General features: G+C 71.9%; 110 protein-coding genes (1 of these 110 only partly in view). 46 read left to right on the forward strand and 64 right to left on the reverse strand.

Translation table 11 applies throughout. From position 1 onward, the window contains the following. A partial coding sequence (locus FLX08_RS20470; RefSeq protein ID WP_167530500.1) for a multicopper oxidase domain-containing protein occupies positions 1–226 on the forward strand: 226 nt, incomplete at its 5' end. Positions 227–275: 49 nt separating this feature from the next. On the opposite strand, the gene FLX08_RS20475 is transcribed toward FLX08_RS20470, so the two are convergent. Next, positions 276–1,454, reverse strand: coding sequence for an ROK family transcriptional regulator (locus FLX08_RS20475; RefSeq protein ID WP_142620494.1), 1,179 nt, complete (start codon positions 1,452–1,454; stop codon positions 276–278). Between the two features lie 232 nt (positions 1,455–1,686). Here FLX08_RS20475 and FLX08_RS20480 point away from each other — a divergent pair, with 232 nt between their 5' ends. The 4 genes from FLX08_RS20480 (at position 1,687) to FLX08_RS20495 (ending at position 5,385) form a co-directional block, all read left to right on the forward strand. Then, positions 1,687–3,675, forward strand: a complete 1,989-nt coding sequence (locus FLX08_RS20480; RefSeq protein ID WP_142620495.1) for an endonuclease/exonuclease/phosphatase family protein — start codon at positions 1,687–1,689, stop codon at positions 3,673–3,675. A gap of 87 nt (positions 3,676–3,762) precedes the next feature. Further along, complete coding sequence (locus tag FLX08_RS20485) at positions 3,763–4,227, forward strand: RrF2 family transcriptional regulator (RefSeq protein ID WP_079311982.1); 465 nt, start codon at positions 3,763–3,765, stop codon at positions 4,225–4,227. Between the two features lie 34 nt (positions 4,228–4,261). Next, positions 4,262–5,047 (forward strand): DNA-formamidopyrimidine glycosylase family protein, encoded by a 786-nt coding sequence (locus FLX08_RS20490; RefSeq protein ID WP_142620496.1) that lies wholly within the window; start codon positions 4,262–4,264, stop codon positions 5,045–5,047. A gap of 50 nt (positions 5,048–5,097) precedes the next feature. Further along, entirely contained in the window at positions 5,098–5,385 is a 288-nt protein-coding gene (locus FLX08_RS20495; protein ID WP_208761567.1) for a VOC family protein, read from the forward strand. A gap of 354 nt (positions 5,386–5,739) precedes the next feature. Here the strand turns inward: FLX08_RS20495 and FLX08_RS20500 are convergent, their stop codons facing one another. The 8 genes from FLX08_RS20500 to FLX08_RS20535 all read right to left on the reverse strand — a co-directional run bounded on the left by FLX08_RS20500 (position 5,740) and on the right by FLX08_RS20535 (position 12,766). Next, a complete protein-coding gene (locus tag FLX08_RS20500) occupies positions 5,740–6,096 on the reverse strand; it encodes a helix-turn-helix domain-containing protein (RefSeq protein ID WP_142620497.1) in 357 nt (118 codons plus the stop codon). A 253-nt stretch (positions 6,097–6,349) separates the two neighbouring features. Then, the gene (locus FLX08_RS20505; RefSeq protein ID WP_142620498.1) at positions 6,350–6,844 is read right to left on the reverse strand and encodes a CinA family protein; all 495 of its coding nucleotides are present in this window, start codon (positions 6,842–6,844) and stop codon (positions 6,350–6,352) included. Then, on the reverse strand, positions 6,841–7,659 hold the full coding sequence (pgsA, locus tag FLX08_RS20510; protein WP_142620499.1) for a CDP-diacylglycerol--glycerol-3-phosphate 3-phosphatidyltransferase: 819 nt from the start codon (positions 7,657–7,659) through the stop codon (positions 6,841–6,843). The genes FLX08_RS20505 and pgsA overlap by 4 nt, the downstream gene beginning before the upstream one ends. Next, positions 7,656–9,068: a 30S ribosomal protein S12 methylthiotransferase RimO gene (rimO, locus tag FLX08_RS20515; RefSeq protein WP_142620500.1), complete on the reverse strand. Its 1,413-nt coding sequence runs from the start codon at positions 9,066–9,068 to the stop codon at positions 7,656–7,658. Before rimO ends, pgsA begins: the two co-directional genes overlap by 4 nt. A gap of 30 nt (positions 9,069–9,098) precedes the next feature. Beyond that, complete coding sequence (locus FLX08_RS20520; protein WP_167530501.1) at positions 9,099–9,818, reverse strand: helix-turn-helix domain-containing protein; 720 nt, start codon at positions 9,816–9,818, stop codon at positions 9,099–9,101. A gap of 160 nt (positions 9,819–9,978) precedes the next feature. Then, positions 9,979–11,367 carry a purine-cytosine permease family protein gene (locus FLX08_RS20525; protein ID WP_142558480.1) on the reverse strand — a complete coding sequence of 463 codons (1,389 nt, stop codon included), beginning with the start codon at positions 11,365–11,367 and terminating at the stop codon, positions 9,979–9,981. Then, entirely contained in the window at positions 11,364–12,320 is a 957-nt protein-coding gene (locus FLX08_RS20530) for an isopenicillin N synthase family dioxygenase (protein WP_142620502.1), read from the reverse strand. Before FLX08_RS20530 ends, FLX08_RS20525 begins: the two co-directional genes overlap by 4 nt. After that, a complete protein-coding gene (locus tag FLX08_RS20535; RefSeq protein WP_030510660.1) occupies positions 12,317–12,766 on the reverse strand; it encodes a nucleoside deaminase in 450 nt (149 codons plus the stop codon). Before FLX08_RS20535 ends, FLX08_RS20530 begins: the two co-directional genes overlap by 4 nt. A gap of 94 nt (positions 12,767–12,860) precedes the next feature. On the opposite strand from FLX08_RS20535, the gene FLX08_RS20540 reads away from it, so the two are divergent. Next, positions 12,861–14,366 (forward strand): PucR family transcriptional regulator, encoded by a 1,506-nt coding sequence (locus tag FLX08_RS20540; protein WP_142620503.1) that lies wholly within the window; start codon positions 12,861–12,863, stop codon positions 14,364–14,366. A 45-nt stretch (positions 14,367–14,411) separates the two neighbouring features. On the opposite strand, the gene FLX08_RS20545 is transcribed toward FLX08_RS20540, so the two are convergent. Beyond that, a complete protein-coding gene (locus tag FLX08_RS20545; RefSeq protein WP_142620504.1) occupies positions 14,412–16,949 on the reverse strand; it encodes a DNA translocase FtsK in 2,538 nt (845 codons plus the stop codon). A gap of 133 nt (positions 16,950–17,082) precedes the next feature. Continuing rightward, on the reverse strand, positions 17,083–18,048 hold the full coding sequence (locus FLX08_RS20550) for a helix-turn-helix transcriptional regulator (RefSeq protein ID WP_208761559.1): 966 nt from the start codon (positions 18,046–18,048) through the stop codon (positions 17,083–17,085). Positions 18,049–18,077: 29 nt separating this feature from the next. Between FLX08_RS20550 and FLX08_RS20555 the strand changes: the two genes are divergently transcribed. Both FLX08_RS20555 and FLX08_RS20560 read left to right on the forward strand, forming a co-directional pair. After that, positions 18,078–18,950, forward strand: coding sequence for an NmrA/HSCARG family protein (locus tag FLX08_RS20555; protein ID WP_142620506.1), 873 nt, complete (start codon positions 18,078–18,080; stop codon positions 18,948–18,950). 11 nt (positions 18,951–18,961) lie between these two features. Then, positions 18,962–19,465, forward strand: coding sequence for a cupin domain-containing protein (locus FLX08_RS20560; RefSeq protein WP_142620507.1), 504 nt, complete (start codon positions 18,962–18,964; stop codon positions 19,463–19,465). Positions 19,466–19,592: 127 nt separating this feature from the next. Here the strand turns inward: FLX08_RS20560 and FLX08_RS20565 are convergent, their stop codons facing one another. The 5 genes from FLX08_RS20565 to FLX08_RS20585 form a co-directional block, all read right to left on the reverse strand. Beyond that, complete coding sequence (locus FLX08_RS20565) at positions 19,593–20,366, reverse strand: IclR family transcriptional regulator (protein WP_142620508.1); 774 nt, start codon at positions 20,364–20,366, stop codon at positions 19,593–19,595. 30 nt (positions 20,367–20,396) lie between these two features. Beyond that, a complete protein-coding gene (locus FLX08_RS20570; RefSeq protein ID WP_142620509.1) occupies positions 20,397–21,560 on the reverse strand; it encodes an enolase C-terminal domain-like protein in 1,164 nt (387 codons plus the stop codon). 91 nt (positions 21,561–21,651) lie between these two features. After that, positions 21,652–22,941, reverse strand: a complete 1,290-nt coding sequence (locus tag FLX08_RS20575; RefSeq protein WP_142620510.1) for an ABC transporter substrate-binding protein — start codon at positions 22,939–22,941, stop codon at positions 21,652–21,654. A gap of 48 nt (positions 22,942–22,989) precedes the next feature. Then, the gene (locus FLX08_RS20580; RefSeq protein WP_142620511.1) at positions 22,990–23,868 is read right to left on the reverse strand and encodes a carbohydrate ABC transporter permease; all 879 of its coding nucleotides are present in this window, start codon (positions 23,866–23,868) and stop codon (positions 22,990–22,992) included. A 19-nt stretch (positions 23,869–23,887) separates the two neighbouring features. After that, positions 23,888–24,745 (reverse strand): carbohydrate ABC transporter permease, encoded by an 858-nt coding sequence (locus tag FLX08_RS20585; RefSeq protein ID WP_142620590.1) that lies wholly within the window; start codon positions 24,743–24,745, stop codon positions 23,888–23,890. A 248-nt stretch (positions 24,746–24,993) separates the two neighbouring features. On the opposite strand from FLX08_RS20585, the gene FLX08_RS20590 reads away from it, so the two are divergent. Together FLX08_RS20590 and FLX08_RS20595 are read left to right on the forward strand one after the other, a co-directional pair. Further along, the gene (locus tag FLX08_RS20590) at positions 24,994–25,911 is read left to right on the forward strand and encodes a 5-dehydro-4-deoxyglucarate dehydratase (RefSeq protein ID WP_142620512.1); all 918 of its coding nucleotides are present in this window, start codon (positions 24,994–24,996) and stop codon (positions 25,909–25,911) included. Positions 25,912–25,968: 57 nt separating this feature from the next. Beyond that, positions 25,969–27,270, forward strand: a complete 1,302-nt coding sequence (locus FLX08_RS20595) for a pectate lyase family protein (protein WP_142620513.1) — start codon at positions 25,969–25,971, stop codon at positions 27,268–27,270. Positions 27,271–27,375: 105 nt separating this feature from the next. Here the strand turns inward: FLX08_RS20595 and FLX08_RS20600 are convergent, their stop codons facing one another. Both FLX08_RS20600 and FLX08_RS20605 read right to left on the reverse strand, forming a co-directional pair. Continuing rightward, positions 27,376–27,801, reverse strand: a complete 426-nt coding sequence (locus FLX08_RS20600; RefSeq protein WP_167530502.1) for a nuclear transport factor 2 family protein — start codon at positions 27,799–27,801, stop codon at positions 27,376–27,378. A 55-nt stretch (positions 27,802–27,856) separates the two neighbouring features. Beyond that, positions 27,857–29,476 (reverse strand): FAD-dependent monooxygenase, encoded by a 1,620-nt coding sequence (locus FLX08_RS20605; protein ID WP_142620515.1) that lies wholly within the window; start codon positions 29,474–29,476, stop codon positions 27,857–27,859. A 120-nt stretch (positions 29,477–29,596) separates the two neighbouring features. On the opposite strand from FLX08_RS20605, the gene FLX08_RS20610 reads away from it, so the two are divergent. Beyond that, positions 29,597–30,301 (forward strand): TetR/AcrR family transcriptional regulator, encoded by a 705-nt coding sequence (locus FLX08_RS20610; RefSeq protein ID WP_142620516.1) that lies wholly within the window; start codon positions 29,597–29,599, stop codon positions 30,299–30,301. Positions 30,302–30,370: 69 nt separating this feature from the next. On the opposite strand, the gene FLX08_RS20615 is transcribed toward FLX08_RS20610, so the two are convergent. Further along, positions 30,371–31,774 (reverse strand): aldehyde dehydrogenase (NADP(+)), encoded by a 1,404-nt coding sequence (locus tag FLX08_RS20615; RefSeq protein ID WP_244312779.1) that lies wholly within the window; start codon positions 31,772–31,774, stop codon positions 30,371–30,373. A 13-nt stretch (positions 31,775–31,787) separates the two neighbouring features. Next, positions 31,788–32,591 carry an NAD-dependent epimerase/dehydratase family protein gene (locus FLX08_RS20620; protein ID WP_142620518.1) on the reverse strand — a complete coding sequence of 268 codons (804 nt, stop codon included), beginning with the start codon at positions 32,589–32,591 and terminating at the stop codon, positions 31,788–31,790. A gap of 281 nt (positions 32,592–32,872) precedes the next feature. Between FLX08_RS20620 and FLX08_RS40730 the strand changes: the two genes are divergently transcribed. The 6 genes from FLX08_RS40730 (at position 32,873) to FLX08_RS20645 (ending at position 41,457) form a co-directional block, all read left to right on the forward strand. Next, a complete protein-coding gene (locus FLX08_RS40730; protein WP_167530499.1) occupies positions 32,873–33,040 on the forward strand; it encodes a hypothetical protein in 168 nt (55 codons plus the stop codon). Positions 33,041–33,130: 90 nt separating this feature from the next. Next, positions 33,131–34,033 carry a 5-dehydro-4-deoxyglucarate dehydratase gene (locus FLX08_RS20625; RefSeq protein ID WP_142620519.1) on the forward strand — a complete coding sequence of 301 codons (903 nt, stop codon included), beginning with the start codon at positions 33,131–33,133 and terminating at the stop codon, positions 34,031–34,033. Next, a complete protein-coding gene (locus tag FLX08_RS20630; protein WP_142620520.1) occupies positions 34,030–35,289 on the forward strand; it encodes a glucarate dehydratase family protein in 1,260 nt (419 codons plus the stop codon). Before FLX08_RS20625 ends, FLX08_RS20630 begins: the two co-directional genes overlap by 4 nt. After that, positions 35,286–36,407: a hypothetical protein gene (locus FLX08_RS20635; protein ID WP_142620521.1), complete on the forward strand. Its 1,122-nt coding sequence runs from the start codon at positions 35,286–35,288 to the stop codon at positions 36,405–36,407. Before FLX08_RS20630 ends, FLX08_RS20635 begins: the two co-directional genes overlap by 4 nt. A gap of 105 nt (positions 36,408–36,512) precedes the next feature. Then, positions 36,513–39,863, forward strand: a complete 3,351-nt coding sequence (locus FLX08_RS20640; RefSeq protein WP_142620522.1) for an AfsR/SARP family transcriptional regulator — start codon at positions 36,513–36,515, stop codon at positions 39,861–39,863. 31 nt (positions 39,864–39,894) lie between these two features. Next, positions 39,895–41,457 carry a DHA2 family efflux MFS transporter permease subunit gene (locus FLX08_RS20645; protein WP_142620523.1) on the forward strand — a complete coding sequence of 521 codons (1,563 nt, stop codon included), beginning with the start codon at positions 39,895–39,897 and terminating at the stop codon, positions 41,455–41,457. 61 nt (positions 41,458–41,518) lie between these two features. Here the strand turns inward: FLX08_RS20645 and FLX08_RS20650 are convergent, their stop codons facing one another. The 4 genes from FLX08_RS20650 to FLX08_RS20665 form a co-directional block, all read right to left on the reverse strand. After that, the gene (locus FLX08_RS20650) at positions 41,519–42,016 is read right to left on the reverse strand and encodes a DUF402 domain-containing protein (RefSeq protein WP_208761560.1); all 498 of its coding nucleotides are present in this window, start codon (positions 42,014–42,016) and stop codon (positions 41,519–41,521) included. A gap of 49 nt (positions 42,017–42,065) precedes the next feature. Continuing rightward, entirely contained in the window at positions 42,066–43,751 is a 1,686-nt protein-coding gene (locus FLX08_RS20655) for a ribonuclease J (RefSeq protein WP_142620524.1), read from the reverse strand. A 101-nt stretch (positions 43,752–43,852) separates the two neighbouring features. After that, positions 43,853–44,767, reverse strand: a complete 915-nt coding sequence (gene dapA, locus FLX08_RS20660) for a 4-hydroxy-tetrahydrodipicolinate synthase (protein ID WP_142620525.1) — start codon at positions 44,765–44,767, stop codon at positions 43,853–43,855. Between the two features lie 344 nt (positions 44,768–45,111). Beyond that, positions 45,112–45,324 carry a hypothetical protein gene (locus FLX08_RS20665; RefSeq protein ID WP_244312780.1) on the reverse strand — a complete coding sequence of 71 codons (213 nt, stop codon included), beginning with the start codon at positions 45,322–45,324 and terminating at the stop codon, positions 45,112–45,114. A gap of 221 nt (positions 45,325–45,545) precedes the next feature. On the opposite strand from FLX08_RS20665, the gene FLX08_RS20670 reads away from it, so the two are divergent. The 6 genes from FLX08_RS20670 to FLX08_RS20695 all read left to right on the forward strand — a co-directional run bounded on the left by FLX08_RS20670 (position 45,546) and on the right by FLX08_RS20695 (position 50,208). Next, positions 45,546–46,283 carry a GntR family transcriptional regulator gene (locus tag FLX08_RS20670; RefSeq protein WP_142620526.1) on the forward strand — a complete coding sequence of 246 codons (738 nt, stop codon included), beginning with the start codon at positions 45,546–45,548 and terminating at the stop codon, positions 46,281–46,283. Positions 46,284–46,335: 52 nt separating this feature from the next. After that, on the forward strand, positions 46,336–46,998 hold the full coding sequence (locus FLX08_RS20675; RefSeq protein WP_142620527.1) for a JAB domain-containing protein: 663 nt from the start codon (positions 46,336–46,338) through the stop codon (positions 46,996–46,998). Between the two features lie 87 nt (positions 46,999–47,085). After that, positions 47,086–47,592: a GntR family transcriptional regulator gene (locus FLX08_RS20680; RefSeq protein ID WP_167530503.1), complete on the forward strand. Its 507-nt coding sequence runs from the start codon at positions 47,086–47,088 to the stop codon at positions 47,590–47,592. Between the two features lie 55 nt (positions 47,593–47,647). Next, positions 47,648–48,142, forward strand: coding sequence for a GntR family transcriptional regulator (locus FLX08_RS20685; RefSeq protein ID WP_142620528.1), 495 nt, complete (start codon positions 47,648–47,650; stop codon positions 48,140–48,142). 302 nt (positions 48,143–48,444) lie between these two features. Continuing rightward, positions 48,445–49,077, forward strand: a complete 633-nt coding sequence (locus FLX08_RS20690; protein ID WP_244312781.1) for a DUF2306 domain-containing protein — start codon at positions 48,445–48,447, stop codon at positions 49,075–49,077. A 105-nt stretch (positions 49,078–49,182) separates the two neighbouring features. Beyond that, complete coding sequence (locus FLX08_RS20695) at positions 49,183–50,208, forward strand: LLM class flavin-dependent oxidoreductase (protein WP_244312782.1); 1,026 nt, start codon at positions 49,183–49,185, stop codon at positions 50,206–50,208. A 98-nt stretch (positions 50,209–50,306) separates the two neighbouring features. Here the strand turns inward: FLX08_RS20695 and FLX08_RS20700 are convergent, their stop codons facing one another. Continuing rightward, positions 50,307–50,930, reverse strand: a complete 624-nt coding sequence (locus FLX08_RS20700) for a DJ-1/PfpI family protein (protein ID WP_142620530.1) — start codon at positions 50,928–50,930, stop codon at positions 50,307–50,309. Next, a complete protein-coding gene (locus FLX08_RS20705) occupies positions 50,927–51,901 on the reverse strand; it encodes a GlxA family transcriptional regulator (protein ID WP_142620531.1) in 975 nt (324 codons plus the stop codon). The genes FLX08_RS20700 and FLX08_RS20705 overlap by 4 nt, the downstream gene beginning before the upstream one ends. A gap of 173 nt (positions 51,902–52,074) precedes the next feature. On the opposite strand from FLX08_RS20705, the gene FLX08_RS20710 reads away from it, so the two are divergent. After that, the gene (locus FLX08_RS20710; protein ID WP_142620532.1) at positions 52,075–52,509 is read left to right on the forward strand and encodes an ester cyclase; all 435 of its coding nucleotides are present in this window, start codon (positions 52,075–52,077) and stop codon (positions 52,507–52,509) included. Positions 52,510–53,045: 536 nt separating this feature from the next. Here the strand turns inward: FLX08_RS20710 and FLX08_RS40735 are convergent. The 6 genes from FLX08_RS40735 to FLX08_RS20735 form a co-directional block, all read right to left on the reverse strand. Further along, positions 53,046–53,219, reverse strand: coding sequence for a hypothetical protein (locus FLX08_RS40735; RefSeq protein ID WP_167530504.1), 174 nt, complete (start codon positions 53,217–53,219; stop codon positions 53,046–53,048). Between the two features lie 403 nt (positions 53,220–53,622). Beyond that, positions 53,623–53,988: a ClpX C4-type zinc finger protein gene (locus tag FLX08_RS20715; RefSeq protein WP_142620533.1), complete on the reverse strand. Its 366-nt coding sequence runs from the start codon at positions 53,986–53,988 to the stop codon at positions 53,623–53,625. A 112-nt stretch (positions 53,989–54,100) separates the two neighbouring features. Further along, positions 54,101–54,310: a hypothetical protein gene (locus tag FLX08_RS20720; protein ID WP_142620534.1), complete on the reverse strand. Its 210-nt coding sequence runs from the start codon at positions 54,308–54,310 to the stop codon at positions 54,101–54,103. A 338-nt stretch (positions 54,311–54,648) separates the two neighbouring features. Beyond that, a complete protein-coding gene (locus tag FLX08_RS20725) occupies positions 54,649–56,094 on the reverse strand; it encodes an MFS transporter (protein WP_208761561.1) in 1,446 nt (481 codons plus the stop codon). 91 nt (positions 56,095–56,185) lie between these two features. Then, positions 56,186–56,671, reverse strand: a complete 486-nt coding sequence (locus FLX08_RS20730; RefSeq protein ID WP_142620536.1) for a MarR family winged helix-turn-helix transcriptional regulator — start codon at positions 56,669–56,671, stop codon at positions 56,186–56,188. Positions 56,672–56,726: 55 nt separating this feature from the next. After that, entirely contained in the window at positions 56,727–57,593 is an 867-nt protein-coding gene (locus FLX08_RS20735; protein ID WP_142620537.1) for a 4-hydroxy-tetrahydrodipicolinate synthase family protein, read from the reverse strand. Positions 57,594–57,696: 103 nt separating this feature from the next. On the opposite strand from FLX08_RS20735, the gene FLX08_RS20740 reads away from it, so the two are divergent. Further along, positions 57,697–58,581 carry a LysR family transcriptional regulator gene (locus FLX08_RS20740; RefSeq protein ID WP_142620538.1) on the forward strand — a complete coding sequence of 295 codons (885 nt, stop codon included), beginning with the start codon at positions 57,697–57,699 and terminating at the stop codon, positions 58,579–58,581. A gap of 59 nt (positions 58,582–58,640) precedes the next feature. On the opposite strand, the gene FLX08_RS20745 is transcribed toward FLX08_RS20740, so the two are convergent. Both FLX08_RS20745 and FLX08_RS20750 read right to left on the reverse strand, forming a co-directional pair. Beyond that, on the reverse strand, positions 58,641–59,510 hold the full coding sequence (locus FLX08_RS20745; protein ID WP_142620539.1) for a class I SAM-dependent methyltransferase: 870 nt from the start codon (positions 59,508–59,510) through the stop codon (positions 58,641–58,643). A gap of 121 nt (positions 59,511–59,631) precedes the next feature. Beyond that, positions 59,632–60,246, reverse strand: a complete 615-nt coding sequence (locus FLX08_RS20750; RefSeq protein WP_142620540.1) for an XRE family transcriptional regulator — start codon at positions 60,244–60,246, stop codon at positions 59,632–59,634. 47 nt (positions 60,247–60,293) lie between these two features. On the opposite strand from FLX08_RS20750, the gene FLX08_RS20755 reads away from it, so the two are divergent. Then, positions 60,294–61,058 (forward strand): MFS transporter, encoded by a 765-nt coding sequence (locus tag FLX08_RS20755; RefSeq protein WP_208761562.1) that lies wholly within the window; start codon positions 60,294–60,296, stop codon positions 61,056–61,058. 51 nt (positions 61,059–61,109) lie between these two features. On the opposite strand, the gene FLX08_RS20760 is transcribed toward FLX08_RS20755, so the two are convergent. Next, complete coding sequence (locus tag FLX08_RS20760; protein ID WP_142620541.1) at positions 61,110–62,132, reverse strand: hypothetical protein; 1,023 nt, start codon at positions 62,130–62,132, stop codon at positions 61,110–61,112. Positions 62,133–62,324: 192 nt separating this feature from the next. Next, positions 62,325–63,251, reverse strand: a complete 927-nt coding sequence (locus FLX08_RS20765) for a DMT family transporter (protein ID WP_142620542.1) — start codon at positions 63,249–63,251, stop codon at positions 62,325–62,327. Between FLX08_RS20765 and FLX08_RS20770 the strand changes: the two genes are divergently transcribed. Continuing rightward, positions 63,250–64,665, forward strand: a complete 1,416-nt coding sequence (locus FLX08_RS20770) for an aminotransferase-like domain-containing protein (RefSeq protein WP_142620543.1) — start codon at positions 63,250–63,252, stop codon at positions 64,663–64,665. The two genes, FLX08_RS20765 and FLX08_RS20770, sit on opposite strands and share 2 nt — an antisense overlap. A gap of 64 nt (positions 64,666–64,729) precedes the next feature. Then, positions 64,730–65,539, forward strand: coding sequence for a hypothetical protein (locus FLX08_RS20775; RefSeq protein ID WP_167530505.1), 810 nt, complete (start codon positions 64,730–64,732; stop codon positions 65,537–65,539). Between the two features lie 24 nt (positions 65,540–65,563). Here FLX08_RS20775 and FLX08_RS42965 read toward each other — a convergent pair whose 3' ends face one another. Continuing rightward, positions 65,564–65,686 (reverse strand): hypothetical protein, encoded by a 123-nt coding sequence (locus tag FLX08_RS42965; protein ID WP_280117121.1) that lies wholly within the window; start codon positions 65,684–65,686, stop codon positions 65,564–65,566. A 102-nt stretch (positions 65,687–65,788) separates the two neighbouring features. On the opposite strand from FLX08_RS42965, the gene FLX08_RS20780 reads away from it, so the two are divergent. The 4 genes from FLX08_RS20780 to FLX08_RS20795 all read left to right on the forward strand — a co-directional run bounded on the left by FLX08_RS20780 (position 65,789) and on the right by FLX08_RS20795 (position 68,827). Then, on the forward strand, positions 65,789–66,334 hold the full coding sequence (locus FLX08_RS20780; RefSeq protein WP_142620545.1) for a CGNR zinc finger domain-containing protein: 546 nt from the start codon (positions 65,789–65,791) through the stop codon (positions 66,332–66,334). Between the two features lie 38 nt (positions 66,335–66,372). Continuing rightward, positions 66,373–66,975, forward strand: coding sequence for a GNAT family N-acetyltransferase (locus FLX08_RS20785; RefSeq protein WP_142620546.1), 603 nt, complete (start codon positions 66,373–66,375; stop codon positions 66,973–66,975). A 142-nt stretch (positions 66,976–67,117) separates the two neighbouring features. Then, positions 67,118–67,990, forward strand: coding sequence for a 1,4-dihydroxy-2-naphthoate polyprenyltransferase (locus FLX08_RS20790; RefSeq protein WP_142620547.1), 873 nt, complete (start codon positions 67,118–67,120; stop codon positions 67,988–67,990). A gap of 12 nt (positions 67,991–68,002) precedes the next feature. After that, positions 68,003–68,827 carry a hypothetical protein gene (locus FLX08_RS20795; RefSeq protein ID WP_142620548.1) on the forward strand — a complete coding sequence of 275 codons (825 nt, stop codon included), beginning with the start codon at positions 68,003–68,005 and terminating at the stop codon, positions 68,825–68,827. Between the two features lie 108 nt (positions 68,828–68,935). Here FLX08_RS20795 and FLX08_RS20800 read toward each other — a convergent pair whose 3' ends face one another. From FLX08_RS20800 to rimP, 14 genes are all read right to left on the reverse strand, one after another. Next, positions 68,936–69,658, reverse strand: a complete 723-nt coding sequence (locus FLX08_RS20800) for a hypothetical protein (RefSeq protein WP_142620549.1) — start codon at positions 69,656–69,658, stop codon at positions 68,936–68,938. 405 nt (positions 69,659–70,063) lie between these two features. After that, on the reverse strand, positions 70,064–70,804 hold the full coding sequence (dapB, locus tag FLX08_RS20805) for a 4-hydroxy-tetrahydrodipicolinate reductase (protein WP_142620550.1): 741 nt from the start codon (positions 70,802–70,804) through the stop codon (positions 70,064–70,066). 210 nt (positions 70,805–71,014) lie between these two features. Next, complete coding sequence (locus FLX08_RS20810) at positions 71,015–72,325, reverse strand: M16 family metallopeptidase (protein WP_142620551.1); 1,311 nt, start codon at positions 72,323–72,325, stop codon at positions 71,015–71,017. After that, on the reverse strand, positions 72,322–74,640 hold the full coding sequence (locus FLX08_RS20815) for a polyribonucleotide nucleotidyltransferase (protein ID WP_142620552.1): 2,319 nt from the start codon (positions 74,638–74,640) through the stop codon (positions 72,322–72,324). The genes FLX08_RS20810 and FLX08_RS20815 overlap by 4 nt, the downstream gene beginning before the upstream one ends. Before the next feature lie 300 nt (positions 74,641–74,940). After that, the gene (gene rpsO, locus FLX08_RS20820; RefSeq protein ID WP_030510715.1) at positions 74,941–75,210 is read right to left on the reverse strand and encodes a 30S ribosomal protein S15; all 270 of its coding nucleotides are present in this window, start codon (positions 75,208–75,210) and stop codon (positions 74,941–74,943) included. Positions 75,211–75,376: 166 nt separating this feature from the next. Beyond that, complete coding sequence (locus FLX08_RS20825; RefSeq protein WP_142620553.1) at positions 75,377–76,321, reverse strand: bifunctional riboflavin kinase/FAD synthetase; 945 nt, start codon at positions 76,319–76,321, stop codon at positions 75,377–75,379. 125 nt (positions 76,322–76,446) lie between these two features. Beyond that, positions 76,447–77,343, reverse strand: coding sequence for a tRNA pseudouridine(55) synthase TruB (gene truB / locus FLX08_RS20830; protein WP_142620554.1), 897 nt, complete (start codon positions 77,341–77,343; stop codon positions 76,447–76,449). Then, the gene (locus FLX08_RS20835) at positions 77,340–78,356 is read right to left on the reverse strand and encodes a DHH family phosphoesterase (protein ID WP_142620555.1); all 1,017 of its coding nucleotides are present in this window, start codon (positions 78,354–78,356) and stop codon (positions 77,340–77,342) included. Before FLX08_RS20835 ends, truB begins: the two co-directional genes overlap by 4 nt. After that, the gene (rbfA, locus tag FLX08_RS20840) at positions 78,353–78,853 is read right to left on the reverse strand and encodes a 30S ribosome-binding factor RbfA (protein WP_142620556.1); all 501 of its coding nucleotides are present in this window, start codon (positions 78,851–78,853) and stop codon (positions 78,353–78,355) included. The genes FLX08_RS20835 and rbfA overlap by 4 nt, the downstream gene beginning before the upstream one ends. A gap of 48 nt (positions 78,854–78,901) precedes the next feature. Next, a complete protein-coding gene (locus tag FLX08_RS20845; protein WP_142620557.1) occupies positions 78,902–79,201 on the reverse strand; it encodes a DUF503 domain-containing protein in 300 nt (99 codons plus the stop codon). A gap of 69 nt (positions 79,202–79,270) precedes the next feature. Further along, positions 79,271–82,360 (reverse strand): translation initiation factor IF-2, encoded by a 3,090-nt coding sequence (gene infB / locus FLX08_RS20850; protein WP_142620558.1) that lies wholly within the window; start codon positions 82,358–82,360, stop codon positions 79,271–79,273. Between the two features lie 187 nt (positions 82,361–82,547). Beyond that, positions 82,548–82,850 carry a YlxR family protein gene (locus FLX08_RS20855; protein WP_142620559.1) on the reverse strand — a complete coding sequence of 101 codons (303 nt, stop codon included), beginning with the start codon at positions 82,848–82,850 and terminating at the stop codon, positions 82,548–82,550. Next, the gene (gene nusA / locus FLX08_RS20860; protein ID WP_208761563.1) at positions 82,834–83,823 is read right to left on the reverse strand and encodes a transcription termination factor NusA; all 990 of its coding nucleotides are present in this window, start codon (positions 83,821–83,823) and stop codon (positions 82,834–82,836) included. The genes FLX08_RS20855 and nusA overlap by 17 nt, the downstream gene beginning before the upstream one ends. Before the next feature lie 22 nt (positions 83,824–83,845). Beyond that, complete coding sequence (gene rimP, locus FLX08_RS20865; protein ID WP_142620561.1) at positions 83,846–84,373, reverse strand: ribosome maturation factor RimP; 528 nt, start codon at positions 84,371–84,373, stop codon at positions 83,846–83,848. A 204-nt stretch (positions 84,374–84,577) separates the two neighbouring features. Between rimP and FLX08_RS20870 the strand changes: the two genes are divergently transcribed. Then, complete coding sequence (locus FLX08_RS20870) at positions 84,578–85,096, forward strand: hypothetical protein (RefSeq protein WP_142620562.1); 519 nt, start codon at positions 84,578–84,580, stop codon at positions 85,094–85,096. Continuing rightward, on the forward strand, positions 85,089–85,658 hold the full coding sequence (locus FLX08_RS20875; RefSeq protein ID WP_142620563.1) for a ferritin-like domain-containing protein: 570 nt from the start codon (positions 85,089–85,091) through the stop codon (positions 85,656–85,658). The genes FLX08_RS20870 and FLX08_RS20875 overlap by 8 nt, the downstream gene beginning before the upstream one ends. Positions 85,659–85,756: 98 nt before the next feature. On the opposite strand, the gene FLX08_RS20880 is transcribed toward FLX08_RS20875, so the two are convergent. Together FLX08_RS20880 and FLX08_RS41425 are read right to left on the reverse strand one after the other, a co-directional pair. Next, entirely contained in the window at positions 85,757–87,499 is a 1,743-nt protein-coding gene (locus FLX08_RS20880; protein WP_208761564.1) for a proline--tRNA ligase, read from the reverse strand. 186 nt (positions 87,500–87,685) lie between these two features. Then, on the reverse strand, positions 87,686–88,213 hold the full coding sequence (locus FLX08_RS41425; RefSeq protein WP_208761565.1) for a hypothetical protein: 528 nt from the start codon (positions 88,211–88,213) through the stop codon (positions 87,686–87,688). 213 nt (positions 88,214–88,426) lie between these two features. Here FLX08_RS41425 and FLX08_RS20890 point away from each other — a divergent pair, with 213 nt between their 5' ends. Then, positions 88,427–89,761, forward strand: a complete 1,335-nt coding sequence (locus FLX08_RS20890) for an FAD-dependent oxidoreductase (protein WP_244312783.1) — start codon at positions 88,427–88,429, stop codon at positions 89,759–89,761. Between the two features lie 56 nt (positions 89,762–89,817). Here the strand turns inward: FLX08_RS20890 and FLX08_RS20895 are convergent, their stop codons facing one another. Continuing rightward, positions 89,818–90,462: an NYN domain-containing protein gene (locus tag FLX08_RS20895; protein WP_167530506.1), complete on the reverse strand. Its 645-nt coding sequence runs from the start codon at positions 90,460–90,462 to the stop codon at positions 89,818–89,820. A gap of 210 nt (positions 90,463–90,672) precedes the next feature. On the opposite strand from FLX08_RS20895, the gene FLX08_RS20900 reads away from it, so the two are divergent. Next, on the forward strand, positions 90,673–91,863 hold the full coding sequence (locus FLX08_RS20900) for a DUF6986 family protein (RefSeq protein WP_142620565.1): 1,191 nt from the start codon (positions 90,673–90,675) through the stop codon (positions 91,861–91,863). Positions 91,864–91,984: 121 nt separating this feature from the next. Continuing rightward, entirely contained in the window at positions 91,985–93,565 is a 1,581-nt protein-coding gene (locus FLX08_RS20905) for an FAD-dependent oxidoreductase (RefSeq protein WP_142620566.1), read from the forward strand. Between the two features lie 59 nt (positions 93,566–93,624). Here FLX08_RS20905 and FLX08_RS20910 read toward each other — a convergent pair whose 3' ends face one another. From FLX08_RS20910 to FLX08_RS20920, 3 genes are all read right to left on the reverse strand, one after another. Further along, positions 93,625–94,305 carry a copper homeostasis protein CutC gene (locus tag FLX08_RS20910; RefSeq protein WP_142620567.1) on the reverse strand — a complete coding sequence of 227 codons (681 nt, stop codon included), beginning with the start codon at positions 94,303–94,305 and terminating at the stop codon, positions 93,625–93,627. A gap of 66 nt (positions 94,306–94,371) precedes the next feature. Then, a complete protein-coding gene (locus FLX08_RS20915; protein ID WP_142620568.1) occupies positions 94,372–95,010 on the reverse strand; it encodes a GNAT family N-acetyltransferase in 639 nt (212 codons plus the stop codon). Between the two features lie 217 nt (positions 95,011–95,227). After that, positions 95,228–95,980: a GntR family transcriptional regulator gene (locus FLX08_RS20920; RefSeq protein ID WP_142620569.1), complete on the reverse strand. Its 753-nt coding sequence runs from the start codon at positions 95,978–95,980 to the stop codon at positions 95,228–95,230. A gap of 595 nt (positions 95,981–96,575) precedes the next feature. Between FLX08_RS20920 and FLX08_RS20925 the strand changes: the two genes are divergently transcribed. From FLX08_RS20925 to FLX08_RS20935, 3 genes are read left to right on the forward strand one after another with little or no spacing between them, the layout of a single operon-like run. Continuing rightward, the gene (locus tag FLX08_RS20925; protein ID WP_142620570.1) at positions 96,576–97,109 is read left to right on the forward strand and encodes a flavin reductase family protein; all 534 of its coding nucleotides are present in this window, start codon (positions 96,576–96,578) and stop codon (positions 97,107–97,109) included. 32 nt (positions 97,110–97,141) lie between these two features. Then, positions 97,142–97,897 carry an SDR family oxidoreductase gene (locus tag FLX08_RS20930; protein WP_142620571.1) on the forward strand — a complete coding sequence of 252 codons (756 nt, stop codon included), beginning with the start codon at positions 97,142–97,144 and terminating at the stop codon, positions 97,895–97,897. Positions 97,898–97,906: 9 nt separating this feature from the next. Beyond that, entirely contained in the window at positions 97,907–98,392 is a 486-nt protein-coding gene (locus FLX08_RS20935; RefSeq protein ID WP_142620572.1) for a TIGR00725 family protein, read from the forward strand. Here the strand turns inward: FLX08_RS20935 and FLX08_RS20940 are convergent. The 3 genes from FLX08_RS20940 to FLX08_RS20950 form a co-directional block, all read right to left on the reverse strand. Next, on the reverse strand, positions 98,382–99,206 hold the full coding sequence (locus tag FLX08_RS20940; protein WP_142620573.1) for an ATP-grasp domain-containing protein: 825 nt from the start codon (positions 99,204–99,206) through the stop codon (positions 98,382–98,384). The two genes, FLX08_RS20935 and FLX08_RS20940, sit on opposite strands and share 11 nt — an antisense overlap. 46 nt (positions 99,207–99,252) lie before the next feature. Further along, positions 99,253–100,758, reverse strand: coding sequence for a glycoside hydrolase family 3 protein (locus FLX08_RS20945; RefSeq protein ID WP_142620574.1), 1,506 nt, complete (start codon positions 100,756–100,758; stop codon positions 99,253–99,255). Between the two features lie 97 nt (positions 100,759–100,855). Then, complete coding sequence (locus FLX08_RS20950) at positions 100,856–102,232, reverse strand: alkaline phosphatase D family protein (RefSeq protein ID WP_142620575.1); 1,377 nt, start codon at positions 102,230–102,232, stop codon at positions 100,856–100,858. An 86-nt stretch (positions 102,233–102,318) separates the two neighbouring features. On the opposite strand from FLX08_RS20950, the gene FLX08_RS20955 reads away from it, so the two are divergent. Together FLX08_RS20955 and FLX08_RS20960 are read left to right on the forward strand one after the other, a co-directional pair. Then, entirely contained in the window at positions 102,319–102,996 is a 678-nt protein-coding gene (locus FLX08_RS20955) for a TetR/AcrR family transcriptional regulator (protein WP_142620576.1), read from the forward strand. Then, positions 102,996–103,676, forward strand: a complete 681-nt coding sequence (locus tag FLX08_RS20960; RefSeq protein WP_142620577.1) for a DNA alkylation repair protein — start codon at positions 102,996–102,998, stop codon at positions 103,674–103,676. Before FLX08_RS20955 ends, FLX08_RS20960 begins: the two co-directional genes overlap by 1 nt. 87 nt (positions 103,677–103,763) lie before the next feature. Here the strand turns inward: FLX08_RS20960 and FLX08_RS20965 are convergent, their stop codons facing one another. The 3 genes from FLX08_RS20965 to FLX08_RS20975 all read right to left on the reverse strand — a co-directional run bounded on the left by FLX08_RS20965 (position 103,764) and on the right by FLX08_RS20975 (position 105,668). Next, positions 103,764–104,420, reverse strand: a complete 657-nt coding sequence (locus tag FLX08_RS20965) for a ThuA domain-containing protein (protein ID WP_142620578.1) — start codon at positions 104,418–104,420, stop codon at positions 103,764–103,766. Between the two features lie 10 nt (positions 104,421–104,430). Beyond that, the gene (locus FLX08_RS20970; protein ID WP_142620579.1) at positions 104,431–105,069 is read right to left on the reverse strand and encodes a TetR/AcrR family transcriptional regulator; all 639 of its coding nucleotides are present in this window, start codon (positions 105,067–105,069) and stop codon (positions 104,431–104,433) included. A gap of 134 nt (positions 105,070–105,203) precedes the next feature. After that, positions 105,204–105,668 carry a MarR family winged helix-turn-helix transcriptional regulator gene (locus tag FLX08_RS20975; protein WP_142620580.1) on the reverse strand — a complete coding sequence of 155 codons (465 nt, stop codon included), beginning with the start codon at positions 105,666–105,668 and terminating at the stop codon, positions 105,204–105,206. Between the two features lie 81 nt (positions 105,669–105,749). On the opposite strand from FLX08_RS20975, the gene wrbA reads away from it, so the two are divergent. Further along, positions 105,750–106,427 (forward strand): NAD(P)H:quinone oxidoreductase, encoded by a 678-nt coding sequence (gene wrbA / locus FLX08_RS20980; RefSeq protein WP_142620581.1) that lies wholly within the window; start codon positions 105,750–105,752, stop codon positions 106,425–106,427. 155 nt (positions 106,428–106,582) lie between these two features. After that, positions 106,583–108,016: an MFS transporter gene (locus FLX08_RS20985; RefSeq protein ID WP_142620582.1), complete on the forward strand. Its 1,434-nt coding sequence runs from the start codon at positions 106,583–106,585 to the stop codon at positions 108,014–108,016. Between the two features lie 203 nt (positions 108,017–108,219). Here the strand turns inward: FLX08_RS20985 and FLX08_RS20990 are convergent, their stop codons facing one another. After that, positions 108,220–108,732, reverse strand: a complete 513-nt coding sequence (locus FLX08_RS20990; protein WP_142620583.1) for a MarR family winged helix-turn-helix transcriptional regulator — start codon at positions 108,730–108,732, stop codon at positions 108,220–108,222. A gap of 76 nt (positions 108,733–108,808) precedes the next feature. On the opposite strand from FLX08_RS20990, the gene FLX08_RS20995 reads away from it, so the two are divergent. Together FLX08_RS20995 and FLX08_RS41430 are read left to right on the forward strand one after the other, a co-directional pair. Beyond that, positions 108,809–110,140, forward strand: coding sequence for an amidohydrolase family protein (locus FLX08_RS20995; RefSeq protein ID WP_142620584.1), 1,332 nt, complete (start codon positions 108,809–108,811; stop codon positions 110,138–110,140). A gap of 126 nt (positions 110,141–110,266) precedes the next feature. Continuing rightward, a protein-coding gene (locus FLX08_RS41430; protein ID WP_208761566.1) for a serine/threonine-protein kinase crosses the window boundary here: on the forward strand, positions 110,267–112,467 show its 5' portion. 73 nt of this gene lie beyond the right edge of the window; 2,201 of the gene's 2,274 nt are visible here — the first part of the coding sequence; its start codon is at positions 110,267–110,269; the stop codon falls past the right edge of the window.

Consider the following 112,467-nt stretch of genomic DNA (forward strand, 5'->3'; position numbering starts at 1 on the left):
GCAAGTCGGACCGGGAATGTGGATGTACCACTGCCACGTACAAAGCCACTCCGACATGGGAATGGCCGGAATGTTCATCGTGACCGACGCGAACGGGAACGTGCCGGGCCACTCCATGGACGACATGCCGGGTCACTCGGCGAGCGGGACGCCGAGTCCCTCCATGAGCGACATGCAGGGCCACTCGATGAGCGACATGCCGGGCCACTCCATGGACGGCTCGTAACGGCGACGCCGTCGCACGTCCGGATCGGGACTTCGGCCGGGAGCACTCCCTATGCCGTGAAGATCTCCTCGCGGGCCTGGTCGAGCGCGGCGAGGACGGCGCCGCGCAACACCGGGTTGCCCTCCACCTGGCTCGTGACGACCTGCGGGGGGACGGGGCAGATGCGTGCGACCGCCTCTTCCACCCGGCTGGTCAGCGCCGCCCCACCGGCGCGGCAGACCTCTCCGGCCAGCACCACGAGGCCGGGGTCGAGCACCACGCACACCGACGCCACACCCAGGGCGAGCCGCGAGGCGACCTCGTCGAGCAGGGGCTCGCCCACGGTCCCGGCCGCGACGGCCGCGGTGACACAGTCGGCGGCGGTGTCTCCGGCGAAGCCGTGCCCGCGGGCCAGTTCGGTGACGGCCTCGGAGCTGACCAGCGACTGCAGGCCGCCCCCGAGGGACGGCAGGCGCCCGGGCACCGCCCTGACGTCGTCGGCGAGCGGCACCCCGGGCACCGGGAGGTAGCCGATCTCCCCCGCGCTGCCCGACCGGCCCCGGTGCAGCCGTCCGCCCAGCACGACGGCCAGGCCGATGCCCCGGCCCACCCACACGAGCACGAAGTCGTCCACCTCCCGGGCGGAGCCCTTCGCGCGTTCGGCGATCGCGGCGAGGTTGACGTCGTTCTCGATCGTGACGTCCCTGCGCAGGTCGCGCGCGAGCGCCTCGTGGATGCCCTCGTGCCATTGCGGCAGGTCGAAGGAGAACCGCACGTCGCCGGTGCGGGGATCGACGACGCCGGGCGTGCCGATGACCACGCCGCGCAGCCGCGACAGCGCCACCTTCGCGCTCCTGCACGCCTTCACCACGGCCGAGTGCACCAGCGAGACCGGGTCGTCCTGTCCCTCGGGGGAGGCCGTCACCTCGGCCACCACGTCGCCGTTGATGTCGGCGATCGCCGCCGACACCCGGCCGGGGCCGACCTCCAGCCCCGCGACGTAGGCGCAGGAGGCGATCACGCCGTAGAGCGCGGCGTTGGGTCCCCGGTTGCCCGCCTGCTCCCCCACGACCTCCACCAGGCCGCGCTCCTCCAGACGCGCCAGCGTCTGGGACGCGGTGACCTTGGACAGGCCGGTGAGCTCCCCGATCCGGCCGCGGGTCAGGGGACCCGAGGCGAGCAGCAGTTCCAGGGCGGCCCGGTCGTTGATCTCCCGGAGCAGCCGGGGCACGCCAGGACGTCGCTCCATGCTCCTGCTTCCCATCGTCTGAAGTCTCCGGCTCGCCGTCGGTGCGCCCACCCACGCCTCTCCGGTTCGCTCGGCCCCCGGCGGCGCTTCGACCATGTGCGCCCGTGAATGAACAACAAGGTTTCCAGCAAGCTTAGCGAGCCGGCACGTGCGGGGAACGCCCCAGGTCGAACGTATTGGTAACGCTCCCATCTTTCACGAGGATGGCTCATATGAGCCCGAAGGGAGCGCCATGACCGAGACGGCCAGGCAACCGCACACCCCACCGGCCCGCGGACTTCCCGCTCCCCCGTGGCCGCTGGTCATGCTCGTGACGGGCGTCGTGCTCCTGATCGACGTGATGCGGGTGTTCCTGCCGTCCCTCATCACCCTGTACGGCAGAGCGGGCGAGACCGCCCCCGCCGACATGGGAATGTACGCCGCGCTGTGGTTCGTCCTGCCGTTCGCCGCCGTCCCCGCGGCGCGGCTCGCGTCGCCCCGGATCGTCCGAGCGGTGGGCGCGGTGGCGCTCGTCGCGGCCCGGCTCTGCCTCCAGGCCGCGGACGGAGGCACGCCCCAGCTCCTGCTCGCCTCCGCCGGGGTCACGGCGGGCCTGGTCTTCCTCTACGGCTGCGCGCGGACGACTGCGGGCGCCTGGGTGCCTGCCGGGCTGATCGGCGGCCTGGCCGGTTCGTCGATCCTCCACCTGGCTCTCGACCGCGTGGACCTCGTCTGGCGGGACGGCCCGCTCCCCTGGATCACCGTCGTCGCGCTCTGCGCCGCCTTCCTCTGGTCCGTACGGCTATCGCCCGCGTCGCCCGTCACCGCCCCGGCGGCCGTGTGGTTCGTCTTCGGCCCGGTGCTCATGCTCGCGGGCATGTACTGCGGCGGCGCGGCCGTGCTCGCGCAGGACACCGGGCAGCATGGTGCGCCCGTCACCGCCCTGGCGGTCACGCTCCAGGCCGCGGCGCTGTGCGCGGCCGTCGTCTGCGCCTGGACCGCGTCGTTCCGCCGGGCCGTGTCGTCGGGCCGGCCCGTGTCATGGGGCCGGATCGCGTCGTGGGGCCGGATCGTCTTGTCGGGCCGGGTGGCCGGGGTCCTCCTCGTCGCCGGGGTGGCGGCGGCCGAGGCCGGTGTGCCGGGCGTGCCGGCCCTCGTGACGACGGTCGCCCTCGGGGCCTGCGCCGGCGCCGCCGGACGCCAAGCGGACACCGCCGCCGAAAGCACAGCCACCGAAAGCACAGGCGGGCGCGGGGGCGTCGCGGCGCTGGGCGGGATGCTCGTGTTCCTGGTCGGGGCGTTCCTCTACTACGCGGCCTTCGATGCCGATCTGGGTTTCCCCAACGCACTGGTCCCGGTGGCCGTGGCCGTCCTGGTCGCCGCCGTCGCCTTCGGGAGAGGCCCGCGGCAGCAGGCCGTCCCGACGAGGCGGGTGCCGCGCCGATGGGTGGTGATCGGGCTTGCGGCGGCCCTCCTGACCGGCCTCCTCACGTGGCAGTCGCCGCCCGCGACGAAAACGATCGCCGGGAACGAGTTCACGCTCGTGGCGTACAACATCCGGATGGGCTTCGGGCTCGACGGGCGGCTCGACCTCGACCGCATGGCCGCCTGGGCCGCGACGCGGCGTCCCGACGTGGTGCTGATGAGCGAGGTCGACCGGGGCTGGCTGCTGAACGGCGGGCACGACGACCTGGCGCGGATCGCCCGCGGACTGGGCATGCGCTATTACTTCGCCCCCGCCGCCGACCGCCTCTGGGGTGACGCGCTGCTCACGAACCTGCCCGTCGCCGAGATCGGCTCGACCCGGCTCGGACGGCGCGGCTATCCGACCGGCGCCCAGGCCCAGTCGATCGTGCTGAAGATCGGCGACCGTGAGGTGGGCATCGTCAACACGCACCTGCAGGAGCCGCGCGGGCAGGCGCCCGAGGTGGCGGCGATCGCCCGGCGGCTCGCCGCGGACACCCTCCCGTCCGGCGCCGCCGGGGCCGGCCCGCGACCGGTGATCGTGGCCGGAGACCTCAACACGACGCCGTCCGACCCCCAGATGCGTGTGCTGGAGGCCGCCGGCCTGTCCGATCCGCTGCGGGCACTCGGCGACCCGCCGACCTCTCCCGCCGACGCCCCCGTGCGGCGCATCGACCACGTGCTGATCTCGGACGGCCTCACCGCGGTGGCGGCCGAGGCGCCGCGCGTGCCGTACTCCGACCACCTCCCGCTCGTCGTACGGCTCCGGCTGGATTAGGTCTGCGGCCGGAAAATCAGGGCCCGGCCGGGCCCTGATGGCAGGCGGGCGTCCTACCGATGCCAACCAGGCGGGATAATCGACTACATGCGACTTTCTGCCCGTGTCGACTACGCCCTCCGTGCCGCCGCCGAACTCGCCGCGGCGGGTGAGGGACCCACCACGGTGGGCGAGCTGGCCAAGGAGCAGGAGATGCCCCCCAAATATCTGGAGAACATCCTGCTGCAGATGCGCCGCGCCGGACTGGTGCGCGGGCAGCGGGGCCCAGAGGGGGGCTATGTCCTGGCACGGCCGGCCAGTCAGATCTCGCTCGCCGACGTGATCCGCGCGGTGGACGGACCTCTGGCCAACGTGCGGGGCGAGCGGCCCGAGCACGTCGGATACCAGGGCGCCGCCCAGGCGCTGCAGCAGGTGTGGATCGCGCTGCGGGCGAGTGAGCGGGCCATCCTCGAAGAGGTCACCCTGGAGCAGATCGCCAAGGGCGAGCTGCCGCCCCGGGTGACCGAGCTCGCCGCCGACCCGGCGGCGTGGGACTCGCACATGCCTGTGTGAGCCGCCTGTACCCGATCCTCGCGGGAGGAGAGCCGTGCCGGAGGGTGACGCCGTCTATCGGGCCGCCAAGCGGCTCAGGCAGGCCCTCGACGGCCGGAGGCTGACCCGCAGCGACTTCCGGGTGCCCCGGTATGCCACCGCCGATCTGCGCGGGCGGACCGTGCTCACGACGGTCTCGCGCGGCAAGCACCTCCTGACCCGGGTGGAGGGCGGGCTCACCGTCCACACCCACCTGCGCATGGAGGGAAGCTGGCGCGTGGGGCCGGCGGGCCGTCCGGCGCCGAGGGGCGACGTGGTCCGGCTGATCCTCGCCAACATCGAGTGGCAGGCGGTCGGCACCCGGCTGGGGATGGTCGACCTCGTGCCGACCGACCGCGAGGAGCGGGTCGTGGGGCATCTCGGCCCGGACCTGCTCGGGCCGGACTGGGACGCCGCCCTCGCCGTACGGAACCTGCTGCGCGCCCCGCAGCGGTCGATCGGGGAGGCGCTGCTCGACCAGCGCGACCTGGCGGGCATCGGCACGATCTGGCGGGCCGAGACGCTGTACGCCGCGCGGATGTCGCCGTGGCGTCCGGTGGGGTCGATCCCGCCGGACGAGCTGGAGGCGCTGGTCTCCGTCGCCCACCGCCTGATGGACGCGAGCAAGGACGCGCCGCTCCCGGTGACGACGGGCGACCCGCGCCCCGGGCGGTCGCTGCTCGTCTACGGCAGGGCACGCCGCCCCTGTCACCACTGCGGCAGCCCGATCAGCCGGGGGGAGATGGGACCGCAGCCGGCCGAGCGGCTCATCTACTGGTGCCCCGCCTGCCAGCGCGACTGAGAACCGGTACACACAAAGGGGATCCCGTGCCGCCCACCGGCGCCCGCGTCATGCTGCTCGTCCTGTACACCGATCGGCTGGAGGAGTGCCGCGCCTTCTACGGCGCACTCGGCCTCGGGTTCACCCCGGAACGGCACGGCCAGGGCCCGCGGCACTACGCCGCCGTCCTCGCCGACGGCACCGTGTTCGAGCTGTATCCGGCGACCGCCGAGCGCAGGACCGGATCCGTACGGCTCGGCCTCCACGTGGACGGCGCCGCCGCCGAGCCGCGGCTGGAGCCCGGACGGCACCTCATGACCGACCCGGACGGCAGGGTGGTCGAGATCCACGCATCGTGATCGCGGGCGGCCGGAAGCGGGCGCGCACCAGAAACCGGCGACACCATCAGGGGCGGGCCGCACGGAACAGAGACGGAGCCTGGTGGGCGCGTCGGGAACGGGGCCACACCAAAGCGAACGGGCGGAACGGGCCGCACGATACGGAAACGGGCCCGCGGGGGCCAGGCGCCCACCCGTTGGGATCGGGGCTGGGCACCCGGGTCCGGGTCGACCCGGACTGCGGGCGCGGGGGCCACGCCCTGGCCTTCGTGCCGGGCGTGCCCTATCGGGCCGTGTCTTATGGGGCCTACGGGGACAATCGGGCGAGGTCGCGGAGACGCCGTCCGCCGGCGCGGCGGGGCGTCGAGACGCCGCCTAGGCGGCGACCATGTCCTTGACCTCCGGGAAACCCTCGAAATCCGGACCCGCGGGGACGGTTTCGGGGATGGGCAGGCGCTCGTGCTCGGGCACATCTGCCAGCACGGGGGCTGCCTGCAGCTCGGCCAGTGCGAACTGGTCGGAGACTTCACGCAACACCTGGGACAGCGGCACCCCGAGCGCGCCGCAGATCGAGGCGAGCAGCTCGGAGGAGGCTTCCTTCTGGCCGCGCTCGACCTCGGACAGATAGCCGAGTGAGACACGCGCCAGAGTGGAGACCTCGCGAAGGGTGCGATTCTGCCGCACCCTCAGCCGCCGCAGTACGTCACCGAGCAGCTGACGCAGCAGGATCATCTGTCGCTCCCTCCCCAAGGGGGGCGCCTTCACGACGCCTCTCGCGGTGGGCTCATGTCGCCCCTTCTTCATCTGCCCTTCGTACATACGCCTCGCCGTCATCATCGGTTCGCTCGGCCCCTTCGCCGGGCGTGCGCCTGTCTTGCTCCTCGCCTTTGGCTCACGGACCTCACTCACAGCTCCACCGTACCTGTAGAGGGCGACACCGCGGCAGACCGAGGCGAGCATGTTCGCTGGGGACGTAACGCGGTAATCACCCCAGATGTTCCCCCGAATTTGCCTTCAGCACACCTTCCAGCAGCCTCAACGCCTCCTGGCACGTGGCTGTTCTGATCCCGTCCCTGTCTCCGGTCAACCGCAGGTCGCGGTGCCAGAGCCGCTCTCCCGGTCCCGCCAGGGCGATGTGGACCGTGCCGACCGGCTTGCCGTCCTGCGGATCGGGGCCGGCGACCCCGGTCACCGCCAGGCCGTAGTCGGAGCCGGCGAGCTTGCGCACGCCGGCGGCCATGGCCGCGGCCACGTCGGGATGCACCGCTCCCTCCCGGTCCAGGAGGTCGGACGGCACGTCGAGAAGGCTCGCCTTCAGGTCCGTGGCGTAGGCGATCACCCCGCCCCGGAAGGCGGCCGACGCGCCCATCGGACCGGTCATCGTGGCCCCGATCAGGCCGCCCGTGAGCGACTCCGCCACGGCGACGGTCGCGCCCTGGCGCACCAGCAGGGACAGCACCTCGCTCGCCACGCCCCTCATCGGCTTCGCGCGCTCCTCGCCACCTGGCGCAGCCGCACCGCCCTCACCACGTAGTCGGCGCCGGTCCCGACCGTGATCACCAGGGCGAGACCCATGGCCACCCACCTGATCACGTCGGGCACCGCCGGCACGATGTAGAGCGCGATGGCCACGATCTGCAACACGGTCTTCACCTTGCCCCCGTAACTGGCCGGGATGACCCCGTGCCGGATCACGAGGAAGCGCAGCAGCGTCACCCCCGCCTCGCGGGCGATGATCACCAGGGTGATCCACCACGGGATCTCGCCGAGGTACGACAGGCTGAGCAACGCGGCGCCGATCAGGGCCTTGTCCGCGATCGGGTCGGCGATCTTCCCGAAGTCGGTGATCAGCGCGTACTTCCTGGCGAGCCAGCCGTCGAGCTGGTCGGTGAGGGAGGCGAGCAGGAAGACGCCGAGGGCCGCCAGCCTCCAGCCCTCCCCCTCCACTAACAGGAAGACGGTGAAGACGGGGACGATCGCCAGCCGGGCGATGGTCAGGACGTTCGCGATGTTCCAGGTGCTGACCCGGTGCACCACGCCTTCCCCGGCACCATCCCCGCCGCCTTCTCCTGCGCCTTCTCCCGTGGACGGCGGCTCGGCGGCCGTACGATCGCCGGTCAGGGCCCCGGAGCCCGGCTCCCCGGCGACGCCCTGCCCCGCCAGCGGGACACCCGGAGCGGGCGCCGGGATCGCCACCGGCGCGGCGGGCACGGCGGCGACCGGCGGCGCCGCGGACTCCGGTGTCATCTCCCCCGGGCCCGCCACGTCCATCGGCGGCTCACCGCGCTCCGTCATGTGCCTGCCTTGATCCGGGCGATGAGGTCGACTCCCTCGGAGTCGACGGCGACCGCCTGGACGATCTGCCCGGGGACCAGGCCGATCCCCTGCACCGTGACGGCGCCGTCCACCTCGGGACCCTGGTGTGCCGCCCGGCCCTCGTATCCGCCGTCGCCGAGGTCCTCCTCGATCAGGACCTGCAGCTCGTCGCCGATGCGCTCCTCGGCCCGCTGGGCCGTCAGCTCCTCGGCGAGCTCGGTCAGCGTCGCGACCCGCTCGTCGATCACGTCCTGGCCGAGCTTGCCCTCGAAGCCGTACGCGTCGGTGCCCTCCTCGTCGGAGTAGCCGAAGACGCCGATGACGTCGAGCCTTGCCGACTCGAGGAAGGCCACCAGCTCGTCGAACTCCTCCTGGGTCTCCCCCGGGAACCCCACGATGAAGTTGGACCTGATGCCCGCCTCGGGCGCGCGGTCGCGGATCTGCGCGAGCAGGTCGAGGAACCGCTGGGGGTCGCCGAAGCGCCGCATCCGCCGCAGCACGGTGCCGCTGGCGTGCTGGAAGGACAGGTCGAAGTAGGGCGCGACCCCCTCCGTGGAGGCGATCACGTCGAGCAGCCCGGGCCGCAGCTCGGCGGGCTGCAGGTAGCTGACCCGCACCCGCTCGATGCCCTCGGTCGCGGCAAGCGGGGGCAGCAGCTTCTCCAGCGCGCGCAGGTCGCCCAGGTCCTTGCCGTACGACGTGGAGTTCTCGCTGACCAGCACGAGCTCCTTGACGCCCTGACCGGCCAGCCAGGCGGCCTCGGCGAGCAGGTCCTCCGGGCGGCGCGAGACGTACGAGCCGCGGAAGGCCGGGATCGCGCAGAACGTGCAGCGCCGGTCGCAGCCCGACGCGAGCTTCAGCGAGGCCACCGGGCCCGAGCCGAGCCGCTTGCGCAGCGTGCGCGGGCCGCTGGCGGGGGCGACGCCCTCCGGCAGCGGGTCCCCCTGGCCGTGACCCGGAATGTGGGCCTGGGCGGCCGAGCGCTCCACCGGCGTGATGGGCAGGAGCGTGCGGCGGTCCCGCGGGGAGTGCGGGACCAGCGGCCTGCCCGCGATGACGTCGTCGAGACGCTCCCCGATCTCGGCGTAGTCGTCGAAGGAGATGACGGTCGCCTCGGGCAGGGCGTCGGCGAGCTGCGCGCCGTACCGTTCGGCCATGCAGCCCGCCGCCACCACCTTCGCGCCCGAGTCGGCCGCGGCGAGCAGCGTGTCGATGGAGTCCTTCTTCGCCGAATCGATGAAGCCGCACGTGTTGACGACGACGACGTCGGGATCGTCGTCATCGGTGTGCCAGCCGGCGGCCTCCAGCCGCGCGGCCAGCTCCTCGGAGTCGACCTCGTTGCGGGCGCAGCCCAGCGTGATCAGCGATACGGTTCGGCGAGAAGACATGATGCGAACTACGGTATCGGCAGTCGGCGATTAACGGGGACTCGGGCCGCCCGCCTCGAAGGTCCGCCGGATCATCTGGCCGTCCTTGCCGGGCGTGCCGAGGTCCTTTCCGTTGACCTCAAGCCGCACCGCCCCCGCGTCGCCGATGGTCACCCGCATGCGGTCCTTCGTCGAATAGGTCGAGGTCTTCCCCTCGGGCAGCGTCCCCTGGAAGATCTCCTTGCCCTTGGCGTCCCGCACGTTGAGGTACGACGGCTTGCGCGCGGTGACCTTCACGACCACCGTGCCGGGCCCGAAGGCCTCCTCAAGGGTCTTCTTCTCGTGGCCCTTCTCGTGACGCGCGTGCTGGTGCGGCGCGGTCACCGGAAGCTGGGCGGCCGTCGTGCCGGCCTTCTCGCCGGAGTCCCCGAGCATCCGCGCGATGACGACGACCGCGACGATGGCCACGGCGACCGCGACGGCCTTCGTCCAGCCCGGGGCCCTGCGGGCCCGCTCGCCCACATCGCCCCTGAACACCGCCGAGGCCTTGACCGGTGACGCGATGTCGGCGTTCTCCTGCTCGTACTGCCGCAGGATCTCGTCCGCGTCCAGTCCGAGGTCGGAGGCGATGGTCCGGATGTGCCCGCGCGCGTAGAAGTCGCCCACCGAGAAGTCGTCGCGCTCGAAGCGTTCGATCACGGTCTCGCGGATCCGCGTGCGCTCGCCGAGCTGACGCACGGTCAGCCCGGCGCGCTCACGGGCTTCGGCCAAAACAGCACCAACGCTCATTGGTCACGCCCCCCTGTCCGAGCTTGCAGCTCGCCCCACAATGCGTAGTTAGTCACATTCAATCAGTAACTGGCTACGATGGGTACCCGAGGGTGTGTCAAATGTTCACGGAGAGTACGCACGGGGAGCGGCCGGGGCGTGTTCAGCGCCGCAGGGGCTTCAGCGCGAGATAGAGCCCGGCGGAGATGAGGAACCCGGCCTCGAACGCGATGTCCCCCACCTGGGGCACGCTCCGCGGCACCAGGCCGACGTACTGCTCCTGGTTGGAGAACAGCCAGACCGACAGGACGACCCCCGCGACCATCGCGACGGGCCCGGCCCAGTTGGCGTGCCGCCGGTCGAACATGAGCGGTTCGAGCGCGCGGACGTCCTGGCCGCGCCGCAGCAGCATGTCCGTCAGCACTACGCCCAGCCAGGGGCCGATCCAGTACGCGATGACCAGCAGGAACGCCTCGTACTTGTGCCCGGCGTCCTCCAGGCCCGAAAGCGCCACCGCGAAGCCGATCACGCCGCAGGCCAGCGCGACGATGGCCCGGCGCATCGTCAGCGGCAGCCGTACGCCGAGGGCGAGCAGCGACATCGCGCCCGAGTAGACGTTGAGCGCGTTGGCCGACACGGCCCCGAGGGCGATCGCGAGCAGCGTCAGGTTCGCCACGAGCGCGGGCAGGTGGCCGGTGAACGCCGAGGTGGGCTGCCCGAGGGCGTCGCCGCCCCCGATCGTCACGGACGCCGCGCCGACGACCTCCAGCAGCACGCACGACACGAACACGCCGAGGCCCGCCGACAGGCCGGTGGCCCGCCTGCTCGCGTCCTGCGGAAGATACCGCGTGTAGTCGGCGGCGTACGGGTTCCAGCCGGCCGCGTAGCCGAACGTGGCGCCCACGGTCAGCAGGAAGCCGCCCAGCCCTCCCCCGCTGCCCGCGTAGCCCGGCTGGGCCTTCGACAGGATGATCACGGAGGTGACCGCGAAGATCACCGCGAGGACCGGGAACGCGTACTTCTCGAAGGCCTGCACGAGGTTGTGGCCGAAGAACCCGAGCGCCACCATGACCGCGACGACGATCAGCAGGCAGGCCCAGCCCGGCAGGCCGGTCAGCGTGTTCAGCGCGAGCGCGCCGCTCACGCTGTTGACCGCGAACCAGCCGATTCCGGCGGCGACGGAGTTGAACGCCGAGGGGATGACGTTGCCCCAATAGCCGAACGGCAGCCTGCCGAGCACCATCTGCGGCAGTCCCGCGCTCACGCCCCTGGCCGACAGCACGCCGTGGGTGAGGGCCCCGAGGCCGCTGCCCACGACGACGGCGAGCACGGCCTGCCAGAAGCCGAGCCCGAACGCCGCCACGGCGAGAACCCCGAGGAAGATCGTGGCGAACTCCAGGTTCGGCGAGGTCCACGTCCAGAAGAGCTGCCGGGGCCTGCCGTGGCGCTCGGAGAGGGGGATGAACTCGATGCCGCCGGGCTCGATCGCGGCGACCTTGTCGCCGTACCGGCCCTCACGTACGGCGACCTCGGGGGGTTCCAGAACTGTCATACGGTGATCGCCCTCAGCTTCTCGAGGAGGTAGTCGGACGCGCGGACGGGCTCGTAGGAGACCCGGCCGATCGGGGGGCCGAGCGACTCCACCTCGGCCAGCGGATTGCACTCGTAGAAGTAGATGAGCGAGATCAGCTCCTCGTCCGGCGCCGACGGGTCGGGCGGGAGCACCCGGTGCCGCGTGGAGCGCCAGCGGTCGCCCGTCCAGCGGGCCAGCAGATCGCCGATGTTGATCGTGAACGAGTCCGGCACGAACGGTGCGTCGATCCACTCGCCGTCGAGCGTGTAGACCTGCAGGCCGCCGACGCCCCGCTGCCGGTCGAGCACGGTCACGGTGCCGAAGTCGGTGTGCGGCCCGATCCGGAACTGCCCCGGCTCCGGCTCGCCCACCTGCGACAGCGGCGGATAGCGGTTGATGTTCATCGTGTACGACGGGTGGTCGGCCCGAGAGGCGAAGAAGTCCTCCTCGATCCCCAGGGCGGCCGCGCAGACCACCAGGAGTTCGCCGGCCAGCGAGCGCATCTCCGCCAGGTAGCGGGTGAGCAGCACCTGGAGTTCGGGCACCTCGGACGGCCAGACGTTGGCGAGGAACCAGTCGGCGTCGATCTCCGGGACGCCGATCGGCTGGTCGGCGCCCACGGCGAAGGTCTCCTTGAGGTCGGGCGGGGTGGGCGTGCCCTCGGCGTAGCCGTTGGCCTCGACGCCCGGCGGCAGCCAGCCCCGTTCCCCGACCGTGGCGGCGTACCGTTGCTTCACCTCGGGTGGCAGGGCGAAGAACCGCCGGGCCCCGGCGCGCACGTCCTCGCGCAGCGCGGCCGGCACGCCGTGCCCGGTGACCAGCAGGAAGCCGATCTCGCGCAGCGCGGCGTCGACCTGGGCGGCCACCCGCGCCCGGCCGTCCGCCTCACCGGAGAACCAGGGAGTCAGGTCGACGACGGGAACCGAATTCATGCCTCATCTCCGATGTCCTCGTTCCAGACGGCCGGGTTGGCCGCGATGAAGGCCGTCATGAGCCCGGCGCACTCCGGATCGTCGAGCACGACGACCTCCACCCCGGCCTCGGCGAGCCACTCGTGCGCGCCCATGAACGTGCGGCACTCGCCGACCACCAGGCGCGGGATGCGGAACTGCCGGATCAGGCCGCTGCAGTACCAGCACGGCGACAGGGTGGTCACCATGGTGGTCCCGCGGTAGGAGGGCTGGCGGCCCGCGTCGCGGAAGGCGGCGGTCTCCCCGTGCACCGAGGGGTCGCCGTCCTGGACCCGGCGGTTTCGCCCGCGCCCCAGCAGGCGGCCGTCCGGACCGAACAGGGCCGCGCCGACGGGCACGCCGCCTTCGGCGAACCCCTTCCTGGCCTCTTCCAGGGCCACGCTGAGCATGGCGGCGTCGCTTGTCATGCGCTCACTATCCCTCCGGGCGGGGCCTTCGGGAACGGACGAAACGTCCGTACTATGACGACCCTTAACGGACGATCCGTATAGGGGTGCACCGATGCCTCTGACCCTGCGCGAGCTGCTGTCCTTCGAGGTGCTGCGGGAGGCCCGGCCGGAGGTCCTCGCCGGGGAGGGTGCGCTCGACCGGGTGGTCCGATGGGTGCACTCCAGCGAGATATACGAGATCGGCCCCCTGCTCACCGGCGGCGAGCTGCTGCTGACGACCGGGCTCGGCCTGGCCGGCACCGACGCGGGGGCGCGGCGGCACTACCTGCGGGAGATCGCCGCCAGGGGCGTGGCCGGGGTCGCCCTCGAACTCGGCCGCACGTTCCCCGAGACGCCGCGCGAGCTGGTGGAGGAGGCCGGCAGGCAGGAACTGCCGTTCATCGCCCTGCACGCGGTCGTCCCGTTCATCCGGATCACCGAGCACGTCAACACGCTGATCGTCGACTACGCGAGCCGGCGGCTGCGGGTGGGCGACTCGGCCACCCGTGCCCTCAACGAGGCGCTCATCGCCGGCGCCGGGGTCGCCGGGGTGCTGGCGACCGGAGCCGAGGTCGTGGGGGCCCCGCTGATGCTGCTGTCCGCCAGCGGCGCGCTGGTCGCCGCCCACGGCGTGGGCAGCGACAGGGACGCCTGGCGCGCGGCTGAGCGTGCGGTCTGCGAGTCACCGGTCACCCTCCACGGCCATCCCTGGGGGCGGCTGGTGGCCGGCCCCGGTTCGGCGCTGCCCGCCGACGACCTGGCGATCGCGCTGGAGCGGACGGCCGTCGCCCTCGCCCTCGCCATGCTCAGGACGGGCAGTCCGCCGAGCGAGCGCGACCGCCAGGCGTCCGCGCTGCTGCGGGACCTCATCGAGGGCACGGCCGAGGCCGACCCCGGCGTACGGGCGGTCATGGCGGGCCTGCCCACCGGGCCCGCCCACCTGCTGGTGGGCGTGGCCGTGGACGCCCTGGAGACGGCGGCCGCGCTCGCCGTACTCGACCGGGCCGCGCACATCCTGCACACGACCGCCCTGCGCGGGCGGGTGGGCCGGCTGGTGCTCGGCACCCTCGCGGTGCCGGTGGCGGTGGCGGACGCCGCCGGTGCGGCCGCCCAGGCGCTGGAGGAGGCGCTGCGGCGGCTGCACACCCCCCAGCTCAGAGTCGCCGTGGGGCACGCCGCGACCGGCCTGGCCGAGCTGGGCGGTTCGCTGCGGGACGCACGGGCCGCGCTCGGGCTGCGGCGGGACGCCCGGCTCGTCACCACCCGCGCGCTCGCCCTCGAGCTGGAGCTCACCCGGCATGCCGACACCCGGCACCCCGCCGAGCTCGTACGGCGGACCATCGGCCCGCTGGTGGACTGGGACACCGCCCACCGGACCGACCTCGTCGGCACGCTGGAGGTCTTCCTGCTGCACGGGTGCAGCGCGACCCGGGCGGCCGCCGCGCTGCACCTCGGCCGGCAGACGTTCTACCAGCGGCTGCATCGCATCGAGACGCTGCTGGGCCACCCGGTGACCGACCCCGGCGCGCACGCCGCCCTGCTGCTCGCCACCGCCGCCCACCGGGTCGCAGGCCACTGAGGTCAGGCGATCCAGGCCGTGCAGACGCTCGGCGAGGCCCGGCGGCTACTCGCCGCCGCGGAGGTCGGCGAGCAGGCCGGGCAGGTCGTCGGGCTTGACCAGCACCTCCCGGGCCTTGGACCCCTCGCTCGGGCCGACCACGTTGCGGCTCTCCAGCAGGTCCATCAGCCGTCCGGCCTTGGCGAAGCCCACGCGCAGCTTGCGCTGCAGCATCGACGTGGAGCCGAACTGGGTCGACACGATCAGCTCGGCGGCCTGGATCAGCAGGTCGAGGTCGTCGCCGATCTCCTCGTCGACCTCCCGCTTCGCGGCGGCGGGCGCGGCGACGTCCTCCCGATATTCGGCCTGCATCTGGGCCTTGCAGTGGCCGACGAGCTCCGCGATCTCCTTCTCGGAGACGAAGGCGTTCTGCAGCCGCATCGGCTTGCTCGCGCCCATCGGCAGGAACAGCGCGTCGCCCTGGCCGACGAGCTTCTCGGCTCCGGGCTGGTCGAGGATGACCCGCGAGTCGGCGAGCGAGGAGGTCGCGAACGCCAGCCGCGAGGGCACGTTCGCCTTGATCAGGCCGGTGACCACGTCCACGGACGGCCGCTGGGTGGCGATGACCAGGTGGATGCCGGCGGCCCGGGCGAGCTGCGTGATGCGGACGATCGAGTCCTCCACGTCGCGCGGCGCGACCATCATCAGGTCGGCCAGCTCGTCCACGATCACCAGCAGGTACGGGTACGGCTGGTAGACGCGCTCGCTGCCCGGGGGCGGCACCAGCTTGCCCGCGCGCACGGCCTTGTTGAAGTCGTCCACGTGCCGGAAGCCGCTGGCCGCCAGGTCGTCGTAGCGCCGGTCCATCTCGCCCACCACCCACTCCAGGGCCTCGGCGGCCTTCTTCGGATTGGTGATGATGGGCGTGATGAGGTGCGGGATGCCCTCGTAGGAGCTCAGCTCCACCCTCTTGGGGTCGACGAGCACCATGCGGACCTCGTCGGGCGTGGCCCGCATGAGGATCGAGGAGATCAGGCCGTTGATGCAGGTCGACTTGCCCGCGCCGGTGGCGCCCGCGATGAGGATGTGCGGCATCTTGGCCAGGTTGGCCACGATCGTGCGGCCCTCGACGTCCTTGCCGAGCCCGACGATCATCGGGTGGTGGTCGGCCTGGGCCACCTGCGAGCGCAGCACGTCGCCGAGCGATACGAGGTCCTTGTCGACGTTGGGGATCTCCACGCCGATCGCCGACTTGCCGGGGATGGGAGACAGGATCCGGACGTCGGCCGACTTGACGGCGTAGGCGATGTTCTTGGTGAGCGCCGTGACCTTCTCGACCTTGACCGCCGGGCCCAGCTCGATCTCATACCTGGTCACCGTCGGGCCCCGGGTGAAGCCGACGACCTGCGCGTCGATGGCGAACTGCTCCAGCACGCTGGTCAGCGCGTTCACGACCGTCCGGTTGGCCTTGGTCTCCTGCTTGGGCGCGCTGCCCGGCCGCAGCATCGCCAGATCCGGCAGCGTGTAGGGCCCCTCCTGGCTCGACAGGACGAGCTGCTCCACCTTGCGCGGCGCGGGGGTCGGCAGCGGAGGCTGGGGCGCCGGCTTGGGTATCTCCGGCTCGGTCGGCTCGGCCGGCTCCACGATGTCGTCCACGAGGCCGGGGACGATCTCCGGCGAGTGGTCCTTCTCCGACAGCACCGGCGTGTCGTACGGCTTGACGTTGTCGCCGCCCTCGGGCACGTCGCGCCCGCCGCCCGGCTGCTTGCGCGTGCGCTTCCTGGCCGGCCCGGGGGCCTTGCGGGGCTCCCCGGTCTCGTCCGGCCGCTGGAAGAGCATGTGCTGGATCTCGGCGAGCCGCTCGGGAATGCGGTGGATCGGCGTCGCGGTGATCACCAGCAGGCCGAAGCCGGACAGCATCAGCAGCAGCGGGATCGTGATGAACGCCGGCAGGATGCTCGACGGCGGAGCCGAGACGATGAACCCGATCATGCCGCCCGCCGCCGACACGTTGTCCATGCCGTCGTTGGGCCCCCCGGAGGGGTACGGCGTGCCGTGGGCGACGTGCACGATCCCGAGGATCCCGGCCAGCAGCGCGGTCCAGCCGATGCCCATCCTGCCGGTCTCGGAGTTCTGGTCGGGGTGGCGCAGCAGCCGCCAGGCGAGCAGCGCGAGCAGCACGGGCGCCGCCCAGGTGAGCGAGCCCACCGTCCCGCGCACCACGGCGTCGACGAACGCGGCGAACCCCGTCTTGGTGTCCCGCCAGCTCAGGGCGGCGAGCACGATGGCGCCGGCGAGCACCGCCAGCCCCTGCCCGTCGCGGCGGTGCGCGGGGTCGAGGTCGCGGGCGCCCTGCCCGAGTGCCCGCGCCGCCGCCCCCACGCCGTTCGCCAGCAGCATCCACATGCCGATGACGAGCTTGCCGATCACGAGGAAGAACCAGCTGACCGGGTCCTGGCCGGTGGCGACCGGCCGCTTGGGCGCGGATCTGGGGGCCGACCTGCCTCGGGAACCAGCCGGGGATCGCTTGGTGGAAGCCGTACGGGATCCGGAGCGCGACGCGGGGCGCTTGCCGGACCCCTGTCCGGACGTACGGGTGGCCATGATGCCGAAGTTACCCCGGATGCGGGCGATTGCCGGGGCGGCGCGCCGGGAAGGCCGCCCTACGAAGCGCCGTCCGACCAAGCGCGACCCACAAGACACCGGCCGGCGAAGCACCGCCTTGGCGAGTGCCGCCCTACGAGACGCCGCCCTCCGGGGTGCTGCAGTTGCTGCAGGAGTCGCCCCGCCCGTCGAGGAGCGCGTTCACCCGCCTGCGGCCGTCCTCGCCCGCCGGCACCTGCAGCACCATCAGAAGATCGGGGTGCTCCGCCGGGCGCAACTGAAACATCTCCAGGTCCAGCCGCCCGATCTCGGGGTGGTCGATCGCGACCGTGGCGGGCCTGAAGCGGCGGACCGGGTAGTCCGCCCACCACTCCCGGAACTCCGGGCTGACCTCGCTCAGCGCCGTCACCAGCGCCGTGAAGGCGGGGTCGCCCTGCCGGTGTCCCATCGCGGCGCGGAACTGGCTGATCAGGGCGCGGGCGGCGCGTTCCCAGTGGACCATCCGGGCGCGGTTGCCGGCGTCGGTGAACATCATCCACAGCAGGTTCCGCCGGTCCGGCGGGAGCGTCAGCGGATCGTGGCGGAGCAGGGTGTAGGGGGTGTTCCAGGCCAGGTAGTCGAAGCGCGCGTCGTACACGCAGGCGGCGTTCGGAGCGGCGGCGTCCACCAGGCGCCGCAACCGGTCCCGGGGCCGCTCCCCCTCGCCGGACGGCGTGTCCGGCGGGGCCAGCCCGGCGAGGTGGCGCAGGTGCCGGTGTTCGTCGGGATCGAGCAGCAGCGCACGGGCCAGCGCGTCGATCACCTGCGCCGACGCCGAGATGTCCCGTCCCTGTTCCAGGTAGGTGTACCAGGTGACGCCGACGCCCGAAAGCTCGGCGATCTCCTCGCGGCGCAGGCCGGGGGTGCGGCGCAGGGCCGGATCGCCTTCCGGCAGGCCGACGTCGGACGGGCGCAGGCGGGCCCGCCGGGCGCGGAGGAACGCGCCGAGCTCGGCCCTGCGGCTCGACGTCCTGGAGCGGCGGCCGGGTCCATGACTGGCAGCACGAGTGCCAGGACCGCCGGACGCCGCCTCGTTATCGTGACGCCCATGATCCCTCACACCGCGAGTCTGCCACGGAGGCATACGCCATGAGCGATCCCGTACTGGTCGTCGGAGCCACGGGCCGGCAGGGCGGCGCCGCCGCGCGCCGGTTGCTCGCCCGCGGCCGGAGCGTACGCGCCCTGGTGCGCGACCCGGGCGGTTCCGCCGCGAAGGCGCTGGAGGAGTCGGGAGCGGAACTCGTCGCCGGCGACCTCGACGACGAGGAGTCGCTGCGCCGCGCGATGCGGGGCGTGGACGGGGTCTTCCTGGCGCTGACCATGATGCAGGGCCCGACGATCACCGTCGAAGGCGCCGCCGCCGAGGAACGGCGGGGCCTGACGGTGGCCCGGCTGGCCGCGGAGATCGGCACGGGACACCTCGTGTACAGCTCGGTCCCCGGCACGGACCACCCGTCCGGACTCCCCCACATCGAGAGCAAGGCGCGGATCGAACGCGAGATCCACGCGCTCGGGCTGCCGGCGACGATCCTGCGCCCGGTCTCCTTCATGGAGAACTTCAGCACCTACAACCGGCCGGCCCTGGAGGACGGCACGCTGGTCGTACGGCTCGCCGCGGATCCCGGCACACCGATGCAGCTGATCAGCGTCGAGGACATCGGGGTGTTCGCCGCCCTCGCCTTCGAGCGCCCCGGCCGGTATCTCGGCCGCACGGTCGACCTGGGCGCCGACGAGCCCACCCCGTCGGAGATCGCCGCCACGTTCGGCCGGGTGTGCGGCCTGCCGGCCCGCTTCGAACGGACGCCGATCGAGCAGGTGCGCGCGTTCGACCCGTGGGTGGCCCGGATGTTCGAGTTCTTCGAGGAGCACCCCGCACAGGTCGATCTGCCCGCCCTGCGCGCCGAGCACCCCGGCCTGATGACCTTGGAGACGTGGCTGCGCGCCACCGGCTGGAAAGCGTGAGGTGCAAGGACATGACCGATGGACTGTTACTTCCGCCGGGAGGCGGCGACTCGATCCAGGCGATGACGCTGAAGGTCGGCGCGGACCAGGCGGCGGCGTGGTCGGTCTTCGAGGCCGTGGTCGCCCCGGGTTTCGACGTCGGGGCGCACCTGCATCACGAGGCGGAGGAGATGTTCTACGTCATCGACGGCGAACTCGACCTCCTCGCCTTCCACCCGGCGGCCTCGGACACGGGCTCCGACTGGCGTTCCTGGCGCTCCGAGACCGGCGCCGAGGTGCTGCGGGGCGGGCCGGGGAGCTTCATGCACGTGCCCGCCGGATGCCCCCACGCGTTCTTCAACCCCGGCAGTGAACCGGCCCGGATGCTGTTCATCGTGACCCCGGCGGGTCACGAGACCTACCTGCGGGAGCTCACCCGGATGCTGGCCTCGGGACCGCCGGACCCGGCCGAGGTCGCGGCGCTGCGCGCCCGGCACGACATCCACCAGCTGACCCCGCTCACGAACCGCGCCTGACCACGCCCGCCGCCGGCGCCGACCAGGTCCTCGTCATGCAGCAGCACGAGCTCAGGGAGGGGACCTGCAGCACGCACGCCCGCGGCGCCCGCTTCGATCGGCGGGCGCCGCGGGCGTACGGACGCGATCAGAAGGCGCGGCGCTGCCGCATGGCGGAGCGCTCGATGCGCTCGCGCGCCTCCAGCAGGCAGGAGGCGATCTCCTTCTCCCGCTCCGGGGTGAGGCGCGGGATCGGCACCGAGCAGCTGATGGCGTCGCGCGGCGGGTCGCTGATGTGCAGCGCGACGCCGAAGCACCGCAGCCCCTCGGTGTTCTCCTCGCGGTCCACCGCGTAGCCCTGCTTGCGCACGCGGTGCAGGTCGACCAGCAGCTCATCGGCGTCCACGATCGTGTGGGCCGTCAGCGAGGGCAGCTCGGCGGGCAGCAGCGCGCGCACCTCGGCGTCGTCGCGGCTCGCCAGGATCGCCTTGCCGAGCGACGTGGTGCTCGCCGGCAGGCGGCGGCCCACCCGCGAGAACGGCCGCAGGTAGTGCCGCGAGGCGCGGGTGGCGAGATACACGATGTCGAAATGGTCGAGACGGGCGAGGTGCACCGTCTCGCCGGTGACCTCGGCCAGCCAGTCCAGCGCGTCGTGCGCGAGCTGGACCACCGGGTCGCCGTCGATGTACGTCGCCCCGACCAGCAGAGCCCGCATGCCGATCCGGTAGAGCGTGCCGGTGACGTCGGTCTCGATCCAGCCGAGGTCGACCAGCGTGCGCAGCAGGGCGTGCAGGCTGCTCTTGGGGTAGCCCAGCTTGCCCTGTAGGTCGGTGAGGCTGTGCAGTCCGGGATACTGCGCGAAGAAGTCGAGCAGCTCGACCGTCCGGAGTGCCGACTTCACGTGCGGCACGGGTTCCGCCATGTGTACCTCCCTGACCCGCCTGTCCGCCTCCTATTGTGAGCCGGTTCCCCAGGAGGCGACCGTCCGGGAGGCGATGTAGTCCATATCCAGATCATCCCCTAGTCCGGGAGTGTCCGGCATCCGCACCTTTCCGGCGGAGAGCGGGTCGACGATCGACCGCAGGTGCGGGGCGGGCGTGTCGTAGTCCGAGTGCGGGTGCAGCAGCCCTCGCTCGTACCACTGCCCGCACAGGGTGGCGCCGATCACGGCAAGGGCGCCGGAGCCGTTGCCGTGGATCTCGCAGTCCATGCCGAACGACTCGGCCAGGTGGACCGCCTTGATCGCCGGGATGATCCCGCCGGAGCCGACCACGCCGACCCTGAGGATGTCGCAGGCCCCCGCGGCCACCCACTCCGCCCGCGCCATGTGCTTGCCCCAGGAGGTCTCCGGCCCGAGGATCGGCGTCCTGAGCTGGTCGGCGAGCCATCGGTAGGACTGCACCGACGCCTCCTCCATCGGCTCCTCGTACCACGCGAAGTTCAGCTCGTCCAGGGCCCGGCCGAGGGCCAGCGCCTCCGAGCGGGAGTACCAGTGGTTGCTGTCGAGCATGAGCGCGACGTCCGGGCCGACCGCCTCCCGGACCGCGGCGCACGCCTCGATGTCGCGGTCCACGCCGTACGGCATGGGCGGCATCCAGGTGTGCAGCTTGATCCCGCGGTAGCCGCGGGAGACGAGTTCCTTGGCGAAGGCGGCGTAGTCGTCGGGGGTGGCCAGGCCGCCGGGGATGTCGTCGCCGCACATCGTGCTCGCGTAGGCGGGCACCTCCGAGCGGGCGCCGCCGAGGAGTTTCCAGACCGGCAGGCCGAGCTTGCGCCCGGCGAGGTCCCACAGGGCCTGGTCGACCGCGCTGAGCGCCCGGTCGGACAGGTTGCCCTGGGCGCCCCGCTGCCGGCGGGCGACGCGGTGCCACAGCCGCTCGCGGTCGAGGCTGTCCTGGCCGATCAGCGCCGGGCCGATGTGGCCCGTGATCACCGCCTCCCTGACGGTGTCGGGCGCCGCCAGGCAGTATCCGGTCGCGCCGTCGCTGTCGCTGACGGCCAGCAGCGCCTCCCGCACGTCCCGGGGCGGGCCGGGGTGCCGGTGACCGTGCCCGTCCACCACGGACTTGGTGACCGTGGTGAAGACCGTGACGATGACGCGTTCGACGACCGCCATGACCTCTTCCTCTCTCTCGGTGTGGAGGGGCCGGAGGGCCGGTGCGCGGTCAGGGACGCACCGGCCCGGTCCCGGGACGCGGCGGCGACCGTCAGCCGCCGGTCGCCTTCTTCCATTCGGCCTGGGCGTCGGTCAGCTTCTGCGCCAGAGTGTCGAGGAACTCCTGGGGCTTCATCTGGCCGAGCAGCACCTTCTGGAAGAGGGGCTCGGTGTCGGCCTTGGTGATGGAGGAGAACTGCGGCAGGTAGTAGGGCGGCGAAACGACCTGGGTGTTCGGGTCGTTCAGCGTGTCGACGGCCGTCTTCAGGTGCTCCAGGCCCTGCACCCAGGCGTCGCCCTGCGCCTCGGTGTTGGCCGGGATCTGGCCCGTCTGCTCGTTCCAGTAGCTGTTGCCGTCGTGGGAGACCAGGAACTCGACGAACTTCCAGGCGGCGTCCTTGTGCTCGCTGTTCTTGAACACCGCGAAGCCGTCGACGGGGTTGGCGACGATGGTCCGCTTGCCGCCGGGACCGGCCGGCAGCGCGAAGGCGCCGATCTTGTCCTTGCCGTGGGCCTTGACGTGGTCGTTGTACGAGCCCAGGTTGTGGTGCATCATCGCGATCTTCCCGGTGCCGAACTGGGCGACCATCTTCGGGAAGTCGTTGGTGACGTCGGCCTCGGGGGTGTCCTTCTTGTACAGCCCGGCCATCTTGGCGAGGAACTCGGCGTTCTTCGGGTCGTTGACCGTGCTCTTGCCCGAGGCGTCGAAGAACTCGGTCAGGCCCGAGTAGGAGTACATCTCGGCCAGGATCTGGAAGATCGAGCCGGCGCCGCCGCGGATGGTGTAGCCGTACTCGTCGGGCTTCCTGGTCAGCTCGTCGGCGTCCTTGAAGAACTCGTCCCAGGTGCTCGGCGCCTGCTGGAGCTTGTCCTTCAGATACCACACCACGTCCATGTTGGAGGTGTTGGGCACCAGGTAGAGCTTGCCGTCCGGCACGGTCCTGCGGACCGAGTCGAGCATCGACGTGACCAGCTTGCCGTTCACCGAGCTCTTGGCCAGCCACTCGTCCGCCGGCTCCAGCGCCTGCTGGCCGGTCAGGTTGGCCAGGTACGACGTGGTGACGCCGCCGACGTCGGGGGTGTCCCCGCCCGCGATGGCGGTGTCGTACTTCTGCTGGACGGAGGCGATCGGGACGCCGACGTACTCGACGTGGATCGAGGGGTTGGCCGCCTCGAACCGCTTGATCAGCTCCTGGTAGATCGGGGTGCGGGCGCCCCCGTTGTTGTCCCAGAACGTGATGGTCGTCTTGCCGGAGCCCTCGCCGGAGTTCGAGTCCGACCCGCACCCGGTAGCGGTGACGGCGAGAACGGCGAGCGCCGCCCAGGCCACTTTCATCTTCATGGTTCCTCCTGCTTACGACAGGCTGCTCTCGACAGTTCTCTGGGGGTGCTATCCCTTGACCGCGCCGGCGCTGATGCCGTGCACGAGATAGCGCTGGACCACTGCGAACACGCAGACCACCGGCAGGGCGGCGACGACGCCCCCGGCCGCCAGGGCCCCGAAGTCGGCGCTGTACTCCCCGATCGTGTAGCTGAGCCCGACCGGGATCGTGAAGCTGTCCTGCTTGCTGACGAACATCAGCGCGAACAGGAAGTTGTTCCACGTGTGGATGAAGGCGAACGACCCCACGGCGATCAGGCCGGGCCGCAGCTGCGGCAGCACGATCGCGAGGAAGCCGCGGAACCGGGTGCAGCCGTCGACCATCGCGGCCTCCTCGACCGTGAACGGCACGGCCGAGATGAACCCGCTCATCAGGATGATCGACAAGGGCAGGTTGAAGACGGTGTCGGCGACGATGAGGCTGGCCAGGCTGTTGATCAGGCCGAGCGACTTGAAGATCGAGAACAGCGGGATCAGCATCATCGCGCCGGGGATGAACTGGGTGCACAGCAGCACGACCATGAACAGGCTCCGGCCGCGGAACCGGTAGCGCGACAGCGCGTAGCCGCCCATGACCGCGATGACCGTGGTGACCAGCAGCGACCAGACCCCGACGATCACGCTGTTCTTGAAGAACACCGCATAGCCGATGTCGTTCCAGACGGTCTCGAAGTGCTCGAACGTGATCGGCCACGGCACCGGGTCGGTCGATCCGGCCGGCCGGAGGGCGAACACGAGCATCCAGTAGAACGGCACGAGGGTGAAGACCAGATACAACCCGAGGGGGACGTAGAGCCGCAGCACGCGGCCGGGATCGCGTCTCTTCCGCCGGCGGGCCCCCTGGGGCATCGCTCGCGTGCGCGGGCGGGTCATGACGTCGGCGCTCATCGAGAAACCCCTCGCCTCTTCATCGTTCCTCGCCGAACCGGCTGAGCCGGAGGTAGAGGATGGAGCAGAACAGCAGGATCACGAAGCCCGCCATCGTCAGCGCCGAGCCGTACCCGAAGTCCTTGGAGTCGACGGCCCGCTGCGCCACGTACAGCGGCAGCGTGGTCGTGACCTGCGCCGGGCCGCCGCCGGTCATGGTGTAGAGGAGGTCGACGTTGTTGAACTCCCAGACCCCGCGCAGCAGCGTGGCCAGCACGATCGCGTCCCGCAGGTGCGGCAGCGTGACGTGGATGAAGCGCCTGGTGCGCCCGGCGCCGTCCACCGCCGCCGCCTCGTAGAGCTCGCCGGGGATGCCCTGCAGCCCGGCGAGCAGGAGGATCGCGAAGAACGGCACGCCGCGCCACAACTCGGTCACCACCACGGCCGGGAAGACCGTGCCGGGGTTGCCGAGGACCGCCGCCTCGGGCTGCCCGAGGAAGCGCAGCACCCCGGTGCTCGGTGTGTAGAGCAGGATCCAGATGCCCGTCGTCAGCACTCCGGAGACGGCCCAGGGCGAGAAGACCAGCGACCGGGCGAGCCCCCGCCCGATGAAACTTTCATTGACGATGAGGGCCAGAGCCAGCCCGAGGATCAGCTGGAGGCCGATCTCCGCGACCACCCATTTGGCGGTGAACCCGAGGCTGTGCCAGAAGACCTCGTCCTCGAACAGCATCCGCCGGAAGTTGTCGAGCCCGGCGAAGCCGTCCGCCCATGGCCGGGTGAGGTTGCGGTGCTGCAGGCTGTAGTACGCGACGCTGGCGATCGGGTAGACGAGAAACGCGGCGATGAGCGCGACCGTCGGCGAGATCAGCAGGTACGGCACGGCCTTGCGGCGCATCGTCGTCACCGGCGCATCTCCTCTGCGACTCTTGCCGGAACCACCATCAAGACATATTCCTGAACGTGGTTCACAAACGTGGACGGATCAACGGTGATGTTCGGGCCGCGGTCCTGTCAAGAACCCGTGTCCTATTCGAAACATTCACCCTCTTCGGGGTGCGCGTCTTGACCGCGCGCCGCCGCACACCGTACGGTCCGGGTGTTCACGAATATGAATCAGGTTCATATGGATGGCGGAGGAAGCCGGTGACAATCGACGGCCTGCTGTTCTTCCCGGTCACGCCCTGCGACGAGGAGGAGCGGCTCGACCTCGAGGTGTTCCGCCGGCACGTGCGGCAGGGCGTCGAGGCGGGGTGCGGAGCGGTGTTCGCCTGCTGCGGCACCGGCGAGTTCCCCTCGCTCAGCCTGCGCGACTACGCCGCCTGCGTGGCCGCGGCGGTCGAGGAGGCGGCCGGGCGCGTCCCGGTGGTCGCCGGGACCGGCTACGGCACCGCGATGGCCCTGGAGTTCGCCAGGGCGGCCGAGGACGGCGGGGCGTCGGCCCTGCTCGCGCTGCCGCCCTACCTCGTGCAGGCGGGCCAGGACGGCCTGCGCCGCCACTACGAGGCGCTCGCGGACGGCGCCGGGCTGCCGGTCATCCTCTACCAGCGGGACAACGCGATCTTCGAGCCGGAGACGGTCGCGGCGCTCGCGCGGCACCCGGGCGTCATCGGATTCAAGGACGGCTACGGCGACCTCGGCCTCCTGCGCCGGATCATCGAGGCCGCCCCGCCGGAAATGCTCTATTTCAACGGCCTGCCGACGGCGGAGCTGTCCCAGCTCGCCTACCGGGACCTCGGAGTGGTCCGCTACTCCTCCGCCGTCTTCTGTTTCCTCCCCGACCTCGCGCTCGCCTGCTATCGGGCGCTGCGGGACGGCCGCGACGACGTCGCGAACCGTCTGATCGAGGGCTTCTACCGTCCCCTGGTCGACCTCCGCGGCCAGGGCCCGGGGTATGCCGTCTCGCTCATCAAGGCGGGCGTTCGCCTGCGTGGTCTGGACGTGGGACCCGTCCGCCGGCCGCTGTCCGATCCCGGCCCCGAGCACCTCGACAGGCTCGCGGCGCTGATCGACCGCGGTCTCGCCCTTCTCGAAGAACTGGAGCGGTCGCCCGATCCGGCCTGAGCGCCGGCGACGCGTACGGACTCGTCTCGGGGGAGCGACCGCGGAACGGAGACAGTCATGCCCGGAAGATCCCTACTCCTGTCGGCCGCCCTCGCGATCACGGCCGCCGTCCCCGTGCTGGGAGCGGGCCCCGCCGGAGCGGTCACCCCGCCCGCCGGGAAGCCGGCCGACATCGGGCGGCAGACGCTGCCCGCGGGCGACGGCTGGGCCTCGTCCGGCACGGGCACCACCGGCGGCGCGGCGGCCCCCGCGTCGAACGTCCACGTGGTCACCGACCGCGCGGGCCTGGCCGCGGCGCTCGCCTCCCCCGGCCCCCGCATCATCTACGTCAAGGGCGTCATCGACGTCGACAAGACCTGCGCCGACTTCGCCACCGGCGGCTACACCCTGGCCGGCTACCTCGCGGCGTACGACCCGGCGGTGTGGGGACGCGACACCGAGCCGTCCGGGCCGATGGAGGACGCGCGGGCCGCCTCCGCCGAGGCGCAGACGAAGTACATCAAGCTCAAGGTGCCGTCCGACACCACCATCGCAGGCCTGCCGGGAGCGGCCATCCGGCACATCAACCTGCACGTGGACAAGGCCGACAACGTCATCATCCGCAACATCCGCTTCGAGGACGCGGCCGACTGCTTTCCCCAGTGGGACCCCACGGACGGCGACGAGGGCAACTGGAACTCCCTCTATGACAACATCTCGGTCACCGGCTCGACCCACGTGTGGATCGACCACAACACGTTCACCGACGGGGACAACCCCGACGCGAACCAGCCGGTCTACTTCGGCCGGCCCTACCAGGTGCACGACGGGCAGGCGGACATCACCAACGGCTCCGACTTCGTGACCGTGTCGTGGAACACGTTCTCCGACCACGACAAGACCATGCTGATCGGCTCGACCAACAACCCCGCGACCGACCGGGGCAAGCTCAGCGTCACCGTGCACCACAACGAGTTCTCCGGCAACCTGCAGCGGCTGCCCCGCGTGCGGTTCGGCAAGGTGCACGTCTACAACAACTACTACCAGGTGCCCGACGCCGGGCCCTTCGAGTACGCGCTGGGCGTGGGCGTGGAGTCGCAGATCTACGCCGAGAACAACTACTTCCGGCTGAGCCGGAGCGTCGACCCGGCCGACCTGCTCTACAACTGGGGCGGCACGACGCTGACGGCCAAGGGCAACCTGCTGCGGGTCGGCGGCAAGGAGACGCCGATCGACCTGGTCTCCGTCTACAACGCGAAGAACGACCCCGACCTCGGCGCCGACGCGGGCTGGACGCCGGCCCTGCACACGGGGATCGACCCCGCCGCGAGCGTGCGCAGGGAGGTCTCCCGGCACGCCGGGGCCGGAAAGATCCATTGACGGGCGGCGCGCGGCCCCCTGCGCGTGCACTGCGCATCCCCTGTGCGTGCACTGCGCATCCCCTGCGCGTGCCCTGTGCGCGCAGCGGGGCCGCGCGCACCCTCCTCACGGCAGGCCGAGGCGGGACAGCGGCAGCCCGAGCTGGAGATACAGCTCGAGCTGATCGAAGAAGATCTGCTGGTCGACGATCAGGCCGTCCTGCACCGTGAAGAACCAGCCGCACCGCACGCTGACGTACCGCCAGGAGCCATGGAGCATCTCGCTCGTGGTGAGCGGGAAGGGCCCGGTGTGCCTGCCGGTCCCCACCGTGGTGACCGCCGCGACCTCGCCCTCCACGATCTTCCGCAACACCGTGACATGCAGGTCGGGGAACGCGCTCCAGATCACGGTGTGATAGGACGCCACCTCCGAACGGCCCTCCACCGGGCCGCCCGGCCCCACTGCGGTGGGCTTGAGGCAGAAGCACCCCATGACCGCGTCCAGATCGTGGGCGTTGTACGCACTGAAATATCGGTCCACCACGTCGGCCACGGCGAGACCCCCGATGCTCGCACCTGGTTGTCCAGGCTATCGAGGCTCCGGTCCTTCACCTCGGGCGGGCGTCCGGAGCGAGCAGGCGGGTCAGCACCTCCTCCAGCCGGCGTCCCGGCCGCCCGCCGCTGGGGCTCTGCTTCGACCGCCAGGCGACGAAACCGTCGGGCCTGACGAGGGTCGCGCCGGTCCTCGTGATGCCGTACGCCTCACAGAACCGGCCTTCGGGATCACGCAGATCGACGCCGATCCGGTGGACGTCCAGCCCGGCGCGGCCCGGGGCCTCCGCGGCCCACTCCGCGCCGTCCGGGCCGATCAACAGGGTGAACGCTCCGGTGAACAGGTCGAGCGTGGACAGCCTGGTCCCCGCGCGCTCCAGCCATACGTGCGGCGCCCGCAGGCCCGGACGCCCGCCGGGCACCCGCGGGTCCTCGGCCGGCGCCTCGGGCGCGGGCGTCTCCGGGATGATCGCCGGGGAGTCGTAGCGGTACCCGAGGATCATGGTCAGGTCGTCGATCGCGGTGACGTCCTCGCCGATGCCTTCGTGGCGACCGGCGAGGTGCCGCGTCGCGGTCTCCAGCGTCAGCAGCGCGACCGGCCGGCGCTCGATCTCGTAGGTGTCCAGCAGCGCGTCTCCCGCCCGGCCGCCGATCACCGCGGCGAGTTTCCACGCCAGGTTGTGCGCGCCGGCGATGCCGGTGTTCGCGCCGTACGACCCGGACGGCGGCACGACGTGGGCGGCGTCCCCGGCGATGAACACCCGCCCGGCCCGGTATCGGTGGGCGACCCACCCGCCGACCGTGCTGTGGGAGACCTTCCACGGCCATCCCGGCACCGGGGGCACGAGCGTGAGGTCGAGGTCTTCCACCCCGGTCGCGAGGCGGGCCAGCTCGGCGCAGCGCCCCTCGGAGAAGTCGCCGGGGGTCTCGCCCGGCCGGTAGGGCACGCCGAGCATCCACCGCCCGGGGGTCCGCAGCGGCACGAGCACGGTGCCGGTGACCGGCCGGTCGAGGTAGGCCAGCAGGAACCGGCGTTCCCGCAGCACGGCGGTGAGGTCGGCGTCGAAGACGAAGTACGCCACGTGGGTCACCGGTCCCGGCTGGTCCGCGCCGATGCCGAGCCGGCCGCGCACGCCGGCGCGGTGACCGTCGGCGGCGACCAGATAATCGGCGCGGACGCATCGGTCGGCGCCGGTGCGCAGGTCGCGGACGACGGCCGTCACACCGTCGTCGTCGGCGTCGAAGGAGACCAGCTCGGTGCCGAAGCGGATGTCCGCGCCGCCGCTCTCGGCATGGCAGCGCACGATCCGTTCGAGCTCGTCCTGGTCGATCATCGCCCAGTCGGCCGGGCTGACCGATGACGGCGGCCGGACGTGCGCGAGCAGGTCCACGCGGAAGCGCTCCCGGCCGGCCAGCGTGTCCGCGCCGATCATCTCCGGAAGGCCGGCGAGGATCGACTGCCGCCCGCGGATCTCCTCCTCCAGCCCGAGCGAGCGGTAGATCTCCATCGAGCGCGGGTTGAACGCCCGCGCCTGCGGTGTGATCGCCGTCGACGGATGCCGTTCGACCAGCATCGGGCGGACCCCGAGGCGGGTGAGGAAGAGCGCGGCGGACAGGCCGGTGATGCCTCCTCCCACGATGAGAACGGCGGTCCTGTCGTCGTACGGCGTGGTCATGGGTGCGTCCTCCCGTTCGGAACCTGTCGCACTCATAATCAACCGTCTATAAAATTGTGTCAATCAGATGATTGATTGTGTTGAATGGATGGATGACACTGTCAGCGCTACGATCGGATCATGTCCACGCCGAAGCCCCGCAGATCGCCCAAGCCCCAGGAACGGCAGCGCGACCCGGAGCGCACCCGCGGGCTCATCCTGGACGCGGCCACGGCCGAGTTCGCCGGGCACGGCTACGCGGGCGCCCGGCTCAGCGCGATCGCCGCCAGGGCCGGCGTCAACCAGCAGCTGATCTCGTACTACTTCGACGGCAAGGAGGGCCTCTATCGGGCCCTCGGGGAACGCTGGCGGCAGCGTCAGGGCGAGCTCGTGTCGCCCGGCACGCCGCTGCCCGAGCAGATCCGCCGGTACGCGCTGGAGGCGCTGGACAACCCGGACGGTGTCCGGTTGCTGGCGTGGAGCGGCCTGGAGTACGCGGGGCCGCACACCGATCCCGACCAGGCGCCGCGTTCCGAGGCGCTGCGGGGCTACGTGGACGAGGTCCGCGCCCGGCAGGCGGCGGGCCGGCTGCCGGACGAGGTCGATCCGGCCTGTCTGAGCATCATGCTGATGGCCGCCGCCATGGCCCCCGTCACCCTGCCACACGTCGTCGAGGGCGTCTGCGGAGCCGATCCCCACTCCCCCGAGTTCGTCCGGCACTACGCCGAGCAGGTCTCCCTGGTCGCCCGGCTCCTCGGGCTCGGCCCCGAACGGCACCCCGAAGACCGGTCGGAACAGCGACCCGAAGACCGGTCGGAACAGCACACGGAACAGCGGGCCGAATAGCAGTCCGCGCCGCTCCCTCGGAACGGGAGCGGCGCGGCGGCGAACACCGCGGAAAGGGGCGCGGTGGTGTCAGACGTGCAGGCGGCCGTCCACACGTTGCGGCACGCCGAGGGGGTTGTCGTCGCGCAGCTCCGGCGGCAGCAGGTCCGCCGGCCAGTCCTGGTAGGCAACGGGGGTGGTCCAGCGGCTGATCGAGGCCGCGCCGACGGAGGTGTGCGCCGGGGCCGTGGAGGCGGGCCAGGGGCCGCCGTGGTGCATCGCCCAGCAGACGGCGACGCCCGTGGGCCAGCCGTTCCAGATGAGCCGCCCCGCCAGGCGCCGCAGCACCGGCACGAGATCGCGGGCCTCCTCCGGCCCGGCCGCGTGGACGGTCGCGGTCAGCGACCCGGGCAGCCGGCGCAGCACGGTGGGCAGGTCGGCGGCGTCGCGGTAGCGGACCACGATCGCCGCCGGGCCGAAGCACTCCTCCCCCAGCTCCGGCAGCCCGTCCGCGAAGGCCTCCAGGTCGGCGGCGAAGACCTGCGGGGTGATGCCGTCCACCGCGCTTCCGCCGGCCAGCACGTCGAGCCGGTCGGCCAGCCGGCCGGACACCCGCAGGTAGCCCTCGCGGATCTTGTCGGTCAGCATGGGCCCGCCGCTGGTCGCATCGACCGCCTCGGCGATCGCCTGCTCGAACCCGCCCTCGGCCGGGACGAAGACCAGGCCGGGGTTGGTGCAGAACTGTCCTACCCCCAGCGTGAGCGAGGCCGCGAACCCGGAGGCCACGTCGGCGGGGTCGGCCGACGACAGCACGACGACGGGGTTGACGCTGCCCAGCTCGCCGTAGAACGGGATGGGGTCGGGCCGCTCGTCGATCAGCCTCTGGATGGCCGTGCCGCCCGCGAGCGAGCCGGTGAAGCCGACCGCCGTGACGAGCGGGTGCTGCACCAGCGGAGCCCCCGCCTCGAACCCGTGCACGAGCCCGAGCAGGTCGGGGTCGGGCAGGGCCTGCCGTACGACGGAGGCGGTCAGGTCGGAGGTGCGGGGATGCCCTTCGTGGGCCTTGACCACGACCGGGCAGCCGGCCGCGAGCGCCGACACGGTGTCGCCGCCCGCCACCGAGAACGCGAAGGGGAAGTTGCTGGCCGCGAAGACGGCCACGACGCCGAGCGGGTGGTTCATCCGTCGCACGTCGGGCCGGGGCGGGGTGGCGCCGGGGTCGGGGTGGTCGATCACCGCCTCGACCCAGCCGCCGTCCCGCAGGACGTCGGCGAACAGCCGGAACTGCGCGGCCGTACGGGCGATCTCGCCGCGTAGCCGCGCCTCCGGCAGCCGGGTCTCCTCCGCGGCGGCCGGCCACAGCTCCTCGGCGTGCTTGAGCAGGGCGTCGGCGACGCCTTCGAGCACCGTGGCGCGCTCGGCCGGAGGCGTCGCCCGCCACGCCTCGCCCGCCGTCGCGGCCCGCTCGACCGCCGCCCGAACGGAATCGATCACCTGATCGGTCACCTCATTTCCCAGCCGTGAGATTCCCGACATCGTAGCGGGGACCGCAGAACGCCCCGCCGACCAGGGAGTGCGGCAGCGCGCCGAGATCGGGCTCGCCGTGCTCGGCGATCAGCTCCTCGGCGAACACCTCGGAGTCGTCCATGGGCTCGTAGCCGATGGCCCGGCCCTCCTCCAGCGACCACCAGCGGCGCGTGTTGGCGGACACGCCCCACACCACGTGGAAGCCGTCGGCGGCCAGCGACGCCTCGACCAGTCGCGCGCAGTCGTCCGGGGACAGCCAGGTCGACAGCATGCGCACGTCCCTGGGCTTCTCGAAGCACGAGCCGATGCGCAGGCAGGTCACCTGCATGCCATAGCGGTCGTGGTAGAGCGAGCCGAGCGCCTCCTTGGTCACCTTGCTCACGCCATAGAAGGTGTCGGGGCGCGGGAACAGGTAGTCGGGCGCCTCGCCCTCGCCGCGCGGGAAGAACCCGACCGCGTGGTTGCTGCTGGCCAGCACGACATGGCGCACTCCGGCCCGCCTCGCGGCCTCCAGCACGACGTAGGTGCCGTTGATGTTGACCTGCAGGATGTCCGCCCACGGCTGTTCGACGCTGTGGCCGCCGAGGTGCAGCACGGCGTCCACGCCGTCCATCGCCGCCTCCATCGCCACGGGGTCGGTGATGTCGGCGGTAATCGCCTCCTCGCCCGGGCCCGCCTCCAACGGGACGACGTCGAGCAGGCGCAGCACGCGCCCCCCTCTGGCCAGCCGAGGTCGCAGCATGGTGCCGACGCCGCCCGCCGCGCCGGTCATGAGAATTCGCATGTGCCTCCTGTCGGATCGGCCCTGCAGGGAGCGCGGCCCCGGTGATGGGGGATCTGGTGCCCACGCCGGTGCCCGGCGCTCCGTGAGCGTCCAAGCGCCGTACGGACCGTGTCAATGCGGAACGGCGCCAGTCTCGCAGCAACTCCCGAATGTTCACAACTACGGGCGCGATTCACATATCTGACCCGATCTGTCCTTGACGCAACTGATGCCAATTTTTACGGTCTTGCTAGCAAGGAAACACAATTGCGGAGCCGGCGACGCCGCCGCCGACCGTCCTGGTGCGGCTGCTACACCGGCCTGGTGCTCGTCTTCGCCGGGCCGCTGCCGGCCTGCCGGTCAGCGTGTTCGCGGCGTCGCCGCCGGCCCTGCCGCCCTCGATCATCGCGTTCCCGGCCTTCCAGCGGCAGTTCATGCGCGGGCTGACCAGCGGCGCGGCCAAAGGGTGACGAAGTTGACTTTCGTCGGATGATCCGGCTAGCTTCGTGGACATATTGAAGAACTTTGTCCACATATGTGGACATCAAGGGAGTGGGCGGATGCAGCTCGACGGCGTTCTCTTCTTTCCGGTCACACCGTTCGGCTCGGACGGTGAGCTGGCCGAGGACGTGCTGGCCAAGCACGTGAGCCGAGGGGTGACCGAGGGCGCGGGCGGGGTGTTCGCCGCCTGCGGCACCGGCGAGTTCAACGCGCTGGGCATCGACGAGTACGCACGGGTGGTGCGGATCGCCGTCGAGTCGGCGGACGGCCGGGTTCCCGTGCTGTCCGGGGCCGGCGGCGCGCTCCCGTTCGCCCGCGAGTGCGCGCGCAGGGCCGCCGACGCGGGCGCCGACGGCCTGCTGCTGCTGCCGCCCTACCTGGTCAGCGCGCCCGCCGAAGGGCTGGTGCGCTACGTCCGCGAGATCGCGGCCGCCACCGACCTGCCGATCATCGTCTACCAGCGGGCCAACGCCCGCTTCACGCCCGCCGCCGCGGCGGCGCTGACCGAGATCCCCCACGTCGTCGGGTTCAAGGACGGCCTGGGCGACGTCGACGCCATGCAGCGCATCGTGCTCGCCGTCAGGGAGGCGACCGATCGCGACTTCACGTTCTTCAACGGGCTCCCGACGGCCGAGATGACCGTGCCCGCCTATCGGGGGATCGGCGTGAGCCTCTACTCCTCCGCCGTGTTCTGCTTCCTCCCCGAGGTGGCGCTGGCCTTCCACAAGGCCGTGACCGCCGGGGACGACGAGCTCGTGCGGCGCCTGCTCGCCGGTTTCTACCGTCCCCTGGTCGAGTTGCGCGACCTCGTGCCCGGCTACGCCGTCTCGCTCATCAAGGCGGGCGTCACATTGCGCGGCCTCGACGTGGGCGGAGTGCGCCCGCCGCTGGTCGACGCGGCGCCCGAGCACGTGGCCCGGCTCGAGCGGCTGATCGCGGCCGGTCTGGAGATCGTGGGATGAGGATTCGCGAGATCAACGTCACGCCGGTCGCCTTCCGCGACCCGCCGCTGCTCAACGCCGCCGGCGTCCACGAGCCGTGGGCGCTGCGCACGATCGTCGAGGTCGTCACCGACGAGGGCCTGACCGGCCTCGGCGAGACCTACGGCGACCTCGACCACCTCGTGCGGGTGCGGGCCGCCGCCGAGGCGCTGATCGGCCACGACGTCTACCGCCACAACACGATGTACGCCACCGTGGCCGGACTGGTCGGGGCCGACGTCGTCACCGACCTGCACGGCCTGACCGGCACCTCCTCACGGGCCAAGACCGTCGACCGGATCTTCTCCCCCTTCGAGGTGGCGTGCCTCGACATCCAGGGCAAGGCGGTGGGCCGGCCCGTCGTGGACCTGCTCGGCGGCAGGGTGCGCGACGCCGTGCCGTACAGCGCCTATCTGTTCTACAAGTGGGCGGGCCACCCGGGCGCGCCGGACGACGGCTTCGGCACCGCACTCGACCCCGAGGGCGTGGTCGAGCAGGCCCGGCTGCTGATCGGCCGGTATGGCTTCCGCTCCATCAAGCTCAAGGGCGGGGTGTTCCCGCCCGAGCAGGAGATCGAGGCGACCCGCGCGCTGCGTGAGGCGTTCCCGGACCACCCGCTCCGCCTCGACCCCAACGCCGTCTGGAGCGTGGAGACCTCGATCCGGGTGGGCCGCGAGCTCGACGGCGTGCTCGAATATCTGGAGGACCCGACCGAGGGCATCGAGGGCATGGCGCGGGTCGCCGCCGAGGTGCCGATGCCGCTCGCCACGAACATGTGCGTCGTGACCCCCGAGCACCTGCCCGAGGCCGTCCGGCGCAACGCGATCGGCGTGCTGCTGGCCGATCACCACTATTGGGGCGGCCTGGTGCGCTCGGCGCACATCGCCACACTGTGCGCGACCTTCGGCATCGAGCTGTCCATGCACAGCAACTCCCACCTCGGCATCAGCCTCGCCGCGATGACCCACCTGGCCGCCGCCACCCCGTCGGTCACGCACGCCTGCGACACCCACACGCCGTGGCAGGACGGCCAGGACGTGGTGGCCCCCGGCGCGCTGCGGTTCGTGGACGGCGCGGTCCCGGTGCCCGACGGCCCGGGACTCGGAGTGGAACTCGACCGCGACGCCCTCGCAATCATGAACGAGCAGTATGAGAAGTGCGGGGTCCGCTCCCGCGACGACACGACGTACATGCGGTCCGTCGACCCGTCCTTCTCCGCACGGAGGCCACGCTGGTGAACGTCATCTACGCCTACCCCTGGGACATCGTCGGCGACCCCGGCGCCGCCGCACGCCTCAAGGCGCTCGGCGTCGACGCGGTGGCGCTCGCCGCGTCCTACCACACCACCCGCGCCGCCACCCCTTTTCATCCGGCGCACCGGCTGGTCGACGCCCGGCACGCCGCCTGCTACGTCCCCGTACGCGAGGAGGCGTGGAAGGGGTCGCGGCTCGTGCCCGGCACGCCGTCGTGGATGGACTCGGATGACCCGTTCGGGGAGGCCAGGGACGCCCTGCGGGCCGCCGGCCTGCCGGTCCACGCGTGGACCGTGCTGACCCACAGCACGCTGCTCGGCTCGGCCAACCCCGGCCTGGTCGTCACCAACGCCTTCGGCGAGCTCTACCCGTACGCGCTGTGCCCGGCGGCGGCCGACGTGCGCGACTACTGCCGCACGCTGGTCCACGAGGTCGTCGAGGCGGGTGACCCCGACGCGTTGATCCTGGAGGCGTGCGGCGCGCTCGGCTTCCGGCACGGCGGCCACCACGAGAAGACCGACGGCGCGGACTGGTCGCCCGCGCAGATCGCGCTGCTGTCGCTGTGCTTCTGCGCGGCCTGCGTACGCCGCTATGAGGCGGCCGGGCCGGACGTCGCCGAGGTCCGCGCCCGGGTGCGGGCGGGCGTCGACGGCGCGCCGGGCTCGGTCGAGGACGCGCTCGGCGACCTCGCCGGCCCGATGCGCGACCTGCGCACGGGGCTCGCGGGCGAGCTGCGCGACCTGCTGCTGGCCGAGGCCAGGGCGGTGCGGCCCGACCTGAAGATCGCCCTGCACGCCAGCGCCGACCCGTGGGCGACCGGCCCGTTCGCCACCGTGCCCGAGGGGGTGGACGTCGACGTGCTCGTCGGCAACTGCTGGAACGCCCCCGAGGTGGACGAGGCCGGGCTGCGCGCGCTGAGCCGGCTCGGCCCCCGCGTGGGCGCGTACGTGCTGGCCCTGCCCCCGCGCCCGGCGGACGGCGCGGCGCTGTCGTTCCTGGCCGAGGCCTACACGGCCGCCGGCGCCGACGAGATCCACTGGTATCACGGCGGACTCGCCTCCGCGGCCCGGCTGAAGGCGATCACGGAGGCGATCCGCCGCTGACGCGCCGAGCCGCCCCAGGCCGAGACGATGCAGGCCGAGACGATGCAGGGCCGAGACGAGCCGAGACGAGATGCGGCGCCGAGACGATGCGGGACAATCATAGGCATGCGGTTCGGCATCCTCGGCCCCACGCAGGCGCGGCCCGACGGCGAGCGCCCGGTCCCGGTCGGCGGGCCGGGGGTGCGGGCGCTGCTCGGCCTGCTGCTCCTCAACGCGGGGCGGGTCGTCACCACCGAACGCCTGATCGACGGCCTCTACGGCGCCGAGCCTCCCGCCGGGGCCACCAACGCCCTGCAGGCCCAGGTGTCGCGGCTGCGCCAGCACCTCGGCGACCTGGTCGTCCGGGAACCCGCGGGCTACCGGCTGGCGGTGGACCCCGACGACGTGGACGCGCCGCGCTTCGAACGGCTGGCGGCCGAGGGGCGGCGGGCGCTCGACGCGGGCGACCCCGCCGGGGCCGCCGGCCTGCTCGACCAGGCCCTCGCGCTGTGGCGCGGGCCCGCGCTCGCGGACGTGCCCGACGCGCCGTTCGCACCCGTCCAGGCGGCCCGGCTGGAGGAGCTGCGCCTGTCGGCGGCCGAAGACCTCGCCGAGGCCCGCCTCGCCCTCGGGCGGCACCGCGACCTGCTGCCCGAGCTGCAGGAACGGGTCGGGACGCACCCGCTGCGGGAGCGCTCGCGCGGGCAGCTCATGCGCGCGCTGTACGCGGCGGGCCGCCCCGCGGAGGCGCTGGCGGTCTACGACGAGGCCCGGCGGGTGCTCGCCGACGAACTGGGCGTCGACCCCTCGGCCGAGCTGGCCGCGATCCACCTCGCGGTGCTGCGCTCCGATCCGTCCCTCGCTCCCGCCTCCGCCTCCGCCGCGCCCGGCGGACGGCCCGTCCCGCTCACCTCCCTCGTGGGCCGCGACGACGAGCTGGAGCGTATCGGCGCGCTGCTCGCCGAGGCGCGGCTGGTGACGTTCATCGGCCCGGGCGGCACCGGGAAGACCCGGCTGGCGATCGAGGCGGCCGGCCGGTGGCAGGGCGAGGTCTGCCTCGTGGAGCTGGCCCCGCTCACCGACGGGGCCGACGTGCCGCAGGCCGTGCTCGGCGCGCTCGGGCTGCGCGAGACCGCCGCGGCCATCCCCGCTCCCGGAACGCGGCAGGGCGCGGCCGATCCCGTCGCCCGACTGGTGGCCGCCCTCACCCTGCGGCCGGTGCTGCTCGTGCTCGACAACTGCGAGCACGTCGTGGAGGAGGCGGCCCGGCTCGCCGACCGGCTGCTCGCGGCGTGCCCCGCCCTCCGCGTGCTGGCCACAAGCCGGGAGGCGCTCGGCATCACCGGCGAGCGCCTGTGCCCGGTGCCCCCACTGCGGGTGCCGCCCCCTGCCGGCGAATCCGCCGCCGAGCCCTCCGTGGAGGACGCCGTGGAGGACGCCGTGGAGGACGCCGTGGAGGACGCCGTGGAGGACGCGCTCGCCTATCCGGCCGTACGGCTGTTCGTCGAACGGGCGGCCGCCGTACGCCCCGGCTTCGCCCTCGCGCCCGGCGACGTCGGGCACGTGCTGCGGATCTGCCGGGCGCTGGACGGGCTGCCGCTCGCCGTCGAACTGGCCGCCGCGCGGCTGCGCTCGCTGCCCCTGGCCCGGATCGCCGCCCGGCTGGGCGGCGGCGACGACGGCGACCCCGCGGCGGAGGGCGACGCCCCGCGTTTCGCGCTGCTGTCGCGCGGCAGCCGTACGGCGCAGCCGCGCCATCGGACGCTGCGCGCGGTCGTCGAGTGGAGCTGGGACCTGCTCGACGAACCGGAGCGCGCGCTCGCCCGGCGCCTGACGGTCTTCGCGGGCGGCGCGACGCTGGAGGCGGCCGAGCGGGTGTGCGGCCTGCCCGACACCGACGGCGTGCTCGCCTCCCTGGTGGACAAGTCCCTCGTCGAGGTGGTGGACGACCGCTATCGCATGCTGGAGACGATCCGGGCGTTCTGCGCCGAGCGGCTCGCCGAGGCCGGCGAGAGCGAGGCCATGCGGCAGGCCCACCTCGCGTACGTCCTCGACCTGGCCGCCACCGCCGACCCGCACCTGCGCGGGCACGGTCAGATCGAGTGGCTGCGCCGGCTGGACGGCGAGCGCGACAACCTCCAGGCCGCGCTGCGCCGCGCCGTACGCGCGGGTGACCTGGCGCCCGCGCTGCGGCTGCTGTCGGCCACGGCCGGCTACTGGCTGCTGCGCGGGCTGCGCGGCGAGGCCGCCCGGCTGGGCGCCGAACTGCTGGGCGAGGCCGGCGCCACGCCGCCCGAGGGACTGGAGGAGGAGCACGTCGTGTGCGCCTGCCTCGTGGCCTGGGGCGGGACCAGCGGCCCCGTCGTGGACGCGCTCGTGGCCGACGCCATCCGCCGGACCTACACACTGCCCATGCCGCCCCGTCAGCCATACCTCCTCGTGCTGCACGCGATGATCAGCGGTCCTCCCTCCGGGGAGTTGCTCCACCGGATGGAGGACCTGTTCCGCGCGCTGGACCGCGACCCGTGGACGCGGATGCTCAGCCGGTTCAGCCTCTCCTATCTCAAGGCGTTCGACGGCCGGCTCGACGAGGCCGAGCAGGAGCTCACCGGCGCGCTCCGCGACGCCCGCGCCGCCGGGGACGTCTGGCTCCGGGTGATGATGTTGTCCGCGATGTCGGACGTCGCCGACGGGCGGGGAGATCTCGAACGGGTCGAGGCGCTGACCAACGAGGCGATCGACCTGGCCGAGCGGCTGGGCGCCACGGCGGACCTCGCCGAGAGCCTCTGCCGGCGCGGCTGGGCCCGCATGCGTTCCGGGCACATGGACGCCGCGAGGGCCGACTTCGAGCGGGCCGCCGAGCTGGCCCGGCGCACGGGCGCCCCGGAGATCCTCGCGACGGCGCTCCTGGGGCTCGGCGAGCTCGCCCGGCACGGCGGTGACCTGCCCGGGGCCCGGCGGTGGTACGAGAGGGCCCTGGCGGAGTGCACGGCCGAGTGGTTCACCGCCGAGGAGACGCGCTCACACGTCTATCTCGCGCTCGGCTGGGCCGCGCAGATGGCGGGCGAGACCGCCGAGGCGCTCGCGTGGCACCGCCGCGCCCTCACCACCGGCCTCGGCTCCCGCAGCCTCACCATGACCGCCGCGGTCGCGGAGGGCGTCGCCGGCGTCGCCCTGCTGGAGGAGGCCCCCGAGCGGGCCGCCTGGCTGCTGGGCGTCGGCGCCGCGCTGCGCGGAGCACCCGCCGCCGGCGACCCGGACGTCGCCCGGATCGAGGCGCGCTGCCGGGCCGTCCTCGGCGACGACGCCTTCGACCGGGCGTACGCCGAGGCCGAGGCGTTCACGCGGCAGCGGGTGCCGGCCGCGGCGGGCGTCATGGCGGGCGTCATGGCGGGCGGCACGGAGAGCGCTGCGGAGGGCACCGAGGCGGCGGCGCTGACCGTCATCGAAAGGCACCTGTCAGCGCTCGGTGGGTGAGCCGTCAGCGTCCGGGCGCACGCTGACGGCCATGAACGACACCTCCCGCAAATGGGGCACCCTGGTCGTCGCCTGCCTGGCCATGCTCCTGTTGTCCCTCGATCTCACCGTGCTGCACCTCGCCCTGCCGAAGCTCGGCGAGGACCTGGCGCCCTCGGCCACCCAGTTGCTGTGGATCGCCGACATCTACGGCTTCGCGCTGGCCGCGCTGCTCGTGACCATGGGCAACCTCGGCGACCGGATCGGGCGCAAACGCCTGCTGCTCGCCGGCCTGGCCGCCTTCGGCGCGACCTCGGTGCTCACGGCGTACGCGCCGAACGCCCCGCTGCTGATCGCCGCCCGCGCGCTCCTCGGTGTGGCCGGCGCGACGATCATGCCCTCGACGCTGTCGCTGATCCGCAACGTGTTCTCCGACCCGAAGGAGCGGACCACCGCGGTCGGCATCTGGAGCAGCGTGGGCGCGATCGGGTTCGCCCTCGGGCCCATCGTCGGCGGCCTGCTGCTCGACCACTTCTGGTGGGGCTCGGTCTTCCTGATCAACGTGCCCGTCGTCGTGGCCGTCCTGGCCGCCGGGGTCGTCGTGCTGCCCGAGTCGCGCAACCCCCGTCCCGGACGGCTCGACCTCGTCAGCGTTCCGCTGTCCGCCGTGGGCGTGCTCGGCCTGATCTACGCGATGAAGGAGGCCACGACCGGAGGCGTCGCGCAGGCCCCGGTGATCGTCGCGGCCGTGGTCGCGGTCGCCGCACTGGTCGTGTTCGTCCGCAGGCAGACCCGGCTGGCCGAGCCACTGATCGACGTGACGCTGTTCCGGCGGCGGGCGTTCGCGGCCACCGTCGGCGCCGAACTGGTCGCGGTCTTCGCGATGCTCGCCATGTCGGTGGTCTTCGCGCAGTATTTCCAGCTCGTCATGGGCTGGTCGCCGCTCACCGCCGGGCTCGCCGGGATGCCGGGCGGCCTCGCCGGGGGCGTCGGCGGCGCGCTGTCCGGCGTGCTCGTGCACCGCTTGGGCCGCGGGCCGGTCGTCAGCCTCGGGCTGGTGCTGACCTCGATCGGGTTCATCCTGTTCAGCCGGATCGACACGGAGACGCCCTATCTCTACATGCTGGTCGCCATGCTCATCCAGGGCGTCGGGATGGGCTTCACGTTCGCGGTGACCGGCGACACGCTGCTCGCCTCCGTGCCCAAGGAGCGGGCCGGCGCGGCGAGCGCGATCTCGGAGACCGCGCACGAGATGGGGGGCGCGCTCGGCATCGCCGTGCTCGGCACCGTGCTGACCAGCGCCTACCGGAACGGCCTGGTGCTTCCGCCCGGCCTGCCCGGCGGGCCCGCGGCCGAGGCCCGCGACACACTGGCGGGCGCGCTGAATGTCGCCGCCACGCTCCCGGGCGACGCCGCGGGGGCCGTCGCCCGGGCCGCCCGTCAGGCGTTCGTCGAGGGCATCCACGTCACCGTGCTGACCGGCGCGGCCGTCCTGCTCGTGCTCGCGGTCGCCGTGCCGTTCGCGCTGCGCGGCGTGCCCAAGGTGATCCCCGAGACCGGGGACGAGGAGACCGGCGGGCAGCAGCCCGCCGAGGGCACGGTCACGGTCCGCTGAGGTGCAGGCCGCTCACGCCTGGGGCGTCCCCGCCCGCGCCGGCGCCGCCAGACGAGGCCGATCACGTCACGAGGGACATCCAGCGGTGGTGGGCGCCGCCGAAGGGGCCGGTTCGCGCGGCCACCGCCTCCATCAGCCAGGCGGCCGACCGCTCCGCCTGGCGGACGACCTCCTCCGGATACGCGTACCGCACCTGGTGGACGGCGAACTCGTCCTCGTCGTCCAGGATCACCCGGCCGTCGCGCATCCGGAGCACATCGAGGTCGAGGTCGGCCATCGTGATCCGGCCGTCGCCGTGGACGGGCACCGTGGTGACGTCGCAGTAGATCGCGCACCTGTTGGGCCGGGCGTTGAACGTGGCGGTCCACCACGCGCCCCGGGGAAACAGCATCACGAACGCGTCCTCCCAGACCACCGGTGGCTCGTTCCCCCGCCGGCCGACGGTGCCCGGGGGACAGCCGGTCCAGACGCCGTGCTCGTCCTCGCCCAGCACCCGCGCGTACTGGTGCCAGTGCAGTGACCCGCCGTACTTGCGGTAGATGATCCTCACCTCGGACACGGGCGGGACGCTACGCCACGCCCGTCTCCGAGTACAACGGGATAACCCGTCAGACCTCGACGACCACCGGGATGATCATCGGGCGGCGGCGGTAGGTGTCGCTCACCCACCGCCCCACCGTACGCCTGATGGTCCGGCGGATCTGCAGCTCGTCGGCCACTCCGGACGCGGCGACCTCCTGCAGCGCGACCTCGATCTGCGGGATGACCGCGTCGAACGCGTCGGGGTCGATGCCCGAGCCGCGCGCGGTGATCTCCGGGCCGCCGGTGAGCTTCCCGGTGGTGGAGTCCACCACGACGACGATGGAGATGAACCCCTCGTCGCCCAGGATCCGCCGGTCCTTGAGCGCCACGTCGGTGATGTCGCCCACCGAGGTGCCGTCCACGAAGACGTACCCGCACGGGATCGCGCCGGTGATCCTCGCCTGGCCGTCGACGAGGTCGACGACCACGCCGTCCTCGGCGATCACGATGTTCTCCCGGGGCACGCCGGTCAGCTCGGCGAGCCCGGCGTGCGCCCGCAGGTGCCGCCACTCGCCGTGCACCGGCATGAAGTTGGACGGCTTGGTGAGGTTGAGCACGTACAGCAGCTCGCCCGCGGCGGCGTGGCCGGAGACGTGCACCCGCGCGTTGCCCTTGTGGACCACCCGCGCGCCCCAGCGGTTGAGGCCGTTGATGACCTTGCTGACCGCCGTCTCGTTGCCCGGCACGAGCGACGAGGCGAGCAGGACGGTGTCGCCCTCGGCGATCCTGATCGGGTGGTCGCGGTTGGCCATGCGCGACAGCGCCGCCATCGGCTCGCCCTGGGAACCGGTGCAGATCAGCACCACGTCCTCCGGCGGCCACTCCTCGATCTCCCGGGAGTCCACGAGCAGGCCACCGGGCACCTTCAGGTAGCCCAGCTCGCGCGCCACGCCCATGTTGCGCACCATCGACCTGCCGATGAGCGCGACCTTGCGGCCGTGCTTCTCGGCCGCGTCCATGATCTGCTGCACGCGGTGGATGTGCGAGGCGAAGCTCGCCACGATGATCCGCTTGGTCGCGCTGCGGAAGACGTCGTCGATGACCGGCGCGATCTCCCGCTCGCTGGTGACGAAGCCCGGCACCTCCGAGTTGGTGGAGTCGGACATCAGCAGGTCGACGCCCTCGGCCCCGAGCCGGGCGAACGCCCCGAGGTCGGTCAGCCGCCCGTCCAGCGGAAGCTGGTCCATCTTGAAGTCGCCGGTGTGCAGGACGAGGCCCGCCGGAGTGCGGATCGCCACGGCCAGCGCGTCGGGGATCGAGTGGTTGACCGAGACGAACTCGCACTCGAACGGCCCGAACGAGCGCCGCTCGCCCTCGACCACCTCGACCTTGACCGGCTGCATCCGGTGCTCGGTCAGCTTGCTCTCGATGAGCCCGAGCGTCAGCCGCGAGCCGACGATCGGGATGTCGCGCCGCTCCCGCAGCAGGTAGGGCACCGCGCCGATGTGGTCCTCGTGGGCGTGCGTGAGCACGAGCGCCTCGATGTCGTCGAGCCGCCCCCGTATGTAGTCGAAGTCGGGCAGGATGAGATCGACGCCCGGCTGGTCGGGCTCGGGGAACAGCACGCCGCAGTCCACCACGAGCAGGCGGCCGTCATACTCGAACACCGCCATGTTGCGGCCGATCTCACCGAGGCCGCCCAGCGCGACGATGCGCAGGCCGTTTTCCGGCAGTGCCGGAGGCGGTCCGAGTTCGGGATGCGGATGACTCATTCCGCGCCCTCCGCTCCGAGCCGCTCGCCGTGCGCGCTCACGCGCCGTTCCCTATCGTCGTTCCTTCTGGTCAAGTCGCTCATTCGGCTCCATCTGCTGATCTAGTCCACAAGCTTGAGGCCCCCCGTGATGAGGTCCTCCCGAAGCGCTGTCGTCTGCTCCTCCGTGGCGTCCACGAGCGGCGGCCGGACGTATCCCGCGTCCTGGCCCACCAGCTTCAAGGCCGCCTTGACCATGATCGCCCCCTGGGTGCGCGTCATGATCGCCGAGACCACCGGAAGGAGCTGACGGTGGACGGCCAACGCGTTCTCGACATCACCGGACCGGTAGGAGTCGACCATCGCGGCCAGCTCCGCGCCCACCACGTGGCCCACCACGCTGACGTACCCGGCCGCGCCGACAGAAAGCCACGGCAGGTTCAGCAGGTCGTCGCCGGAGTAGAAGACGAGGTCGGTGGAGGCCATCACCTGCGAGCCCGCGAACAGGTCGCCCTTGGCGTCCTTGACGGCGGCGATGCGCGGGTGCTCGGCCAGCCGGAACAGGGTCTCGATCGTGATGGGCACCCCGGCTCGGCCCGGGATGTCGTACAGCATCACCGGCAGGCCGGTCGCGTCGGCGACGGCCGTGAAGTGCCGGAGCAGGCCCTCCTGCGGCGGTTTGTTGTAGTAGGGGGTCACCACCAGGAGACCGTGCGCACCGGCGCGCTCGGCGGCCCTGGCCAGCTCGACGCTGTGCCGCGTGTCGTTGGTGCCGGCACCGGCCACGACGGTGGCCCGGTCGCCGACGGCCTCGACGACCGCGCGCAGGATCCGGTCCTTCTCCTCGTCGGACGTGGTGGGGGACTCCCCTGTGGTGCCGCTGACGACCAGGCCGTCGTTGCGCTGCTCGTCCACAAGATAGGCGGCGAGCCGCTGGACACCCTCGTAGTCGACGGCGCCGTCAGAGGTGAACGGTGTGACCATCGCGGTCAGCGTGCGGCCGAAGGGGGCGTCGGAGGTTCCGGTAGGCGATGCCATAGACCGAACGGTACCCGGATCCGCTGGAGTGATGGACCTCGCCACCCCGTTATGTCCTGTACCGCCCCGTGGGCGGCGCCGACAGCGGAAGAGGCCGCCGATATGTGCTCGGGGGTACACACATCAGCGACCTCTAACCGAGAATCGCCGCGTCTTACGCGGACGTTACACGCCGCTGGCGAGATTTTTCCGGAAGGCCGTGAACGGCGCCTTCTGCACCTCCTAAGGCTCTTCGGGGGTCTTCAGGGATCTTCGGGGGGTCCGCGTGGAGTCTTCTGGGGGCTTCGGAGGTCGTCGCGGACCTTCGGGGCGGGTGGCAGGACCCGGCGGAAACCGCGACCGGGTCAGTGGACCTCACCCGAGAGGAGCCTCACCCACAGGTCCTCCATCCGCGCGGCGACGAGCCGCTCGGTCTCGCGGATCTCCACGTTCTTCCCCCGGATCGTCCGCCGGATGAAGAACACGCCGCCCGCCGAGCACAGCTCGTAGATCGTCGGCTTGCACTCACACGTGTGGCGGCGCACCCGTACGCGATCGCTGCGATTGGTGGGCTTCATCCACTTGATCCGCTTGTGCCCGTCTCGCGGAGGGCTGGCATGGATACCGTGATAGGGCGGCGGGAGGGGAATATCAGCACCTGGCCGCTTAGCGGCACAATCACCCATTAGCAGCCCTTTCACCAGGCAAAGTTGGAGTCACAGGCCATCCCCGTCACTCTCGGTCGCCCGGCGAATACGCCAAGATTTGGAGGACCCGTCACCCCCTCAGGGATGGATTGATGGCAAACTCTGATCCGGTCTACCTGCGCGTAGTCGAGGACATTCGCCGCCAGATCGTCGACGGCACGCTCCCCCCGGGCGCACCGATCCCCTCGCGGCACCAGATCACCCGGAAATACAGCGTCGGAGAGACGGCCGCCCGCCACGCGCTGCGCGTGCTCGCCCAGGAGGGCCTCATCATCGGCCGGGTGGGCTCCGGCCACCGGGTGCGGGAGAAACCGATCCTGCTCCCGCTCCACCGCAGCCGCTATCCCGAACCGCACGCCGCCTTCGCGAGCGACATGCAGGCGGGCGGCCGACAACCCAGCTGGAGCTGGCGCAGCGAGCTCGCCGACGCTCCTCCCGACATCGCCCGTCGGCTGCGCATCGGGGAATGCAGCCCGGTGATCAGAACCCGCTACGTCTTCCGCGGGGACGGCCGCCCGGTGCAGTTGCTCACCTCGTACGAACCGGTCGAGCCCGGGCAGAGCCAGGCGCCCGAGGAGGGCACGTACGAACGCAGGAGCGCGGCCTTCCGGCTCGCGGCGAGCGGCCTGCCCGTCACGGAGATCAGCGAGACCGTGCTCATCCGTGTCCCCCAGCCGACCGAGAGCGACCTGCTGGAGCTGCCCGCCGGCGTCCAGGTGCTCCAGATCGAGCGCACGTACTGGACCGGGGAGCGCCCGGTCGAGACCAGCGACGCCGTGGTTCCCGGCGACAGATTCCGGCTGGTCTACGGCATTCCCAGCCCCCTCTGACTGTCGGTGCCCACTGGTACAACCAATCCGGATCCCCCATCCGGAGGTGCCGATGCGCGTCAAGGACATGCCCCTGGCCGACCAGCCGCGTGAGCGGCTGCTGGCGTCGGGAGCCGCCGCGCTCGCCGACAGGGAGTTGCTCGCCCTGCTGCTCGGCTCGGGCAGCAGGGGCGTGAGCGCCGTCGAACTCGCCTCCCAGCTCATCGCCCACTGCGGCGATCTCGGGGAGCTTGCCCGCTCCGAGGCCCACCGGCTGCTCGCCGTCCCAGGCGTGGGCCCCGCCAAGGCCGCCCGCGTGGCGGCCGCGTTCCATCTCGTACGGCGGGCCCAGGCGGAGCCGGAGCGAAGCCGGATCACCTGCTCGGCCGACATCGCTTCGGCTGCCGCTCCCCTGCTGCACGGACAGCCGCGCGAGCGGCTCGTCGTGGTCGTATGCGACGGCCGCGGCGCGGTGCTGCGCCGGACCGTGGTCACCGAGGGCGGCAGCGACCACACGCCCGCACCCGTCCGCGACATCGTCACGACCGTCCTCCTCTCCGGCGGAGCCGCGTTCGGCCTCGCCCACAACCACCCGAGCGGATCGCTCGACCCCAGCCCCGCCGACGTCGAGGTCACGGCCCGCCTCCACGAGGCCGCCGACACCGTCGGCCTCCGCTTCCTCGACCACGTGATCGTCACCGACACCGCCTGGCGCCGCGTCCCGCCGGAGGAGTAGCAGGATGGATACTATAAGTTCTGCCGTTACCACCGGTCTACTCGCCCGTATCTGCCGGTTTCTTAAGCTGTACTATTTTGTGCGAGAATGTCTGTTTCGGTCTATGGTTTGATCGTGCTCGACCGAGATGGACCTGTACCTGTCTACAAGCAGATTGCCGAGATCCTCCGCGAACGCATCGACAGCGGCGAGCTGGCCCCCGGCAATCCGATGCCGAGCGAGGCGCAACTCGAGGCCGAATACGGCATAGCGAGGACGACGGCACGCCGGGTCGCTCGGGAGCTACGCGAGCAGGGTCTCGTCTACACGGTTCAGGGCGAGGGCACATTCGTGGGCGATCAGGCCGCTCCGCGCGTGCGTCGAAAGAAGCCCCTCTACCAAGAGATCGCCGAAGAGGTCGCACAGCGCATCCGCCGGCAGGAGTTCAAGCCGAACCGCGCCATCCCCAGCGAGAAGGCGCTCATGGAGCAGTACGGCGTGGCCAAGGTGACCGTGCGGCTGGCCGTCGGATTCCTCCGGGATCACGGCTACGTCTTCACCGTCCCCCACCGCGGCACTTATGTGTCATCTCCGGATAACTGGCCGCAGGACTGACCCGCGACTCAAGAAAACGCGTCGCACAGGGACGGCCGGCTCCTAACGTGGTGGCGTGCTTGACCACGACGGCGACACGCATCTCTACCTTCAGGTGAGCGAGATCCTGCGTGGGCGGATCGAAGACCTCGCGCCCGGCTCGCCGATCCCCAGCGAGGCGGCCGTTCAGCGCGAGTTCGGGGTCGCGCGGACAACCGCACGCCGGGCCCTGCGGCTGCCTCGGGATGAGGGTCTCGTATACACGGTCCACGGCCGGGGCACGTTCGCCGGCAACTCCGACGTCGACACTGCGGCGGCACCTCGCTCGACCCCTGCTTACCGGCAGATCGCCCATGAAATCGTCGAGCTGATACGACAGGGCAGCCTGGCGCCCCGCCGTCCGATACCCAGCGAGGCGACCCTGGTGCAACGACATGGCGTGGCCCGCGAAACCGTGCGACGGGCCATGGCCGTACTTCGAGAGGAAGGGTGGGTCTACACCGTTCCCCAGCGCGGAACCTATGTGTCCCCACCTGAGAGCCGGCCCAGCCAACCCGGCGACGTCAACTGAGAGCTCAAGCGGCCCCGGCACCGTCGCATCGACACGTGATCCGCAGGTCCTCCGCGCGCGCCTGGTCCACGTCCCGCCGCAGCATCCGCAGCCGGGCTACGTACGGGTCAGGACGACATCCGCGCGCATCCTCGGGCATGAGGGGAGTCGTCCGGCCGGCCGTGTTCTCCGGCTGCCGCCGTCGAAGGACCGCCCGCGCGGGCCGCACACCCGTCTGCGTACGTGTGCGGCCAACCACGGGCGGATGCCGCGAACGGCCTGTGCCTGCGAGGCTCCGGGCCATACGCAGGCGAACGGCATGGGTGGTCTTCATCGTCGCGGTCATCGCGACCTCGGTGCTCGTCTATCCCTACGCGGGCCTCGATATCGACGACAGCCGCCTCGACGTGCGCGACAGCCTGCACTACTACGTTCTGGTCGGTCACATCTGGACCGCCGCGGTCGCGCTGGTGCTCGGCTCCCTGCAGTTCATGCCCAAGGTGCGGGCGCGCAGGCGAGTCCACCGGGCGCTCGGCCGGGCCTATCTCCTCGCCGGGGTGCTGCCGTCCGCGCTGGCCACGATCACGGTCGCGCTGTGGTCGGGCCGCCTCGTGACGCAGATCGGCCTCACGACGGCGGCCGTCCTGTGGCTGCTCACCGGCGGCCTCGCCTATCGGGCCGCCCGCGAGCGCGACTTCGGCAGTCACCGCGACTGGATGATGCGCAACTACGCCCTGACGTTCCTCGCCGTCACCGCGCGCGTCCTCGTTCCCCTGCTCCTGGTGGTGCAGGTCCCCTTCCGCGGAGCCGAAGCGATGGGAGAGCTCGCGAACTCGATGATCCCGGTCGGCCAGACGCTGGGCTGGGTCGTCAACCTGATCGTGGCCGAGACCGTCATCAGGCGGCGCCGCGCGGGCTATGCCTGGCCGGTCAGCACACGGGCCGGCCGGTCATAGACCAGCGAGGCGTCAAGGCGGTGTTGCGGAGCCGCCGGGCCCCGGCAATTATTTCCCCTCATTCCTGGTTGGTCTTGGATAAAGAGGAGGAAGATCATCATGCCGGTGCCCACACAACCACTGCGCAAGCTGGGTTTTCTGACCATCGGGCTGTTCGACGGGGACGACCCGCGCCCGGGACACGAGTCGACTCTGCGGATCATCGAGCTGGGCGAGCGGCTCGGTTTCGACAGCGCCTGGGTGCGGCACCGCCATCTGCAGTACGGCATCTCCTCCCCCGTCGCCATCCTGGCGGCGGCCTCCCAGCGCACCACCCGCATCGAGCTGGGGACGGCGGTCACCCCCCTCGGCTGGGAGAACCCGCTGCGGCTCGCCGAAGACCTGGCCACGGTGGACATCCTGTCCGGGGGCCGGCTCAACCCGGGCGTCAGCGTCGGGCCGCCGATGCACTACGACCAGGTCAAGGACGCGCTCCACCCCGACACCGCCGACCTGGAGGACTTCGGTTACGAGCGAGTGCGCCGGCTGCTGTCCTTCGTACGCGGCGAGCCGGTCACCGATTTCAGCGGCACCGAGGGGTTCGAGGTCTTCTCCGACCGGGTCCAGCCGCACTCGCCGGGGCTGGGCGATCGCATGTGGTACGGCGGCGCCAGCCTCCGCTCGGCCCGATGGGCGGGCGAACACGGCATGAACTTCCTGACCAGCAGCGTCGTCAAGGCGGAGGAGTCGGAGGACTTCGCCGAGATCCAGCTCTCCCACATTCGGGAGTTCCGCGACCGCCACCCCCAGGGCCAGAAGGGCCGCGTCTCCCAGGGGCTGGTCGTCATCCCCACCGACACGGCGACGCCGGAGCAGCGGGCCAAATACGAGGAGTACGCCGCCAAGCGAGCGCCCCGCACCGCCACACCGCAGGGACCGGCCCGCATGATGTTCGCGCCCGACCTCGTGGGCAGCTCCGCCGAGATCGCCGAGCGACTGTACGCGCACGCCGCCTTCCGGGAGATCGACGAGGTCGCGTTCGCGCTGCCGTTCACCTTCGACCACGAGGACTACGTGCAGACTCCTCACCGATATCGCCACGAGGCTGGGGCCCGAACTCGGCTGGCGACCCACGACAGGGTCGGACGGTGAGGCTCCTCCGGTCGTGGGGTGAGGTGGTCGTCCGCTTCGCCACGGCTGTTTCGGCGTCCCGAGCCTCGACGTGCTCCTGTCCGTAGCCATGGAACGGCTCAGTTGATAAGGGCCAACGCCTTGTCGCTCAGGCCGGCCGGGGCGGTCTTCGGGCTGCCGGCGTCGAAGGGAGGGCGCGGGTCGTACTCGATCGCGAGCTGCACGGTCTGCGCCGTCTCCTCGTCGTGCGTCGCGGCCAGCAGGCTCAGGGCCATGTCGATGCCGGAGGACACTCCCGCCGCCGTCACGATCTTGCCGTCGACGACCACGCGCTCGCTGACCGGTTCGGCGCCGAACCCGGCGAGCTGGTCGAGCCATCCCCAATGGGTCGTCGCCCTACGGCCCTTCAGCAGCCCCGCCGCGCCCAGCAGGAACGAGCCGCTGCACACCGAGGTCGTCCACCGGGTGCCCTCGTGGGCCCGTGCGATCCAGCTCAGCAACTCCGTGTCGGACAGTGCCTCGATCGTCCCCGGCCCTCCCGGCACGACGACCACGTCCGGCGCGGGCAGGTCGCCGTACGACGCGGTGGCCGCGAGGCTGAGGCTTCCCCGGTCGTCGAGCACGGGCCCGGGCTCGGCCGCGACGAACGTGACCGTGCAGCCCGGCGCGAAGGCGAGCACCGTGTAAGGCCCGACGGCGTCGAGCGCGGTGAACCGGGGATAGAGGGGGATCGCGATGTTCATGATCTGCTGCTTTCCTTCGACCGGAACCGGCGGCGGTAGTCGCCGGGTGAGACGCGCCAATGGCGGCGGAAGACCCGATAGAGGGTCTCGGGGACGCCGAGTCCCGACTCCCTGGCCACCCGGTCCAGGGGATGAGCGGTGGTCTCCAGCAGCCGCCGGGCGGCGTCGGCCCTGCTGCGTTCGACGTACCTGCCGGGTGAGACCCCGGTCTGCTCGGTGAAGACGCGGGAGAAGTGCCGCTCGCTCATCCCGGCCCGCCGGGCGAGCGCGGGCACGCTCAGGTCCTCTGCCGGGTTGGCGTCGATGAACGCCTGGATCTCGCGCAGCGGCTCGGCACGTGGGACGGCGGCCCGCATGGGGGCGCTGAACTGGCTCTGCCCGCCGGGACGGTGCAGGTACACCACGAGCCCGCGGGCGACGTTCCGGGCGATCGTGTGGCCGTGGTCGTCGGCCACGAGCGCCAGGGCGAGATCCACGCCCGAGCTGACCCCGGCCGAGGTCCAGACGTTCCCGTCGCGGATGTAGATGGGATCGGCGTCCACCTCGACGTCCGGGTAGCGGTCGGCCAGCTCACCGGCGACCAGCCAGTGGGTGGTCGCGCGCCTGCCGTCGAGCAGCCCGGCCTCCGCGAGGAGAAAGCTGCCGTTGCAGACGGACGCGACGCGCCGGGCCCCGGCCGCCAGCCGGGTGATGCCCGCGACCAGCTCGCGATCGCACAGGTGCTCCGGCATCGACAGCCCGCCCACGACCAGCAGCGTGTCGATCGGCCCCGCGACCTCGCCCAGCGGGGTCTCCGCGAGGGTCGTGATCCCGTTCTGAGCGGGTACGGCCCCGGCTCGCACGGCCGTCACCTCAAGCCGATAGCCGCCCTCCGGCACGAGCAGGTTGGCCGTGGTGAAGACGTCGGCCGGCCCGGCGAGGTCGAACATCTGGAAGCCATCGAAGATCACGATGACCACGCGTCGCTGCATGCCTCAATGCTTGCGACCAGCGCTGAATGGCGTCAACGACACGGATATTGCACATCAGGCCATAACCAGAAGCGTCATCCCCGGCCGGACACCTGGCTACAAAGTGGCGTTAGATTTGAACCAGGCTTTGCGGCGCCGCCGGGAGTCGGGGCGCCGAGGAGGTGGCCGGGACGATGCCGAGCGCTCGAGAACTCAAAGACAGGCTCTTCGCCGCGATCAACAGCCACGACCTCTACGAGGTGATGGACTGTTACGCGCCCGACGCCGTGTACATCAGCCCGGCGGGCATCGCGGAGGGCCATGAGCAGATCGCCTGGGCCTACGAGGACCTCTGCAAGGTCTTCCCCGACATCTACTACACCGCCTGGTACAAGGCCCCCTGTGAGGACCCCGCCTTCACGGAGTACACGATGACCGGCACGCACATGGGCGCGCTCCTGCTGCCGGGCGGCGGGGTGGCTCCCGCGACGGGCCGTCGTATAACCGTGCGGGGCAGCTGCGCCTGCGCGGTCGAGAACGGCAAGATCGTCACTGATCGCGACTACTACGACCAGCTGGAGCTCTACTCCCAGCTCGGCATCAACCTCGAACCGCCGCCGCAATCCTGATCCCCGGGCGATGACGGCCCCACGGGGGGAGCGACCGCGACGACCGGTCGTAGCCGGGTAGATCTCGTAGCCGACATGGTCGGGCGCATCGATGAGCAGCAGGTCGTGGCCCTGGTGCTCGCCGACCACCCGGCCGATCGAGCGTGACCTGTTGCCGTTGCGCCAGTTCTCGTACGGGCGGCCGCAGTGGCCCGCCGTGAGGATGTAGTGATAATTGGAGTTACTCGTCGAGTGGACGGGCCAGCCGGCCGTGCATCTCGCCCCGGTGTCGTCCGACACTATTTGTGCGCCGCCCCACCACGGAGGGCTGTCTATCGCGCGGCTGGTGAACTCTCCACGGGGCGCCTGCTTCACCACCGTCGGCACTTGCGCGTCGAGCTCCGGGTAGCTGGAGGCGAGGCTCGCCTTGCTCTCCCCCGAATCGGTCAGCGCATACAGTCCGCTGCCGTCCGGCTGGATGCCCAGCGCGTGGCCCTTCCGTCCTGGCGGGCGCCGCCGCCCCTGCTTCTCCCTGCCGCACCCGTGAAGAGAATTGCTCACTGCCGCACGGTCGCGGACAGGCTGGTCTGCTCCGGACCGGCAGATGTCACCTGCACGGATACGGAGGAGCGCAGCTCGCCCAGCTTCCAGAACGCGTCGGGGGCGAGTGCCGGCCACTCGGCCGTTCCGCCGGAGTCGGTGAAGAACGTCCAGGTGGGGAGCTTCGCCAAACCGCGATCCGTAGCCCACTCCCGCACGCCGTATCGGCTGCCGACTATCCGGATCGGCTTCGGCTCGCCGGGAATTCCCCCCACCCGGCGACGGCGCGCTTCACCGAGCCGTCCGACGCGCCGTTTCGCGCAGAGCCGCCCCCCGAGCAGGCGGAGACCGACAACAGAGCGGCCAGCGTCAAACACACCACCACGGGGCGCACTCCGGCCTCGCCTTCAAATGTGCTGATCAGCCGTCAAATGGCACAGCATGTGCATCGCAACCGGGGTCCAGCGTCACGCGCTCACATTCACCCGATCCCGTCGGACTCGGGAGCGTTCAGCCAATGGAACCGGTCCAAAGGACCGGTCCGTCATGCGGGCCACGACGACAGACCGCACCGGCAATCTCCCTGAGCGAGCGTCACTCCTCGCCGGAGAACCGCTCCCAGGCGGACTGCCGGGTCATGCCGAGTGCGGCGCCGATCCTGGCCCAGGTGACGCCCCGGTCGCGCGCCCGCTGGACCCAGACCTTCAGGTTGTCCTCGACCTGCGCGCCGACCTCGGCGATCCGCGGAAGGAACTCCAGGATCTGCTCGTCGGTCATGCTCTCGGTGTACGGGATCTCCGGAGCCTCGATGGACTCGGCCGCCAGGATCTCGACGCAGAGTCCGACGCACTGGTTGCAGATGTAGACGCCGGCACCGGCGATCATCTTGGCCACGGCGGTCTTCGGCTTGGAGCAGAACGAACAGCGGATGTCCTGGTCCGCCAGCGAAGGAGCAGGCATGACGCCTCCAAGGGGGGTGATATGTCAGGCTGTTCCTGACGCGCACGCCAGATGCTACTCCGTCAGGAGCAGCCTGACAACCGATCACTCGAAGGCGACCGCGCCCGCCGGCTCAGCTCTTGGGGCCGAAGGCGTGCGGGACCTCTCCCTTACGGCCGCAGCGCGGGCAGGGCCGGTAGCGCCCGGACCACCAGGTGGCCTTGAGCGTGCCGCTTCCCTTGCACTTGGGGCATTTGGACAGGTAGTTGCGTATGTAGTCGAAGACGAGCCAGATGCCGAAGAAGGCCCCGGCGAGGACGAGAACGGTCTGGGAATCCACCATGGCTCCGTGGTCGGGGCGTGGTCGGGGGACAGACCGGCGACCAATGCGCCGCCGTACGGAAGCCGGTCGCGCGGGGGCGCGGTCACCGTCACTCACCGGCCGGGCGAGCCGGTGCGGGAGGCCGGCGCGGGTGGTCACCCGCGCCAGGGGCGCGCGCATGGCCTGCGAGGGGACGCCCACCGTTGCCTCCGTGAACACTGGTCGCACGGGAGAAGACGCCCCACGGCCCCCGGCCGGTGACAGCCGGGGACCACCTTGTTGGAGTCACAGATTTGGAGTCACAGCGTTGGAGTCACAGCGTTGAAGTCACCGGGCGCTCGGCCGGGGCCAGGCTGCCCTCAGACTTCTTCGGGCTGAAGCTCCGCCGCCTGCTCCACGCCCGCCCCGGGCCGCCGCAGGACGACGTACGCGACCACGAAAGCGCCGACCAGCAGGGCGAGGGAGATCGTGAAGGCCAGCCGGTAGCCGCCGGTCAGCGCGACCGCCTCGCTCGCCCCGCCCGCCAGCAACCCCTCCGTACGGGAGGCGGCGAGCGTGGACAGCAGGGCGACGCCGGCGGCCATGCCGACCTGCTGGGTCGTGTTGAAGAACCCCGAGACCAGGCCCGCGTCGTCGGAGCGGGCGTCGGACATGCCGAGCGCGGTCAGCGCCGGAAGCACCAGTCCCGCGCCCATGATGAGCGCCATCGCGGGGAGCAGATCGGTCACATAACGGGCGTCGACCGGCACGCGGGTGAGCCAGGCCATCGCGCCGATCAGCAGCACCAGGCCGCCCAGCAGCACGGCACGGGCGCCGAAGCGGGTGCTCAGCCGCGGGGACGCGAACAGCGACACCCCGGCGATGGACAGCGCCGCGGGGAGCATGGCCAGACCGGTGTCGAGCGCGCCATAGCGGAGCACCTGCTGCATGAACAGCGCCACGACGACCTGGAAGGCGAACATCGCGCCCAGTGTCAGGACCTGCACGAGGTTGGCCCCGGCGACGGCGCGCGAGCGGAGGATCCGCAGCGGCATGAGCGGGGTGCGGGCGGTGGCCTGCCGGACGAGGAACGCGGCCAGCAGCACGAGCGCCAACACACCGAACCACAGGGAGCGCAGGCCATATCGCTCGATCTGGACAGCGCCGATCTCAACCACGGCATAGATGCCCAGCATGAGACCGGCCGTGACCAGCAGGGCGCCCAAAGCGTCCGCGCCCGCCGACAGGCCGAGCCCCCGGTCGGCCGGGAGCGCCCGGAGCGCCAGCACGATCGTGACCAGGCCGATCGGCACGTTGATCAGGAAGATGTAGTTCCAGCCCAGCGCGTCGGTGAGGACTCCGCCGAGCACCTGGCCCAGTGACGCCCCAGCGGCGCCGGTGAAGCTGAAGACGCCGATCGCCCTCGCCCGCTCCCCCGCGTCGGTGAAGGTCGTCACCAGGATTCCGAGCACGACCGCCGAGGCCATGGCGCTGCCGACACCCTGGAGGAACCGGGCGCCGATCAGCATCCCCGGGCTGCCGGCGGCTCCGGCCAGCAGGGACGCGGCGGCGAACACGACGTTGCCCGCCAGGAACATCGCCCGGCGGCCGATCAGGTCGCCCAGCCGGCCGGCCAGCAGGAGCAGTCCGCCGAACGCGATGAGGTAGGCGTTGACGGTCCAGCTCAGCCCGGCGGGCGCGAAGCCGAGGTCCCGCTGGATGGCGGGCATGGCCACGGTCACGATGCTGCCGTCGAGCACCGTCATCAGCATCGTGGCGGACAGCACGCCCAGCACGAGCAGACGGGATCGGGATATCCGCGACATGAGTCGCCTCCTGTTCATGAGGAACAGAAGGAACCGTAGCAGATAGTTTTGTTGTAGACGATCCCTTACGGATCGGCCTCTTACGGACCGATCATCCGCGCTGGCGCGCCCGCCTGACCGGCTGTGGCGCCTCCACGGCACTGGCCAGGTGCCCCGTGACCAGCCTGTTGAGCGCGCGTACGAGCACCTCCGCCTCTTCCTCGGGCAGCGACGCGAGGGCGTCCCGGTGAACCCCGTCGACGATCTCCTGGCTCCGCTTCGCCACCTGCGCCCCCTTCTCCGTGACCGCGACGATCCGGGCCCGCCGGTCGGTGCTGGACGGCCGGCGCTCGGCGAGACCGGCCTGCTCCAGGGCGTCGAGGGTGACCACCATCGTGGTCTTGTCCATGTCGCCCAGCTCGGCGAGCTGGATCTGCGTACGCTCCTCCTGCAGCGCGTGGACGAGCACGCAGTGCATGCGCGCCGTCAGGCCGATCTCGGCGAGAGCCGCCGCCATCCGCGTTCGCAGCACGTGGCTCGTGTGGTCGAGCAGGAAGGACAGGTCGGGCTCGTCACGCGAGGGCGCCATGGCGGTCATGCGTCCAGGCTACCAATTCGTCCACTTGCGGATTATCCGCAAAGGTCACACCCCGTCACACCGTCCGCAGGGCCGCCTCGACGGACGCCGCGCTCGCCGGGACGAGCGGGAGCCGTACGGCGGCCGTGGGAATGCGGCCCTGCGCGTACAGGACGCCCTTCAGCACGGTCGGGTTGGGCTCGGCGAACATGGCCGCCGACATGAGCGACAGCCGGTGACCGAGGGATCGGGCGTGCTCGACGTCGCCGGCCCGCCACGCCCGGAAGAGCTCGGCGAACTCACGGGTGCACAGATGGGCGGAGGCGAGGATGCCGCCGGAGGCGCCCAGGGCGAGCAGCGCGGACAGGAACGGGTCGTCCCCGGCGAGCACCGCGAAGTCCGCCGGCGGGTCGGCGAGCAGCGCGACCGTGTCGAGGTCGACGCCGCCGACCGCGTGCTTGACCCCGGCCACCATGGGCAGCTCGCCCAGCCGCCGCAGCGTGGCCGCGCCCACCGTCTGCCCGGTCCGATAGGGGATGTTGTAGACGACCAGCGGCACCGGGGTCTGCTCGGCCAGCGCGGCGAAGTGGGCGAGCACGCCGGCCTCGGACGGCCGGACGAACGCGGGCACCGTCACCAGCGCCGCGTCCGCCTCCCCCTTGAGCGCGCGCAGCGCCTCGGCCGTGCTCCGGGTGTCGGCCGAGCCAGCGCCGACGGTGAGCGTGGCGCCCCGCTCGCGGCAGACCCGGCCGCAGATCTCGATGACCGCGCGCCGCTCCTCCCCCGTCAGCGTGGCGACCTCCGCGGTGGTGCCGAGCGCGACGAGCCCGGACGCGCCGTCGTCGAGCACGCCGCGGGCCAGGTCTTCGAGCGCGTCGAAGGCGATCTCGCCGTCCTCGGCGAACGGGGTGATGAGCGGGACATGGATGCCGGAAAGAGTCATACCGCGATCCTTCCGGCGGCCGAGCATGTAGGTCCAGTTCGCCTTTCTGTCGAAACCGTTAAGCTGAACTGATGCTCGACGCCCACCCATCTCGCCCGCGCTGATGCTCGACGTCCGCAGGCTCCGCCTGCTTCGCGAGCTCGCCTACCGGGGCACGATCGCCGCGGTGGCCGAGGCGCTGACGTTCACTCCCTCGGCCGTCTCCCAGCAGCTCGCCGCGCTGGAGCGCGAAGCGGGGGTCGCCCTGCTGGAGCGCACCGGACGCCGGGTCGCGCTCACCCCCGCCGGAGTGGCACTCGTACGGCATGCGGAGGCCGTGCTCGAACGGCTGGAGCAGGCGGCGGCGGAACTCGCCGCAGCCAAGGGGGATTTATCCGGGACCGTGCGGATCGGCGCCTTCCCCACCGCGACCCGCGCCATCCTGCCCTCGGCCCTGGCGGCGCTCGCCCGCACCCATCCGGGCCTCGACCCGATGGTGGACGAGGTCGACCCGGCCGAGGTCGCGCCGCGTCTGCGCGCCGGTGAGCTCGATGTGGCCCTGGTCCACGAGTACGACTTCGTCCCGGCCGAGCCCGATCTCGCCCTGGACGCCGTCCCCCTTCTCGACGAACCCATGTATCTGGCCACCATCCGCCCCGGCGGCGGAGAGGGGGACGCGGCCACGCTCCTCGCCTGCCGCGACGCGCCGTGGATCGTCTCGACTCCGGGCACCCTCTGCCATGTGATGGCCGTGCGCGCCTGCCAGGCGGCCGGCTTCTCCCCGCGCGTACGCCACCACATCGACGACTTCGCCACGGTCCTGGCGATGGTCGCCGTCGGGCAGGGCGTGGCGCTCGTGCCGGAGCTGGGCGCCGCCGACCCGCCCGAAGGCGTCACGCTGACCGCGCTGTCGATGCGCCGCCGCACCCGTGTGGCCTTCCGCCGGGGCGCCGGCGGCCACCCCGCCGTCGTCGCGCTGATCGCGGCCCTGCGTTCCGCCGTCCGGTAGTACGAGTGGTTCCTGAAGGTTGGGCGCGCTTGCCGCCCGGCAGGCGGGGAGCCCGGGGGTCAGGTGCGGCGGGCGGCCCAGACGGTCCGCTCGGTGCGTACGGCGAGGTCGTCGCGGCGCAGGATGCTGTGCGGGCTGTCGACGTCCAGGAGTTCGTCGAGGGCGGCGAGGTCCTCAGGGCTGAGTGCGGGTGCGGCGGCGCCGCGGAGGCGTTGCAGACTGCGGTGGGCGTAGCGGCCGATGGCCTCGCTGCGGTTGCCCTCGATGTCGACGGTGACGGTGCGCTCGTCCTCGACGGTGAAGCCGGCGGCGGCCAGCATCGGCCCCCAGTCGGCGCCGCGGTGCGGGACGTGTTCAGCGTGGAATCTGTCGGTCGCTCTGTGGGCGCGCTCCTCGAGTCCCGGCCGGCCTTCGGGGGCGTCGGCGGGCAGGAAGCGGGGGAAGCCGTCCAGCTCCACGACGGCGAACAGCCCGCCCGGCGGGAGAAGTTCGTAGACGCTCCGCAGTGCGCGGTCGGGGTGGGCCATGTGGTGCATCGACGCGGATGCCCACACCAGGTCCGGTGTGCCGAGGTCGGGCCAGTGGCTGGTGTCGAGGTCGGCCTGCACGGTGCGCACCCGGTCGGAGACGCCGCGGGCGCATGCCTTCTCACGCAGGAGCCGCAGATGACCGACGGAGGCGTCGACCGCGGTAACGTGCACCTCGGGGAAGCCTTCGAGGAGCGCGAAGGTGCCCGCGCCGGTGCCGCAGCCCAGGTCCACGATCTGGCGCGGCTCGACCTTCAGCGGCAGCCAGGCGGTGATGGATGCGGTGTGCTCGGCGAGGACCTCGGCGTCCAGGTCGAGGATCTCTGCCTGGCCGCTGTCGTCGTGCTCCTGGTGGCGGCCGTGCGAGCCGTGGTGCGGGGTGTGCTCGTGCGCTGGGGTCATGACATCACCGTAAGCACCCCATGCGCCTATGGCACAACTCCTTGCGAGATACGCAAGAAGGTGGCTCGATGTGCTGCCCGCCGCGCAAATGTGGCGGCGCAACTCCTCACTCGCGAGGGTGCTACTCGCAGGGGCCCTGCGCGCCGTCGCACTCGCCGGTCTCGCCTGCGTCGCGCCGGTGGCCGCGGCGGGCATCGCGGTCGAAGATGCCCATGATCTCGCACGGGCCGCCCTCGGCTCCGATGGCGTGCGGCATCATCGTGGGGAACTCGGCGGCCTGGTTGGTCTCGATGCGGAACCGGCGGTGGCCGAGCATGAGGATCGCGGTGCCGGAGAGCACGACGAGCCATTCGCGGCCGGGGTGGGCGCGCATGCGGGCGGGATTGCCGGGCGGAGGCTCGGTCATGCGCTGACGCATGACACTCATGCCGGGGTCGCCCTTTATGGGCCAGCGCATCAGGCCGTGGGCGCCGTCGATCATCGGGCTGATGACGACGTCGTCGGCGGCGTTCTCCACGAGCTGGTCGAGGGTGGTGTCCAGGGCGCGGGCGAGGGTGACGAGCTGGTCCAGGGCGAGGCGGCGTTGTCCGTTCTCGATCCGGCTCAGCGAGGACTGGCTGAGGTTGGCGCGGGTGGCCAGTTCTTCCAGCGACCAGCCCTGTGCGACGCGCAGTGCGCGGATCCGTTTGCGTACGAGGCTGTCCAGCGCCCCATCTTCTTGCGTCACAGGCAACATCGTATGCCCTGCCCGCAATTCGCGCTTAACGTCGTCGCGTCCTGCCTGTGGTGCTGGTCGTCGTCGCACTGGCGATGACCCTGAAGTCGGTGCCCGACTCCCGCGAACGCTCCACCTATTCCTTCGACACCATCGGCGCACTGGTCTCCACGATCGCCGTGATCGGACTCATCTTCGTCCTGCAGGAAGGCCCCGAGCGCGGGTGGACCGACCCCGTCACCCTGATCAGCCTGGCCGCCGGTGTCGTCGCCGCCATCGCCTTCGTGGCCTGGGAGCTGCACCGCCGGGACGCATCCCTGCTGGACGTGCGCCTCTTCCGGGAGCGCGGCCTGGCCGGCGGCTCCATCACGCTGCTCGTCGTCTTCGGTGTCCAGGCCGGTATCGCCGTCGTGCTCTTCCCGTTCTTCCAGGCCGTGCTGGGCTGGTCGGGTCTGCTGTCCACTGTGGCGATGATGCCCATGGCCGTCATGATGATGACGACGTCCGGCCTGGCCCCCAAAATGGCCGCCAAGATCGGTGCCCGCTCCACCATGACGGTGGGCATCGCCCTGTCCGCCCTCGGCCTCGCGCTGATGGCGCTGTTCGTCTCCGTCGACGGCGGCTACCTGTCCATCCTCGCCGGCATGCTCGCCATGGGCATCGGCATGGGCCTGTCGATGACGCCCTCCACCGAGGCCATCACCGGCTCCCTGCCCCGCGCCAAGCAAGGCGTTGCCTCGGCCCTCGTCCACGTCGCTCTTCGCGGGCCGAAGGACTCGGACCTCGCCATCGCGGACGAGGCGGAGACCACGGAGACCGTCGCCGTCCGGTGACCACGAGCTCCTGGGCGCCTTCATCACCGATCGGAACCACTCGTCCAGGAGTCAGAAGACCGGGATGATGTCCTCCGGGTCGATCACGTCGACGTTCACGCCGTCGATGTCGAGCTCGGGGATCGCGGGGAACTCGATCCCCCACCGCTCGACGATCGCGCGCACACGGGCCATCGCCACGCGCCAGTTGTCGGCCTGCTCGTCGTACGACAGCACGCCGAGGCCGCCCTCTCGCGCGTGGTCCATCAGCACGCGATGGTTGTGCAGGAAGTACGGCGGGAGCTCCCAGAAGCCCTCGGGCGGCTCCCACAGGATCATCGACAGGAACACGAACCCGGCACGCAACTGGCGGGTGATCAGGCCGCGTACGTCGTCGGTGAGCCCGGGCCACTCGTTCTCCAGGATCGTCATGCAGATCTGGAGGTGCCGCGACTCGTCCCGGCCGATCTTGTGGAACATCTCCGAGAACAATGGGTGCTCGGTGCCGGAGGCCATGCCCCGGAACAGCGTCGAGGCCGCCATCTCCCCCATCATGAAGCTCGTGAACAGCACGGCGAGCGAATACTTGCCCACGGCCGTGTTGTAGCCGTTCCAGTAGCGCCCGCCGTTGTGGTAGAGCCAGCCGATGTTGTTGTGCGCCGCCCGCTCAAGATCGGTGGAGGGCTGCCAGTCGAGCGGGCCGCCGGGCCACAGCCGGGCGATGGACCGCTGGCAGCACTCCTCGTGGTTCATCTCGTCGCGGGTGATCGAGAAGAAGCACTTGCGGACGGGATCCTCCTCGTGCTTCTCGAACGCCTGGATCGTGGCCCGGGCGAAGACGGCCGGGCCGGAGGCGTCGAAGTTGGCCAGCACGGAGAACCAGTACATGATCCCCAGCCGTTGCCGGGCCGTGAAGTCCCGCGGGTCGAGCGCGTCCCACGGCAGGTCGGCGGGGTTCCAGACCATACGCTTGGACTTCTCGTAGATGGCCGCGAGCTTCTCGGTCTCCACCCGCCACTCCATGGGGTAGATGTTGGGCTGCGGGATCTCGGGCGCCGGCCAGAAACCACCCTCAGGAACCATGACGTCCGACATCGCCTCACCATCCCGCGCGCGTGTGACCGGCTCGCTTGCGTAACCCCACTTTGTAACACCGTCAGCCCCATCCTGCGCCGCGCCGTCACACCAATCAAGTGCCCACTCCGGGCCGCCTGCGGCCGGCCTGTGTCATTCCGGGCCGCCTGCGGCCGGCCTGTGTCATTCCGGGCCGCCTGCGGCCGGCCTGTGTCATGCGGCCCTCCGGCTGCCTTGTGTGACCGCCACGCAGACGAGCACGGCCAGGGCCGCCGCGATCGTCGCGGCGCCGATCTCCTCGCCGAGCAGCAGCCAGGCCCACACCAGCGTGAGCAGCGGCTGCGCGAGCTGGATCTGCCCCGCACGGGCGATCCCGCCCATCGAGAGCCCGGCATACCACGGGATGAAGCCGAGAAACATCGACACCAGCCCGACGTACGCGAACCCGGCGAGCGACTCGGCCGAGGGCTCCACCGGTGTGGTCAGAGCCAGCACGGCCGTCACGGGCACGGTGAGCGGGGCCGAGAGCACCAGGGCGTAGGAGATGACGCGCCAGCCGGGCGTCTCCCTGGCCAGGCGCCCGCCCTCGGTGTAGCCGACGGCGGCCGACAGCAGGGCGAGCACGAGCAGCACGTCCGCCCCGGCGAGGCGGCTCGTGCCCCGCGTAAGCGTGAACACGGTGATCGACAGTGCGCCCGCCACGCAGGCCGCCCAGAACAGGGGTCTCGGCCGCTCCCCCGCCCGCAGCACGGCGAACGCGGCCGTGGCGGCCGGGAGCAGGCCGATGACGACGGCGGAGTGGGCCGTGCTCGCGCCGCCGTCCAAGGCCAGGCCGCTGAACAGCGGGAAGCCGATGACCACGCCCAGCGCGATCATCGCGTACGACCGCAGATGGGCGCGGGGCGGCAGCAGCGGCGCCCCGGCGGCCTTCAGGCAGATCACCGCGGCGAGCGCCGCGAGCGCGGCGCGCCCGATCGCGACGAGATACGGATCGAATCCCCGCATCGCGAACACGGTGCCCGGAAACGACCCAGAGAACGACAGCACGCCCACACCGGCCAGCAGACTGCCCCGCCACGCCGAACGCCGCGGGACGGCCGCTATCGGGAGGACATCAGTAGCGCTATTGTCAGTTTTCATGAATGACGATAGCAGTATCGCCCGGCTAGCCGCGATCCTCCGGGAGGAGGCGGAGCGGGCGCGGCCGGGCGAACGGCTGCCGTCGAGCAGGGAGATCATGCGCCGCCTCGGCGTGGGCCCGGTGACGGTCTCGCGGGCGATCGCGCAGCTCGCGGCGGAGGGCCGGGTCGTCACCCGCCCCGGCGCGGGAGTGTTCGCGGCCCCCGCCCGGCGGCCCGTCGCCGAGACGCCCGACCTGTCGTGGCAGACCGTGGCCCTGGGCGACCGGGTGGTGGACGACTCGGCGACGGCGAGCCTGCTGGCCCAGCCCCCCGACGGCGTCGTGCCGCTCACGGGCGGCTATCTCAACCCCGAGCTGCGCCCGGTGACGGCGCTGGCCGCGGCGGCCGCGCGAGCCGTACGCCGGCCGGAGGCGTGGAGCATGCCTCCACTGAACGGCCTGCCGGAGCTGCGCCGGTGGTTCGCCGCCGAGGTCGGCGGCGCGGTGACGCACAGCGATGTGCTCGTGGTCAGCGGCGGCCAGTCGGCGCTCACCCTCGCGTTCCGCGCGCTGGCGGCTCCCGGCTCGCCGATCCTCGTCGAGACTCCCACCTACCCGGGAGCGCTGGCGGCGGCGAGAGCGGCCGGGCTGCGGCCGAGCGCGGTGCCGCTCGACCGCGACGGCGTGCGGCCCGACCTGCTGGCAGAGGCGTTCGCGATGACGGGGGCGCGGGTGTTCTACTGCCAGCCGACGCTGCACAACCCCACGGGCGCGACGCTGACCCGCGAGCGCAGGGAGCAGGTGCTCGCCGTGGCGCGGGCGGCGGGCGCGTTCGTGATCGAGGACGACTACGCGCGTTATCTGGCCACGGGACCCGTCCCGCCGCCCATGGTGACCATGGACACCCACGGCACGGTGGTTCACATCCTGTCGCTGAGCAAGATCACCTCACCGAGCCTGCGGGTGGCCGGCCTGACCGCGCGGGGCCCGGCCGCGCACCGGCTGCGCGCCTGCCAGGTGGTGGAGTCGTTCTTCGTCGCCCGGCCCCTGCAGGAGACGGCCGCCGAGTTCGTGGGCTCCACCGCCTGGCGGCGTCACCTCGGCACGGTCCGGCAGGAGATCGGCGTACGGCAGGCCACGCTGCTGGCGGGGCTCGCCCGCCACGCGCCCGCGGCCGAGGTGCAGCTGACGCCCGCCGGCGGCCTGCACGTCTGGGTGCGGCTGCCCCCCGGCACCGACGAGGCGGAGGTGGTGGAGGCGGCGCAGGCACAGGGCGTGCTGGTGAGCCCGGGGCGCATCTACTACCCCTCCGAGCCCCCGGGACCGCGGCTGCGGCTCACGCACACGGCCGCGATCGGCCTGGCCGAGCTGGAAGAGGGAATCCGCCGTCTTGCCCCGGTCTTGTCCCACCTGTCACATCAGTCCCACCAGTGAACCTTTGCCCCGGCTGAGCCGTCTTTTCTCTGTCACCCTTCAACCCCCTCACAGAGGAGACACCGTGCGCGTCCGGTCTCTGTTGATCGCGTTATGCGCCGTGCTCGCGTCAGCCGGCCTGCTCGTCGTCCCGTCCGCCGCCATGGCCGCCCCCGCCATGGCCGCCCCCACCGTGGCCGCCCGCACCGTGGGCGTCTCCGCCGGGACCTCCTCCGCGTCGGCGGGCTGCTACCGCCAGGTCGGCGACCACTGGGAGTGCGTCACGCCCGGCGCGTTCTGCCCGGCGGCGGCCCACGGCAGGAACGGAACCTCGCAGGACGGCGACTCCTACCGGTGCGTGCAGGACGGCTCCTACTGGCGATGGAAGCCGGCCGGCTCCTCCGGCGGCACGACGCCGAAGCCCAAGCCGACGGTCAAGCCGGAGCCGAAGCCGTCGGGGCCGAAGTGCTCCCGGAAATACCTGCCGCTGCCGGACCCGAAGTGCCAGCCGGGGGCGCGCAACCCCGCCGTCACCCAGAAGACGATCAAGTCCACGATCTGCGCCCCCGGTTACAGCAGGAAGGTCGCGCCTCCGGCGAGCTACGTCAACGCCCTGCGCGTCACGCAGATCGCCCAGTACGGCTACGCGGACAGGAAGCCGTCGCACTACAAGGAGGACCACCTCATCCCGCTCTCCCTGGGCGGTTCGCCCAAGAGCGCGAAGAACCTGTGGCCCCAGCCGGTTCTGGCAGGCAAGGGCAAGACCCCGGCCGCCAAGGACGCGGTCGAGCTCACCCTGTGGAGGGCCGTGTGCCGCGGCGAGGTGCCGCTCGCCAAGGCGCAGCAGGCCATCGCCAAGAACTGGCGGACCGCAGTGCGACGGCTCGCTCTCTAGACGGCTTTCTCTACGACCCGGGGGTCATCGGCGCTCCTGCCGCCGACGCCCGCCCCGCCGGTGCTCGTCCTGCCGGTGCTCGTCCGGCAGGCGCTCGCGACGCTCCTTGTTCCGCAGCGCCAGATAGGCCAGGTAGCTGAAGCGCATGAGATTCTCCTCGGAATAGTCGACACCAGTGAAATGCTTGCGATGGTGTTGTTATTTCACGACCTCCGACTGTCGTAAAGTGGTCACGAGGGGTGATCGATCATGACGGGCCCGGCGGAGCTGCTCCGCGACTTCGTGAACACCTACGACGTCGAGGGAGACGCCGACGAGCTGGCCTCGCCGGCCGAGCTGTCCGTCTGGCTGCGCGAACGGGGGCTGATCGCCGACGACGACCGCGCCGCCGACGAGGACCTCGCGATGGCGACCCAGCTACGCGAAGGACTGCGCGCCGCACTGCGCGGCAACCACGACGGGGGTCCGTACGAGGTTCCGGAGGGGCTGGACGCGGCACTGGCGCAGTTGCCGGTGCGCGTGACGCTCTCGGCCGGGACGCCGGCGCTCGAGCCCGTGGGGTCCGGAGTGACGGGCGGGCTGGCACGGCTGGCGGCGCTGATTCCGGCCGCCCACGCCGACGGCAGCTGGCCACGGCTGAAGGTCTGCGCCGAGAGCACCTGTCAATGGGCGTTCATCGACTCCTCGAAAAACCGGTCTCGCTCCTGGTGCTCCATGCGCGTCTGCGGAAACCGCACAAAAACCCGGGCATATCGGGCACGACGCCAGGCGGAAGGTACGCCGAGGCCCTCCTGACCAGTACGGTGTTACAGGCTAAGAAAGGAGCCCGTCGAATGGGTGTTAGAGCTGCCCGCCTCGAAGACGTCGACGCGGTGACCAGCACCCAGATCCGGGCGTGGAAGGCGGTTTATCGCGACTTCCTGCCACCGATCCCGTTGGAACAGATGACGGGGCCGGCGGCGGAGAAGATGTGGCGCCGCCAGTGGGAGGAGGCGATCCTCTCGCCGCCCACGCCCCGCCACCGTCTGCTCGTCGCCGTCGAGCGGGTGGTGCCCGACACCGACGCGTTCACCGCGCTCGGCCCCGGCGGCATCCTGGCGACCGCCGCGCAGCGTGCCTCCGACCGGGTCGTGGGGCTGGCGTCGCACGGACCCGCCGAGGACCCCGACCTTCACCCGGCCACCACGGCCGAGTTGATGACGTTGCTCGTCGATCCCAACCACATCCGGCGAGGACACGCCAGCAGGCTGCTCAACGCGACCGTCGACCACCTGCGCGAGGACGGCTACAACACCGTCGTCACCTGGGTCTTCGCCGACAACCACCCGATGATCGGCTTCCTGGAGTCGGCCGGCTGGGGCGAGGACGAGGCCGAGCGCGTTCTCGACATGGGCCGCCCGATCCGGATGATCCGCCTCACCACCGACATCAGCTGACTCGCCTCCTTTCCTGCCCGTCCGTACGGCTTGTGCCCCCGGCGGCGTCGCCTCCGCCAACCCCGCTGTCACGAGAAGATGGGGGATTGGCCAAACTAGGTACGCCTTCACCGGCTACGCACAGGTAGGAAAAGGGAGTCACGTGGCCACCCCAGCTCAATGGTTAGCGGGCGCACGCCCCCGTACGCTGCCCGCCGCCGTCATCCCGGTCGCCGTCGGCACCGGAGCCGCCGTCGCCGAGGACGGCGCGATCTGGTGGCGCGCCCTGCTCGCGCTGTTCGTCGCGCTGGCGCTGCAGATCGGGGTCAACTACGCCAACGACTACAGCGACGGCATCAAGGGCACCGACAAGGACCGCGTGGGACCCCTGCGCCTGGTCGGTTCGGGCGTCGCGGCCCCCAAGCACGTGCTCGCCGCCGCCCTCGGCTGCTTCCTCGCCGCCGCGGTCGCCGGCCTCGTCCTCGTGGTGGTCACCCAGGCGTGGTGGCTGCTGCTCGTCGGCCTCGCCTCCATCCTCGCGGCCTGGTTCTACACCGGAGGCTCCCGCCCGTACGGCTACCGGGCGCTCGGGGAGATCTCGGTCTTCGTGTTCTTCGGCATCGTGGCCGTCGCCGGGACGACGTACGTCCAGGTGGAGCGGCTGACCTGGCTCTCGCTGGCCGCCGCCGTGCCCGTGGGGCTGCTCGCCTGCGCGCTCCTCATGGTCAACAACCTGCGCGACATCGTGACCGACGGCCCCTCCGGCAAGCGCACGCTGGCCGTCGTGCTGGGCGACAGCCGTACGCGCCTGGCCTACTCGGCCACCCTGGTGCTGCCCTTCGTGTTCGCGCTCGCCCTGGTGCCGGTGCGCCCCTTCGCCGCGCTGACCGTGCTGGCGCTCCCCCTCGTGGCCGCCCCGATCAAGACGGTCCGCTCCGGCGCGACCGGTCCCGCGCTCATCGCGACGCTCCAGCAGACCGGCCGCCTGCAACTCGTGTTCGGCGCCTTGTTCACCCTCGGTCTGGCCCTGTTCTGACCGGGTCCCCGGATGGACCACGTGTGGACCCGGGACCGGCCCCTGCGGTGGCTGCTGATCGACGAGTACACGGACACCCCAGGTATCGCGATGGGGGTCTGCGCCGACATCGACGGGCTGTTCGCCGCACCCGAGCCGCTGCCAGAGCCGGAGCGCTTCACGCTGCTCGGCTGCGACCCGGCCGGTCCCCTGCGCGAGGCCCTGGACGCGGCGCCGGCTCCTCACGGCGTTGGGGCCTGGCTGCCGACCGTCATGCTCGATCCGCAGCGGCCGCCGCCGCACGGCTGTGAGCGCTACGACACGGGCTGCTCCTGCTCGGAGGAGCTGTTCGACGTGGAGGTGCTCGGCCACCGGCCCTCTTCCGAGGGGCACGGCCTCGTGGACGTCGAACTGCGGGGGCGCCTGCGGATCCTGCCGGAGACGCACTGGCCGCCCGCGCAGCCTCCGGAGGCGCAGAGCTTCCTTCTCCACGGCCAGGCCGGGGAGCCGCTGGGCACGTGCCGCCGCACCACCGGGGTAGGTGGTGTCCTCCGTCGTCACCGGAGCGACCCCCTCCCGGCTGGACCCCGGGCTCCTCGACATCACCCTCGACGGCGGTTTCGACGAGCCGTACCCCGACGGAGCCCGCGAGATCTGGGACCTCTGGCACGCGGGGCGGCCCTCACAGCGCAACCTCTGGGCCGCGTACGACCGCCGCCTGCGGCACGAATGGGCCGCCATCTCGTCCCCGGCTACGACCGGCCCGCGTACGCCCTGCGTTCCTGGCGCCCGGCCGTCACTCTGGACGAGCTGCTCGGCATGTTCGCCGAGGTGGACGTCACCGTCGAGTTGCGCTGACGCCGCCGCTCCGGCCGGGCGCGAGGACCTCCGGACGCGGCACACCGTCGCCGGCAGCCGGGCCGCATCCGGAAGGTCCCATGGAGGAGCGCGTCGCCCCTGAGGCGATCAGCCCTGGGGCACGAGCCGGTCCTTGATGAGCGCGATCACCTCGTCGAACCGCGCGTCCATCTTGTCGAACCGCTCGTCCACGACGTCGAACCGGGCGTCCATGCCGTCCAGCCGCTGATCGATACCGTCAAGACGGATCTCGACGCGATCGATTCGCGCGTCCATCTTGTCGAGCCGCTCGTCCACGGCGTCGAAGCGGACGTCCATGCCGTCCAGCCGCTGATCGATACCGTCAAGACGGATCTCGACGCGATCGATTCGCGCGTCCATCTTGTCGAGCCGCTCGTCCACGGCGTCGAACCGGGCGTCCATGCCGTCCAGCCGCTGATCGATGCTGTCGAGACGGGTCTCGACGCGGTCCATCCGCGTGTCCAGACCGTCAAGACGGGTCTCGACGTGACCCATCCGCGTGTCCAGGCCGTCGAGACGGTGGTTGACGACTTTGAGCTCGGCCTCGATACCGAGAGAGCGGTCCTCCATCGCGATGAACCGCTCGTCGGTGAGGTCGAACCTGGCCCTCATCTCGGCGAAGCGCGAGTCCATACGCGAGCGGAACTCCATCACGTCGTCGCGCGTCGCCTGGAACAGGCGGATGTTCGCGCCCTGCGCCTGCTGGATGTCCAGGCGCGCACGCTCGACCTTGTCGTCGACGGCGTGAATGAGGATCTTGAAGGACTGCATGTCCGTCTCGAGTGCCGTGACGCGCTCTTCGAGCTCCATGCCGGCCATGGTAGTCATGCCTTTCTCCGGGGGGTCGTCGTTTGGAACGGGCCGCCGGGCGGCGGTCCGGGGGACAACCATGCCCTAGGACGGAAGCGGCTTCGAACCGCTTCGGACCACCGAAAACCGTTCTGGAGAAGGACCTGAACCGCGTGGATGACGTTTGCCGCCCCGGGTAGACGACTCGAACTCCCTGAGCGCCCTCCGCCGCGCGAACTGGGAAGATGGCGGCGAAACGCCGAAGGCGCCCGCTCGTACCCGCGATGCGTGAATTGCTTGCCCGGAACGCGGGGCGCCGCTTGCATGTCTCCATGCCGACCCTGCGGATGGCGTCCTAACCGAGATGGACCGCTGTCCGCGGCCCGGCCTGTCCCCGACGAGGACAGGCCGGGCGGCTGCCGAAGACTACTGCAGGTCGAGGAGGCGCTCCAGGCCCACGGTGAGGCCGTCGAGCCCCTGCACGCGGCGGACGGCCAGCAGGACGCCCGGCGTGAACGACGCCCGGTTCATCGTGTCGTGCCGGATCGTGAGGGTCTCCCCCTCGCCCCCCAGGATGACCTCCTGGTGGGCGATCAGCCCGGCGAGCCGTACGGCGTGCACGTGGACGCCGTCGACGTCCGCGCCCCTGGCGCCGTCGAGCGCGGTGGTGGTCGCGTCGGGAGAGGGTCCGAGCCCCGCCTCGCGCCGCGCCCGCGCCACCAGCTCCGCCGTACGGCGGGCGGTGCCGGAGGGGGCGTCGGCCTTGTGCGGGTGGTGCAGCTCGACGATCTCCACCGACTCGAAGTGCCTTGCCGCCTGCGCGGCGAAGTGCATCATCAGCACGGCCGCGATGCCGAAGTTGGGGGCGATGAGCGCGTTGGTGCCGGGGTTGGCGGCCAGCCACCCCCGCACGGTCTCCAGCCGCTCGGCGTCGAAGCCCGTCGTGCCCACGACCGTGTGGATGCCGTGGGAGATGCACCACTTCAGGTTGTCCATGACGACGTCGGGGTGGGTGAAGTCCACCACCACCTCGGCGCCGGTCAGCGCGTCGAGCGGATCGTCCTTGTCGACCTCCGCCACGAGTTCCAGGTCATCGGCCGCCGCGACGGCCTTGCACACTTCCACACCCACGCGCCCGCGGGCGCCGAGAACACCGACCTTAATCACGCGCCCAAGGCTATACGTGACGGCGGCGGGCGGAACGGCGAGGAGCGGGCCGACGCGCCCGAGCCCGTACGGCGGGAGGCGCCGCCCCCGGCGCGAGCCGTAACGGGCGGACGAGCGGCCGGGCCGCGGCAAGCGAGCGGCCCGCACGTCCCAGGAACGCGAGAGGCCGCGTCGGCGCGGAAGGGCGCCGGCGCGGCCTCAGCGGCACGGTCAGGCGATGGCGGAGCCGAAGTCCTTGTCGGAGTAGGGCCCGATCACCGCCAGGGTCAGCGGCCGGTTGAGGATGTCCTCGGCGACCGCGGCGATCTCCTCGGGGGTGACCGCCTCGATCCGCCCGAGCACCTCGTCGACCGTCATGAGCCGCTCGTACACGAGCTCGCTCTTGCCGATCCTGGACATGCGGGAGCCGGTGTCCTCAAGCCCGAGCACCAGGCCGCCGCGCATCTGGCCCTTGCCGCGGGCGATCTCCTCGGCGGTGATCCCCTCGGCGACGACCCTGGCCACCTCGTCGCGGCAGATCTTCAGCACGTCGTCCACCTTCGAGGGCAGGCAGCCCACGTAGATGCCGAACTGGCCGGTGTCGGCGTACTGCGAGGTGTAGCTGTAGGCGCTGTAGGCCAGGCCGCGCTTCTCCCGGATCTCCTGGAACAGGCGCGACGACATGCCGCCGCCGAGCGCCGCGTTCAGGACGCCGAGGGCGAAGCGCCGGTCGTCGTTGCGGTGGAACGCGGTCATGCCGAGGACCAGGTTGGCCTGCTCGGTGGGCCGGTCGACCACCCGGACGCCGGTCCTGACGTCCACGCCGGGGCCGCCGATGCGCGGCGGCGCGGGCTCGGCGGAGCCGCCCAGCGCGCCCGCCCGCTCGTACGCCGCCGCGACCAGCGCGACCACCCGCTCGTGGTCCACGTTGCCCGCCACCGACACCACGGTGCGCGGCGGGACGTAGAACCGCTGGTAGTACTCGCGGATGCGGTCACGGGTGAGCGCGTTGATCGACTCCTCGTTGCCGAGGATCGGACGGCCGATCGGCGTGTCGCCGTACAGCGCGGCGGAGAACTGCTCGTGCACCACGTCGGAGGGGTCGTCGTCGTGCATGGCGATCTCCTCCAGGATCACGCCGCGCTCCGACTCCACGTCCTCCTCGGTGATCAGCGAGGAGGTCACCACGTCGGCGAGCACGTCGATCGCCAGCGGCAGGTCCTCGTCGAGCACCCGGGCGTAGTAGCAGGTGTACTCCTTGGCGGTGAACGCGTTGATCTCACCGCCGATGCCCTCGATGGACGCCGAGATCTCCATGGCGTCGCGCGTGGGCGTGCCCTTGAAGAGCAGGTGCTCCAGAAAGTGGGTGGCTCCCATGTGCTCGGGGGCCTCGTCGCGTGAACCGATGCCCACCCACAGGCCGACCGCCACGCTGCGCACGGTCGGCATCGTCTCGGTCACGACCCGAAGGCCGCCGGGCAGGACGGTGCGGCGGATGACCCCCGCGCCGTCCTTGCCCGGAAACAGAGTCTCGGTCGTCACGAGTTGCGCTCGTCCCGGCCGCCACGCGTACGGCTGCGGCTCCGGCGCGGAGTCCGCTGCTCCTCCTCCGCCGGCGCGGCGCCGGCCTCGGCCGGAGCGGGCGCGCCCTCGCCGTTCTCGGCGGCGGCGTCCTTCTCGGCGGCCTCCTTCTCGACCACCTCGACCGGCACCAGCGAGAGCTTGCCGCGCGAGTCGATCTCGGCGATCTCCACCTGGATCTTCTCGCCGACGTTCATGACGTCCTCGACGTTCTCGATCCGGCGGCCGCCGTGCAGCTTGCGGATCTGCGAGACGTGCAGCAGGCCGTCCTTGCCCGGCAGCAGCGAGACGAACGCGCCGAAGGCGGCGATCTTGACGACCGTGCCCAGGTAACGCTCGCCGACCTCCGGCATGTGCGGGTTCGCGATGCCGTTGATCAGCGTGCGGGCGGCCTCGGCGGACGGGCCGTCCGTGGCGCCGATGTAGATCGTGCCGTCGTCCTCGATGGTGATCTCGGCGCCCGTGTCGTCCTGGATCTGGTTGATCATCTTGCCCTTGGGACCGATGACCTCGCCGATCTTGTCGACCGGCACCTTGATCGTGATGATGCGCGGCGCGGTCGGGTTCATCTCCGCCGGGGAGTCGATGGCCTCCTGCATCACGTCGAGGATCGCCAGGCGGGCGCCCCTCGCCTGCTTCAGCGCGGCGGCGAGCACGTGGGCCGGGATACCGTCCAGCTTGGTGTCGAGCTGGAGCGCGGTGATCAGGTCCTTGGTGCCGGCGACCTTGAAGTCCATGTCGCCCATCGCGTCCTCGGCGCCGAGGATGTCGGTCAGCGTGACGTAGGTGTCACCCTCGCCGATGAGGCCCATCGCGATGCCGGCGACCATCTCCTTGAGCGGCACGCCCGCGTCGAGCAGGGCCATCGTGGAGGCGCAGACCGACCCCATCGAGGTCGAGCCGTTCGACCCGAGCGCCTCCGACACCTGGCGGATGGCGTACGGGAACTCCTCGCGCGACGGCAGCACGGGGATCAGCGCCCGCTCGGCGAGCGCGCCGTGGCCGATCTCGCGGCGCTTCGGCGAGCCGACGCGGCCCGTCTCACCCGTGGAGTACGGCGGGAAGTTGTAGTTGTGCATGTAGCGCTTGGTCCGCTCGGGATTGAGCGTGTCGATCATCTGCTCCATGCGCAGCATGTTGAGCGTGGTGACGCCGAGGATCTGCGTCTCGCCCCGCTCGAACAGGGCCGAGCCGTGCACCCGCGGCACCACGTGGACCTCGGCGTTGAGCTGCCGGATGTCCTTCGGGCCACGGCCGTCGATGCGGACGCCCTCGTTGATGACGCGCTCGCGCATCAGCTTCTTGGTGAGCGCCCGGAACGCGGCGCTGATCTCCTTCTCGCGGCCCTCGAAGTCGGGCAGCAGCTTCTCCGCCGCCAGCATCTTGACGCGCTCGATCTCCAGCTCGCGCTCCTGCTTGCCCGCGATCGTCAGCGCCGAGGCGAGCTCGCTCTTGACGGCGGCGGTAACGGCCTCCAGGACGTCGTCCTGGTAGTCGAGGAAGATCGGATACTCGGCGGTCGGCTTGGCGGCGACCTCGGCCAGCTTCGACTGGGCCTCGCAGAGCACCTTGATGAACGGCTTGGCGGCCTCCAGGCCCTGGGCCACGGCCTCCTCGGTCGGGGCGACCGCGCCCTCGACGACCAGCTTGAGCGTGTCGCGGGTCGACTCGGCCTCGACCATCATGATCGCGACGTCGCCGTCGGCCAGGACGCGCCCGGCGACGACCATGTCGAACGTGGCGCGCTCGAGCTCGGTGTGAGTCGGGAACGCCACCCACTGGCCGTCGATCAGCGCGACGCGCACGCCGCCGATCGGGCCGGAGAACGGCAGCCCGGCGAGCTGCGTGGACATGCTCGCGGCGTTGATCGCGATCACGTCGTACAGGTGCTCGGGGTGCAGGGCCATGACCGTCGCGACGATCTGGATCTCGTTGCGCAGGCCCTTGACGAACGACGGGCGCAGCGGCCGGTCGATCAAACGGCAGGTCAGGATCGCGTCCTCGGACGGCCTGCCCTCACGGCGGAAGAACGAGCCGGGAATGCGGCCGGCCGCGTACATCCGCTCCTCGACGTCCACCGTCAGCGGGAAGAAGTCCAGGCTCTCCTTGGGATGCTTGGACGCGGTGGTCGCGGACAGGATCATCGTCTCGTCGTCCAGGTAGGCGACGGCGCTACCCGCCGCCTGCCGGGCGAGCCGCCCGGTCTCGAACCTGATCGTGCGCGTGCCGAACGGACCGTTGTCGATAACGGCCTCTGTGCTGTGGACACCCTCCACGGGGGACCTCCTCTTCGGGTCGGTCTCCCCGCGTCCTCTTTTCGCCGGGCTCCCCGTTCAGGTGCAGTGCCGGTCTTCGATCGAAGCGCCCGGTCCGTCCGCACGGCTGTCGCCGTGCCGACCGGGGGCCACTACCGAGGACCGGCCCTCTCACGCCGCGGGATCGCGCTGCGGCTTGCTTGCGGACGCGGGGCACTGTGTCTCGGCTATTCAGTTGTCTCGGCTATGGAGTTGTCGTGCTCAGCCATTGTGGCCGGTTATGGAAAAGGAGCGGCGAAGAATCGCCGCTCCTTCCTCACCTTATCGGCGAAGGCCCAGCCGCTCAATGAGGGAGCGATAGCGGGTGATGTCCTTGGCCTGCAGGTACTTCAGCAGCCGGCGCCGGCGGCCCACCAGCAGGAGCAGACCACGGCGGCTGTGGTGGTCGTGCTTGTGGGTCTTGAGGTGCTCCGTGAGGTCGCTGATCCGCTTGCTCAGAAGCGCGATCTGGACCTCCGGCGACCCGGTGTCACCCTCGCTGGTGCCGTACTCGCCGATGATGGACTTGGTGGTAGCGGCGTCAAGCGACACTGCTTCTCCATTCTGGTGAAATGGCACGCGCAACGATTCCCATCCCGCGAACGACCGTGCGTGCCTACAGTCGCCGTGACAGGACAGCCGGGTGGCTCACACCACCTGAGCATGGCTGACATACAACCTTACCAGCCCGTAGGACACGGCCCGTCACGCCTGCCCTTCAGGACGTGAACGCCCGCGCCCTGGCCACGTCGTCGTGCATCTGCTCGATCAGCGCCTCGATCGAGTCGAACCGCAGCGTGTCGCGCAGCCGGGCGCCGAAGTCGACGGCCACGTGCGCGCCGTACAGGTCCAGGTCGTCGCGGTCCAGCGCGTACGCCTCGACCGTGCGCTCCACCCCGTCGAAGGTGGGGTTGGTCCCGATCGAGATCGCGGCCGGCCAGCACTCCCCCTCGTACGGCGAGGGGCTCTGGGTGCACTGCAGCCATCCCGCATAGACGCCCTCGGCGGGGATGGCCGTGTTGGGCGGCGACTCGACGTTCGCGGTGGGGAAGCCGAGCGCCCGGCCCCGCTGGTGGCCGCGGACCACCACGCCCTCCACCCTGTGGGGCCGGCCCAGCAGGGCGGCCGCGCCCGCGACGTCACCCTCGGACAGCCGCTCCCTGATCAGGGTGGAGGAGATGGCGTCGCCGTCGCTGACCAGGGGCACGCCCTCGGCCGTGAAGTCGTACTTCTCCCCCAGCGTCCGCAGGCTCTCCAGGTCGCCCGACGCCTTGTGGCCGAAGCGGAAGTTCTCCCCCACCACGACCCCCGCCGCGTGCAGCCGGTCGACCAGCGCCGTCTGGACGAACTCGTCCGGCGACATCCGGGAGAACTCCAGCGTGAACGGCAGCACGCACACGGCGTCGACGCCCAGCGCGTGGAGCAGCTCGACCCTGCGCTCGGTGGTGGTGAGCCGCGGCGGGTGGCTGCCGGGCCGCACCACCTCGTCGGGGTGCGGGTCGAAGGTGATCGCCACGGCGGGCAGCCCCAGTTCGCGGGCCATCTCGACCGCGCGGGCCACCATCCGCTGGTGACCGAGATGCACGCCGTCGAACACGCCGATCGTGACGACGGACCTGCCCCAGTCCTGCGGGACCTCGTCCAGCCCGTGCCAGCTCTGCACCTCGACCTCGCTTCTGTGTTCATCTGCCGTGCCGTCGGCGAGGCGGCCTAATCGCCTCGCCTGGGAACCGCGCAGTAGACAAGACTGCCATGCCCCGGGGGGTGCCGGGGCACCAGCCCCCGGCCTCAGGAGACGAAGACCACCAGAGGCCGGGCCGTCCCGCCCCGTTCCTCGGCGAGCGCGAGCAGCGTGCCGTCCGGCCCGAAGACGCCGATCGGGCCCGGCCCGAGGCCCGCCGCGCGCAGCCGCCCGCCGTGGGCGACCAGCCGCGCTTCGTCCTCACCCACGTCCCTGCGGGGGAAGGCCGCCGCCACCGCGTCGGCCATGGGCATGATCACGCACTCCCGGGAGAGATCCTCGATGGTGCGCGCCGCCTCGATGCCGTACGGCCCGACCCGGGTGCGGCGCAGCCGGGTGAGATGGCCGCCGACGCCGAGCGACGCGCCGAGGTCGCGGGCCAGCGCGCGGATATAGGTGCCGCTGGAGCAGGTGATCACGGCGTCCAGGTCCACCGTCTCCGGGCCCCGCCGGATCTCCCCCACCTCGAACGCGTGGATCGTGACCGGCCGGGCGGCCAGCTCCACCTCCTCACCGGCGCGGGCCCGCTTGTAGGCCCGCTGCCCGTCCACCTTGATGGCGCTGACCTGCGGCGGCACCTGCATGATCTCGCCGGTGAGCGCGGCGACGCCCTTGTGCACCTGGTCGTCGGTCACGTGCCCGGCGGCGGTGGCGATCACCTCGCCCTCGGCGTCGTCGGTGTTCGTCGTCACGCCGAGGCGGATCGTCGCCTCGTAGACCTTCTCGGTCAGCGCGAGGTGCCCGAGGAGGCGGGTCGCCTTCTCGACCCCGATCACCAGCACGCCGGTGGCCATCGGGTCGAGCGTGCCCGCGTGGCCGACCTTGCGGGTGCCCGCGATGCCGCGCATCTTGCCGACCACGTCGTGCGACGTCCAGTCGGACGGCTTGTCCACGATGATCAGGCCGCTCGGCGGCGGCGTCCTTCTCGCCCTGGGCGTGCTCATGACCGGCTCCCTTCCGGAGTGAGGAGGGGACGCAGGGCGGCCATCGTGTCCGCGACGGACAGCGCCGAGGAGAACCCGGCGGCACGCGCGTGGCCGCCGCCGCCGAGCGCGGCGCAGGCCCGGGCCACGTCCACCGCGCCCTTCGACCGGGTCGAGACGTTCCAGCGGCCCTCGTCGTCCTCCTTGAGCACGACCGCGACCTCCGCCTCGTCGACCCGGCGCACGACGTCGATCACGCCTTCGACCTCGTCGTATGGCAGGCCCTCGGCGGCGCGGTCGGCGCGGCTCACGTAGGTCCACACCAGGCCCAGGCCGCCCGCGGCGTCCGGCTCCAGGACGGCCCGCCCGAGCGCCGTGCCGAGCACCCGCAGGTACGCGAAGGGCGAGCGGTCCCACAACTCCCTGGCGATCTCCTCCGGGCGCAGCCCCGTGGCCAGCAGCCGACCGGCCATGGCATGCGCGGCCGGGGTGGTGATGGAGTGCCGGAAGGAGCCGGTGTCGGTCACCAGCCCCACGTACAGGCAGGTGGCGACCTCACGATCGACCGGGAGACCGAGCCGGTTGATGAGCTCCTCGACGACCATCGTGGTCGAGGCCGCCCCGGGATCCACGAGGTGGACCGTCCCGAAGCGGGTGTTCGACACGTGGTGGTCGATCACGAGAAGTTCGCGGGCCTTGCCCGCGTGCGGCGCGAGCAGGCCCAGCCGCTCCATCGTGGAGGCGTCGAAGGTGATCATCAGGTCGGGCTCCGCAGGGTAGGCCGAGGGCTCCACCAGGAGGTGCTGCCCGGGCAGGAACCGCAGCAGCCGGGGCACGGCGAACACGCGGTCGCCGAAGGACGCGACGACCTTTCTGCCGGTGGACGCGAGCGCCAGCCCGAGGCCCAGCATCGAGCCGAGGGCGTCCCCGTCCGGGGACACGTGACAGGCGAGCGCCACCCTGTCGGCGGCGCGGATCAGTTCGGTCGCACGCCGCCAGTCCGCCTCGCCGACGGCGCTTTCGTTCGTGGTCACCGGGCGGGATGCCCCGCGCGGCCGCTGGGCTCGTCCTCGCCCGCCTCCTCGGCCGCCTCCTCCGCCGCCTCGGCGTCGAGGTCCTCCTCGAACCGGTAGGGATCGGCGTCTCCGGCGAACTTCGCGCCCTCCGCCTGGCGGGCGATCTCCGCGTCCTTCTTCTTGGCCAGCTCGAACAGGTCGTTCATGTGGCGAGCGCTGTCCGGAAGCGGGTCGTGCACGAACGTGAGACCGGGGGTGTGCCGCAGGCCGGTCTGCCGGCCGACCTCGGAGCGGATGATGCCCTTCGCGCTCTCCAGGGCGGCGGCCGTGTCGGCACGCTCCGCCTCGGAGCCGAAAACCGTGTAGTAGACGGTCGCGTCGCTCAGGTCCGCGGTGACCCTGGTGTCGGTCACCGTCACGAACCCCAGCCGCGGATCCTTGATCCGCCGCTCCAGCATCTCCGCGACCACCTGCTGGATGCGATCGGCCAGCTTCCTGGCACGCGCTGCGTCCATGCTCACGCTCCCTCGTATCTGTACGGCTGGCGCGCGGGCCCCGGCCGTCTATTCCTCGTGGTCGTTGAAGAGCCGCCGCCGCGCGGACAGCAACTCGATCTCGGGGTGGTAGGCGACCAGGCGTTCGCAGGCGTCGAGCACCTCGTCGCAGTTGGCCGCGGACGCCGACACCACGGCGACGCCGATCTCGGCGCGCCGGTGCAGGTCGAGGTGTCCCGCCTCGGCGACGGCGACGGCGGGATACTTGCGCTGGATCTCGGCGATGAGCGGCCGGACCACCGAGCGCTTCTGCTTCAGCGAACGGACGTCGCCGAGCAGGATGTCAAGAGTAAGAGCACCGATGAACATGGGTCGTCACCACGTCAGCGAACGCCCGGCCGCCGCCCCCGCGCGTGGCGGGGGCGGCGGAACGGCGCGTCAGACGCGCGGCTTCTCCTGCATCTCGAACGTCTCGATGACGTCCTCGACCCGGATGTCGCTGTAGCCGATACCGATACCGCACTCGAAGCCCTCGCGGACCTCGGTCGCGTCGTCCTTGAAGCGACGCAGCGACGAGACGGTGAGGTTGTCGGCCACCACGACGCCGTCGCGGATGAGCCGGGCCTTGCTGTTGCGGGTGATGACGCCCGAGCGCACGATCGAACCGGCGACGTTGCCGATCCGCGGGACCTTGAAGACCTCGCGAATCTCGGCGGTGCCGGTCCTGACCTCCTCGAACTCCGGCTTCAGCATGCCCTTGAGGGCCGCCTCGATCTCCTCGATCGCCTGGTAGATGACCGAGTAGTAGCGGATGTCAACGCCCTCGCGCTCGGCCAGGTCGCGCGCCCGCACCTCGGGACGCACGTTGAAGCCGATGATGACGGCGTTGTCGTCGCCCATCGCCAGGTTGACGTCGTGCTCGGTGATGGCGCCGACCGCGCGGTGGAGCACCCGCAGGCGCACCTCCTCGCCGACGTCGATCTTGAGCAGCGCGTCCTCCAGGGCCTCGACGGAACCGGAGACGTCACCCTTGATGATGAGCTTGAGCTCGTCGACCTGGCCCTTCTCGAGGTCCTTGAACAGCTCCTCGAGGGTGCGGCGACGGCCGGACCTGGCCATGTCGGCGATGCGCTGCCTGGCCGCCCGCTGCTGGGCGATCTGGCGGGCCATGCGGTCGTCGGTGACGACGATGAAGTTGTCACCGGCACGCGGGACGGCCGTCAGACCGAGGACCAGGACCGGACGCGACGGGTCGGCCTCTTCGACCGTCTCGCCGTTGTCGTCCAGCATCGCGCGGACGCGGCCGAAGGCCTCGCCACAGACGATCGAGTCGCCCACCCGCAGCGTGCCGCGCTGCACGAGCACGGTCGCCACCGGGCCGCGGCCCTTGTCGAGGTGCGCCTCGATCGCGAGACCCTGAGCGTCCATCTCCGGGTTGGCCCGCAGGTCGAGCTCGGCGTCCGCGGTCAGCAGGATGGCCTCGAGCAGGTTCTCGATGCCGATGCCCTGCTTGGCCGAGATGTCGACGAAGAGGGTGGAGCCACCGAACTCCTCGGCCACCAGGCCGTACTCGGTGAGCTGGGCCCGCACCTTGGTCGGGTCCGCGCCCTCCTTGTCGATCTTGTTGACCGCCACCACGACCGGGACGTTCGCCGCCTGGGCGTGGTTCAGCGCCTCGATGGTCTGCGGCTTCACACCGTCGTCGGCCGCGACCACCAGCACCGCGATGTCGGTGGCCTGCGCACCACGGGCACGCATGGCGGTGAACGCCTCGTGACCCGGGGTGTCGATGAAGGTGATCTTCCGCGGCTCGCCCTCGTGCGTCGTCCCCACCTGGTAGGCGCCGATGTGCTGGGTGATGCCGCCTGCCTCGCGGGCCACCACGTTGGTGTGGCGGATCGCGTCGAGCAGCTTCGTCTTACCGTGGTCGACGTGACCCATGACGGTCACGACCGGCGGACGCGGCGCGAGGTCGGCCTCGTCGCCCTCGTCCTCGCCGAACTCGATCTTGAAGGACTCGAGGAGCTCGCGGTCCTCCTCCTCCGGGCTGACGACCTGGATCTCGTAATCCAGCTCGGCGCCGAGAAGCTGAAGCGTCTCCTCGTTGACCGACTGGGTCGCCGTCACCATCTCGCCGAGGTGCAGCATGATCTGCACGAGCGAGGCGGGGTTGGCGCCGATCCGGTCGGCGAAGTCCGACAGGGACGCGCCACGCGGAAGGCGGATCGTCTGGCCGCCGCCACGCGGAACCTGCACGCCGCCGATCGCCGGGGCCTGCATGTTGTCGAACTCCTGGCGCCTCTGGCGCTTGGACTTGCGGCCACGGGTCGGACGGCCACCCGGACGCCCGAACGCGCCCGCCGTGCCGCCACCGCGACCACGGCCGCCGCCACCACCGGGACGGCCGGCGAAACCGCCGCCGCCACCGCCGGGACCGCCGCCCGGACCACCGGGACGACCGGCACCCGTGGCGCCGGGACGCGGACCGCCGAAGCCACCACCGGGACGACCGCCGCCGCCACCCGGACGGCCACCGCCACCACCGGGACCACCGGGACGGCCACCGCCGCCGGGACCACCGGGACGACCGCCCGGCGCGGCCGGACGGCCCTGCGGCATCATCATCGGGTTCGGACGCGGACCACCGGGACGCGGGCCACCGGCGCCGGGGCCGGGGCGCGGACCGCCCATGCCCGGTCCGGGACGCGGACCAGCGGGCCCGGGACGCGGGCCACCGGCGCCCGGAGCGCCGGAACGCGCGCCCGGCGGACGCGGCATGGCTCCGTCGCGCGCGCCGTCACGACGCGGCTCGCGCGGAGCGCCGTCGCCACGGTCGGGACGGTCCCCGCGGTCGGGACGACCACCGTCACGGCCACCGGGCCGCGCGGGGCGCTGGCCCATGCCGCTGGCGGTCGAGGAGAACGGGTTGTTGCCCGGACGCGGGCCACGCGGGCCCGGCTTGGGCGCACCGGGACGCGGAGCGCCACCGGTGGGCGCGCCGGGACCGGCGGGTGCGCCACCCGGGCGCGGAGCCGGAGCCGGCGCCGGCCGGGGACCCGGCTTGGGCGCACCGGCGCCTGGGCCGCCCGGCCTCGGGCCTGCGGCCGCCGGACGCGGACCCTCGGGACGGGGCGCCTGCGGGCGGACGGCCTCGGGGCCGGGTGTGCCCGGCTGGGACACCGGCGGGTGAGGCATCGGAACCGGACGCGGAGCGGGCCGCGGGCCGGGCTTCGGACCCGGCTTGGCCACCGCGCCGGTGGACTGTGAAACGGGCGCCTGCGCGGCGCCCCCGTTGGCCTGGCTCTCTGCCGGCCTCGGCGCAGGCTTCGGCTGCGCCGGACGGGCGGGCTTCCCCCCGCCCTTGGAGGCGTCACCCTTGAACGCCTCGGTCAGTTTGCGGACGACCGGCGCCTCTATCGTCGAGGACGCCGACCTCACGAACTCGCCCATTTCGGTGAGCTTGGCCATCACGACCTTGCTCTCGACCCCGAACTCCTTGGCGAGCTCGTATACCCGGACCTTCGCCACTGCACTCCCTAACTCGGCCCGGGAGGCTAGCAGTGCCGCCGGACCGTCGCTACCTGAACGTACTCATCGCCGCGTGCTCATCAGGCGCTCATAGCAATCTGACTCCGCCCATCAACTCGGCGTCCTACATGACAATTTCGTCGTGCCCTGGCTCCCGGAGCCGATACCGAGGGCCAGCGGTAACCATTCACCCGGACCGCCCCGGCGTCAACCCCTCCAAGTGAGCCCGCAAGAGCGACGTATCGAGCGGTCCCTCCACGCGAAACGCGCGTGGGAACGCCCGGCGACGCTCGGCGAGCTCCAGACAGCGCGGGGACGGATGCAACGAGGCACCACGTCCCGGGAGCCGTCCTCGCGTGTCGGGGACGATCACGCCCTCGACCGCGACCAGGCGGAGCAACTCGGACTTTACCGTGCGAACCCGGCAGCCCACACACGTTCTCAGCGGGGCTGCCTGGTAACCATATTCCAGCTTACCTCGCCGACGCATCAGCGGGATCAGCAGGTGCCTGCTCGGTGTCTGGACGGATGTCGATCCGCCAGCCCGTAAGACGGTTGGCGAGGCGGGCGTTCTGGCCCTCCTTGCCGATCGCCAGGGACAACTGGTAGTCGGGCACGATCACACGCGCGGTGCGGTTCTCGGCGTCGACCACCTCGACACGGGAAACACGCGCGGGCGACAGGGCATTCCCGACGAACTCGGCCGGATCCTCCGACCAGTCGATGATGTCGATCTTCTCGCCGTGCAGCTCCGTCATGACGTTGCGCACGCGCGAGCCCATCGGGCCGATGCAGGCGCCCTTGGCGTTGACGCCGGGCTTGCGCGACCGCACCGCGATCTTCGTGCGGTGGCCGGCCTCGCGGGCGATGGCCGCGATCTCCACCGTCCCGTCGGCGATCTCCGGCACCTCCAGCGCGAAGAGCTTCTTCACCAGGTTGGGGTGCGTGCGCGACAGGGTGACCGACGGCCCCTTGGGCCCCTTCTTCACCTGCACCACGTAGCAGCGGATGCGCTCGCCGTGCGCGTACTCCTCGCCCGGCACCTGCTCGTTGTGCGGCAGGATCGCCTCGATCTTGCCTAGGTCGACCAGCACCACCCGCGGGTCCTTGCCCTGCTGGATGACGCCCGCGACCAGCTCGCCCTCGCGGCTGGCGAACTCGCCGAAGTTCACCTCGTCCTCGGCGTCGCGCAGCTGCTGGAGGATCACCTGCTTGGCCGTGGTGGCGGCGATCCTGCTGAAGTTGGACGGGGTGTCGTCGTACTCCCGCACGACCTCGCCGTTCTCGTCCAGCTCGGCGGCCCAGATGATCACATGGCCCGTGACGCGGTCCAGCTCGGCCCGCGCCTTCTGCGCCGCGCCCTCCGTGCGGAAGTACGCGATCAGCAACGCGTCCTCGATCGCCTTGACGACCAGGTCGAAGGAAATGTCCTTCTCCCGCTCCAGGCTGCGCAGGACGCTCATGTCAATGTCCACAAGGCTCCCCCTAGCCCTCGTCGTCGGCGTCGTCGATGTCTTCGTCGACATCGAGGTCTTCGTCAAGTTCGTCGTCGAGCCCGGCGTCGCGCCGGTTGAACTCGACCTGCACCCGGCCGCGCACCAGCTCGCCGTACGCGATGCGGCGCGCGCCGTCCAGCTCCACATCGGTCTCGCCGGCCTCGGTCACCCGGCCCTCGACGGAGGTGCCGTCACGCAGCTCGGCCTTCACCAGCCGCCCGTGCGCCCGGCGCCAGTGGCGCGGCTCGGTGAGCGGCCTGTCGACTCCGGGAGAGGTGACCTCGAGGACGTACGGGCTTCCGCCGAGGACGTCCACCTCGTCCAGCCGCTTGGAGACGGCCTGGCTCACGTCGGCCACGTCGTCAAGGCTCACGCCGCCGTCCCGGTCCACCACGACGCGCACCAGCCGCCGGCGGCCCGCCGGTGTGACCGTGACGTCCTCCAGGTCGAAACCCTCGGCGGCGACGACCGGGCCGAGCAGCTCAACCAGGCGGCCGCGTCGAGCGTCGCTGCCCATGCCGACCTCCCAAATGACCGTGTGGCTGTGATCGTTGCCTGTGACCGTAGTGCCCAAGCCCCTGGTGCCCAAGCCCGATGTGCCAACAGCCTATCGACACCGGGAGGTGGAAACAGCGCCACACCCGGGCGGCGACCCGACACGGCACGATCATCACGGTCACGGGCGATGACCAGTGCGCGCCGCGCCGTACGATGCTGTGTCGTGAGACACAGCGGCGGGCCACGGGTGACGAGACGCGTGTTGCTGGGCTCCGCCGCCGCGGCCGGTCTGGCCGCGGCGGGCTGCTCCTCGGCCCCGCGGAAGCCGGCCGTTCCGGCCGCGCCGGATCCGCAGACCGTGCTGCTCACCTCGCTGATCGCGGGCAAGGAACACCTCGTCTCGCTCTACGGGCAGGCGATCGCCGCCCTGCCCGCCCGGGCCGCCGCGCTGGAGCCGTTCCGTCAGCGTCACGCGGCCCATCTGCAGGCGCTGCGCGCGCTCCTGCCCGCCGGGGGCGGCGCGGGAACCTTCCCCGCGAGCCCCGCGCCACCGGCCGCGTCCGCCGCACCCCCGTCGCCCTCCGCCGTGTCCGTCGAGATGCTCAGGGACGCCGAACGGCGCGCGGCGTCGGCGCGACCGGCGCAGATGGCCACGGCCTCTCCCGCGCTCTCCCAGCTCCTGGCGAGCATCGGCGCGTGCGAGGCCGTCCACGTCGTCGCCCTGGGGAGGGTGCGTGACTGAGAGTGCGGCCGAGCCCTCCAAGGCGCCGGTCGTCGACGCGCTCGGCCGGGCCCTGTCCGCCGAGCACGCCGCCGTGTACGCCTACGGAGTGATCGGCGGGAAGACCGGCGGCGCGCTGCTCAAACGCGCCACCGCGGGGTTCGACGCCCACCGGGCGCGGCGCGACCAGCTCCGGGCCCTCATCACCCAGCGGGGCGGCACGCCCGCCGAGCCCGGCCCCACCTACCTGCTGCCTTTCGAGGTGCGCAAACCGGCCGACGCGGTGCGCCTGGCCGTGCTGGTGGAGCAGCGGGTGACCACCGCCTACCTGGAGCTCGCCGCCGACCGCGACCCGGCACTACGGCGGATCGCCGCCCTGGCCGCGCAGGAGTCCGCGACCCGCGCGTACGGCTGGCAGCCGAAGATCGGCGACCCGTTCCCGGGCATGGGCCGCGGCGGCGCCGACGCCGCCGCCCCCGCAGAGGAGGCCGGGGCAGACGGAGCCTCCTCAGGACCGGACGGGGCGGACGCCGCTCCCGGCCAGGAGGTCCAGCCGGAACCGTCCGCCCAGGACGGCCAATAGGGTCCACCCCGCGACGGCGCTCAGCGACACGGCGCCGCCGGCCCCTTCGCGTGTGAGGGGGCCGGCGGCGCCGTGTGGTGATCAGAGGCGTCCGGCGATCAGGCCCGGCAGGCGGCCAGCACCCGCTCGACGGCCTCGTCCAGCGGGATCTCCTCCTTGGTGCCGGTGGCCCGGTCGCGCAGCTCGACCACGCCGCTGGCCAGGCCCCGGCCGACGATCAGCACGGTGGGCAGGCCGAGCAGCTCGGAGTCCTTGAACTTGACGCCGGGCGACACGCCGGGGCGGTCGTCCACGAGCACGCGCAGCCCCCGCGCCTCAAGGGTCTCGGCGAGGTTGCTCGCGACCTCGATCTGGTTCTCCTTGCCGGTGCCCACGATGTGCACGTCGGCGGGCGCCACCTCCCTGGGCCACACCAGGCCCAGCTCGTCGTGGCGCTGCTCGGCGAGCACGGCCACCGCCCGGGACACGCCGACGCCGTACGAGCCCATGGTGATGCGGATGGGCTTGCCGTCGGGCCCGAGCGCGTCGAGCTGGGCGGCGTCGGCGTACTTGCGGCCGAGCTGGAAGATGTGGCCGATCTCGATGCCCCGGTCGATCGACAGCGGGTGCGCGCAGCGGGGGCAGGCGTCGCCCGCCCGCACCTCGGCGGCCTCGATGGTGCCGTCGGGCTGGAAGTCGCGGCCCACGACCACGTGCGCGGCGTGCTTGCCCGGCTCGTTGGCGCCCGTCACCCAGGCAGAGCCCTCGACCACGCGGGGGTCGACCAGGTAGGTGATCCCCAGGTCCTTGAGCACCTGCGGGCCGATGTAGCCGCGCACCAGGCCGGGGTGGCGGGCGAAGTCCTCGGCCTCGAAGATCTCCGGCACACCGGGCGCGAGCGCCGCCTCAAGGCGCTTGAAGTCGACCTCGCGGTCGCCGGGCACGCCGACGATCACCGTCTTGACCTCGTCGGAGCCCGGCGTGCGGACCTTGACGACGAGGTTCTTCAGCGTGTCGGCGGCGGTGATACCCAGGCCGTACGTCTCGTTGACATACGAGACGAGCGACTCGATCGTCGGGGTGTCGGGCGTGTCGAGCACCTTCATGGGGGGCTGCTCGGCGGTGACGGCGGGCGGCGCGGGCGTGACGACCGCCTCGGCGTTGGCCGCGTATCCGCAGTTGTGGCAGGCCACGAAGGTGTCCTCACCGGTCGGGCAGGGGGCGAGGAACTCCTCGGAGGCCGACCCGCCCATCGCGCCCGACATAGCGAAGCAGATCTTGTAGTCGATGCCGAGGCGGTCGAAGATGCGGATGTACGCCTCGCGGTGCATCTCGTAGGACCGCTTGAGCCCGTCGTCGTCGAGGTCGAAGGAGTAGGAGTCCTTCATGACGAACTCGCGGCCCCGCAGGATGCCCGCCCGGGGCCGGGCCTCGTCGCGGTACTTCGTCTGGATCTGATAGAGGGTGACGGGGTAGTCCTTGTAGGAGGAGTACTCCCCCTTCACCATGTCGGTGAACATCTCCTCGTGGGTCGGCCCGAGGAGGTAGTCGGCGCCCTTGCGGTCCTTCAGCCGGAACAGGGTGTCGCCATACTCGGTCCAGCGGCCCGTGGGCTCGTAGAAGTCCCGGGGCAGCAGCGCGGGGAACAGCACCTCCTGCGCGCCCATCCGGTCCATCTCCTCGCGCACGACCCGCGCGACGTTCTCCAGCACGATCTTGCCGAGCGGCAGCCAGGAGTAGATGCCGGGCGCGACGCGGCGGATGTAGCCGGCGCGGACGAGCAGCTTGTGGCTCGGCACTTCCGCGTCCGCCGGATCCTCACGCAGGGTGCGCAGGAACAGGGTCGACATACGCAGCAGCACGGCTACTCCTTGCTCGTGAGAGGTCTCGTCCGCGGCGCCCCCTCGGGGTGCGATGCGGATCTCCTCGCGGACCCTCGGAGACGACCGGAGGGACGAGACGAAGACGATGTGCCCCCAAGGCTATCGACTCCGGGGGCCACACCGCCTCACGTAAAAAGAACGGCGAGCCGATGCAGGCCGCCGGGGTCAGCCGCCGAGCAGTTCCTCCCAGTGCTGACGGCCCCGTCCCCCCGTGCCGACGGGGCCGGCCGGGCCGTCCAGCGCCGCCGACAGCCGCCACAGGCCGGGCTTCGTCCGCAGCCGCTCCCTGCCGAACGGGTCGATGGCCCGCAGCACGAAGGTCACGCCCATCACGTTCAGCATCGCCGTGGACGTGGTCGCCGGGCCCGCGGGGGCCGCCCGCACGGTGTCCTGGCCCGGCTCGCCGATCCGGTCCAGGAGCTGCGCCGCCACCTCGGCGGCGTACGGGCCGTCGCGCCACTCGATGTGCCAGGAGCGGTCGGTGCCCCGCCACCACGTGAGGTCGCGGCACGCCTCCAGCATCTCCGCCTCGCCGGATAACGCGGCCATGACCCGCCCCAGCGCCTCATACCTGAGCCCGTCCGGCCCGGAGCCGGGCGGCGGCGCGTCGCCGTCCTCTTGACCGTTCTGCGGGCTGTGCGCCGTGGCCGGTGAGGCCCCGGGCTCGTCCCGCCCCCCGCGGAGTCCCCTCATGTCAGGGAGGGTGCCACCGCCCGGCCTTCTCGTCCGCGGGTTTCCCCGTCTTTTAGCCCCACTGCCCACGGGCATCACTTTGATCGTGGCCGCATGGTCGCCGCAACCCCGCGAATCATCACAACACGGATGCCAATCCGGTGTGACGGCACGGCGTTCCGTTCGCACGGCGACCGGCGGTGATAAAGAATCACTGACAGGGAGCGTCCGCAGATGCTGGAGGCCATGGTGACACTGCGCGTCGCGATCGTCGGGTCGGGCCCGGCCGGCATTTACACGGCCGAGGCACTGGTCAAACAGTCGCACGACCCCGTCGAGGTGGACGTCCTCGAACGCCTGCCGACGCCGTACGGGCTGGTCCGCTATGGCGTGGCGCCCGACCACACGTCGATCAAGTCGATCGCCGGCTACCTGCGCAGGGTGCTGGAGACCCCGGGCGTGCGCTTCCTGGGCGGCGTCGAGCTGGGCGCCGACCTGTCGGCGGACGACCTGCTGTCCTGCTACGACGCCGTCGTCTACTGCACGGGGGCGATGGTCGACAGGCACCTCGGGGTCCCGGGCGAGGACCTGCCGGGCAGCGTCGCGGCGACCGACTTCGTCAACTGGTACTGCGGCCACCCCGACGTCCCGCCGGACACGTTCTCCCTGGACGCGGAGGAGGTCGTCGTCATCGGCGTCGGCAACGTCGCCGTGGACGTGGTGCGGATCATGGCGAAGACGGCCGACGAGCTGCGCGGCACGGACGTGCCCGAGGAGGTGCTCGACCGGCTGGCCGCCTCCAAGGTGAAGCGGATCCACATGGTCGGCCGGCGCGGGCCCGAGCACGCGAAGTTCACCCTGAAGGAGCTGCGGGAGCTCGGCGAGCTGCTGAACGCCGACGTCCTGACCTATCCCGACGAGGTCGCGGTCGCCGACCTGACCCCGCTGTCGCGCCAGGTCAGGGGCAACGTGGACGTGCTGCGGTCGTGGTCGGAGCGCAAGCCTGCCGACCGGCCCCGCCGTCTGGAGGTGCGTTTCTGGCTGCGTCCGGTGGAGATCCTCGGCGTGTCCCGGGTCGAGGGGGTACGGCTGGAGCGGACCCGGCTGGAGAACGGGCGGGTCGTCGGGACCGGCGACTTCGAGACGATCCCGGCGGACATGGTGATGCGCTCGGTGGGCTACCAGAGCGTGGCGCTGCCCGGGGTGCCGTTCGACCCGGCGACGATGACGGTGCCGAACGTCGCCGGCAAGGTGACCGACCGGCAGTACGTCGCGGGCTGGCTCAAGCGAGGGCCGACCGGCGTGATCGGGACCAACAAGTCCGACGCCGCCGAGACCGTGCGCACGCTGCTCGCCGAGGTGGTGCCGGGAACGGCGACCGCCCGGCTGGACGACCTGCTCGCCGCGCGCGGGCTGAGCCCGGTGACGTACGAGGACTGGCTGGCGATCGAGGCCGCGGAGGCCGCGCTGGCCGGCAGCCTCGGCAGGGGCGAACGGGTGAAGCTGGTGGGCAGGGACGCGATGCTGAACGCGTGCGGCCGGCTCGCCCGCCCGGGTGGCGCGTCCTGACAACGATCGCTGAGGCCACGTCCTGACGGGTGTCTCGTTCCGACGGGACGGCGTGGTCAGGACCAGTGGGCCGGCCGGTGATAGCGCGCCCCGTCACGGCCGGGAACGAGGTCGGGCAGTTGCGACTGCCGGACGAGCGCCTCGCCGAGAGGAAACCAGGCGTCGCTCGCGAGGCGCAGGCCGTCCGAGCGTCTGCCGGGCGGGAAGACGGTGACGACCCGGGTCTTGCCGCCGCGCCGGGCGTCCACCTGGCGCACCGCCTCGATGGCCGCGCACAGGTCGGAGTCGGCCGACAGCAGCAGCACCATGTCGACCAGGTCGAGGGCGACTTCGCCGACCAGCGCGGCGGCCAGCGCGGCGTCGGACTGCTTCTCCTCGTAGGTCCGCCAGGAGACGCCGCAGGCCCGGCAGGAGGCCCGCTGCTCCTGGAACCGCCCGAGCACCACCTCGACCCCCATGCTCTCCAGCACCGCGAGGTAGGTCTTCTGCCGCAGCAGCGCGGCCGGTTCCCCGCGCACATGGGCGCTGAAGTAGCGGACGGCCGTCAGCGTCTGCCCGGGCCTCAGCAGCCGGCCCGCCAACGCCCGGAGATCGAGCCAGAGATAACGGCGTCCCCGCAGGGAGCGCAGTCCGTAGTAGAGGTTGAACCCGTCCACGTAGACCCCGACACGCAGGACTTGGGGAACGGGGTTGTCGCGCACCGCCATCATCTCCTAACATGGAGTCACCGCGCCCGGGGTTACGTCCCCGGGCTCTACGGCCCCCGACAGGGGGCCGTTTCTTTTTCTCCGCCGATTCGATCACCTGTTCGATCGGCTGTTCGAGGAAAAGAATAGCCAACCGAACGTGGTCGTGCAGCGACGTTGTGTGATGACGTCCTCGTGGCGGGTGCTTCTGCGAGGATCGTCCTCATGGAGACGACGCTGACCGGCCCAGACGGCCTGATCGACGGGCTGCTCGACGGCTTCGCCGGCACCCACGACGAACAGCTCGCCCGCTTCCCCGCACGGGAGCCCGCGTGGCAGCCGGTGCACACGGTGTACGTGCCCGCGGACCGGGTGACGGCGGAGATCGTCCAGCAGTGGGGGCACGCCGCGACCGACCTCCTCCACCGGCTCCTGTTCACTCCCGCCGAGCTGGCCGCGCTGTTCGACCTCGACCTCGATCTGGCCCAGCCCGTGCACGACCGGGTGCGCAGGAAGCTGCACGCCGAGCCGATCGAGGACCTGCGGATCGACTTCGAGGACGGCTACGGCGTGCGCTCCCCCGAGGAGGAGGACAGGCACGCCGAGTCGGCGGCGGCGGCCGTGGCCGCGATGCACGAGGCGGGCACGCTGCCCCGCAGGTGGGGGCTGCGGGTGAAGTCGTTCGCCGACGGCGACCCCGTGCGCTCGGTGCGCACGCTCGACGGGTTCCTGACCGAGGTCGTACGGCGGGCCGGCAGACTCCCCGACGGGTTCACGGTGACGTTCCCCAAGGTCCTGATGGAGGACTACCTGCACCAGTTCGCACGCTGCCTGGAGGCGCTGGAGCGCGGGCTCCGCTTGCCGTCCGGCACGCTGCGCTTCGAGATGCAGGTGGAGGCCCCGCAGACCGTGCTCATGCTCCAGCGGTCGGCCGACCTGGTGCCCTCGCTGTGCGGCCGGCTGGCGGCCGCCCACTTCGGCGTGTTCGACTACACGGCCGCGCTCGGGCTGCCCCCGGACGAGCAGCGGCTCGACCACCCGGCCTGCGACCACGCGCGGCATGTCATGCAGACGACGCTGTCGGGGACAGGGGTGGAGCTGTCGGACGGCTCACTTGCCGCGGCCCCGGCCTCGGACGCCGCGGCCGACGTGCACGCCCTGCTGCGCAGGCACTCGGCGCTGGTGTCGCACTCGCTTAGGCACGGCTTCTACCAGGGCTGGGACATGGACCCCTCGCACCTGGTCAGCCGCTTCACGACCGTCTACGCCTTCCACCTGACCTGCTATGAGAAGTACGCCGAACGGGTGCGCGCCTGGCAGGAACGGCGCGCGGCCTCGGGGGGCCTGCTGGACGAGCCCGCGACGATCAGAACTCTGATCGCCGCCCTGGCCCGGGCAGACCGCGCCCTCTGCTGAGACCGGGCCGGCCGCGCCCTCTGCCGAGTTTGCCATATCGGCAAGGTTCCTTGCCGCCTTCGCCTCCTGTGCCGCACTGTTGCCCCGACATCGGCAACAGACGCCGACACGGGAGGCAGAGGTGGACGAGAAGAAGTACGACGTGGTCGTGGTGGGCGGCGGCCCCGCGGGGCTCAGCGGCGCCCTGGCGCTGGCGCGGGCCCGGCGGTCGGTGCTGGTCGTGGACGCGGGAGAGCCGCGCAACGCCCCGGCCGCGCACATGCACAACTACCTCGGTCTGGACGGCACGCCGCCGGCCGAGTTGCGGGCGGCCGGGCGCGAGGAAGTGATCGGTTACGGCGGCGAGGTCGTCACCGGGCGGGCCGAGACGGCCACGCGGGAAGGCGACGACTTCCTCGTGACGCTGGACGACGGCCGCGCCGTCCGGGCCCGCCGGCTGCTCGTGGCGACCGGGGCCGTGGACGAGCTGCCCGACGTGCCGGGCCTGGCCGGGCGGTGGGGCCGCGACGTGCTCCACTGCCCCTACTGCCACGGGTGGGAGGTGCGCGACCGGCGCATCGGCGTCCTGGCCACCGGGCCGCTCGCCGTCGAGCAGGCCCTTCTGTGGCGGCAGTGGAGCGAGGACGTGGTGTTCCTGGCCCACCACTGCCCCGCGCCGTCGGAGGAGGAGGCCGAACGGCTCGCCGCGCGCAGGATCCCGGTCGCCGACGGCCCCGTCACGGGGATCGAGGTGACCGGCGACGCGCTCACCGGGGTGCGGCTGGCCTCCGGCGAGGTCGTCGCGCTGGACGCGCTGGTCGTCGGCGCGCCGCTCGCCGCCCGGTCCCAGGTGCTGGAGTCGCTCGGACTCAAGCCGGCCGAGGTGGAGCTCGGCGGCCACCTGGCGGGCACCAGGATCGCCGCGGAGCCGACCGGCGCGACCGCCGTGCCCGGTGTCTGGGTGGCGGGGAACGTCACGGACGTACGCGCCGTCGTGATCGCGTCCGCCGCCGCGGGCCTGGCCGCCGGGGCCGCGATCAACGCGGATCTCATCGCCGAGGAGACCCGGGAGGCCGTCGCCGCCTACCGGAACGAGATGCGCACGCTGTTCGAGGAGGCGGCCTGGGAGGAGCGCTACCGCTCCCGGCCGGCGATCTGGAGCGGCCACCCGAATCCGCAGCTCGTCGCCGAGGCCGCGCAGCTTCCTCCGGGCCGGGCCCTCGACGTCGGCAGCGGCGAGGGCGCCGACGCCGTCTGGCTCGCCACGAGGGGCTGGCGGGTGACGGGAGCCGACATCTCCGCCACGGCGCTGGAGCGGGCCGCCGCCCACGCCGCCGGCGCGGGCGTCGCCGACCGCACCGAGTGGGTGCGCGCGGACCTGCGCGACCACGCCTTTCCCGAGAGCGCGTACGACCTGGTGTCCGCGCAGTACATGCACCTGCCGGGTGAGGCCAGACGGACGCTGTTCGCCCGGCTGGCGGCCGCGGTGGCCCCGGGCGGCACTCTGCTGATCGTCGGGCACCACCCGTCCGATCTGGTGACCAGGGTCCGGAAGATGCACTTCCCGCAGATGATGTTCACCGCCGAGGAGATCGCGGCGTCGCTCGATCCGGCCGAGTGGGAGATCGCGGCGGCCGAGGCCCGGCCGCGCACGGCCGTGGACCCGGAAGGCAGCGAGGTCACCAGCCGCGACGCCGTCCTGGTCGCCCGCCGCCGCGCCTGAGTCTCAGCGCCGGACGGTCAGCGCCGGACGGCCAGGGCAGGGTGGCCAGAGCCGGGTGGTCAGACCCGGTCCACGATGCCGCGCCAGCGCCTGACGAGGCCCGGGTCGACCGGCTCCTGCCACGAGCCCCGTACGGCGGTGCCCACGTGGAAGGCGCGGACGCCGTAGTCGAGCAGCACCGGCACGTGCTCCTCGCGCAGGCCGCCGCCGGCGAGCACGAGCGAGGCGTCCCCCGCCTCGGCCCGCGCGCGTAACACGCCGAGGCCGCTGCCGACCCCCTCGGGCAAGCCCGACGTGAGGACGGTCGCCAGGTTCGGCAGCAGCCGTACGGCACGCCAGGCGGCCCGGACGTCGGCGGCGTTGTCCACGGCGCGGTGGAAGGTCCAGGGCAGCGGCGAGACCGCGTGGATCAGCGCGTCCGTCGCCTCCCTGTCGACCGACCCGTCCTCGGACAGGAAGCCGAAGACGAAGCCCGCCGCGCCGGCCTCGGCGAGTTCCTTGACGTGGCCGCGCAGCCGGTCGAGCTCCTCCGGGGTCACGGTGAACCCGGCGTTGCAGCGGAGCATGACCATCTGCGGCAGCCCGCACTCGCGCGCGATCGCCGCGACGAGGTCCGCCGAGGGGGTGAGCCCGCCCACGTCCATGCCGGACACGATTTCCAGGCGGTCCGCTCCGCCCTCCTCGGCGGCCACGGCGTCACGCACGTCGAGCGCGATCACTTCAAGGAGGGATCCCGTCATGAAGTGAACAGTATCCGGTCCCTTTGCGGGGCCTCACGGCATCCGCCCTGTTCAGCACTCGATCAACTAGTTGTGAGCGGTGATGTCAAGAACTCTCCAGGCTTGCACCGCATGTCCCGAGCGCTGGGCCGGCACCACCGGCGTGTGCTGATGGGACGGCGCGGCCGGGATCGCGGCGCTGGCGTCCCGCTCGAACAGCGCGCCGGAGGCGCGGTGCGGCAGGTCGACGGTGCGGACGTGCCGGAAGCCCGCCTTCCTGTAGTACGCCTGCAGGCGGGCGTTGTCCTTGGCGCAGTCCAGCCGCAGGTAGGGCCGGTCGTGCGCGGCGGCCCGCAGGGCGGCCCAGTCGAGCAGCACCTCCCCCAGGCCCTGGCCCGAGCAGGTCCTGCTCACGGCGAGCTTGTGGACGTAGAGCGCGTCGCCGGGGCGGTCGGCGGGGGTCCAGAACTCGGCGTCGGCATGGCCGTCCACGGCGATCGTGGCGGCCGGCGCCGGCGAACCGTCGTCCAGGAGGTACATGACGCCCGCGCCGATGAGCGGTTCGATGCGCTCGGCGGGAAAGCCCCCGGCGGGCCACTGCCGGACGCCGAGGCCGTTCAGCCACCCGGCGGTGCGCGTCAGCAGGGCGAGGACCCCCTCCAGGTCGGCCGGGGTGGCGCGACGCAGCGTGAGTTCCGTAACAAGATCCAGGGTGTTCGCGGGCATGCCTGATTCCTTTCGTGCCGACGGCGGCGATTTGATCACTGAGAGTGACGGCTGGATGCCGTACAGCGTCCGTCCGGGAGACGGCGGACCCGGCTAGGGCGCGCGGGTTCGGCGCGGTCCCCTGCCGGGGTCAGGACGGGAATCGCGGAAGCGGCCCTCCGGAGGAGGGCCCGGCGGCCGGGGACGCCCGCTCAGGCCAGGGGGCGTCCGGGCCTCGTCAATGACGTTCCAGCTCGTATCGGATCAAATGCTTGTCTGCGGGCAGCACGGACACGGCGACGCGGACGGGCGTGTCGTCGGCGTCGTAGCCGACCCGGGTGTGGACGACGACCGGAGTGCCCGGCTCCAGCTGGAGCCGCGACGACTCGTCAGAGGTCGGCATGCGGGCCGACAGGTCGTCGATCACGCGTACCTGGAGATGGCCCAACTCCTCCAGCACCCGGTTGGCTCCGCGCGTGATGTCGGCGGGCCGGGCGATCTCGGAGTCCCCCACGATCTCCAGGGGGAAGTAGGAGTCCAAGGTGTTGTACGGCTGGCCGTCAACGAAGCGCAGCCGGCGGCGCACGACGGCCAGCGCGCCGTCGGCGAGGGCGAGGCGGGTGGCCACGTCCTCGGGCGGCTCGACGATCGAGACCTCGATCCGCTGGTCCGCCGTACGCCCTTCGGAGCGGACCGCGTGCACGAACGTGTCGAAGCGCCGCCCCTCCTGGTCGTACGGGAGGAACTCGTCCTGAGGGCGCATGAGGAGCGGGCGGCGCTCGCGTACGAACGTTCCACGCCGGCGCATCCGCAGGATGAGACCCTCGTTCTCCAGCTCGCCCAGGGCCAGCCGCACGGTGTTGCGGCTGACGCCGTGTGCCTCCATGAGGTCGGCCTCGGTCGGAATCTGGTCGCCCGGCGCGAGTTCGCCCGCGTAGATGGCCCTGCGTACTTCGGCGGCCACCTGCTGGTAGAGCGACGATCGTGCCATCTTTCCTCAATCCACCCTTTTGTTCCAACAAATCTAGAGGATCTCGGTCTACCGGGAAACAACCCCTTGACCAGAGCCCACCCAGCCGCGCATTATCCAAACGTTGGTACAAATCCATCCAATGGAGGTGGGCACGTGAGGGCGGTCGGTGCGAGAACGCCGAACTCGCCCTGGCGCGAGCCCCCAGCCCGGACCCACAGGGCCCGGACCCACGGAGTCCGGACCTGCAGAGTCCGGACACGCAGAGCTCAGACCTACCAGAGCGACGGGAGCGGCATGTCAGAGCTGTCGGTATCCACCGACATGACCGCCTTGTGCGGGAACGGCGTGACATGCCCGAACAAGCGGTACCACAGCGCGCCGGAGCGGCCGGTCGAGAACGGCCGCTCCCCACAGACTCCGCGCGAATGAACGAGGTCTCGACCCCAACCCTCGCCGGGGTCGAGGTCTCGCGCCGGGGCGGAGCGCGTCCTGGCGGGTCCCCCACGCCCGCCAGGACGCGCCACCGTTAGCAGGCGCTGTTCGCACGCAGGGAATGCATCGGCTCCGGCCCTCCTTGACTTCAGGGGGAGGCGACCGAGGAGGCACGTGCGCGATGAGCATCCCTGTGGCCCGGAAGGTCGGCCATGACGGCGCCAGGAAAATCCCGGCCGTCAATCCCCAGCATTTCAGGAACGTCCTCGGCAGGTACGCCGCCGGCGTCGTGGCCGTCACCGCCATCGACCCGGAGACCGGGGAGCCGGTCGGCCTGGCCGTCAACTCGTTCACGTCCGTGAGCCTCGATCCGCCGCTGGTGTCGTTCTGCGTCTCGCGGGCCAGCACGAGCTGGCCGCGCCTGAAGGCCGCGCCCGCCCTGTGCGTCAACGTGCTCGCCGACCACCAGCGGCAGGTGTGCGATCGGCTCGCCGTGCCCGGCGGGGACAAGTTCGCGGGCCTCTCGTGGGCGCTGTCGCCCGCCGGCGCGCCCGTGCTGGAGGGCGCGCTCGCCTGGATCGACTGCACGGTGGACGCGGAGCACCCGGCCGGCGACCACGTGATCGTCGTCGCCCGGGTCACCGGGCTCGACCGGCACGACGACGGCGGCCCGCTGGTGTTCTTCCGCGGAAAGTACGGCGGATTCCGGGCCTGACGCGGGAACCGACCGGTCGGTATGCTGCCCGCATGACTCTGTTCTCGGTGGAAGGCAAGACGGTCGTCGTCACGGGCGGGTCCCGGGGCATCGGCAAGATGATCACGCGGGGGTTCCTCGACGCGGGCGCCACCGTCTACATCTCCTCACGGAAGAAGGACGAGCTGGAGGCCACGGCCGCCGAGCTGGGCTGCCACGCCGTACAGGCGGACCTGTCCACCCCCGACGGCGTCGAGACGCTGGCGCAGGCGGTGTCGGAGCGGGAGAGCCGGCTCGACGTGCTCGTCAACAACGCGGGAGCGAGCTGGGGCGCACCGCTGGAGGAGTATCCGGAGCACGCCTTCGACAAGCTCTGGAACATCAACGTCAAGGGCGTCTTCTTCCTCACCTGCCGCTTCCTGCCCCTGCTGCGCGCCGCCGCGTCGCCCGGCGACCCGGCCCGCGTGATCAACGTGGGGTCGATCGACGGGCTCCGGGTGCCGTTCATGGAGAACTACGCCTATTCGGCGGCCAAGGCGGGCGTCCACATGCTGACCCGGCATCTGGCCCGCCAGCTCGCCCGGGAGTCGATCACCGTCAACGCGATCGCGCCGGGGCCGTTCGAGTCGAAGATGATGGCCTTCGCGCTCGACGACCCCCAGATGCGCGGCGCGATCGAGAGCAACGTCCCGCTGGGCCGCATCGGCAGGCCCGACGACATGGCGGGCGCCGCGATCTTCCTGGCCTCCCGGGCCGGCGCCTACCTGACCGGCACCGTGATCCCCGTCGACGGGGGCATCTCGGCCTAGCCTGTCCTCATGTGGCAGGTGGCGGTGTGCGGGCCGGGCGAGTGCACCCCGCAGGAGGCCGAGGCGGCCCGCGCCGTGGGCCGCCTGCTGGCCGGGCGCGGCGCGGTCGTGCTGTGCGGCGGCTATGGCGGGGTGATGGCCGCCGCGGCGGCGGGCGCGCGGGAGGCCGGAGGCATCGTGGTCGGCGTCCTGTCCGGCCGGGACCGCGCCGGGGCGAGCCCCGACCTCACCGTGGCCCTTCCCACCGGCCTGGGCGAGGCCCGCAACGCGCTGATCGTGCGGGCCGCCGACGCGGTCGTCGTCGTCGGCGGCTCCTGGGGCACGCTGTCCGAGCTGGCGCTCGCCCAGCGAGGCGGCACGCCCGTGATCACCCTCGGCGGCTGGCGGGTCCTCGACGCCGAGGGCCGTCCCGTGCCCGGTCCGGTGGCCGCCGCCGATCCGGCCGACGCCGTACGGCTGGCGCTCGCCGCCGCGGAGCAGGCGCTCAGCCCTTGAGCATCCCGGCGAGGGTCTCGGCGAACAGGTCGGGCGCGGCCAGTTCGTGCTGCAGGAACAGGTAGGGCTCGGTGAGCTCCAGCTCGATCAGCACCGGCTCTCCGTCCGGCATCCGCACCAGGTCCACCCGGGCGTACAGCAGGGTCTCCGGCACGGCGGCCAGCACCCGCTCGGCGAGGGCGAACTGGTCGTCGTCCGGGTCGCGCAGCGTGGCGCGGTTCTCCGCGGTCTCGGCGACGCCGGCGAGCATCGGGTGCCGGCGTACGGCGTGGCTGAACTGCCCGCCGAAGTACAGCAGCGACAGCTCACCCTCCTGCTCCACGGACGGGACGTACGGCTGCACCATGACCGTGCGGCCCGCGGCGAGCAGCGTCGCCGCGTGGCTCTCGGCGGCATTCCGGTCCGCGGTGCGGATGGTGTCGCGCGCTCCCGCCGAGACGGCGGGCTTCACCACGTATTCGTCCCATTCGGGCAGGTCCGTGCCCGGCTCCGCCCAGTGCGTGGGGACGGTGGGCACGCCAAGCGTGCGCAGGTAGGTCTTGTCGGTGTTCCACTCGATCACCGGCGCCGGGTTGAACAACCGCGTCACCGACTCCACCCGGTGGGCCCAGGCGACGAACTCGTCCCGATGGAGGATGTAGTCCCAGGGCGATCGGATCACGGCCGCGTCGAAGTCCGACCAGTCGACGCGGGGATCCCTCCAGCTCACCGGCGAGCCCTCGATGCCGGCCCCGAGCCAGGCGGTGAGGGCGATCTCCCGCTCGTCGTCCTGCTCGGCGGCCGGATGGTCCGTGGTGACGTAGGCGACCTTCATTACGCTCCCATTCGCATGTCAGCAGTGACCAATGCTATGGGCAATGTCAGGCGAGGCCGGCGAGCACCTCGGCCGCCGCCTGGCCGCAGACCCGGGCGGCGCCGTGCGTGGCGATGTGCACCGCGCCCAGGTCCGTACGGCCGGGCAGCCCCATCTCGACCACGACGCCGTCCGGCCGGGCGGCCAGCAGGCTCTCCAGGAGGTCCGTCTGCCAGGGGTGCCGGTGGGCGTCCCGCACCACGATCACGAGGGGCCGGTCGGCGGCCTGGCGCAGCACCGCGCCGGCGACGCCGTTGTGCACGTCCGGCTGCCGCAGCCGGGCGACCGTGGTGCCGGGCAGCAGCTTGCCCAGCGGCTCCCCCGCGCCCCACGGCATGTCCTTGTCGATCGCCAGGTTGGTCTCCGGCGCCAGCTCCACCACGTGCGGGGCGGCCGTCAGCGGCAGCAGCCCGTCCGCGCGGTGCCGGGTCACCCGTACGGCCCGGCGGGCGGCGACCAGCCCGGCCTCGTCCTGACCGTCGTCCTGGCCGTCGTTCGAGGAGGGCGGGGCGGCCTGCGCCTGCCAGGCGGTCAGGGCGCGCACCCGCGCGGCGGCGTCGGCGAGCCGCTCCTCCGGCAGCCTGCCCTCGGTCACCGCGTCCGCGACGGCGTCGCGGATGTGCTCGTAGGTCGCCTCGTCGGCGTTCTCCCCGCCCACGCAGACCGCGTCGGCCCCGGCCGCGACCGCCATCGCGCTCGCGCCGCCCAGGCCGTACCGGCCCGACACGGCGGCCATCTCGATGCCGTCGGTGACGATGAGGCCCTCGAAGCCCAGCTCCTCCCGCAGCAGGCCGGTGAGGACGCGGGGGCTGAGCGTGGCCGGCAGCTCCTCGTCGTACGCGGTGACCAGCAGGTGGCCGGTCATGATCGAGCGCACGCCCTCCTCGATGGCCACCCGGAACGGCCACAGCTCGACCTCGGCCAGCTCCTCGCGCGAGACCGTGACGCGCGGCACGCCGTGGTGGGAGTCGACCGACGTGTCGCCGTGCCCGGGGAAGTGCTTGGCGCAGGCCGCCACGCCGGTGGACTGCAGGCCGCGGATCCAGGCGGCCGTGTGCCGCGCGACGAGCAGCGGATCGGCGCCGAACGACCGCAGGCCGATGACCGGATTGTCCGGATTTGAGTTGACGTCGGCGGCCGGGGCGAAGTCGATGTTCACTCCCACCGCGCGCAGGTCCCGCCCGATGTCGCGGGCCACCCGCTCGGTCAGGTCCACGTCGTCCACGATGCCCAGGGCGTAGTTGCCCGGCCGCGAGCTGCCCGTGCGGGCCTCCAGCCTCGTCACCTCCCCCGCCTCCTCGTCGATGCCGATCAGGATCTCGGGGTTCTCCGCGCGCAGGGCCGTGGTCAGTGCGGCGAGCTGGGCCGGGGTGTCGACGTTCCGGGAGAACAGCACCACACCGGCGAGCCCGCCGGCGAGCCGCCGCCGCACCCAGCCGGGGGCGGTGGTCCCGGTGAAGCCGGGCAACAGGACCGTGTCGGCCAGACGGAGCAGGTCAGGGCTTCGCTTCATGCTGCGCCCACATGGCATCGCTCAGGCATGCCTCGCAATCTAATAGGAAAGTTTCCTATTTGCTAGGGGGCGGGCCTGCGTTGTCACCCGTTTCGGATCACACGTCGGTGCGGTGGAGCCTGTTCTCCTTCACCTCGAAGCCGGCGATCGTCGTCAGCGGCGCGCCCGGACGGTCCACGAAGGCCACGGCCCGGTAGTCCGCCCGGAAGTTCTCCATGTCGGCCACGCAGGACACGTAGCCGTGGCGGCTGTCGAAGAACGCGATGTGCGGATTCAGCGAGAGGATCCCGCTCGCGTCGGTGATGCCCGGCATGCTTGTCACCGACGGCCCGACGAACTCGACCCCGAGGGCGCGCGAGGCCGGATCGGCCCAGTCGGCGCGCACGTCGCACGCGTACGCGCTGTGCACGTCGCCGCTCAGCACGACCATGCCCTCGGGGGCGGCGGCGAGCACGCGGGCCCGCGAGTCCGGGTAGCCGTCCCAGGCGTCGGCGCTGGCGGGTTCGAGCGGGAACTTCCGCCGGGAGAAGAAGACCGCCTGCCCGAGCACCTTCCACCGGGCCGTCGATCCGCGCAGCCGGCCGGTCAGCCACCTCTCCTGCTCGGCGCCGAGCATGTCGCGCCCCTCGCGATACTGCCGTGTGTCGGCGAGCAGGAAGTCGGCCACCCGGCCGTACGGCCGCCAGCGGTAGTTCTGCAGGGCGGAGCCGGACGGGTGGACGCGCAGCGGCTGGTGCTCGTAGTAGGCCTTGAACGCCGCGGCCCTGCGCTTGAGGAAGGCGGCGGGGCTGCCGCCGTCGCCGGGCAGCGCGCCCGCCCAGTTGTCGCGGACCTCGTGGTCGTCGGGGATCGCGACCCACGGCGCGGCGGCGTGGGCGGCCTGCAGGTCCGGGTCCATTTTGTAGCGGGCGTAGCGGTCGCGGTAGGCGCCGAGCGTCGTGCACTCGGCCATCGACTCCAGCGGGCGCACCCAGCGGCCCGGCTTGGGGTTCTTCGGCTTGCCGTACTCGTAGATGTAGTCGCCGAGGTGGAGCACCAGGTCGGGGCGCTCGGCGGCGAGGTGGCGCAGCGCGGTGAAGTAGCCGTGCTCGTAACGCTGGCAGGAGACGAAGCAGAACCGGACGGGGGCGGTCGAATCGGGGGCGGGCGCGGTCCTGGTGCGGCCCACGGGGCTGACGTGCCCCTCGATGGAGAAGCGGTAGAAGTAGTCGGCCGCGGGCCGCAGCCCGGCGACGCGTACGTGCACGCTGTGCGCCCAGTCCGGCTGCGCGGGCGCGGTGCCCGACTGGACGATCCTCTTGAACTTCTCGTCCTCGGCGAGCTCCCACCGTACGCTCATCGCCCGGTTGGGCATGCCGCCGGGCTGTGTCGGATGCAGTGGCTCGGGGGCCAGGCGGGTCCACAGGATCACGCCGTCGGATAACGGCTCTCCTGATGCCACCCCCAAGGTGAACGGATACCCCATTTTCGCCATGGGTTCGATCCTGCCCTACCGATCCCGCCCATGCGGGGAGGTCGGACGAGGCGAGAATGTGAACAAGCTCTTGCTCGACGGCCATAATGGGAGCCGTGAACCAGCGTAAGGACTCCGGCGGCACGGCCGCGCCGGTCAGGGCGAAGCGGGGGACGGCGGGTTCGGCGTCCGAACGGCGCGACCACCTCGTCAAGCTCGCCGCCGAGTTGTTCGCACGCAAGGGCTTCCAGGCCACCACGGTGCGGGAGATCGCGCTGGAGGCGGGCATCCTGTCCGGCAGCCTCTACCACCACTTCGACTCCAAGGAGTCGATCGTCGACGAGGTGCTGCGCACCTTCCTCGAGGATCTGATCACCCGCTATCGCGGGGTGCTGGGCACGCACGCCGACCCGCGCTCGATCCTGGCGGAGATGGTCCGCATCGGCTTCGGCACGCTGGAGGACCACCGGGCGGCCATCACGGTCATGCAGAACGACTGGAACTACCTGCGCTCGCTGCCCGGCGACCGGTTCGACTACCTCGTGCGGGCCGAGGACGAGGTCGAGCGCATGTGGGTGGAGCAGATCACGAGCGGCCAGGCCGCCGGCCAGTTCCGTCCCGACGTCGATCCCAAGCTCACCTACCGGATGATCCGCGACACGATCTGGGTGACCGTGCGCTGGTTCCGTCCCGGCGGCAGGCTCGACACCGACGCCCTGGCCGACCACTTCGTCAAGCTGCTGTTCGACGGCCTGGCGACCGGAGAACGGGCGAGCCAGCCGTGATGACACTTCTCAAGGCCGTACGGCTCACGCTGACCGAGCTCGCCGACCCCGCCCGCGCCGAGGGCATGCGGTCGTACATGAAGTCGGACATGCCGTTCCTCGGGGTGACGGCGGTGCCGCGGCGGGCGGCGCTGCGCAAGGTCTTCACCGAGCACCGGCTCGACAGCGCCCCCGAGTGGCGCAGGGCGGTGCTGGCGCTGTGGCGCGAGGCGGAATACCGCGAGGAGCGCTACGCCGCCATCGAGCTGTCCGCGCACCGCTTCTACCGGTCCTGGCAGACGCTCTACACGATCCCGATGTACGAGGAGATGATCGTCACCGGGGCGTGGTGGGACCTGGTGGACGACATCGCCGTGCACCGGATCGGCACGCTGCTGCGGCTGTATCCCGAGAGCATGCGCCGCATGGTGCTGGAGTGGGCGCACGACCCCGACCTGTGGAAGCGGCGCACCGCCATCCTGTGCCAGAACTCCTTCAAGGACCGCACCGACGTCCACCTGCTCTACGCCTGCATCGAGCCCAGCCTGTCGGACACCGACTTCTTCGCCCGCAAGGCGATCGGCTGGGCGCTGCGGGAGTACGCGAAGACCAACCCACAGGAGGTGCTCCGCTACGTGAAGCACCAGGGCCTCAGCGGGCTGAGCCGCCGCGAGGCGCTGCGCAACGTCCCCGACGCGTAAGGGCCGGCGCGTAAGGGCCGGCGCGTAAGGGCCGGCGCGTAAGGTCCGGCGCGTAAGGTCCGGCGCGTAGAGGTCGGCGTGTGAGGGTCAGTCTCCGAGGAGCCAGCGCGCGGCCCGCCGGAGCAGCGTGCGGCGCACCGGGTGGGCGTACGACCGGGTGTCGTGGCCGAGCGCGTCGTACACGACCCTGCCGCCCGCCACGGTCCTCGCCCACAGCAGGGGCTGGTCCCCCGAGTGCGCCAGCGGCTCCACGTCCGGGAGGACGTCGAGGTCGGTGTAGACCTCGTCGGTCACCTCGAAGTCGCTCACGCCGTCGACGATCGGGTGGCCGGCGCCGAGCCGGATCTTCGCCGGGCCGATCGGCGGGTGGTAGGACCGGCCCCACCTCCACGCCCCACCGACGATCTCGGCCCACTCGGGCCAGTCGTCGAAGCAGAGCGAGGCGGTGTGCACGGCGAGCAGCCCGCCGCCCCTCGCGAGGTGGTCGAGCACCGTCCGCCTCACGGAGTCGGGCGTCTGGAAGCGCCGGCGGTCCCGCTCGTCCGCGAAGTCGTCGCCGTCCATCGTCCAGCGGAACGCGTTGACCGTGATGAGGCCGACCGGCGGGGGCGAGGTCAGGGCGCCTGCGAGGTCTTCGGTGATCTCCGACTCGACGCCGATCCCGGCGAGCACGTCCGCGAGGGCGGCCGAGGTGGCCGGGAAGTCGTGCGCCACTCCCCCGGACACGATGAGGTTGCGCGGCATGACAAGCACCTTAGGGCGTGTCAGGCACTCCCTTGGGCCGGCTCCGGGGCGCCGGATCGCGAGGGCCCGCGCCTCCCAGGATCGCCGCCACCAGGTCGGCGGCGGCGTCCTCGTCCGTGCCGAGGTCGGTGAGGCCGCCGACGAGGCTCACGACGACCGCCCGGTGGAAGCAGGCACCCAGCAGCAGCGCCGCCGCGGCGTCGGGCTTCGTCCCCGCGGGGAACCTGCCCAGCCGCTGCTCCTCGGCGAGATGACGGCCGAGGACCGCGATGGGTATGTGCGGACCGCCGCCGGTGCCGGCGAGCATCTCCCTGAAGCCCGCCCGCAGCGAGGCCTCCGCGAGCAGGCCGGCGATGAGCGGCAGCGACCTGCCGAAGTATCGGATCGCGGCCACGGCGAACTCCTGCAGGCTCGCGGCCGGGTCCCCCTCCCCCAGCGTCGCGCGCAACCGGGCCACCGCGGGAGCCAGGGCGGGCATCTGCTCCAGTAGCACGGCGAGGAAGAGCTCCTCCTTGCGGCCGAAGTGCTTGTAAAGCAGCGCCTCGGAGCAGCCGGCCGCCTTGGCTATCTCCTTGGTCGTCGCTCTGGCCGCGCCGAGCTCACGGATGACCTCGTCGGCAGCGCCGATGATGCGTTCGCGGGTTCCCATCGCCGGGCGCGCCTCCGCTTGACAGGTGAGTGGACGCTCACCGTGCTAGGGGTGAGTAAACACTCACTCACCAACACCGTCCGGCGCATGATCGCCGTCGCCTACTGACGGATCGGCCGCCGCACCGGCGGATGTCACACCACGCTGTCACCCTGGGGCCGGCGGGAACGCCGGGCGTCCACGTTGCCGGTCAGGGTCGTGAGGATGCCGGGGAGTTCCGCCACGGTTTCGGCGGGCAGACCGGCCACGGTCTCCTCCGCCAGGGCACACCACAGGTGCTTGACCTGGCCGGCCAGCGCCTTGCCGCTGTCGGTGAGTTCCACGATGCTGGCGCGCCTGTCAGAGGGGGCGGGCCTGCGGCGGATGTGGCCGGCGGCTTCGAGCTTGCGCGTCATGAGCGTGACGCTGGGCGGCTCACAGCCGAGCGCCTCGCTGAGCTGGGACTGGATCGCCGGGCCGCTCCGCGCGAGTTCGAGCAGGAGCGCCTCCTGGCCGGGATGCAGCCCGAGCGGAGCCAGCAGCGCGGCGGCCCTGGCCCGGTGGCGCAGGCTCAGCAGGCGGATGGCCTGGTTGAGGGCGTCGGCTTGCTCGAAGTCCATGGACTCTCCTTGACACCATCGATCATTATGCGCATAACTATTATGCGCATAACCAATTCTATGACATCGAGGAGCCCGGACATGACCGTGAAGGTCGCCGTCATCTACTACAGCGCGACAGGCAGTGTTCACTCGCTCGCGCGGGCCGTCGCCGAGGGCGCCGTCTCGGCCGGAGCCGAAGTGCGGCTGCGGCGGGTCGCCGAGCTGGCGCCCGACAGCGCGATCGACCAGAACCCGTCATGGCGGCGGCACGCCGATGCCGCCGCCACGGTCACGGAGGCGTCGGTCGAGGACCTGGCGTGGGCCGACGCGTTCGCGTTCGGCACGCCGACCCGGTTCGGCACGCCGGCCGCACAGCTCAAGCAGTTCATCGACCAGGCCGGCGGGCTCTGGCGGGAAGGAAAACTGGCGGACAAGCCGGTGACGGCCTTCACCTCGGCCTACAACCGGCACGGCGGCGGCGAGGCCACGATCCTGTCTCTGGCCAACGTCTTCTATCACTGGGGAGCGCTGATCGTGCCGACCGGATACACCGATCCGGCCGTGTACGCCGCCGGCGGCAACCCGTACGGCACCTCGATGACCGGCCCCGCCGCGGACGGCCCGGACACCGCGACGCTGGAGGCCGCCAGGCACCAGGGACGGAGGCTGGCCCGGATCGCGATCCGGCTGCTGGAGGGCGACCGCACCGCCGACGCCACCGCGACGGGCGGATACGCCCGCGACGCCCTGGCCGCGACGACCTCCCCGAGCGCGTGAGAGACGGCGTCCGGCAAGAGAACGGCGTCCGGCAAGAGAACGGCGTCCGGCGAGAAAACGGCGTCCGGCGAGAAAACGGCGTCCGGCGAGAAAACGGCGTCCGGCGAGAAAACGACGTCCGGCGGGGAGACGGCACCTGGCGAGGGGAAGCGGCGGTGACAAGCGCCGATACGGCACCTCGGCCTGCCGGGCCGCACGCCGCCCCCGCCCTGTGGGTCATGGCGCTGGCGTGCGCCTGTCAGTTCATGGTCATCCTGGACTCGTCCATCGTCAATCTCGCCCTTCCCTCGATCCGCGAAGAGCTCGGCTTCACGCCCACCGGCCTGGCCTGGGTGGTGAACGGCTACCTGCTCACCTTCGCCGGTTTCATGCTGCCGGGTGGTCGCGCGGCCGATCTGTTCGGCCCGCGGCGGATGCTGGTCGCCGGGCTGGTGTTGTTCTCCGCGCCGAGCCTGGCCGGTGGCCTGGCGGCCGCTCCGCAGGTCCTGGTGGCGGCCCGCGCCGTGCAGGGCGTCGGAGCCGCCCTGATGGCCCCGGCGACGCTGGCCGTGATCAACACCTCCTTCGCCGAGCCGAACGCCCGCGCCAGGGCGTTCGGCGCATGGTCCGCCGCGGGCGGGTTGGGCGGAATGGCCGGCGCGATCGCCGGCGGTGCCATCACCACCGGCCTGTCGTGGCGCTGGGTGTTCCTCATCAACGTGCCGATCGGCGCGGCGCTGATCGTCGTGGCCGTGACGACGCTGGCCGGCATGCGTACCGGCCGGCGGGAATCGCTCGACCTCGCCGGCGCGGTCACCGGGACGGCCGGGCTGGCCGCGCTGGTCTACGGGGTCATGCAGACCGCCGATCACGGCTGGACGTCGGCGCGGGCCGCCGGGCCGGTCGTGGCGGGCCTGCTGCTCCTCGTCGTCTTCACCGTGGTGGAGGCGCGTCTCGCCACCCGGCCGATGATGCCCCTGCGGCTATTCCGGGTGCGCGGGGTGGCCGTCGGAGACGGCATGCTGCTGCTGTTCGGCGCCATTCCCATCGCCATGTGGTATTTCACGTCGCTCTTCCTGCAGAACGTCCTCGGCCACAGCGCCCTGCGGGCCGGGCTGGAGCAGACGCCCGCGGCGGTGACGTTCCTGGTGATCGCACGGTGGGCCGCCCCGCTGCTGCCGCGCATCGGTGTCCGGTCACTCGTGCTGACCGGGGGCGCCTGCTTCGTGGCCGGTTTCGGCTGGCTCGCCCAGGCCCACGCCGGCGGCGGCTACCTCACCGGCGTGCTCGGGCCCACGCTGCTCGTCGCGACCGGCATCGGGCTCACCTTCCCCACCCTCATGGCCGCGGCCACCGCGGACGTCGCCGAGGGTGACGCGGGGATCGTCGGCGGCCTGGCCACCACCGCGAGCCAGGTAGGCGGGTCGATCGGCCTGGCGGTGCTCGCGACGGCCGCCGGCGCCAGAACCGCGTCGGAGGCCGGCGGGAGCCCCTCTCCCGAAGCCCTCGCCTCCGGCCACGATCTGGTCTTTCTCATCGCGGCCGGGCTCGGTCTGGTCATCGCGTCGGGGGGCATGCTGCTGCCACGGCACCGCCGCGACCGACGGTGATCGACGGTGATCGACGGTCATCGAGGGTGATCGGCCCCAGAGCGCCTCCCGTGAAGGACCTGACTCCGGCGGCCGCCCCCGCCGCCCCGTCGCCCCGGACCCCGCAACCGGCCGCTGCCACCGGACCCTGTTGCCGGGCCTGGCCGCCGGGACGTGCCGCCGGGACCTGGTCTCCGGATCCGGCGGTCCTGGCCGGGAGGCGCTCAGACGCACTCGCCGGCGCGGTCGCCCAGCGCGATCAGGACGTCCCTGAGCTGGTCGGCCAGGGCGCGCACGGCCGTTTCGGGCACGTCGGCCAGCAGCTCCCGGTGCGCCTCGGTCGTGGCCAGCGACACCTCCTCGGCCTTCTCGACGCCGAGCGGCGTGAGCCGCACCCACGAGCTGCGCCCGTCCGCCGGATCGGGCTCCCGCTCCACCAGCCCCGCGGCGACCAGCCGCTGCAGAATGTTGCTCGTCCCCCCGGTCGTGAGCATCAGGTGGGAGGCGAGCCTGCTCGGCTTGAGCCGGTATGGCCGGCCGGCCCTTCGGAGGGTGGCGAGCACGTCGAACTCCGCGTACGTCAGGCCGTGGCGGCCGAGCACCGCCTGCGTGACCTCCTCGATGCGGGCCTTGAGCAGGCTGACGCGCTTGACGATCTCCAACTGGACGGTGGCCGCCTCCGGCAGTTCGGCCCGCCACCCTTCGATCATCTCGTCGACCCGGTCCCGCTGTCGCATGGGCTTGAGCCTAGTCCCTCACCCTGATACCTTTCCAAAAAGCTTTATTGAAAGCATTCAGGAAAGAGGTTCTCGCATGAGAACGATCATCGTCAACGGCACTGTCATCGACACCGAACCGCGTCCGCACGTCGTGCCGGACGCGGCCGTCGTCATCGAGGACGGCGTCATCGTGTCGGTCGGCCCGAGACCGGAGGACCGGCCAGAAGACCGGGCAGGCGATCGGGCGGGCGAGCTGACGGGCGGTCGGGCGGAGGGCACCGAGATCATCGACGCCGCGGGCGGCATCGTGCTCCCCGGCTTCGTGGACACCCACCGCCATGTCTGGCAGAGCGTGCTGCGCGGCATCGCGGCCGACGCGACGCTCGGCGCGTACCTCGATCTGGTCCTCGGCACCCTCACCCCGGCGTTCCGCGCGGAGGACGTGTACGCCGCCAACCTGTGGGGCGCGATCGAGGCGCTCGACGCCGGGGTCACCACCGTGTACGACTGGTCGCACATCCAGCTCACCCCCGGCCACACGGAGGCGGCCGTGGAGGCGCTGCGCGAGTCCGGCGTACGGGCGGTCTTCGGATATGCCCATCGGGGAACGGGCGACGCCGACCGCGCCGAAGACGAGGTGCGGCGGGTGCGCTCGGCGCTCCTGCCGTCCGACGACGGCCTGGTCACCCCCGCCTTCGCCGCCTGGGGACCGGTCTACGGCTCGGTGGAGGCGGCGCGGGCCGACTGGGCGCTCGCCCGCGACCTCGGCCTGCGCATCAGCCTGCACGCCACCGGCGAGGGCCCGGTCGAACGGCTGCACGACGCCGGCCTGCTCGGCCCGGACGTGCTGTTCGTGCACGGCAACGGCATCCCGGACGAGTCGCTGAAGCTGGTCGCCGGCAGCGGCGGCACGGCCTCGGTGGCCCCGGCGGTGGAGTCGCAGATGGGGCACGGCCTTCCCGAGACCGGCAGGCTGCGGTCGTTCGGCATCGCGACGGGGCTCGGCGTGGACACCGTCACCGACGTCCCCGGCGACATGTTCTCGGTGATGCGCGCGGCGTTCGCCGCCGGGCGCGCCGGACAGACGGCGCCGGAGCTCACCGTGTCCGACGTGCTCGGCATGGCGACGCTCGAAGGCGCGGCGGCGATCGGGATGGACCGCAGGATCGGCTCGCTGCGTCCCGGCAAGCAGGCCGACATCGTGATCCTGGACGCGGCGGCCCCCGGCCTCGCACCCGTGCACGACCCGGTGGCCGCGGTCGTCACGGCGGCCGGCACCGCCGCCGTCGACACGGTGCTGGTCGGCGGGCGGGTCGTCAAGCGCGGGGGCCGCCTGCTGGGCGTGGACGTGGACCGCGCCCGCGACCTCGCCGTACGCGCGGCCCGTCACGTGACCACGCAGGCCAGGACGACATCCGCAAGGTGACTTTTTTGCTCCGGTGACAACCGCCCTTTCGGGTGAGACCTTGAGTCAGGGCCAGGGAGTGTCTGGCAGATGCCGCCCGTCGCGAGCGATGGGCGGGGCGACGACCTGATCCGAGGGGGCGGCGTTATGAACGCCTGGTCGGTACCGGGCTACCGCGAGGTGCGTGAACTCGGCGCGGGCGGCGCCGGGCGGGTCGTGCTGGCGACCTACGTGACCACCGGCGCCTACGTCGCGATCAAGTATCTGCGCGAGGAACTGCGGCAGGATCGGCGTTTCCTCGCCGAGTTCCGGCACGAGGCCCGGATCATGGTGGAGCTGAACGATCCCAACATCGTGCGCCTGTACGAGTACGTCGAGGCGCGCGAGGGCGCGGCGATCGTCATGGAACTCGTCGACGGGGTCTCGCTGCGCAGGATCCTCGCCGAGCACGGCTCGACCAGCCCGGAGGCGGCGCTGGTCGTGCTGAAGGGCTCCCTTGCGGGTCTGTCGGCCGCGCACGCCGCGGGCATCGTCCACCGGGACTACAAACCGGAGAACGTGCTGATCCAGGCCGACGGCAACAGCAAGCTGTCGGACTTCGGCATCGCGACGCCGAGCGGCTCCCCGGAGACCCCCGCGGGCACGCCGCCCTACATGGCCCCCGAGCAGTGGTACGGCGGGCCCGCCGGCCCGGCCGCCGACGTCTACGCCGCCACCTGCGTCTTCTACGAGTGCCTCACCGGGCGCCGGCCATATCGGGCCGGCGACCTGACGGCGCTGCGCATGCTGCACCGTGGCGCTCCCATCCCGGTGGCCGACGTGCCGAGCTCGGTGCGGGGCCTCGTCACGCGCGGCATGGCCAAGAACCCGGCGGACCGGCCGCCCACGGCACGGGCGTTCATCGCCGACCTCGAGACCGCCGCGACCGCCGCGTACGGGTCCGACTGGGAGCAGCGGGGCCGCCGCCACCTGGCCGAACTCGCGACCCTGCTGGCCCTGACGTTTCCGCTGGCCGCCCCGGCCGAGCCGGTCGAGGCGTCCACGTCGCTCGCCAGGACCGTGCTGTCCGAGCGGCTGGCGCGCTCCGCGCCCCGGTTCGCCATCGGCGCGGCCGTGCTGTCGGCCGCCGCGATCGTGGCGGTGGTCGCGGCCAACCGGCAGACCCCGATGGCGCAGGACACCCTGCTCACCCCGCCGCCGCACAGCGCCCCCGCGGCGCTTCCCCCGGCCCCGGACTCGGTCGACACGGCCCCGTCCGCCGCGCCCGGCGAATCGGCACCCGGCGAGACGGCGCCGGACGAGACAGCGCCGGACGAGACAGCGCTGGACGAGACAGTGCCGGACGAGTCGTCGGAGACGGCGCCAGGACCGGACGAAGCAGGATCTGGTGATGCGGGTCCAGGTGGCGCGGGTCCGGGCGGGAACGCCGGGACGACGCCGCCCGATCTGTCCGGCACGCCGGTGTCGTCGGTGTCGTCGGTGTCGACCGGGCCGGCCGTGCCGCCGACGCCTTCCGTGCCCGGGAGCGCCACCCCCTCCCACATGGGCGCGACCGCGTCGCCGGCGCCGGCGCGGGTGACCGGTCTCGGCATCGCGGCGTTCGACGGCCAGGCCGTCACGGTCGACGTACGGGCGAGCACCACGGCCCGGGTCCGGCTCACCGCGCGTTTCGCCTCCGGGCCGTCACGGGACGCGCTCACCGCCGCGCCCGCGCAGACCGTCGCGTTGCGGGGCGCGGCGTCCTATCACATCGGCCTGCAGCAGCCCTTCCCCTCCCCGGCCTGCGGCACCACCGTCTATCGGCGGGTCGAGGTGTCCACGGTCCCCGCCGCACGGCAGGGAACCCGTACGCGCACGCGGAAGCTCGTCGGGCCGCCCTGCCCGGCCCCCACGGTCGAGCGCGTGGCGATCGACGACTGGGACGGCAGGACGGCGGCCGTGACGGTGCGGACCTCCGGCAGGGGCCCGGTCGGCGTCTCCAGCGTCTTCACGCGCGACGGACGCGAGACGACGGCCGACACCCGTACGCTCTCGGGCCGCACGTCCTACTCATTCGCCGTGCCCGCAGGCCTCGGCCCCGTCGAGTGCGGGAAGAGGGCCGTGTTCGGGGTGCGCGTCACGACCGATCCGGCCTATGCCGGCGGGCCGCGCCAGGCCGAGGTGCGGGTCGCCGGTCCCCGGTGCCCGAAGCCGCAGGAATCGCCCTCGGCGCCTCCGAAGGAGAGCCCGGGCCCGGCGAAGGAAAGCCCGGCTCCGGAGAAGGAGAGTCCGGCTCCGGAGAAGGACCCGGGCCCGGCGAAGAGCCCCGAGCCGCCCACGTCCCGCAGCCCCGACCCGAGGGACCAGGA

The sequence above is a fragment of the Microbispora hainanensis genome (genome assembly GCF_006874475.1).
Classification (GTDB): domain Bacteria; phylum Actinomycetota; class Actinomycetes; order Streptosporangiales; family Streptosporangiaceae; genus Microbispora; species Microbispora hainanensis.

Excerpts from the sequence above, each read along its gene's own strand:
- FLX08_RS20475 (WP_142620494.1), bottom strand. The coding sequence starts at position 1,454 with ATGGAGCGACGTCCTGGCGTGCCCCGGCTGCTCCGGGAGATCAACGAC.
- FLX08_RS20480 (WP_142620495.1), top strand. The coding sequence starts at position 1,687 with ATGACCGAGACGGCCAGGCAACCGCACACCCCACCGGCCCGCGGACTT.
- FLX08_RS20485 (WP_079311982.1), top strand. The coding sequence starts at position 3,763 with ATGCGACTTTCTGCCCGTGTCGACTACGCCCTCCGTGCCGCCGCCGAA.
- FLX08_RS20495 (WP_208761567.1), top strand. The coding sequence starts at position 5,098 with ATGCTGCTCGTCCTGTACACCGATCGGCTGGAGGAGTGCCGCGCCTTC.
- FLX08_RS20500 (WP_142620497.1), bottom strand. The coding sequence starts at position 6,096 with ATGATCCTGCTGCGTCAGCTGCTCGGTGACGTACTGCGGCGGCTGAGG.
- FLX08_RS20505 (WP_142620498.1), bottom strand. The coding sequence starts at position 6,844 with ATGAGGGGCGTGGCGAGCGAGGTGCTGTCCCTGCTGGTGCGCCAGGGC.
- pgsA (WP_142620499.1), bottom strand. The coding sequence starts at position 7,659 with ATGACGGAGCGCGGTGAGCCGCCGATGGACGTGGCGGGCCCGGGGGAG.
- rimO (WP_142620500.1), bottom strand. The coding sequence starts at position 9,068 with ATGTCTTCTCGCCGAACCGTATCGCTGATCACGCTGGGCTGCGCCCGC.
- FLX08_RS20525 (WP_142558480.1), bottom strand. The coding sequence starts at position 11,367 with ATGACAGTTCTGGAACCCCCCGAGGTCGCCGTACGTGAGGGCCGGTAC.
- FLX08_RS20530 (WP_142620502.1), bottom strand. The coding sequence starts at position 12,320 with ATGAATTCGGTTCCCGTCGTCGACCTGACTCCCTGGTTCTCCGGTGAG.
- FLX08_RS20535 (WP_030510660.1), bottom strand. The coding sequence starts at position 12,766 with ATGACAAGCGACGCCGCCATGCTCAGCGTGGCCCTGGAAGAGGCCAGG.
- FLX08_RS20540 (WP_142620503.1), top strand. The coding sequence starts at position 12,861 with ATGCCTCTGACCCTGCGCGAGCTGCTGTCCTTCGAGGTGCTGCGGGAG.
- FLX08_RS20545 (WP_142620504.1), bottom strand. The coding sequence starts at position 16,949 with ATGGCCACCCGTACGTCCGGACAGGGGTCCGGCAAGCGCCCCGCGTCG.
- FLX08_RS20555 (WP_142620506.1), top strand. The coding sequence starts at position 18,078 with ATGAGCGATCCCGTACTGGTCGTCGGAGCCACGGGCCGGCAGGGCGGC.
- FLX08_RS20560 (WP_142620507.1), top strand. The coding sequence starts at position 18,962 with ATGACCGATGGACTGTTACTTCCGCCGGGAGGCGGCGACTCGATCCAG.
- FLX08_RS20565 (WP_142620508.1), bottom strand. The coding sequence starts at position 20,366 with ATGGCGGAACCCGTGCCGCACGTGAAGTCGGCACTCCGGACGGTCGAG.
- FLX08_RS20570 (WP_142620509.1), bottom strand. The coding sequence starts at position 21,560 with ATGGCGGTCGTCGAACGCGTCATCGTCACGGTCTTCACCACGGTCACC.
- FLX08_RS20575 (WP_142620510.1), bottom strand. The coding sequence starts at position 22,941 with ATGAAGATGAAAGTGGCCTGGGCGGCGCTCGCCGTTCTCGCCGTCACC.
- FLX08_RS20580 (WP_142620511.1), bottom strand. The coding sequence starts at position 23,868 with ATGAGCGCCGACGTCATGACCCGCCCGCGCACGCGAGCGATGCCCCAG.
- FLX08_RS20585 (WP_142620590.1), bottom strand. The coding sequence starts at position 24,745 with ATGCGCCGCAAGGCCGTGCCGTACCTGCTGATCTCGCCGACGGTCGCG.
- FLX08_RS20595 (WP_142620513.1), top strand. The coding sequence starts at position 25,969 with ATGCCCGGAAGATCCCTACTCCTGTCGGCCGCCCTCGCGATCACGGCC.
- FLX08_RS20605 (WP_142620515.1), bottom strand. The coding sequence starts at position 29,476 with ATGACCACGCCGTACGACGACAGGACCGCCGTTCTCATCGTGGGAGGA.
- FLX08_RS20610 (WP_142620516.1), top strand. The coding sequence starts at position 29,597 with ATGTCCACGCCGAAGCCCCGCAGATCGCCCAAGCCCCAGGAACGGCAG.
- FLX08_RS20620 (WP_142620518.1), bottom strand. The coding sequence starts at position 32,591 with ATGCGAATTCTCATGACCGGCGCGGCGGGCGGCGTCGGCACCATGCTG.
- FLX08_RS20625 (WP_142620519.1), top strand. The coding sequence starts at position 33,131 with ATGCAGCTCGACGGCGTTCTCTTCTTTCCGGTCACACCGTTCGGCTCG.
- FLX08_RS20630 (WP_142620520.1), top strand. The coding sequence starts at position 34,030 with ATGAGGATTCGCGAGATCAACGTCACGCCGGTCGCCTTCCGCGACCCG.
- FLX08_RS20640 (WP_142620522.1), top strand. The coding sequence starts at position 36,513 with ATGCGGTTCGGCATCCTCGGCCCCACGCAGGCGCGGCCCGACGGCGAG.
- FLX08_RS20645 (WP_142620523.1), top strand. The coding sequence starts at position 39,895 with ATGAACGACACCTCCCGCAAATGGGGCACCCTGGTCGTCGCCTGCCTG.
- FLX08_RS20655 (WP_142620524.1), bottom strand. The coding sequence starts at position 43,751 with ATGAGTCATCCGCATCCCGAACTCGGACCGCCTCCGGCACTGCCGGAA.
- dapA (WP_142620525.1), bottom strand. The coding sequence starts at position 44,767 with ATGGCATCGCCTACCGGAACCTCCGACGCCCCCTTCGGCCGCACGCTG.
- FLX08_RS20665 (WP_244312780.1), bottom strand. The coding sequence starts at position 45,324 with ATGAAGCCCACCAATCGCAGCGATCGCGTACGGGTGCGCCGCCACACG.
- FLX08_RS20670 (WP_142620526.1), top strand. The coding sequence starts at position 45,546 with ATGGCAAACTCTGATCCGGTCTACCTGCGCGTAGTCGAGGACATTCGC.
- FLX08_RS20675 (WP_142620527.1), top strand. The coding sequence starts at position 46,336 with ATGCGCGTCAAGGACATGCCCCTGGCCGACCAGCCGCGTGAGCGGCTG.
- FLX08_RS20680 (WP_167530503.1), top strand. The coding sequence starts at position 47,086 with ATGTCTGTTTCGGTCTATGGTTTGATCGTGCTCGACCGAGATGGACCT.
- FLX08_RS20700 (WP_142620530.1), bottom strand. The coding sequence starts at position 50,930 with ATGAACATCGCGATCCCCCTCTATCCCCGGTTCACCGCGCTCGACGCC.
- FLX08_RS20705 (WP_142620531.1), bottom strand. The coding sequence starts at position 51,901 with ATGCAGCGACGCGTGGTCATCGTGATCTTCGATGGCTTCCAGATGTTC.
- FLX08_RS20710 (WP_142620532.1), top strand. The coding sequence starts at position 52,075 with ATGCCGAGCGCTCGAGAACTCAAAGACAGGCTCTTCGCCGCGATCAAC.
- FLX08_RS20715 (WP_142620533.1), bottom strand. The coding sequence starts at position 53,988 with ATGCCTGCTCCTTCGCTGGCGGACCAGGACATCCGCTGTTCGTTCTGC.
- FLX08_RS20720 (WP_142620534.1), bottom strand. The coding sequence starts at position 54,310 with ATGGTGGATTCCCAGACCGTTCTCGTCCTCGCCGGGGCCTTCTTCGGC.
- FLX08_RS20725 (WP_208761561.1), bottom strand. The coding sequence starts at position 56,094 with ATGTCGCGGATATCCCGATCCCGTCTGCTCGTGCTGGGCGTGCTGTCC.
- FLX08_RS20730 (WP_142620536.1), bottom strand. The coding sequence starts at position 56,671 with ATGACCGCCATGGCGCCCTCGCGTGACGAGCCCGACCTGTCCTTCCTG.
- FLX08_RS20735 (WP_142620537.1), bottom strand. The coding sequence starts at position 57,593 with ATGACTCTTTCCGGCATCCATGTCCCGCTCATCACCCCGTTCGCCGAG.
- FLX08_RS20740 (WP_142620538.1), top strand. The coding sequence starts at position 57,697 with ATGCTCGACGTCCGCAGGCTCCGCCTGCTTCGCGAGCTCGCCTACCGG.
- FLX08_RS20745 (WP_142620539.1), bottom strand. The coding sequence starts at position 59,510 with ATGACCCCAGCGCACGAGCACACCCCGCACCACGGCTCGCACGGCCGC.
- FLX08_RS20750 (WP_142620540.1), bottom strand. The coding sequence starts at position 60,246 with ATGTTGCCTGTGACGCAAGAAGATGGGGCGCTGGACAGCCTCGTACGC.
- FLX08_RS20760 (WP_142620541.1), bottom strand. The coding sequence starts at position 62,132 with ATGTCGGACGTCATGGTTCCTGAGGGTGGTTTCTGGCCGGCGCCCGAG.
- FLX08_RS20770 (WP_142620543.1), top strand. The coding sequence starts at position 63,250 with ATGAATGACGATAGCAGTATCGCCCGGCTAGCCGCGATCCTCCGGGAG.
- FLX08_RS20765 (WP_142620542.1), bottom strand. The coding sequence starts at position 63,251 with ATGAAAACTGACAATAGCGCTACTGATGTCCTCCCGATAGCGGCCGTC.
- FLX08_RS42965 (WP_280117121.1), bottom strand. The coding sequence starts at position 65,686 with ATGCGCTTCAGCTACCTGGCCTATCTGGCGCTGCGGAACAAGGAGCGT.
- FLX08_RS20780 (WP_142620545.1), top strand. The coding sequence starts at position 65,789 with ATGACGGGCCCGGCGGAGCTGCTCCGCGACTTCGTGAACACCTACGAC.
- FLX08_RS20785 (WP_142620546.1), top strand. The coding sequence starts at position 66,373 with ATGGGTGTTAGAGCTGCCCGCCTCGAAGACGTCGACGCGGTGACCAGC.
- FLX08_RS20795 (WP_142620548.1), top strand. The coding sequence starts at position 68,003 with ATGGACCACGTGTGGACCCGGGACCGGCCCCTGCGGTGGCTGCTGATC.
- FLX08_RS20800 (WP_142620549.1), bottom strand. The coding sequence starts at position 69,658 with ATGGAGCTCGAAGAGCGCGTCACGGCACTCGAGACGGACATGCAGTCC.
- truB (WP_142620554.1), bottom strand. The coding sequence starts at position 77,343 with ATGAGCACGCCCAGGGCGAGAAGGACGCCGCCGCCGAGCGGCCTGATC.
- rbfA (WP_142620556.1), bottom strand. The coding sequence starts at position 78,853 with ATGGACGCAGCGCGTGCCAGGAAGCTGGCCGATCGCATCCAGCAGGTG.
- FLX08_RS20845 (WP_142620557.1), bottom strand. The coding sequence starts at position 79,201 with ATGTTCATCGGTGCTCTTACTCTTGACATCCTGCTCGGCGACGTCCGT.
- FLX08_RS20855 (WP_142620559.1), bottom strand. The coding sequence starts at position 82,850 with ATGCGTCGGCGAGGTAAGCTGGAATATGGTTACCAGGCAGCCCCGCTG.
- nusA (WP_208761563.1), bottom strand. The coding sequence starts at position 83,823 with ATGAGCGTCCTGCGCAGCCTGGAGCGGGAGAAGGACATTTCCTTCGAC.
- rimP (WP_142620561.1), bottom strand. The coding sequence starts at position 84,373 with ATGGGCAGCGACGCTCGACGCGGCCGCCTGGTTGAGCTGCTCGGCCCG.
- FLX08_RS41425 (WP_208761565.1), bottom strand. The coding sequence starts at position 88,213 with ATGAGGGGACTCCGCGGGGGGCGGGACGAGCCCGGGGCCTCACCGGCC.
- FLX08_RS20890 (WP_244312783.1), top strand. The coding sequence starts at position 88,427 with ATGCTGGAGGCCATGGTGACACTGCGCGTCGCGATCGTCGGGTCGGGC.
- FLX08_RS20900 (WP_142620565.1), top strand. The coding sequence starts at position 90,673 with ATGGAGACGACGCTGACCGGCCCAGACGGCCTGATCGACGGGCTGCTC.
- FLX08_RS20910 (WP_142620567.1), bottom strand. The coding sequence starts at position 94,305 with ATGACGGGATCCCTCCTTGAAGTGATCGCGCTCGACGTGCGTGACGCC.
- FLX08_RS20915 (WP_142620568.1), bottom strand. The coding sequence starts at position 95,010 with ATGCCCGCGAACACCCTGGATCTTGTTACGGAACTCACGCTGCGTCGC.
- FLX08_RS20920 (WP_142620569.1), bottom strand. The coding sequence starts at position 95,980 with ATGGCACGATCGTCGCTCTACCAGCAGGTGGCCGCCGAAGTACGCAGG.
- FLX08_RS20925 (WP_142620570.1), top strand. The coding sequence starts at position 96,576 with ATGAGCATCCCTGTGGCCCGGAAGGTCGGCCATGACGGCGCCAGGAAA.
- FLX08_RS20930 (WP_142620571.1), top strand. The coding sequence starts at position 97,142 with ATGACTCTGTTCTCGGTGGAAGGCAAGACGGTCGTCGTCACGGGCGGG.
- FLX08_RS20935 (WP_142620572.1), top strand. The coding sequence starts at position 97,907 with ATGTGGCAGGTGGCGGTGTGCGGGCCGGGCGAGTGCACCCCGCAGGAG.
- FLX08_RS20940 (WP_142620573.1), bottom strand. The coding sequence starts at position 99,206 with ATGAAGGTCGCCTACGTCACCACGGACCATCCGGCCGCCGAGCAGGAC.
- FLX08_RS20945 (WP_142620574.1), bottom strand. The coding sequence starts at position 100,758 with ATGAAGCGAAGCCCTGACCTGCTCCGTCTGGCCGACACGGTCCTGTTG.
- FLX08_RS20950 (WP_142620575.1), bottom strand. The coding sequence starts at position 102,232 with ATGGCGAAAATGGGGTATCCGTTCACCTTGGGGGTGGCATCAGGAGAG.
- FLX08_RS20955 (WP_142620576.1), top strand. The coding sequence starts at position 102,319 with ATGGGAGCCGTGAACCAGCGTAAGGACTCCGGCGGCACGGCCGCGCCG.
- FLX08_RS20960 (WP_142620577.1), top strand. The coding sequence starts at position 102,996 with ATGACACTTCTCAAGGCCGTACGGCTCACGCTGACCGAGCTCGCCGAC.
- FLX08_RS20965 (WP_142620578.1), bottom strand. The coding sequence starts at position 104,420 with ATGCCGCGCAACCTCATCGTGTCCGGGGGAGTGGCGCACGACTTCCCG.
- FLX08_RS20970 (WP_142620579.1), bottom strand. The coding sequence starts at position 105,069 with ATGGGAACCCGCGAACGCATCATCGGCGCTGCCGACGAGGTCATCCGT.
- FLX08_RS20975 (WP_142620580.1), bottom strand. The coding sequence starts at position 105,668 with ATGGACTTCGAGCAAGCCGACGCCCTCAACCAGGCCATCCGCCTGCTG.
- wrbA (WP_142620581.1), top strand. The coding sequence starts at position 105,750 with ATGACCGTGAAGGTCGCCGTCATCTACTACAGCGCGACAGGCAGTGTT.
- FLX08_RS20990 (WP_142620583.1), bottom strand. The coding sequence starts at position 108,732 with ATGCGACAGCGGGACCGGGTCGACGAGATGATCGAAGGGTGGCGGGCC.
- FLX08_RS20995 (WP_142620584.1), top strand. The coding sequence starts at position 108,809 with ATGAGAACGATCATCGTCAACGGCACTGTCATCGACACCGAACCGCGT.